Source organism: Pseudomonas sp. EggHat1 (assembly GCF_014892995.1).
Classification (GTDB): Bacteria; Pseudomonadota; Gammaproteobacteria; order Pseudomonadales; family Pseudomonadaceae; genus Aquipseudomonas; species Aquipseudomonas chaetocerotis.
On the sequence record NZ_JACKQK010000017.1, the window covers coordinates 1 to 113,619 of the forward strand.

The 113,619-nt window shown below is 63.9% G+C and carries 105 protein-coding genes (1 of these 105 only partly in view); 50 read left to right on the top strand and 55 right to left on the bottom strand.

Going from position 1 to position 113,619, the window contains the following annotated elements:
• Both INS93_RS21440 and INS93_RS21445 read left to right on the top strand, forming a co-directional pair.
• The coding region (locus INS93_RS21440) for a TRAP transporter large permease (protein WP_192985467.1) at nt 1–861 on the top strand (861 nt) is incomplete at its 5' end.
• Between the two features lie 106 nt (nt 862–967).
• Nucleotides 968–1,639 (top strand): DUF502 domain-containing protein, encoded by a 672-nt coding sequence (locus INS93_RS21445; RefSeq protein WP_192985468.1) that lies wholly within the window; start codon nt 968–970, stop codon nt 1,637–1,639.
• A gap of 111 nt (nt 1,640–1,750) precedes the next feature.
• On the opposite strand, the gene INS93_RS21450 is transcribed toward INS93_RS21445, so the two are convergent.
• Nucleotides 1,751–2,218 (bottom strand): Lrp/AsnC family transcriptional regulator, encoded by a 468-nt coding sequence (locus INS93_RS21450; RefSeq protein WP_160018863.1) that lies wholly within the window; start codon nt 2,216–2,218, stop codon nt 1,751–1,753.
• A gap of 127 nt (nt 2,219–2,345) precedes the next feature.
• Here INS93_RS21450 and INS93_RS21455 point away from each other — a divergent pair, with 127 nt between their 5' ends.
• A complete protein-coding gene (locus INS93_RS21455; RefSeq protein WP_226945664.1) occupies nt 2,346–2,672 on the top strand; it encodes a hypothetical protein in 327 nt (108 codons plus the stop codon).
• A gap of 97 nt (nt 2,673–2,769) precedes the next feature.
• Entirely contained in the window at nt 2,770–4,554 is a 1,785-nt protein-coding gene (locus tag INS93_RS21460; RefSeq protein ID WP_192985469.1) for a GspE/PulE family protein, read from the top strand.
• Here the strand turns inward: INS93_RS21460 and INS93_RS21465 are convergent.
• Nucleotides 4,529–5,203, bottom strand: coding sequence for a murein L,D-transpeptidase catalytic domain family protein (locus tag INS93_RS21465; RefSeq protein ID WP_192985470.1), 675 nt, complete (start codon nt 5,201–5,203; stop codon nt 4,529–4,531). The genes INS93_RS21460 and INS93_RS21465 overlap by 26 nt on opposite strands.
• 165 nt (nt 5,204–5,368) lie before the next feature.
• On the opposite strand from INS93_RS21465, the gene INS93_RS21470 reads away from it, so the two are divergent.
• Both INS93_RS21470 and INS93_RS21475 read left to right on the top strand, forming a co-directional pair.
• Nucleotides 5,369–5,623, top strand: a complete 255-nt coding sequence (locus tag INS93_RS21470) for an NfeD family protein (RefSeq protein ID WP_192985471.1) — start codon at nt 5,369–5,371, stop codon at nt 5,621–5,623.
• A gap of 88 nt (nt 5,624–5,711) precedes the next feature.
• Nucleotides 5,712–6,041, top strand: coding sequence for a DUF2388 domain-containing protein (locus INS93_RS21475; protein ID WP_192985472.1), 330 nt, complete (start codon nt 5,712–5,714; stop codon nt 6,039–6,041).
• A 105-nt stretch (nt 6,042–6,146) separates the two neighbouring features.
• Here the strand turns inward: INS93_RS21475 and INS93_RS21480 are convergent, their stop codons facing one another.
• The 3 genes from INS93_RS21480 to desA form a co-directional block, all read right to left on the bottom strand.
• Nucleotides 6,147–7,460, bottom strand: a complete 1,314-nt coding sequence (locus INS93_RS21480) for an OprD family porin (protein ID WP_192985473.1) — start codon at nt 7,458–7,460, stop codon at nt 6,147–6,149.
• Between the two features lie 427 nt (nt 7,461–7,887).
• Entirely contained in the window at nt 7,888–8,859 is a 972-nt protein-coding gene (locus tag INS93_RS21485) for a sensor domain-containing diguanylate cyclase (RefSeq protein ID WP_160018857.1), read from the bottom strand.
• Between the two features lie 110 nt (nt 8,860–8,969).
• A complete protein-coding gene (gene desA, locus INS93_RS21490; protein ID WP_075750629.1) occupies nt 8,970–10,160 on the bottom strand; it encodes a delta-9 fatty acid desaturase DesA in 1,191 nt (396 codons plus the stop codon).
• Between the two features lie 169 nt (nt 10,161–10,329).
• Here desA and dibA point away from each other — a divergent pair, with 169 nt between their 5' ends.
• From dibA to INS93_RS21525, 7 genes are read left to right on the top strand one after another with little or no spacing between them, the layout of a single operon-like run.
• Nucleotides 10,330–12,612, top strand: coding sequence for a phosphodiesterase DibA (dibA, locus tag INS93_RS21495; protein ID WP_192985540.1), 2,283 nt, complete (start codon nt 10,330–10,332; stop codon nt 12,610–12,612).
• Nucleotides 12,613–12,632: 20 nt separating this feature from the next.
• Nucleotides 12,633–13,754: an HDOD domain-containing protein gene (locus INS93_RS21500; RefSeq protein ID WP_192985474.1), complete on the top strand. Its 1,122-nt coding sequence runs from the start codon at nt 12,633–12,635 to the stop codon at nt 13,752–13,754.
• Between the two features lie 10 nt (nt 13,755–13,764).
• Nucleotides 13,765–17,631 (top strand): PAS domain S-box protein, encoded by a 3,867-nt coding sequence (locus INS93_RS24915; protein ID WP_192985475.1) that lies wholly within the window; start codon nt 13,765–13,767, stop codon nt 17,629–17,631.
• Nucleotides 17,628–19,550, top strand: coding sequence for an ATP-binding protein (locus INS93_RS21510; protein WP_192985476.1), 1,923 nt, complete (start codon nt 17,628–17,630; stop codon nt 19,548–19,550). The genes INS93_RS24915 and INS93_RS21510 overlap by 4 nt, the downstream gene beginning before the upstream one ends.
• Entirely contained in the window at nt 19,547–22,444 is a 2,898-nt protein-coding gene (locus INS93_RS21515) for a CHASE domain-containing protein (RefSeq protein ID WP_192985477.1), read from the top strand. Before INS93_RS21510 ends, INS93_RS21515 begins: the two co-directional genes overlap by 4 nt.
• Nucleotides 22,437–22,823, top strand: coding sequence for a response regulator (locus INS93_RS21520; protein ID WP_125836202.1), 387 nt, complete (start codon nt 22,437–22,439; stop codon nt 22,821–22,823). The genes INS93_RS21515 and INS93_RS21520 overlap by 8 nt, the downstream gene beginning before the upstream one ends.
• On the top strand, nt 22,816–24,480 hold the full coding sequence (locus tag INS93_RS21525) for a diguanylate cyclase (RefSeq protein WP_192985478.1): 1,665 nt from the start codon (nt 22,816–22,818) through the stop codon (nt 24,478–24,480). The genes INS93_RS21520 and INS93_RS21525 overlap by 8 nt, the downstream gene beginning before the upstream one ends.
• An 86-nt stretch (nt 24,481–24,566) precedes the next feature.
• Here the strand turns inward: INS93_RS21525 and cysW (INS93_RS21530) are convergent, their stop codons facing one another.
• The 10 genes from cysW (INS93_RS21530) to INS93_RS21575 form a co-directional block, all read right to left on the bottom strand.
• Nucleotides 24,567–25,394, bottom strand: coding sequence for a sulfate ABC transporter permease subunit CysW (gene cysW, locus INS93_RS21530; protein WP_192985479.1), 828 nt, complete (start codon nt 25,392–25,394; stop codon nt 24,567–24,569).
• Nucleotides 25,391–26,230, bottom strand: a complete 840-nt coding sequence (cysT, locus tag INS93_RS21535) for a sulfate ABC transporter permease subunit CysT (RefSeq protein WP_125836199.1) — start codon at nt 26,228–26,230, stop codon at nt 25,391–25,393. Before cysT (INS93_RS21535) ends, cysW (INS93_RS21530) begins: the two co-directional genes overlap by 4 nt.
• Nucleotides 26,231–26,365: 135 nt before the next feature.
• Complete coding sequence (gene cysP, locus INS93_RS21540; RefSeq protein WP_192985480.1) at nt 26,366–27,382, bottom strand: thiosulfate ABC transporter substrate-binding protein CysP; 1,017 nt, start codon at nt 27,380–27,382, stop codon at nt 26,366–26,368.
• Between the two features lie 269 nt (nt 27,383–27,651).
• The gene (locus tag INS93_RS21545; RefSeq protein WP_003242436.1) at nt 27,652–27,867 is read right to left on the bottom strand and encodes a TOBE domain-containing protein; all 216 of its coding nucleotides are present in this window, start codon (nt 27,865–27,867) and stop codon (nt 27,652–27,654) included.
• 88 nt (nt 27,868–27,955) lie between these two features.
• Nucleotides 27,956–28,756, bottom strand: coding sequence for an aliphatic sulfonates ABC transporter ATP-binding protein (ssuB, locus tag INS93_RS21550; RefSeq protein WP_192985481.1), 801 nt, complete (start codon nt 28,754–28,756; stop codon nt 27,956–27,958).
• Nucleotides 28,753–29,547 carry an aliphatic sulfonate ABC transporter permease SsuC gene (gene ssuC, locus INS93_RS21555; protein WP_192985482.1) on the bottom strand — a complete coding sequence of 265 codons (795 nt, stop codon included), beginning with the start codon at nt 29,545–29,547 and terminating at the stop codon, nt 28,753–28,755. Before ssuC ends, ssuB begins: the two co-directional genes overlap by 4 nt.
• Before the next feature lie 222 nt (nt 29,548–29,769).
• Nucleotides 29,770–30,918, bottom strand: a complete 1,149-nt coding sequence (ssuD, locus tag INS93_RS21560) for an FMNH2-dependent alkanesulfonate monooxygenase (RefSeq protein ID WP_192985483.1) — start codon at nt 30,916–30,918, stop codon at nt 29,770–29,772.
• 60 nt (nt 30,919–30,978) lie between these two features.
• On the bottom strand, nt 30,979–31,959 hold the full coding sequence (locus INS93_RS21565; protein ID WP_192985484.1) for a sulfonate ABC transporter substrate-binding protein: 981 nt from the start codon (nt 31,957–31,959) through the stop codon (nt 30,979–30,981).
• A gap of 76 nt (nt 31,960–32,035) precedes the next feature.
• On the bottom strand, nt 32,036–32,629 hold the full coding sequence (gene ssuE / locus INS93_RS21570) for an NADPH-dependent FMN reductase (RefSeq protein ID WP_160018843.1): 594 nt from the start codon (nt 32,627–32,629) through the stop codon (nt 32,036–32,038).
• A 9-nt stretch (nt 32,630–32,638) separates the two neighbouring features.
• Nucleotides 32,639–33,277, bottom strand: coding sequence for a peroxiredoxin (locus tag INS93_RS21575; RefSeq protein ID WP_125836192.1), 639 nt, complete (start codon nt 33,275–33,277; stop codon nt 32,639–32,641).
• Nucleotides 33,278–33,394: 117 nt separating this feature from the next.
• On the opposite strand from INS93_RS21575, the gene INS93_RS21580 reads away from it, so the two are divergent.
• Nucleotides 33,395–33,850 carry a GNAT family N-acetyltransferase gene (locus INS93_RS21580; protein ID WP_160018841.1) on the top strand — a complete coding sequence of 152 codons (456 nt, stop codon included), beginning with the start codon at nt 33,395–33,397 and terminating at the stop codon, nt 33,848–33,850.
• Here the strand turns inward: INS93_RS21580 and INS93_RS21585 are convergent.
• The 8 genes from INS93_RS21585 to INS93_RS21625 all read right to left on the bottom strand — a co-directional run bounded on the left by INS93_RS21585 (nt 33,847) and on the right by INS93_RS21625 (nt 44,805).
• On the bottom strand, nt 33,847–34,539 hold the full coding sequence (locus tag INS93_RS21585) for a response regulator (protein ID WP_192985485.1): 693 nt from the start codon (nt 34,537–34,539) through the stop codon (nt 33,847–33,849). The two genes, INS93_RS21580 and INS93_RS21585, sit on opposite strands and share 4 nt — an antisense overlap.
• On the bottom strand, nt 34,539–37,190 hold the full coding sequence (locus INS93_RS21590; RefSeq protein ID WP_192985486.1) for a sensor histidine kinase: 2,652 nt from the start codon (nt 37,188–37,190) through the stop codon (nt 34,539–34,541). The genes INS93_RS21585 and INS93_RS21590 overlap by 1 nt, the downstream gene beginning before the upstream one ends.
• A 10-nt stretch (nt 37,191–37,200) precedes the next feature.
• On the bottom strand, nt 37,201–37,758 hold the full coding sequence (kdpC, locus tag INS93_RS21595) for a potassium-transporting ATPase subunit KdpC (protein ID WP_192985487.1): 558 nt from the start codon (nt 37,756–37,758) through the stop codon (nt 37,201–37,203).
• Nucleotides 37,759–37,931: 173 nt separating this feature from the next.
• Nucleotides 37,932–39,989: a potassium-transporting ATPase subunit KdpB gene (gene kdpB, locus INS93_RS21600; protein ID WP_192985488.1), complete on the bottom strand. Its 2,058-nt coding sequence runs from the start codon at nt 39,987–39,989 to the stop codon at nt 37,932–37,934.
• Between the two features lie 13 nt (nt 39,990–40,002).
• On the bottom strand, nt 40,003–41,691 hold the full coding sequence (gene kdpA / locus INS93_RS21605; protein WP_192985489.1) for a potassium-transporting ATPase subunit KdpA: 1,689 nt from the start codon (nt 41,689–41,691) through the stop codon (nt 40,003–40,005).
• A 10-nt stretch (nt 41,692–41,701) separates the two neighbouring features.
• Nucleotides 41,702–41,791 carry a hypothetical protein gene (locus tag INS93_RS21610; protein WP_021490657.1) on the bottom strand — a complete coding sequence of 30 codons (90 nt, stop codon included), beginning with the start codon at nt 41,789–41,791 and terminating at the stop codon, nt 41,702–41,704.
• Between the two features lie 306 nt (nt 41,792–42,097).
• The gene (gene chrA, locus INS93_RS21615; RefSeq protein ID WP_192985490.1) at nt 42,098–43,432 is read right to left on the bottom strand and encodes a chromate efflux transporter; all 1,335 of its coding nucleotides are present in this window, start codon (nt 43,430–43,432) and stop codon (nt 42,098–42,100) included.
• A 503-nt stretch (nt 43,433–43,935) separates the two neighbouring features.
• A complete protein-coding gene (locus tag INS93_RS21625; protein WP_125836184.1) occupies nt 43,936–44,805 on the bottom strand; it encodes a LysR family transcriptional regulator in 870 nt (289 codons plus the stop codon).
• Nucleotides 44,806–45,113: 308 nt separating this feature from the next.
• Here INS93_RS21625 and INS93_RS21630 point away from each other — a divergent pair, with 308 nt between their 5' ends.
• The gene (locus tag INS93_RS21630) at nt 45,114–45,881 is read left to right on the top strand and encodes a sulfite exporter TauE/SafE family protein (RefSeq protein ID WP_125836183.1); all 768 of its coding nucleotides are present in this window, start codon (nt 45,114–45,116) and stop codon (nt 45,879–45,881) included.
• Between the two features lie 165 nt (nt 45,882–46,046).
• On the opposite strand, the gene INS93_RS21635 is transcribed toward INS93_RS21630, so the two are convergent.
• Nucleotides 46,047–47,288, bottom strand: a complete 1,242-nt coding sequence (locus INS93_RS21635) for an MFS transporter (protein ID WP_192985491.1) — start codon at nt 47,286–47,288, stop codon at nt 46,047–46,049.
• A 332-nt stretch (nt 47,289–47,620) separates the two neighbouring features.
• On the bottom strand, nt 47,621–47,905 hold the full coding sequence (locus tag INS93_RS21640; RefSeq protein ID WP_125836181.1) for a hypothetical protein: 285 nt from the start codon (nt 47,903–47,905) through the stop codon (nt 47,621–47,623).
• 174 nt (nt 47,906–48,079) lie between these two features.
• Here INS93_RS21640 and INS93_RS21645 point away from each other — a divergent pair, with 174 nt between their 5' ends.
• Entirely contained in the window at nt 48,080–48,709 is a 630-nt protein-coding gene (locus INS93_RS21645) for a class I SAM-dependent methyltransferase (RefSeq protein ID WP_160018822.1), read from the top strand.
• A gap of 72 nt (nt 48,710–48,781) precedes the next feature.
• Here INS93_RS21645 and INS93_RS21650 read toward each other — a convergent pair whose 3' ends face one another.
• From INS93_RS21650 to INS93_RS21660, 3 genes are all read right to left on the bottom strand, one after another.
• Nucleotides 48,782–49,087: an NIPSNAP family protein gene (locus INS93_RS21650; protein ID WP_125836179.1), complete on the bottom strand. Its 306-nt coding sequence runs from the start codon at nt 49,085–49,087 to the stop codon at nt 48,782–48,784.
• Nucleotides 49,088–49,238: 151 nt separating this feature from the next.
• Nucleotides 49,239–49,886, bottom strand: a complete 648-nt coding sequence (locus tag INS93_RS21655; protein ID WP_192985492.1) for a DUF998 domain-containing protein — start codon at nt 49,884–49,886, stop codon at nt 49,239–49,241.
• Nucleotides 49,887–49,939: 53 nt separating this feature from the next.
• Entirely contained in the window at nt 49,940–51,157 is a 1,218-nt protein-coding gene (locus INS93_RS21660; protein ID WP_192985493.1) for an MFS transporter, read from the bottom strand.
• A gap of 104 nt (nt 51,158–51,261) precedes the next feature.
• On the opposite strand from INS93_RS21660, the gene INS93_RS21665 reads away from it, so the two are divergent.
• The 4 genes from INS93_RS21665 to modC all read left to right on the top strand — a co-directional run bounded on the left by INS93_RS21665 (nt 51,262) and on the right by modC (nt 54,815).
• Nucleotides 51,262–52,035, top strand: a complete 774-nt coding sequence (locus INS93_RS21665; protein ID WP_192985494.1) for an AraC family transcriptional regulator — start codon at nt 51,262–51,264, stop codon at nt 52,033–52,035.
• Between the two features lie 141 nt (nt 52,036–52,176).
• Complete coding sequence (gene modA / locus INS93_RS21670) at nt 52,177–52,932, top strand: molybdate ABC transporter substrate-binding protein (protein ID WP_192985495.1); 756 nt, start codon at nt 52,177–52,179, stop codon at nt 52,930–52,932.
• 78 nt (nt 52,933–53,010) lie between these two features.
• Nucleotides 53,011–53,691: a molybdate ABC transporter permease subunit gene (gene modB / locus INS93_RS21675; protein WP_192985496.1), complete on the top strand. Its 681-nt coding sequence runs from the start codon at nt 53,011–53,013 to the stop codon at nt 53,689–53,691.
• Nucleotides 53,691–54,815 carry a molybdenum ABC transporter ATP-binding protein gene (gene modC / locus INS93_RS21680; RefSeq protein WP_192985541.1) on the top strand — a complete coding sequence of 375 codons (1,125 nt, stop codon included), beginning with the start codon at nt 53,691–53,693 and terminating at the stop codon, nt 54,813–54,815. The genes modB and modC overlap by 1 nt, the downstream gene beginning before the upstream one ends.
• A 212-nt stretch (nt 54,816–55,027) precedes the next feature.
• Here the strand turns inward: modC and INS93_RS21685 are convergent, their stop codons facing one another.
• Nucleotides 55,028–55,609 carry an RBBP9/YdeN family alpha/beta hydrolase gene (locus tag INS93_RS21685; protein ID WP_192985497.1) on the bottom strand — a complete coding sequence of 194 codons (582 nt, stop codon included), beginning with the start codon at nt 55,607–55,609 and terminating at the stop codon, nt 55,028–55,030.
• Nucleotides 55,610–55,854: 245 nt separating this feature from the next.
• Between INS93_RS21685 and oscA the strand changes: the two genes are divergently transcribed.
• The 5 genes from oscA (at nt 55,855) to INS93_RS21710 (ending at nt 59,982) form a co-directional block, all read left to right on the top strand.
• Nucleotides 55,855–56,037: a sulfur starvation response protein OscA gene (oscA, locus tag INS93_RS21690; RefSeq protein ID WP_074682162.1), complete on the top strand. Its 183-nt coding sequence runs from the start codon at nt 55,855–55,857 to the stop codon at nt 56,035–56,037.
• Between the two features lie 102 nt (nt 56,038–56,139).
• Nucleotides 56,140–57,138 carry a sulfate ABC transporter substrate-binding protein gene (locus INS93_RS21695; RefSeq protein ID WP_192985498.1) on the top strand — a complete coding sequence of 333 codons (999 nt, stop codon included), beginning with the start codon at nt 56,140–56,142 and terminating at the stop codon, nt 57,136–57,138.
• A 147-nt stretch (nt 57,139–57,285) separates the two neighbouring features.
• Entirely contained in the window at nt 57,286–58,104 is an 819-nt protein-coding gene (gene cysT, locus INS93_RS21700; protein WP_108234170.1) for a sulfate ABC transporter permease subunit CysT, read from the top strand.
• Between the two features lie 10 nt (nt 58,105–58,114).
• Nucleotides 58,115–58,987: a sulfate ABC transporter permease subunit CysW gene (gene cysW, locus INS93_RS21705; protein WP_160018811.1), complete on the top strand. Its 873-nt coding sequence runs from the start codon at nt 58,115–58,117 to the stop codon at nt 58,985–58,987.
• 2 nt (nt 58,988–58,989) lie between these two features.
• The gene (locus INS93_RS21710; protein ID WP_192985499.1) at nt 58,990–59,982 is read left to right on the top strand and encodes a sulfate/molybdate ABC transporter ATP-binding protein; all 993 of its coding nucleotides are present in this window, start codon (nt 58,990–58,992) and stop codon (nt 59,980–59,982) included.
• A gap of 219 nt (nt 59,983–60,201) precedes the next feature.
• On the opposite strand, the gene INS93_RS21715 is transcribed toward INS93_RS21710, so the two are convergent.
• A complete protein-coding gene (locus INS93_RS21715) occupies nt 60,202–60,894 on the bottom strand; it encodes an ArsR/SmtB family transcription factor (RefSeq protein WP_192985500.1) in 693 nt (230 codons plus the stop codon).
• An 84-nt stretch (nt 60,895–60,978) separates the two neighbouring features.
• On the opposite strand from INS93_RS21715, the gene INS93_RS21720 reads away from it, so the two are divergent.
• Together INS93_RS21720 and INS93_RS21725 are read left to right on the top strand one after the other, a co-directional pair.
• Nucleotides 60,979–61,341, top strand: coding sequence for an antibiotic biosynthesis monooxygenase family protein (locus INS93_RS21720; RefSeq protein ID WP_192985501.1), 363 nt, complete (start codon nt 60,979–60,981; stop codon nt 61,339–61,341).
• Nucleotides 61,334–62,071, top strand: a complete 738-nt coding sequence (locus INS93_RS21725; RefSeq protein ID WP_192985502.1) for a sulfite exporter TauE/SafE family protein — start codon at nt 61,334–61,336, stop codon at nt 62,069–62,071. The genes INS93_RS21720 and INS93_RS21725 overlap by 8 nt, the downstream gene beginning before the upstream one ends.
• Nucleotides 62,072–62,080: 9 nt before the next feature.
• Here the strand turns inward: INS93_RS21725 and INS93_RS21730 are convergent, their stop codons facing one another.
• Nucleotides 62,081–62,482 (bottom strand): hypothetical protein, encoded by a 402-nt coding sequence (locus INS93_RS21730; protein WP_160018808.1) that lies wholly within the window; start codon nt 62,480–62,482, stop codon nt 62,081–62,083.
• Between the two features lie 122 nt (nt 62,483–62,604).
• On the opposite strand from INS93_RS21730, the gene INS93_RS21735 reads away from it, so the two are divergent.
• Together INS93_RS21735 and INS93_RS21740 are read left to right on the top strand one after the other, a co-directional pair.
• The gene (locus INS93_RS21735) at nt 62,605–63,390 is read left to right on the top strand and encodes a helix-turn-helix domain-containing protein (RefSeq protein ID WP_192985503.1); all 786 of its coding nucleotides are present in this window, start codon (nt 62,605–62,607) and stop codon (nt 63,388–63,390) included.
• A 130-nt stretch (nt 63,391–63,520) separates the two neighbouring features.
• Nucleotides 63,521–64,267, top strand: coding sequence for a hypothetical protein (locus tag INS93_RS21740; protein ID WP_125836164.1), 747 nt, complete (start codon nt 63,521–63,523; stop codon nt 64,265–64,267).
• 81 nt (nt 64,268–64,348) lie between these two features.
• Here INS93_RS21740 and INS93_RS21745 read toward each other — a convergent pair whose 3' ends face one another.
• Nucleotides 64,349–64,873 (bottom strand): DUF962 domain-containing protein, encoded by a 525-nt coding sequence (locus tag INS93_RS21745; RefSeq protein ID WP_192985504.1) that lies wholly within the window; start codon nt 64,871–64,873, stop codon nt 64,349–64,351.
• A 123-nt stretch (nt 64,874–64,996) separates the two neighbouring features.
• Between INS93_RS21745 and INS93_RS21750 the strand changes: the two genes are divergently transcribed.
• From INS93_RS21750 to INS93_RS21760, 3 genes are all read left to right on the top strand, one after another.
• The gene (locus INS93_RS21750; protein WP_192985505.1) at nt 64,997–65,680 is read left to right on the top strand and encodes a Crp/Fnr family transcriptional regulator; all 684 of its coding nucleotides are present in this window, start codon (nt 64,997–64,999) and stop codon (nt 65,678–65,680) included.
• Between the two features lie 61 nt (nt 65,681–65,741).
• Complete coding sequence (locus tag INS93_RS21755) at nt 65,742–67,736, top strand: alkaline phosphatase family protein (protein ID WP_192985506.1); 1,995 nt, start codon at nt 65,742–65,744, stop codon at nt 67,734–67,736.
• A gap of 188 nt (nt 67,737–67,924) precedes the next feature.
• A complete protein-coding gene (locus INS93_RS21760) occupies nt 67,925–68,350 on the top strand; it encodes a GNAT family N-acetyltransferase (RefSeq protein WP_192985507.1) in 426 nt (141 codons plus the stop codon).
• 107 nt (nt 68,351–68,457) lie between these two features.
• Here INS93_RS21760 and INS93_RS21765 read toward each other — a convergent pair whose 3' ends face one another.
• The 5 genes from INS93_RS21765 to INS93_RS21785 form a co-directional block, all read right to left on the bottom strand.
• Nucleotides 68,458–69,771 carry an NAD(P)/FAD-dependent oxidoreductase gene (locus INS93_RS21765; protein WP_226945665.1) on the bottom strand — a complete coding sequence of 438 codons (1,314 nt, stop codon included), beginning with the start codon at nt 69,769–69,771 and terminating at the stop codon, nt 68,458–68,460.
• Nucleotides 69,772–69,922: 151 nt separating this feature from the next.
• The gene (locus INS93_RS21770; protein WP_192985508.1) at nt 69,923–71,290 is read right to left on the bottom strand and encodes a glutamine synthetase family protein; all 1,368 of its coding nucleotides are present in this window, start codon (nt 71,288–71,290) and stop codon (nt 69,923–69,925) included.
• A gap of 497 nt (nt 71,291–71,787) precedes the next feature.
• Nucleotides 71,788–73,359, bottom strand: coding sequence for a methyl-accepting chemotaxis protein (locus tag INS93_RS21775; protein WP_192985509.1), 1,572 nt, complete (start codon nt 73,357–73,359; stop codon nt 71,788–71,790).
• A 549-nt stretch (nt 73,360–73,908) separates the two neighbouring features.
• Nucleotides 73,909–74,985 carry an FAD-dependent oxidoreductase gene (locus INS93_RS21780; protein WP_160018799.1) on the bottom strand — a complete coding sequence of 359 codons (1,077 nt, stop codon included), beginning with the start codon at nt 74,983–74,985 and terminating at the stop codon, nt 73,909–73,911.
• Nucleotides 74,982–75,995, bottom strand: coding sequence for an AraC family transcriptional regulator (locus tag INS93_RS21785; RefSeq protein WP_160018798.1), 1,014 nt, complete (start codon nt 75,993–75,995; stop codon nt 74,982–74,984). Before INS93_RS21785 ends, INS93_RS21780 begins: the two co-directional genes overlap by 4 nt.
• A gap of 103 nt (nt 75,996–76,098) precedes the next feature.
• Between INS93_RS21785 and INS93_RS21790 the strand changes: the two genes are divergently transcribed.
• Nucleotides 76,099–77,157: a fatty acid desaturase gene (locus INS93_RS21790; protein WP_192985510.1), complete on the top strand. Its 1,059-nt coding sequence runs from the start codon at nt 76,099–76,101 to the stop codon at nt 77,155–77,157.
• 172 nt (nt 77,158–77,329) lie between these two features.
• Complete coding sequence (locus INS93_RS21795; RefSeq protein ID WP_192985511.1) at nt 77,330–80,209, top strand: EAL domain-containing protein; 2,880 nt, start codon at nt 77,330–77,332, stop codon at nt 80,207–80,209.
• On the opposite strand, the gene INS93_RS21800 is transcribed toward INS93_RS21795, so the two are convergent.
• The 3 genes from INS93_RS21800 to rpmB form a co-directional block, all read right to left on the bottom strand.
• Nucleotides 80,197–81,411 carry an HDOD domain-containing protein gene (locus INS93_RS21800; RefSeq protein WP_192985512.1) on the bottom strand — a complete coding sequence of 405 codons (1,215 nt, stop codon included), beginning with the start codon at nt 81,409–81,411 and terminating at the stop codon, nt 80,197–80,199. The genes INS93_RS21795 and INS93_RS21800 overlap by 13 nt on opposite strands.
• A 284-nt stretch (nt 81,412–81,695) precedes the next feature.
• Nucleotides 81,696–81,851, bottom strand: coding sequence for a 50S ribosomal protein L33 (gene rpmG, locus INS93_RS21805; RefSeq protein WP_003464575.1), 156 nt, complete (start codon nt 81,849–81,851; stop codon nt 81,696–81,698).
• 10 nt (nt 81,852–81,861) lie between these two features.
• Nucleotides 81,862–82,098 carry a 50S ribosomal protein L28 gene (gene rpmB, locus INS93_RS21810; protein ID WP_003242523.1) on the bottom strand — a complete coding sequence of 79 codons (237 nt, stop codon included), beginning with the start codon at nt 82,096–82,098 and terminating at the stop codon, nt 81,862–81,864.
• 345 nt (nt 82,099–82,443) lie between these two features.
• Between rpmB and INS93_RS21815 the strand changes: the two genes are divergently transcribed.
• The gene (locus INS93_RS21815; protein WP_192985513.1) at nt 82,444–84,021 is read left to right on the top strand and encodes an ABC transporter substrate-binding protein; all 1,578 of its coding nucleotides are present in this window, start codon (nt 82,444–82,446) and stop codon (nt 84,019–84,021) included.
• A gap of 53 nt (nt 84,022–84,074) precedes the next feature.
• On the opposite strand, the gene radC is transcribed toward INS93_RS21815, so the two are convergent.
• Complete coding sequence (gene radC / locus INS93_RS21820) at nt 84,075–84,749, bottom strand: RadC family protein (RefSeq protein WP_160018793.1); 675 nt, start codon at nt 84,747–84,749, stop codon at nt 84,075–84,077.
• Between the two features lie 139 nt (nt 84,750–84,888).
• Here radC and coaBC point away from each other — a divergent pair, with 139 nt between their 5' ends.
• The 5 genes from coaBC (at nt 84,889) to INS93_RS21845 (ending at nt 90,964) form a co-directional block, all read left to right on the top strand.
• A complete protein-coding gene (gene coaBC, locus INS93_RS21825) occupies nt 84,889–86,097 on the top strand; it encodes a bifunctional phosphopantothenoylcysteine decarboxylase/phosphopantothenate--cysteine ligase CoaBC (RefSeq protein ID WP_017676056.1) in 1,209 nt (402 codons plus the stop codon).
• Between the two features lie 2 nt (nt 86,098–86,099).
• Nucleotides 86,100–86,555, top strand: a complete 456-nt coding sequence (gene dut / locus INS93_RS21830; protein ID WP_074682220.1) for a dUTP diphosphatase — start codon at nt 86,100–86,102, stop codon at nt 86,553–86,555.
• A 1,235-nt stretch (nt 86,556–87,790) separates the two neighbouring features.
• Nucleotides 87,791–89,185 (top strand): phosphomannomutase/phosphoglucomutase, encoded by a 1,395-nt coding sequence (gene algC / locus INS93_RS24740; RefSeq protein WP_226945670.1) that lies wholly within the window; start codon nt 87,791–87,793, stop codon nt 89,183–89,185.
• 24 nt (nt 89,186–89,209) lie between these two features.
• A complete protein-coding gene (gene argB, locus INS93_RS21840; protein ID WP_017676059.1) occupies nt 89,210–90,115 on the top strand; it encodes an acetylglutamate kinase in 906 nt (301 codons plus the stop codon).
• A 402-nt stretch (nt 90,116–90,517) separates the two neighbouring features.
• The gene (locus INS93_RS21845; protein WP_192985515.1) at nt 90,518–90,964 is read left to right on the top strand and encodes an acyl-CoA thioesterase; all 447 of its coding nucleotides are present in this window, start codon (nt 90,518–90,520) and stop codon (nt 90,962–90,964) included.
• A gap of 11 nt (nt 90,965–90,975) precedes the next feature.
• Here the strand turns inward: INS93_RS21845 and INS93_RS21850 are convergent, their stop codons facing one another.
• Together INS93_RS21850 and pyrE are read right to left on the bottom strand one after the other, a co-directional pair.
• On the bottom strand, nt 90,976–91,578 hold the full coding sequence (locus tag INS93_RS21850) for a DUF4124 domain-containing protein (protein WP_160018791.1): 603 nt from the start codon (nt 91,576–91,578) through the stop codon (nt 90,976–90,978).
• Between the two features lie 20 nt (nt 91,579–91,598).
• Nucleotides 91,599–92,240, bottom strand: coding sequence for an orotate phosphoribosyltransferase (gene pyrE / locus INS93_RS21855; protein ID WP_013717752.1), 642 nt, complete (start codon nt 92,238–92,240; stop codon nt 91,599–91,601).
• Between the two features lie 80 nt (nt 92,241–92,320).
• On the opposite strand from pyrE, the gene INS93_RS21860 reads away from it, so the two are divergent.
• Entirely contained in the window at nt 92,321–93,100 is a 780-nt protein-coding gene (locus tag INS93_RS21860) for an exodeoxyribonuclease III (RefSeq protein WP_017676062.1), read from the top strand.
• A 59-nt stretch (nt 93,101–93,159) separates the two neighbouring features.
• Here INS93_RS21860 and INS93_RS21865 read toward each other — a convergent pair whose 3' ends face one another.
• Nucleotides 93,160–93,531 (bottom strand): DUF4870 domain-containing protein, encoded by a 372-nt coding sequence (locus INS93_RS21865; protein WP_017676063.1) that lies wholly within the window; start codon nt 93,529–93,531, stop codon nt 93,160–93,162.
• 28 nt (nt 93,532–93,559) lie between these two features.
• Complete coding sequence (gene rph / locus INS93_RS21870; protein WP_192985516.1) at nt 93,560–94,279, bottom strand: ribonuclease PH; 720 nt, start codon at nt 94,277–94,279, stop codon at nt 93,560–93,562.
• 175 nt (nt 94,280–94,454) lie between these two features.
• Here rph and INS93_RS21875 point away from each other — a divergent pair, with 175 nt between their 5' ends.
• From INS93_RS21875 to INS93_RS21900, 6 genes are all read left to right on the top strand, one after another.
• Nucleotides 94,455–95,318: a YicC/YloC family endoribonuclease gene (locus INS93_RS21875; protein WP_192985517.1), complete on the top strand. Its 864-nt coding sequence runs from the start codon at nt 94,455–94,457 to the stop codon at nt 95,316–95,318.
• A 148-nt stretch (nt 95,319–95,466) separates the two neighbouring features.
• A complete protein-coding gene (gene gmk / locus INS93_RS21880) occupies nt 95,467–96,084 on the top strand; it encodes a guanylate kinase (protein ID WP_192985518.1) in 618 nt (205 codons plus the stop codon).
• 143 nt (nt 96,085–96,227) lie between these two features.
• Complete coding sequence (gene rpoZ / locus INS93_RS21885; RefSeq protein ID WP_036998775.1) at nt 96,228–96,491, top strand: DNA-directed RNA polymerase subunit omega; 264 nt, start codon at nt 96,228–96,230, stop codon at nt 96,489–96,491.
• Between the two features lie 63 nt (nt 96,492–96,554).
• Complete coding sequence (spoT, locus tag INS93_RS21890; RefSeq protein ID WP_192985519.1) at nt 96,555–98,666, top strand: bifunctional GTP diphosphokinase/guanosine-3',5'-bis pyrophosphate 3'-pyrophosphohydrolase; 2,112 nt, start codon at nt 96,555–96,557, stop codon at nt 98,664–98,666.
• 68 nt (nt 98,667–98,734) lie between these two features.
• Nucleotides 98,735–99,115 carry a RidA family protein gene (locus tag INS93_RS21895; RefSeq protein WP_003464610.1) on the top strand — a complete coding sequence of 127 codons (381 nt, stop codon included), beginning with the start codon at nt 98,735–98,737 and terminating at the stop codon, nt 99,113–99,115.
• A gap of 55 nt (nt 99,116–99,170) precedes the next feature.
• Complete coding sequence (locus tag INS93_RS21900) at nt 99,171–99,896, top strand: hypothetical protein (RefSeq protein WP_160018784.1); 726 nt, start codon at nt 99,171–99,173, stop codon at nt 99,894–99,896.
• A gap of 52 nt (nt 99,897–99,948) precedes the next feature.
• On the opposite strand, the gene INS93_RS21905 is transcribed toward INS93_RS21900, so the two are convergent.
• The 3 genes from INS93_RS21905 to INS93_RS21915 all read right to left on the bottom strand — a co-directional run bounded on the left by INS93_RS21905 (nt 99,949) and on the right by INS93_RS21915 (nt 102,382).
• A complete protein-coding gene (locus INS93_RS21905; protein ID WP_192985520.1) occupies nt 99,949–100,572 on the bottom strand; it encodes a LysE family translocator in 624 nt (207 codons plus the stop codon).
• A 150-nt stretch (nt 100,573–100,722) separates the two neighbouring features.
• Nucleotides 100,723–101,523 carry an AraC family transcriptional regulator gene (locus INS93_RS21910; RefSeq protein WP_192985521.1) on the bottom strand — a complete coding sequence of 267 codons (801 nt, stop codon included), beginning with the start codon at nt 101,521–101,523 and terminating at the stop codon, nt 100,723–100,725.
• Nucleotide 101,524: 1 nt separating this feature from the next.
• Entirely contained in the window at nt 101,525–102,382 is an 858-nt protein-coding gene (locus tag INS93_RS21915; protein ID WP_160018781.1) for an NAD-dependent epimerase/dehydratase family protein, read from the bottom strand.
• A gap of 98 nt (nt 102,383–102,480) precedes the next feature.
• Between INS93_RS21915 and INS93_RS21920 the strand changes: the two genes are divergently transcribed.
• The 3 genes from INS93_RS21920 (at nt 102,481) to INS93_RS21930 (ending at nt 106,992) form a co-directional block, all read left to right on the top strand.
• Nucleotides 102,481–103,410, top strand: coding sequence for a hydrogen peroxide-inducible genes activator (locus INS93_RS21920; RefSeq protein ID WP_017676072.1), 930 nt, complete (start codon nt 102,481–102,483; stop codon nt 103,408–103,410).
• An 8-nt stretch (nt 103,411–103,418) separates the two neighbouring features.
• Nucleotides 103,419–105,494: an ATP-dependent DNA helicase RecG gene (gene recG, locus INS93_RS21925; RefSeq protein WP_192985522.1), complete on the top strand. Its 2,076-nt coding sequence runs from the start codon at nt 103,419–103,421 to the stop codon at nt 105,492–105,494.
• Nucleotides 105,495–105,585: 91 nt separating this feature from the next.
• Entirely contained in the window at nt 105,586–106,992 is a 1,407-nt protein-coding gene (locus tag INS93_RS21930; RefSeq protein WP_160018779.1) for an aminoacyl-tRNA deacylase and HDOD domain-containing protein, read from the top strand.
• A gap of 119 nt (nt 106,993–107,111) precedes the next feature.
• Here the strand turns inward: INS93_RS21930 and INS93_RS21935 are convergent, their stop codons facing one another.
• From INS93_RS21935 to phoR, 7 genes are all read right to left on the bottom strand, one after another.
• Nucleotides 107,112–107,864 carry a hypothetical protein gene (locus INS93_RS21935; protein WP_192985523.1) on the bottom strand — a complete coding sequence of 251 codons (753 nt, stop codon included), beginning with the start codon at nt 107,862–107,864 and terminating at the stop codon, nt 107,112–107,114.
• 82 nt (nt 107,865–107,946) lie between these two features.
• Complete coding sequence (locus INS93_RS21940) at nt 107,947–108,342, bottom strand: helicase (RefSeq protein WP_160018777.1); 396 nt, start codon at nt 108,340–108,342, stop codon at nt 107,947–107,949.
• 217 nt (nt 108,343–108,559) lie between these two features.
• Nucleotides 108,560–108,832 carry an HU family DNA-binding protein gene (locus INS93_RS21945; protein ID WP_003242571.1) on the bottom strand — a complete coding sequence of 91 codons (273 nt, stop codon included), beginning with the start codon at nt 108,830–108,832 and terminating at the stop codon, nt 108,560–108,562.
• Between the two features lie 188 nt (nt 108,833–109,020).
• Entirely contained in the window at nt 109,021–110,169 is a 1,149-nt protein-coding gene (locus tag INS93_RS21950; protein WP_192985524.1) for an NAD(P)/FAD-dependent oxidoreductase, read from the bottom strand.
• Between the two features lie 189 nt (nt 110,170–110,358).
• A complete protein-coding gene (locus INS93_RS21955; protein ID WP_017676078.1) occupies nt 110,359–111,114 on the bottom strand; it encodes an outer membrane beta-barrel protein in 756 nt (251 codons plus the stop codon).
• 250 nt (nt 111,115–111,364) lie between these two features.
• Nucleotides 111,365–112,705, bottom strand: coding sequence for a hemolysin family protein (locus tag INS93_RS21960; RefSeq protein ID WP_192985525.1), 1,341 nt, complete (start codon nt 112,703–112,705; stop codon nt 111,365–111,367).
• Nucleotides 112,706–112,767: 62 nt separating this feature from the next.
• Nucleotides 112,768–113,619, bottom strand: partial view of a phosphate regulon sensor histidine kinase PhoR gene (gene phoR / locus INS93_RS21965; protein WP_160018774.1) — the 3' portion only. 468 nt of this gene lie beyond the right edge of the window; only the last 852 of its 1,320 coding nucleotides appear in the window; its start codon lies beyond the right edge, outside the window; it ends in the stop codon at nt 112,768–112,770.

Genomic DNA, 113,619 nt, shown 5'->3' on the forward strand with positions numbered 1-113,619 from the left:
GGTACCCTGGGCATCCTGATTCCGCCGTCGATCGTGATGGTGGTGTACGCCGCCGCCACCGAGCAGTCGGTGGGCAAGCTGTTCATGGCCGGGGTGATCCCGGGCGTGATGCTGGGCCTGGTGCTGATGATCGCGATCTACATCGTCGCACGCATCAAGAAGCTGCCGGCCCTGCCGCGTGCCAGTTTCCGCGAGTGGCTGCGCGCTGCCCGTGAGGCGTTCTGGGGCCTGCTGCTGATGGTGATCATCCTCGGCGGTATCTACACCGGCATGTTCACCCCGACCGAGGCKGCGGCCGTGGCGGCGGTGTACGCCGGYTTCGTCGCCCTGTTCGTGTACAAGGACCTGACCATTCGCGAGTGCCCGAAGGTGCTGCTGGAGTCCGGCAAGCTGACCATCATGCTGATGTTCATCATTGCCAACGCCATGCTCTTCGCCCACGTGCTGACCACCGAGCAGATTCCGCAACAGATCACTGCCTGGGTGGTGGATCTGGGTCTGCAGCCGTGGCAGTTCCTGCTGGTGGTGAACATCGTGCTGCTGATCGCCGGTGCCTTCATGGAGCCGTCGGCGATCATCCTGATCCTGGCGCCGATCCTGTTCCCGATCGCCATGCAACTGGGCATCGACCCGATCCACCTGGGCATCATCATGGTGGTGAACATGGAGATCGGCCTGRTCACGCCACCGGTGGGGCTGAACCTGTTCGTCACCTCGGCGGTCACGGGCATGCCGCTGACGGCGGTGATCCGCGCTGCACTGCCATGGCTGATGCTGCTGATCAGCTTCCTGATGGTGATTACCTACATCCCGGCCGTTTCCCTGGCGCTGCCGAAGCTTTTTTTCGCGCGAATGATCTGACGAAAAGCGCTGTAGCCATTTCACAGGCCACGCACACGGACACAACTGCCCGCAATTGCCACGCCTGGCGTAAAGTCACCGCCACGATCGTCAAGGAAACCCTTACATGTTCAAACGCAGCCTGAAATCCGTCGTCACCACCTGGCTGACCGGCCTGCTCGCGCTACTGCCGCTGGCGCTGACCCTGGCCCTGCTCGCCTGGATATTCAGCCTGCTCAATCGCCTGGTCGGCCCCTCGACCCTCATCGGTCAATTGTTCGCAGCACTCGGCCAGCCCTTTTCCAGCAACAGCTACCTGGCTTACCTGCTCGGCAGTCTGGTGCTGCTGGCCAGCCTCTATCCACTGGGTTTGGCGGTGCAACTGGGGCTGCGCCGCCCGCTGTCCTGGCTGATCGATCGCACCCTGCGGCGTACCCCGCTGATCGGTAATTTCTACAACCTGGCTGATCGCTTCGTGGGCCTGCTGGACAAGAGCAAGAACCCGGACATCACCACCATGGCGCCGGTCTGGTGCTTCTTCGGCGGCGACGGCGCTGCCGTACTTGCTCTGCGCCCCAGTTCGGAAAGCGTGGAGCTGGAAGGCCGAGCCTACTGCGCCATCCTCATTCCCACCGCGCCGATTCCGGTCGGTGGCGGCCTGCTGTACGTACCGGAGGCCTGGATACGACCCGCCGACATGGGTGTGGATCAACTGACCAGCATCTACGTGTCCATGGGCCTCACGCCACCTGGCAAACGTAATGTCGAGCAGTTGCCTCCGGTGGTGATCAAGCCTTAGGGATGTTCTGAAAAAGCCATTTATCGTCACTCCCGCGAAGGCGGGAGCCCAGGTGACTCGTAGGTTCTGGGTACCCGCCTGCGCGGGCATGACGGCTTTCTCGGCGTTTCCTTAGGCGAGCGGCAAGCTGGTAGTGGATTTGATCTCCGACAGCGCAACGATGGAGTTCACTTCCTGGATACCGGGTACCAGCGACAGCTTCTCGAAGAAGAAGCGCTCATAGGCCTCGATATCGCGGGTGACGATGCGCAGCATGAAGTCCACCGCGCCCATCAGCACGTGACACTCCAGTACCTCGGGAAACTCGCGCATGGCTTCGGCGAACTCGGTCAGGTTGGAGCGCCCATGGGCGTTGAGTTTGACCTGAGCGAACACCTGCGTATGCAGGCCGATGCGCTTGCGATCGAGCAGGGTGACCTGCTTGCGGATCACCCCCTCCTCCTTGAGCCGCTGAATACGCCGCCAGCAGGGTGACTGCGACAGACCGATACGCTCGGCGATCTCCGCTGTGGAGAGACCCGCGTCCTCTTGCAGCAGAGCAAGAATGCGTTGATCGTAGGCATCCAGAATGACGGACATAAAAAATCCCTATCAGTGGCTAAATAAGGAAATTCTATCCATTAAACACCCACAAACACAGAAAACCAGGCAGAACTTTTGCCAGAAGAAGACGGAAACTTAGGCAAAACCTGCCCGAGCTGCCGCCATGCCTGATACCACTGCGTTTCCGTCCGCCCTGAACCGCCGCGATCCCTGGCAGGATCGTCCCGATGCCGGTGTCGAATACCAGCTACGTACCGACGCCGAAGCCGATGTACTGTGCCGACTGCTCGGCCTGTTCGCCCAATTGCAGCTGTTACCCGAAGCCTTGCACATGGAACGCCTGCAGGATGACCTGCATATCAGCCTGCACCTGCACGGCATCTCGCTGCATCGAGCCGGGGTACTGGCGCAGAAACTGCGCGGCCTGGTATGCGTATGGGAGGTGACCTGGCAGCATCTGGATCACAGCCTGGTGACGGAGGTGGCCTGAAGCGGGCGCTCGATCACGTCAGGCACTTCGCCCTTGTGCGGCTTTTCGGGCATCCTAGTTCGGCTAACCTTGTTCAGGCCGACCCCGAGGAGCCCGCATGTCCGCCTTCACCGCTACCGCCCCTGACCGTGTACTGGATCTTGGTGACCTGCTGCGCGAGCTGGTGGCCCAGGGCCGGGTCGATCAGGATGTGGCTGAGCAGTGCCTGGCGATCCGTCGCAGCTCGCTGAACAATACCCAGCACCCGCTGGAGTTTCTCGCCGCACAGCAGGTGGACGATCAGAAAAGGCCGGGCAAGAAACTCGACCTGGAAACCCTCACCACCTGGCTGGCCAACTTCGCCGGGCAACCTTATTTGCGCATCGACCCGCTGAAGATCGACGTACCGGCCATCACCCCGCTGATGTCCTACGCCTTCGCCCAGCGCCACAAGATTCTCGCCGTGGCGGTGGACAGCGAGAGCGTCACCATCGCCAGCAGCCAGCCGCTGGTGCATAGCTGGGAAGCCAACCTGGTGCACGTGCTCAAGCGTCCGATCAAGCGCGTGGTGGCCAACCCCAGCGACATTCAGCGCTTCACCACCGAGTTCTATCGCCTGGCCCGCTCGGTCAGCGGGGCCAATGCCACCGACCAGAGGATCAGCGGCGTCGGCAACTTCGAACAACTGCTCAGCCTCGGCGCTCAGGATCAGGAACCGGACGCCAACGATGCGCACATCGTCAATATCGTCGACTGGCTGTTCCAGTACGCCTTCCAGCAACGCGCCAGCGATATCCATATCGAGCCACGCCGCGAGCAGGGCACGGTGCGCTTTCGCATCGACGGCGTGCTGCATACCGTCTACCAGTTCCCCGCCCAGGTCACCATGGCCGTGGTCAGCCGCCTGAAAAACCTCGGCCGCATGAACATCGCCGAGAAGCGCAAGCCGCAGGATGGCCGGGTCAAGACCAAGACCCCGGATGGCAACGAAGTGGAATTGCGTCTATCCACCCTGCCGACCGCTTTCGGCGAAAAGATGGTGATGCGCATCTTCGACCCGGAAGTGCTGCTGAAAAGCCCGGATCAGCTTGGTTTCTCTCCTGACGACCTGCGCCGCTGGGAGAGCATGACCTGCCAACCCAACGGCATCATCCTGGTCACCGGCCCCACCGGCTCGGGCAAGACCACCACGCTCTACACCACACTCAAGCAGCTTGCGACCGAGGAGGTGAACGTCTGCACCATCGAAGACCCCATCGAGATGATCGAGGGCGCTTTCAACCAGATGCAGGTGCAGCACAACATCGACCTGAACTTCGCCAGCGGCATACGCGCACTGATGCGCCAGGACCCGGACATCATCATGATCGGTGAGATCCGCGACCTGGAAACCGCCGAAATGGCCATCCAGGCGGCACTGACCGGCCACCTGGTGCTGTCCACCCTGCACACCAACGATGCGCCAAGCGCCATCACCCGCCTGCTCGAGCTGGGCGTGCCGCACTACCTGCTCAAGGCCACCATCCTCGGCGTCATGGCGCAGCGCCTGGTGCGTACCCTGTGCCCACACTGCAAGGCGCCGGTGCAACTGGACGAAGACACCTGGAACGGCCTGACCCGGCCCTGGAGCTCGCCATTACCGACCCAGGCGCATCACGCCGTCGGCTGCCTGGAATGCCGTGAAACCGGCTACCGCGGCCGCGCTGGCGTCTACGAGATCATGCTGATCAACGACGCCATCAAGCCACTGATCAACGCCGATACCGACCTGACCGCCCTGCGCCGCGCCGCCTTCAAGGACGGCATGCGCAGCCTGCGGCTGTCCGGCGCGCAAAAGGTCGCGGCGGGGCTGACCACCATCGAGGAAGTGCTGCGCGTCACTCCGCAGAGCGAGCAACGCTGAGGCTCGTGCAGGCGCGATAGCGGTCATCGGCCAACTGCGGGTGCCAGGCGAACAGGTACTGGCCATCCCTGAGCTGATCCACCAGCACCCGAATCACCTCCTGCTGCACCGCCGGACAGCCCAGGCTGCGCCCCATGCGTCCATATTTCTCCGCCCATCTCGGCGCCACATAGTCAGCTCCATGGATCACCAGCGCACGGGCACGCGCCTGGTCATTGAAGCCGGGCTCCAGGCCATCGAGGCGCAGTGAATGCCCATGCCGGCCGCTGTAGCTTTCACCACCGCGAAACAGACCCAGGCTGGACTGATGGCTACCAGGCAGATTGGAAAAGCGCTCGGCGAACAGCTCGCCGGACTGGCGACCATGAGCCACGAACTCCCGCAGTAGCAGCTGCCTTTGCGTCAGGTCGAACACCCACAAACGTCGTTCCAGCGAGGAGCGCGAGTAATCGATCACCGCCAACCGACGGGCTTCACCCGCGCCTTCTCGCTCAGTACACAGCAGCGCCTGTAGCGCATCCTGCAACGCACGCTTTTCCAACTGCGGCGCCGCACGGTGCAGAGCATTCAGTAGCTCACCAGCCGCCGCGCCCTGCCCTGCCAGTAATAGAGCGGTAAGCAATAACGCCATCAGCGAACGCTCAAACATGCCCTGGCTCCCACGGATTACCTGGCATCTGCCCACCTTGCGAAGGGGTCGGCGGCAGAGCGCAGACGGCTGTGCTTAGATTGATTGATCTGGCAATGGAGTCTATGCAATGCACACCAAAGGGCGATCAGCGAACAGTCTGAGTATGGGTAGCCGCGCCTTCTCATGATCACCTACCTGCAACACTTGTCGTTCTGGGACTGGTTGTCCCTGGCCACCCTGCTGCTGATTATCGAAGTGTTCGGCGCCGGAGGCTACCTGCTGTGGATCGGCCTGGTCGCTGTCAGTGTCGGCGCACTCACCTACCTGTTCCCCGACCTGCCCTGGGTCTGGCAATTCCTGCTGTTCGGCGCACTGGCGCTACTATCGGCGCTGCTTTGGTGGCGTCATCAGCAGCGGGCGCGCAAGCTCAGCAATTGATCGGCCTGGCAACCGGCCATCGCCCGCAAGGAACCACCAGCGGCTTGTGCGACTCCTAGGAGAGGAACCACCCTACAGGAGTTTCATCATGCGTGTAACGAGCCGTGCCGCACTGGCGTTCAGTGCCTGCCTGATCGCCCAGACCGCAGCAGCCGATGGCCTGCTGCGCGACATTCTTTCCTCGGGCGCAACCACCGCCTCGACCTACCTGACCTTCAAGGATCGCAAGCTGGTTGCGGCGGCCGAAGAGGATGCCAGCAGCTTCGTCGCCAGCAACGGCGAAATTCGCGGCCCGCATCTGGAAGCGGCAATGCAGCAACTGCGCAGCGCCAACCCGCAACTGCAGGACGCCGACGACATGGCACTGGCCAGCGCCATTCTCGCCACTTCGGCAGCGCCAGCTGACAGCCCACGCTGAGCCGTCACCAGTCGCGCATAAAAAATGCCCGCGTCCAAAAGGAGCGGGCATTTTTCGTTCAGCTTTCGGGATATCAGGCCTGAGGCCTCCCGAGAACCTATCGTCTTACATCAGCGGCAGGGTGTAGCTGACGATCAGACGGTTCTGATCGGTATCGGTTGCAGCGTTGCCACGCAGCACGCCATAACGCCAGCCCAGACCCAGACCTTTCAGAGCGCCATCCTGGAATGCATAGTCCAGAGCGATGTCACGCTCCCATTCCTTGGCATCACCAGCGCCGGCCACCTTGATGTTGGTGCCCTTCAGATAAGCCACGGAAGCTTTCAGACCCGGAGCGCCGAGAGTGGCGAAGTCGTAGCTGTACTGGCCGAAGGTCGTACGCTCACCGGCACGGGTAAAGCTGTTCACCAGGCGGTCAGTCAGCAGATACACGCTCGCACCCGAGGAGCCTTCGATACCACCCTGGTTCAGCTGCACGAAGTTGCTGTCTTCAGATACACGCTGATGGCCCAGCATTACAGCGTGGCTACCCAGGCTGTAAGTGAAGGCAGCACTCCAGGTGTTGTTATCGATCTCGCCGTCACCGTTGCGGGTGTAACCACCTACGGAGTAACCCGCTTCCTTGCCGTTCTTGCCATCGGAAGTGGTATGGAAGTAACGCAGGTCGGTCTTCAGGCTGCCTTCGCCCAGCGCCAGGTTATGACCCAGACCGGCAAAGTGTTGTTTGTAATAATCTTCCAGATTGGCGTAGTAGTACTGCGCAGTCAGGTCGCTGTTGACCTTCCAGTCACCGCCAGCGAAGTAGAACTTGTTACTGGCCTCGCTGCCGCCAGCGACAGACAGACCGGTGCTATTGCTCGACGCACGACTGACTGCGTGCTCGATCTGGCCAGCGGTCAGGGTCAGGTTGTCGATCTCGTTGGAGGTGATCATGCCACCTTCAAACATCTGCGGCAGCAGGCGACCGTCGTTGGATACCAGGATCGGCAGCTTCGGCATCAGAGTACCGATACGGCCTTCGGTCTTGGAAATGCGAACCTTGGCGGTCGCACCAGCCTTGCTGAAGTCATCAACGGCACTGCCATCGCTTTCCAGCGGGAACAGTTGGCCCGGAGTACGGTCACGGCCGGCCTTGGTCGCACGACCACCACCATCCAGACGCACACCCAGCATGCCAACGGCGTCAACACCGAAGCCGACGGTGCCCTCGGTGAAACCGGACTGGTAATTGAGAATGAAGCCCTGGCCCCACTCGCTGGCCTCACCATTGTTGTTGGTGGTGTTCACGGTGTTTTGGTCAAAGTAGAAGTTGCGCATGGTCAGGCTGGCTTTGCTGTCACCGATGAAATCGGCGAAGGCGACTTGGCTCAGGCCCAGGGTGCTGGCGGCTACGGCCAGTGCCAGGGAGGTCTTTCTCATTATGTTTCTCTCCAGTGTGTTTAAGGTGACGCATCGTCCGGCACAGACTTCGGCACGAAGAGGCAGGCCAGAACGAATAGGGAATACGCACCCACGAGCCAGGAAACGGCACAAGCCGGGCTCGAATGGGTACGCAAAAAACTCAGGAAGAACAGAACAACGGCGAACGCAGCAGGGCGGCCGGAATGAGGCGGGCAGAGTGGTGCATGGTGAATGCTCTCTCGTCGTTGTTATTGTGCACCGACATCCTGGCCGGCATCTGCCGGAGCCCATGCAGATAACGCGCCAGCTCCTGGCGGCAAGCCCGCAAGGCTTCTAGAACAACAGGTTACATTTTTCCTGCAGAGCAGTGACCATGCGATGACAATAAGAACAGGCAAATTTCCGCTTATGAGAACCTGTTCCTAGGCGGAAAATCGCCAACCCATCAGCCCAGGACGATCTGATTCTTGCCTTGACGTTTGGCCATGTACATCGCTGCATCGGCACGTGCATAGAGCGCATCGAGGCTGACATCAGTGGCCAGCAGACTGGTCAGACCCTGACTGACAGTGATGCCGAAACTGGTGCCCTCGTGCCGAAAGCTGAGGCGTTGCACCTCACGCTGCAGTCGTTCAGCCACCTGCAAAGCCACATCCGGCTCGCAGCCCGGGAACAACGCTGCGAACTCCTCACCGCCGATACGCCCGAACAGATCGCCGCGCCTCAAGGCATTGCTGCCGCAATGCGCCAGGCGCTGCAGGACCTGATCGCCGATCTGGTGGCCATACTGGTCATTGATTTTCTTGAAGTCGTCGAGATCGAGCAACAGGAAGGCCAGCGGGCTACCGAACTTGTGCGCGTGTTCGAACTCGCGACGCGCACACTCGAAGAAGTGCCGCCGGTTGCTACTCTGGGTCAACACATCAGTGGTAGCCAGGCGATGCAACTCGCCCTCCAGGCGCTTCTTCTCGGTGATGTCTTCGGCGATACCGACGATCACACTGCCGGGCTCAGCACCCAGCCGGGGGCTGACGAAACACTTGTCGCTGAGCCAGCGCAATTGGCCATCAGCGCGAATGATGCGGTACTCGCGAGACTCCACCGCGCCGGTTTCCAGCACTTTGGCCAGGCTTTCGGCGGCGTAGTCGATATCGTCCGGATAGATGCTGTTGCGCCACTCGCCATAATCGGCCAACAGCAGCGCGGCGGAACGACCGAAGATTCGCTCATAGGCAGGGCTGACATAAATCATCCGCTGCTCGTTCCAATCGAAGGCCCAGAGCACGGCATTGACGCTGCCAAGCAGGCTGCTGAACAGTTGCTCGCGCGCACCCAGGCGCTCCACTTCGGCACGGCTGTGCAGCAGAGCCAAGGTCAGTTCTTCCAACTCGGAAACAGCGTTGCCTTGATCGTCCATTACAGCGGCCATCCGTCCTTCGCCTCGCATTGAAATGAGCATAGTGCGAGCTGTTGGACAAACGCAAAGGCCCGCCAGTTCGGCGGGCCTTTGCTTGTAACGAGCGGCGGTCAGGCAGTCGCGCTGGACGGTCGCAGCGAGTAGGTCTTGAGCTGCTCGGCAAACTCACGCAGCGACTGGATGCCGCTGGCCTCGGCCTCGTGCACCCACTGCTTCATGGCTTCGAGCATGTCGTGGCCGTTGCTGCTGGTCTTGACCCAGATCTGCTGCAGCGCCAGACGCTTCTCGTAGATCACCTTGAGTGCCTGACTTTGTGCCAGCAAGTCAGCAATGCGTGCATGATGCTGCTCTTCCAGCAGGCTCGGCTCACGCGACAGCAGGCGCTTGGCACGGCGGAAAAGGTGACGAACGGACTCGTCGGCCTTGGCCACTTCCTGCTTGACCAGCGGCGCGATCACCAGCTTGCGGTACTGCGCCATGATCTGGAAGCGGTTGTTGAGGATGGCCATGGCAGTGTCCATGTCGAGATGACCTTTGCCCTCGACCCGATGAGCGATAGGCGCGACACGCTGCACCTGAGCCAGACCGAAGAAGCTGAACAGCTTGATCCAGGCCCACCCCATGTCGAACTCCCACTTCTTCACCGACAGCTTGGCGCTGTTGGGGTAGGTGTGGTGGTTGTTGTGCAGCTCCTCACCGCCAATCAGGATGCCCCATGGCACCAGGTTGGTGGCGGCGTCGCGGCACTCGAAGTTGCGATAGCCAACAGCATGACCAAGACCGTTGATGACACCTGCGGCCCATACCGGAATCCACATCATCTGGATCGCCCAGACAGTCATGCCGAGTACGCCGAACAACGCCAGGTCGATGATCGCCATCAACGTCACGCCGCCAATCGGATAGCGGCTGTATACATTGCGCTCGATCCAGTCATCCGGGCAGTTCTTGCCGTAGATACGCAGCGTTTCCTGGTTCTTCGCCTCTTCCTGATAGAGTTCGGCACCTTTGCGCAGCACGGTGCTCAGACCCTTGATGACCGGGCTGTGCGGGTCATCGACGGTTTCACACTTGGCGTGGTGCTTGCGGTGAATAGCGGTCCACTCGCGGGTGTTCTGACCCGTGGTCAACCACAGCCAGAAACGGAAGAAATGCTTGAGCGCGGGGTGCAGTTCCAGTGCACGGTGCGCAGAGTAGCGGTGCAGATAGACAGTCACGCTGACGATGGTCACGTGTGTCATCAGCAAGGTCGCAGCCACCAGCTGCCAGACCGACAGGTCGAGTAAACCGTTGTACCACATGGGCGCTGTTGCCTCTTGAAGGGGGAACGCGGCTTGTCCTGCAAGGACGAACCTGCTCACATTATCCCTGACCCATGCCAGAAAACCAGTTGGTCTTTTAGATGAGAATGTTTCAGCAGTGAAGCATCTATACTGGCCAGCATTTACAAGGGAGCGCTGCCGCTTGCCCATGCGTATCGACATCGCCGCCTTGCGCCTGACCCTGGGCTACCTGCTGCTCGCCGCTCTATGGATCCTTCTCAGCGATCATCTGTTGACCGCCCTGGGCCTGTCCGTGGCGCAACAGGAGCACTTGCAGTCCCTCAAGGGCCTGTTCTTCGTCGTGCTCACCAGTTCGCTGCTTTACCTGGTGCTGCACCGCCATGCCCTGCAGTACCGCCGCGCACGCCTGGAACTGGCCGGTAACGAGGAACGCCTGCGCCTGGCGCTGGATGCCACGCGCGACGGCCTGTGGGACTGGGACGTGACGAGACGCCGAGTGTTCTTCTCCGAGGGCTACGCCAGGCTTCTCGGCCTCACTCCGCAAACCCTGGGCAATACCCGCGAAGACTGGGCCGCGCGCCTGCATCCGGATGACGCTGAGCGCGCGCTGCATGCACTCAACGCCGAGTTGAGCGAACAGTCCTACGAGAACCTCTACCGCCTGCGCCATGCCGACGGCAGCTATCGCTGGATTCACTCGCGCGGCCGCCTGCTGCGAGACGAAAACGGCCAACCACAGCGCTTCATCGGCATCGCCAGCGACATTACCCAACAACGCGCCATCGACGACAGCCTGCGCCAGGCCGCAGCGGTGTTCGATGCCACCCAGGAGGGTGTGCTGGTTACCGATGCCGAGCAGCGGATCGTTCACGTCAACCCTGCCTTCAGCCGCATCACTGGCTACAGCAACGAGGAAATCCTCGGCCAGCACCCCAGCCTGCTCAAGTCCGGCCGTCATGACTCCGCCTTCTACCAGAGCCTGTGGCATGCCCTGCAGAACCGTGGCGCCTGGAGCGGTGAGGTGTGGAACCGACGCAAGAGCGGCGAAATCTACCCGCAGTGGCAATGCATACGCGTCATCCACGACGAGCAGGGGCGCGTCAGCCATTACGTGGCGGTGTTCTCCGACATCACTGCGCTCAAGCGTTCGCAGCGTGAGCTGGATTACCTGGCCCACCACGACCCGCTGAGCAACCTGCCCAACCGCCTGCTGTTCACCGAGCGCGTCGCCCATGCACTGGAACGCAGCAAGATCGAGGAACTGCGCGGCGCAGTGCTGCTGATCGACCTGGACCATTTCAAGCACATCAACGAGAGCCTCGGCCACAACGTCGGTGACCTGCTGCTCAAGGGCGTCGGCGAACGCCTGCAGCAGAATTTGCCCAGTGGCTGCACGCTGGCCCGGCTGGGCGGCGACGAGTTCGGCCTGCTCAGCGAAAATTGCACCGACGCCGCTCAGGCAGCCGAGCTTGCACAACGCCTGCTGCGCAGCCTGGAAACGTTCTTTCGCCTCGACGGTCACGAGCTCTACATTGGCGCCAGCATCGGCATCAGTCTTTTCCCCGAAGATGCCGATAGCGTCGAGCAGATCCTGCGTAACGCCGACTCGGCGCTGTTCAAGGCCAAGAGCAGCGGCCGCGAAGGCTATGCCTTCTATGTGCAGGAGTTGACCGACTACGCCCGCCAACGCGTGGAACTGGCCAGCAGCCTGCGCCATGCCCTGGACAATGACGAGCTGCGCGTTTACTACCAGCCGCTGCATGATCTGCGTGACGGTAGCCAGGTGGGCATGGAGGCACTGGTGCGCTGGCAACATCCGCAACGCGGGCTGATTGCTCCCGGCGAATTCATCCCGATTGCCGAGGACAACGGCATGATCGGCGCCATCGATACCTGGGTACTGGAACAGGCCTGCCGCCAGATGGTGCGCTGGAACACCGAAGGTTGTGCGCTGAGTTTCGTCGCGGTGAACGTCTCCAGCCGTTTGTTCAGCCGCGGTGAGCTCGATATGAAAGTGGCGCAGGTACTGGCAGAAACAGGTCTGCCGCCCGAGCAATTGGAGCTGGAAGTCACCGAGAGCGCCATCATGGAAGACCCGGATGCAGCGCAGAAACTGCTCATCAGCCTGCGCGCCCTGGGCTTGCGCCTGGCCATCGACGACTTCGGCACGGGCTACAGCTCACTAGCGCGCCTCAAGCGCCTGCCGGTGGACAAGCTCAAGCTCGACCAGAGTTTCGTGCGTGGCCTGCCTGACGACCCGGAAGATGCCGCCATCGCCCGCGCGGTAATCGCTCTGGGCAAGAGCCTGGGCCTCAAGGTCCTCGCCGAGGGTATCGAACAGCCCGCTCAAGCCGACTTCCTGCGCGAGCTAGGCTGCAACTACGGCCAGGGCTACCACTTTGGCCGTCCGCAACCTGTAACAACCAGAACCGTCGACGCCACTACGCTGATCGAAGCGAAGAAAAGCTAGTCCAGCACCAGGAGCTGAACATGCGCGTGCTGATTCTCGAAGACGATCTCTGGATCGCCGATCTGCTCAAGCAGATCGTCCTGAGCCTGCGCCCCGGGGCTCGCGTCGACTGCCAGGTACGCGTGGCAGACGCCATATCGGCCTGGCAACGCGAACCTGCTCAACTGGTGATCGCCGACTGGAACCTGCCGGACGGCAGCGGCACTCTGCTATTGCAGGCGATACGCAGCCAGGACCGTGACGTGGCGCTGGTGATGATCACCGCGCGCGCCGACCGCAGCAGCGTACTCGAGGTGCGTGCCCTCGGCATCAACGCCTTTATCAGCAAACCCTTCCAGGTACCCAAGGTGCTGGACTGCCTGCGCCGCCTGTTACCCGAAGATGATGAGCCTCGCGTGGCGGCAGACAACGACGAGGATTTTCTTCACCATCTCTGTGCCTTGCCCGATGAGGAGATCGATCTGCCCCTGTGCGACGAACTCTTTCAGCAACTGCGCGACACGGCGGCAGCACCCAGCACCCTGGAGCAACTCGGCGAAACCTGGCAGCAGGATCCAGCCGTACAGGCGCGACTGATCGCTGCAGCTAACAGCAGTCTTTACAACAACACCGGCAAGCCTTGCGTCAGCCTGCCCGATGCCGTGCAGCGACTGGGCGCGGCCACCGCGCTGAATCTGATTCAGGGCCTGGCGCTACGCCCGGTAGCCAGCCTGCAGGACGCTGATCTGAGAACACTGGGGCAGGACCTCATGCAGACGCAGCTGGACCTGCTAAATAGGGTCGGTGTTCTGGCCAAGGCCTGTCAGCTGGACCCTACCCCCCTGCACAGCGCCGCCCTGCTGCAACGCATGGGAGAGCTGGCCGTGCTGCAGCAGGCGCAGATCTGGCGCAACCAGGGTCTGCCGTTGAGCGAGGAACAGCTGCAACAAGCCCTGCGCCAGTACAGCGGTGAACTGGCCAACCGCCTCAAGGCAGACTGGCGCTTGCCCATTGGGCTGCGTGAACTGATCGGCGCCTGTTACGGCCTGACGCCAGGCACCTCCCGCCGCGAACCTATTCTCATGCGTCTGGCCAGCCTCGAACTGCAGAGCATCAACGGTCAGGAAGTACAACGCCTGCGCCGCCTGGCCGGGCTGAGCTGAGGCACGACGAATGAGTAAACCGAGGCCGGGTCATCGCTGGTTCGACCCATTCAACGCCAGCCACCGGGACGCCGGCCGCTGGATAGTCATCGGTGGCAGCCTGTGCCTGGCGTTGTTCTTCGCCTTTCTCGGGCGCCAGGCGCTGAACGAGCGCGAAGCCCTCTGGCAACTGCAGATCAGCAAGCAGGCAGACATTCAGCGCATGGCCCTGAACAGCACCCAGCATGGGCTGCAGGAACGCGCCCAGCTGCTGGTGGAAACCATCGCTGCCGATGCCTGGGTAACCGAGCTGGTGCGCCAGGCTCACGCCCTGCCAGTGAACGATCTGGAAAACCTGGCCAGCATCCGCAGCCAGCTCTACACCCGCCTGGCACCGCGCTGGCGCAAGTTGCAGGCACGCCAGCCGTTTCGCCTCTACGTGCACCTGGCGCCAGACGTGAAGGTGCTGTTGCGGGTACACGAACCCGAGCATTTCGGCGACCTGCAGATCGGTTGGCGCCCGATGGTGCTGGAGGCACTGCGCAGCGCCAGCAGCCAGGCCGGCCTGGGGCTGACCCGCGGCAGCATCGGCATGCGCGCCATCGCCCCGCTGCTGGCCGAGGGCAACAACGGTCCCCAGCAGGTCGGCGCCATCGAAGTGGCCCTGGGCGTGCTCGACGATCTCGCCCAACTGGACCAGGAATTCGACAGCGGCGTTGCTCTGCTACTGCGCGAGGATCTGCTGCTGGACTCGGGCAGCGGCGAAGAACTACGCGGACTGACCAGCGACAGACAGCGCTGGCGACTGATGGACCATTCGCGGCCCCAGGTCCTGGCCTGGCAACAGCAACAGCGACTGCCTCCCCCTGATGAGGGCGATAGCGTACGCCTGCTGGACGACGGTGAACGCCATTATTTGGTCAATCAGATGGCACTGAGCAGCTACCGGCAACGTCACGACCCCAGCGCAGAGCCACTGGCGGTTGCACTGATCTGGCACGACGTCAGCGATCAGTTCAATCTGCACCGCAGCGACAAGCGCTGGCTGGTGATCAAATGGCTGCTCGCCTGGTGCGGCGCCGAGGCCCTGCTGCTGGTTCTGTTACGCACGACCCGACGCAGCACGCAGCGCCTGATGCAGCGCCAGCAGGCGGCGCTACGCGCGCTCAACGAGATCGCTGCGCTGCCCAACCTGACCCGCACCGAGCAACTGCGCCAGGCGCTGCGCCTGGGCGCCGAGCATTTCGGCATGCCACTGGGCATCATCAGCCGTATCGAAGGGGAGCAGTATCAGGTGCTGGTACAGGTATCTCCCGACGACGCTCTCAGCGACGGCCAATTGTTCGAGCTGGGCGACACCTACTGTAGCCTGGCTTTGCAGCAGAACGATGTACTGGCCATTGCCCATATGGCCGACTCGCCGCACAGGCGCCACCCTTGTTATCGCCAGTTCGCCCTGGAAAGCTATATCGGCACCGTCGTGCGCGTGGGCGGCAAACCATTCGGCACCCTGGCCTTCGCCAACCCCGAGCGACGCAGGCAGCCATTCGATGATGCCGACCGCGAATTCCTCGGTCTGTTCGCCCGCTGGGTCGGCGCCATTCTGGAACGCCAGCAGCAGGAGCGCGCCGTGCGCGCGGCACGCGCCTATCTGCAAGCGGTGCTGGACTCGGCCACCGGTGTGTCGATCATCGCCACCGATGCCAGCGGCACCATCAGCTTGTTCAATTCCGGTGCCGAACGCCTGCTCGGCTACAGCGCCGAGGAGATGATCGGCCACCAGACCCTGGTGATGTTTCATCTCGCGGACGAAATCCAGACTCGCGCCGCCGAGCTGAGCGAGGTCGCCGGTCACCCGCTGGAGGGCTTCGAAGTCTTCGTGCACAACGCCCGTGGCGGCGACCCGGAAACCCGCCAGTGGACCTATCGCCACAAGGACGGCAGCCTGCGCCAGGTCAACCTCACTGTCAGTGCCATGTTCGACGAGAATGGCCAGATCACCGGCTTTCTCGGCATCGCCAGCGATATCAGCGAGTTGCAACAGACCACCCGCGCCTTGCAGAAGAGCGAGAGCCGCTTCCGCGGCCTGGTGGCCAACCTGCCAGGCGTGGTGTATCGCTGCGCCAACGACGCCGACTGGAGCATGCGCTACGTCAGCGATGAAATTGCCAACCTCAGCGGTTACCCGGCCAGCGATTTCATCGACAACCAAGTGCGCAGTTTTTCCAGCATCGTGCATTCCGATGACCTCCCTATCACCTACCGCGCTGGCGAGGCCATAAAGCGCCAGGAAAGCTTCGAACTGACCTACCGCCTGCGCCATGCCGATGGTCATAACGTCTGGGTGCGCGAGAAGGGGCGCGGCGAGTACGACAGCCACGGCAAGCTCCTGTGGATCGATGGCTTCATCTGGGACATCAGCGAGCGCCAGGCCATGGAAGACGAACTGCGCCTGAGCCAGAGGCGTTTTCTCAATGCCTTCAATACTGCGCCACAGGGCATGGCTCTGGTCGGCCCGGACGGCCGCTGGCTGGAGGTCAACGACGAGCTATGCCGCATGCTCGGCTACAGCCGTGAGCAATTGCAGGCCTGTACCAACCAACAGGTCACCCATCCAGACGACGTCGATGCAGATCGGCAAAGCGTCGCCGATCTGCTGGCCGGGCGGGTCAACACCTACCAGATCGAGAAGCGCTACCTCGACAGACTGGGGCGCACGCTCTGGGTACTGCTCAGCGTGTCACTGGTGCGTGATGGTGACGGGCTACCCGTGCACTTCGTGCTGCAGATCCAGGACTTCAGCGACCGCGTCGCCGCCGAGCGCGCGGTGCGAGAGCGCGAGCATTACCTCAGTACGTTGCTCGATAACGTGGTCGACGCCATCGTCACCATCGATGAACAGGGCCGTATCGAAACCTTCAACCATGCGGCCGAAGCGATATTCGGCTATCGGCAGAGCGAAGTGGCCGGACGCAACGTCAGCATGCTGATGTCCGAACCCTACCGCGACGCCCATGATGGCTACATCCAACGCTACCTGCGCACCGGCGAAGCCTGGGTAGTGGGGCAGGCCCGCGAGCTGGAGGGCCTGCGCCAGAGTGGCGAGCGCTTCGCCATGGAGCTGGCGGTGTCGCAGATCAGCCACCAGGGGCAGCGCCGCTTCATCGCGGTAATCCGCGACATCGCCGAGCGCAAGCGTACCGAACAGATGAAGAACGAATTCGTCTCCACCGTCAGCCACGAGCTGCGCACCCCGCTCACCGCCATCGCCGGTTCGCTCGGCCTGATCAATGGCGGCGCCCTTGGCGCCGTACCGGAGAGCATGCGCCAGATGCTGAGCATCGCCCACAGCAACAGCCAGCGCCTCAGCGCCCTGATCAATGACCTGCTGGACATGGACAAACTGGTGGCCGGCAAGATGCATTTCGACCTGCAGGCACGCGCACTGCAGCCACTGCTGGAACAGGCGCTGCTGCACAACCAACCCTATGCCGAGCAGCACCAGGTGGCGTTGCGTCTGCAAGTCGAGGGTGACGCCCAGGTACGAGTCGACGCTCAGCGCCTGGCCCAGGTGATGGCCAATCTGCTGTCCAACGCCGCCAAGTTCTCGCCAGCGGGTGCCAGCGTCGAGGTGCGTCTGCAGCATTGCGGCGAGGTCCTGCGCGTCAGCGTGTCGGACAGCGGGCCGGGCATACCGGAAGCCTTCAAAACGCGCATCTTCAGCAAGTTCTCGCAGGCCGACTCCGGTGACACCCGGCAGCAAGGCGGCACCGGGCTCGGGCTGGCCATCTGCAAGGAAATCATCGAACGCATGGGCGGCCATATCGGCTTCGACTCGCCACCAGGCCAAGGTGCTACCTTCTGGTTCGAACTACCGATCACAGGGAGCGCGTCATGAGCCAAGCCCCGATCCCCGCCAACGAGCAGGAACGCCTGGACGCCCTGCACGCCCTGGAACTGCTAGACAGCCCGGCCGAAGCGATGTTCGACCACATCACCGCGCTGGCTGCTCAGATCTGCGGCACCCCAATCGCCCTGATCTCGCTGATCGATGCCCAGCGCCAGTGGTTCAAGAGCCGGGTCGGCCTGGATGTCGAGCAGACTGCGCGCGAGCTGGCCTTCTGCGCCCATGCGGTGGCCGCCGACGCGCCACTGGAAGTGGACAATGCCCTGGATGACGCCCGTTTTCGCGACAACCCGCTGGTCACTTCCGACCCGCATATCCGCTTCTATGCCGGCGTGCCGCTGCACGACGCCCGGGGCCTGGCGCTCGGCACCCTGTGCGTGATCGACCGCCAGCCGCGCCACCTCGACAGCCACCAACATGCTCAGCTGCAGCACCTGGCACACCTGACCGGGGAGTTGTTCGAGCTGCGCCTGCAGGCGCGCCGCCAGGCCGAACAGAGCGCCATGCACCAGGCCATGCTGGACAATGCCGGCAGCGCAGTGCTGGTGCTTGACCCACAGGGCCGAGTGCTGCGCAGCAACCCTGAAGCGCAGCAACTGCTGGGCTATTCGCCTGGCGATCTGGAGGACCGGTACCTGCCGCAGCTGCTGCTCGAGCCAGGCCAGTACGAGCGCCTGTGCACTGCCTGCAGCAGCGGGCCGCAGAGCACCGAGGGGCAGATGCGCGCACGCAGCGGACAGCACCTGCCGGTGCGCCTGAATCTCTCGCCGATCCGCGCCGAAGGCCAGCAGCTTCAAGGCTACCTGCTGGTGGCCAACGATCTCAGCCAGCGCGAAGAAGCGCGCCAACGCCTGCAGCGCATCGCCGCACAGCTGCCGGGCATGGTCTACCAGTATCTGCTGCGCGCCGATGGCAGCAGTTGCTTCCCCTATGCCAGCGCCGGTATCCGCGACGTTTACGGCTGCACGCCAGAAGAAGTCAGCGAGGATGCCGGCCCACTCCTCGCCCGCCTGCATCCGGACGACGCACCACAGGTGCACGCCGCCATCGCCCGTTCAGCCGCGAGCCTGAGCACCTGGCATCAGGAATACCGCGTCCTGCATCCGCTGCACGGTCCACTCTGGGTCGAGGGGCGTGCTGCACCGCAGCGCCTGCCTGGCGGCGAAACGCTCTGGCACGGATTCATCAGCGATATCAGCGAACGCAAGCGCAGCGAGCAATTGCAGAACGAGTTCGTCTCCACCGTCAGCCATGAGCTGCGCACGCCGCTGACCGCCATCGCAGGCTCGCTCGGCCTGATCAACGGTGGCGCCCTGGGCGCGGTGCCGGAGCAGATGCAGCAGATGCTGGAAATCGCCCAGAGCAACAGCCAGCGTCTGCGCAAGCTGATCGACGACCTGCTGGACATCGACAAGCTGGTCGCCGGCAAGATGCGCTTCGATCTGCAGCCGCTGGCCCTGCGCCCGTTGCTGGAGCAGGCGCTGCACAACAACCAGCCCTATGCCGAGCATCATGGGGTGCGACTTCTGCTGCTGCCGGGCATCGGTTGCGAGGTAACCGCCGACGCCCAGCGCCTGGAACAGGTGCTGGCCAACCTGCTGGCCAATGCCGCCAAGTTTTCCGCCGCCGGACAGAGCGTGGAGCTGGCAGCGGTGCCCGGGGACGGCTGGGTACGCATCAGCGTGCGTGACCAGGGCCAGGGCATCGCGCCGGACTTCAAGCCGCGCATCTTCAGCAAGTTTGCCCAGGCCGATGCTGGTGACACCCGCCGCCAGGGCGGCACAGGCCTGGGCCTGGCGATCAGCAAGGAGATCATCGAACACATGGGTGGACGTATCGGCTTCGACTCCGTGGAGGGGCAAGGCAGCACCTTCTGGCTGGACCTGCCGCTGGTCGGGGTACAGTCATGAACGACAACATCACGCTGCGCCTGCAACTGCTCGGGCAACTGTTCAGCCGCAACAATCTGCTGGCCTGGGGCGTGCTGGCGCTGGCGCTCGGCACCACGCTGCTGGCCTGGGACGGCTTGCGCCAGAGCCAGAGCGCGTCCGCCACACGCCAACTCGAGCTCCTTGCCGACGAAATCAGCGCGGCCATCGTCCAACGCATGCATGACCAGGAAAGCATCCTGCTCGGCGCCGCCGCCCTGCTCGATGCCAGCGAAGCGGTCAGTCGCGACGACTGGCGCACCTATGCGCGTCGCCTGAACCTGGAGGAACGCTACCCAGGCATCCAGGGCCTGGGGTTCAGCCAGGTGCTGCCCGCCGAGCAGCTGCACGCCTTCGAAACCGAGATGCGTGCCGAAGGCTACCCCAACTTCCGCGTGCGCCCGCTTGGCGAGCGCACGCTGTACAGCGCCATTCGCTACATCGAGCCTTTCGCCGGACGTAATCTGGTCGCCTTCGGCTTCGACATGCTATCCGAGCCCGTGCGCCAGGCCGCCATGCTGAGCGCTGCACGCAGCGGCCAGAGCCGTCTGTCCGGCCGTGTCACACTGGTGCAGGAAACCCACGGCAAGGTCCAACCGGGTTTGTTGCTGTACACCCCGGTGTACCGGCACGGCCAACCGCTGGACACCCCCGAGCAGCGCCTCGCCGCGCTACGCGGCTTTGCCTACAGCCCCTACCGCGCGCACGACCTGATGCACGGCATCCTCGGTGCGCGCCAACGCGAGCTGGAGTTCGAGCTCTATGCCGGCCCCGATACGGGTGCCGCCGACCTGCTTTACAGCAGCAGCGGCAACGCCCTCGATAGAGCTGCCGACACCCAGCGAGAGCTGGAACTGTTCGGCCAGCGCTGGTACCTGAACTTTCACTACGCCCCGGGTTTTCTCGACGGCGTCCATCGCGGCGAGGGCTCACTGCTCGCCCTGGGGGTCTGCATCAGCCTGCTGCTGTTCTTCCTGATCAGCAGCCTGAGCCTGCGCCGCGAGCAGGTACAGCAGCTGGCCGAGCGCATCACCGAACAGCTGCACCGCAGCGAAGAGCGCCTGGCGCTGGCGCTCAAGGGCGGGAATGACGGTTGGTGGGATATCGAGGTCAAAGCCGGCAGCTTCTTCGCCTCGGCCCACGGCTGGCAGATGCTCGGCTATCCGGAGCAGGGCCCGCCCGGCTTTGCCGATGACCCCTGGGCCTGGGAAAACCTGGTACACCCGGACGATCTGCCCGCAACGCGCGCCCGTCTGAAACAGGCACTATCCACAGGCGCCAGCAACTTCACCATCGACTGTCGTCTGCTGCGTGTCGACGGCAGCGAACTGCCGGTGCTGCTGCGCGGCTACATCCAGCGCGACGCCAACGGCTACCCGCAGCGCATCACCGGCACCACCATGGACCAGAGTGAGGCCAAGCGCATCGAGCGCCTCAAGAGCGAGTTCGTCTCCACCGTCAGCCACGAGCTGCGCACCCCGCTTACCGCCATCGCCGGCTCGCTGGGCCTGATCAATGGCGGCGCACTGGGCACGGTACCGGAAAGCATGCGGACCATGCTGGGCATCGCCCAGGCCAACAGCCAGCGCCTCAGTCACCTGATCAACGATCTGCTGGACATGGACAAACTGGAGGCAGGCAAGATGCAGTTCGACCTGCAACCCTGCACACTTGCCACCCAGCTCCAGGAAGCGCTGGACAGCAACCAGGCCTACGCCGACCGCCACCAGGTCAAGCTGCGCCTTCTCGACTGCGTGCCAGCCCTCGTACGGGTCGATGCCATGCGTCTGCAACAGGTACTGGCCAACTTCATCTCCAACGCCGTGAAGTACTCGCCGCCCGGCGCCGAGGTGCACCTGCGCGCCGAAGGTCGCGGCACTCGCGTGCGCGTCGAGGTCAGCGACCAGGGCCCAGGCATCGCTGCCGAATTTCGCCAGCGCATCTTCAGCAAGTTCTCCCAGGCCGATGCCAGTGACAGCCGCAGCAAAGGCGGCACCGGCCTGGGCCTGGCGATCAGCAAGGAGCTGATCGAACGCATGGGCGGACAGATCGGCTTCGACTCGGTAGAAGGCCAGGGCGCCTGCTTCTGGTTCGAGCTGCCCACGCTGGCCGAAGCCGCCCGGCCCGCTGCCAGCGACGGCCGGCGTAGCCTGTTGGTGGTCGAGGACGAACCGGATATCGCCAACCTGCTGCGCCAGTTGCTGGAAAACGCCGGCTATCGCGTGCGTCTGGCCTACAGCCTGGACGAAGCCCGCGCCAGCCTGCGCGAGGAAATACCCGCCGCCATCAGCCTTGACCTGCGCCTACCGGACGGTGACGGCATGCAACTGGTACAGGAACTGCGCGCCGACGCGCGCTATCGCGAGCTGCCGATTGTGGTGGTATCGGCCGCCTGTGAAGAAGGCCGCCTGGCGCTCGACGGGGTTCCCGCGCTGGACTGGCTGAGCAAGCCGATCGACCCGCAGCGCCTGCTCGCCAGCCTTGCTCAGGCCTTGCAGAACCTGCCGCAGAGCCCACGCGTGTTGCACGTGGAAGACGATCACGATCTGCGTCTGGTAGTCGCCGAACAGGGCCGCGAGCTGGCCGAGTTCATTCCCGCCGACAGCCTCGCCGAAGCGCGTCGCCTGCTCGCCGAGCAGCCTTTCGACCTGGTTCTGCTCGATCTCGGTCTGCCTGACGGCAACGGCCTGGAGCTGCTCGACGAACTGCAGAACCAGCGGCCAGGGCTACCGGTGGCCGTGCTCTCGGCCAGCGAGATGGATGGCCATGAGTTCGCCGGGGTGAGCGCGGCGCTGGCCAAATCGCGCAATGATGGGCAACACTTCCTGCACATGCTCAACCGCTTGTTACCCGCCAAGGAGACCCGCAATGACTGAGCTCAAGCGCATCCTTCACGTCGAGGACGACCCCTCGATCCAGGCCGTGGCCAAGGTCGCCCTGGAAGCCGTCGGCGGCTTCCAGGTGCTGAGCTGCGCCAGCGGCCAGGAAGCGCTCGATCAGGTGCAAGGCTTCGCGCCCGACTTCATCCTGCTCGACGTGATGATGCCTGGCATGGACGGCCCGCAAACGCTGGAGAGGCTGCGCCAACTGGTGGATATCGGTGAGGTGCCGGTAGCCTTCATGACGGCCAAGGTCCAACCCGGCGAGGTGGCCCATTACCGCAGCCTGGGCGCGCTCGACGTGATCGTGAAACCCTTCGATCCCATGCAGCTCGCCGCCCAGATCCGACAGATCTGGAGCCAACGCCATGGATAAACACGACGGCAACGCCATCCCTCAGACCCTGCAAGAGCGTCTGCAGCAGCTCGGCCAGCAATTCGCCGAACGCCTTCGCCAGGAACTTCCGCAACTGACGCAGCAGGGCGAGCAATTGCTCGAGGCGAGCGACGAGCAGCGCAGGCACCTGTTGCAGGCGCTACGCGACCAGTTGCATCGCCTGGCCGGCAGCGCCGGCACCTTCGGTTTCGACCAGCTCGGCCAGCAAGCCCGGGAGCTGGAGCAACAGGCCGAGCGCTGGCTGGAACACCGGCAACGCCTGCAGCACGAACTCGGCGAATTCATCGCGGCGCTGCAACGCCTGGGCAACCAGACCTCCAGCAGCGAGGCACCCGGCGCAGCGCAGCAGCAGATACCACAGGCGCTACGCGGAGAAACCGAGTCCCGGCTCATCTACATCCTCGAGGATGAAATAGCCGTAGGCGAAAACATGCGCCTGACCCTGAACAACTTCGGCTATCAGGCCGAACACTTCAATTCCATCGCCAGTCTCGATGCTGCTCTGGAGCAGCAGATACCGGACGCGCTGATCGTCGACGTCAATCTGGCCAGCGAAGACTGCAGCGGCCTGGACTATGCCGCAGGCCTGCAGCAGCGCCTGGAGGTGCCACTGCCGCTGCTGGTGCTGACTCACCAGGATGACTTCGCCACCCAGTTGCAGGCGGTGCGGGCCGGTGCATTGGGTTTCTTCGCCAAGCCGGTGGACATTCCGCAGCTGGAAAGCCGCCTGGAACGCTGCTTCGCCCAGCAGAGCGGCGAGCCCTACCGAGTGCTGATCGTCGACGACGACCGCGATCTGGCCAGCCGCTACAGCCTGGTGCTGCGCGACGCCGGCATGCTGGTGGAAATCCTTCAGGACCCGGCGCAGATCTTCGAGCACCTGCGCGACTTCAATCCCGAAGTGGTGCTGCTCGACGTCAACATGCCGGACTGCACCGGCCCTGAGCTGGCGCAGATCATCCGCTGCAACGACGACTGGCTGCGCATCCCGATCATCTACCTGTCGGCGGAAACCGATATCGGCAAGCAGATGAACGCGCTGATCAAGGCCGGCGATGACTTCGTCACCAAACCGATTTCCGACAACGCCCTGGTCGCCACCGTGTTCTCCCGCGCTCAGCGCGCACGCCTGCTGTCCAACGCCCTGGCGCGCGACAGTCTCACCGGCCTGCTCAAGCATGGCGATATCAAGGAGCAGGTGGCCATCGAACTGGAACGCACGCTACGCAGTGGCGACCGCGCCAGCGTGGTGATGCTGGATATCGATCACTTCAAGCGGGTCAACGACGAACATGGTCACGCCGCCGGCGACAACGTCATCCGCGCCCTGGCCAATCTGCTGCGCCAGCGCCTGCGTCGAGTCGACAGCCTGGGGCGCTATGGCGGCGAGGAATTTCTCGCGGTACTGCCGGACTGCAACCCGCAGCAGGCCAAGCAGATCGTCGATGAGATTCGCGAGCGCTTCGCCGAGCTACGCTTCATCGCCGATGGCGGCGAATTCTCCTGCACCCTCAGTGCCGGTATCGCCGGCACCGATGTGCACAGCGAAGCGGAACAACTGCGTGAGCGCGCGGACAAGGCGCTATACGCCGCCAAGCATGGTGGTCGCAATCAGGTGCAGGTCGCAGGCGACTGAACGCGACAGACATCGCAGGAGCCCGCTTGCGAGCGATTAACCAGGGGGCGTTGAGCGCCCGCAAGCGGACTCCTGCATAACGGCGATCACGCCTCGGCGCGCTGCATCAGGCGGCGCTGGCGCCACTCCATGAAGGTTTTCAGGAACAGCGTAAGCAGCGCCATGCACGCCAGCAGGCCGGCAGCGGTGAAGGCGGCCGCGGGCTTGTAGTCGTTGTTGAGCTGGTCGACCAGAAGCGGCAGGGTCAGGGTCTGGTTGATGATGGTGCCGGACACCACCGACACCGCGCCGAACTCACCGACCGCGCGGGCATTGGTCACCACCACGCCATACAGCAGCGCCCACTTGATCTTCGGCAGGCTGATGCGGCGGAAGATCTGCCAGCCGCTGGCCCCCAGGCACATGGCGGCGGTTTCCTCGTCCTGACCCTGGGTCTGCATCACCGGAATCAGGATGCGCGCCACGTAAGGCGCAGTGACGAACACGGTGACCATGACGATGCCCGGCCAGGCGAACATCAGCTGCATGCCGTTATCGTAGAACCAGCGGCCGATGAAGCTTTCCAGGCCATACACCACCAGGTAACAAAGACCAGCGACCACTGGCGATACCGCGTAAGGGATGTCGATCAGCGTGGTCAGCAGCTTGCGACCACGGAAGTCGTAATGGGTCACGCACCAGGCCAGGCAGATGCCAAAGCACAGGTTCAGCGGCACGGTGATCGCTGCCACCAACAGGGTCAGGCCAATGGCGTGGAGCATGTAGTCTTCGTTCAGATTGCTCCACAGCAGCTCAAGCCCACCGGCCAGCGCCTTGCTGAAGATCAATGCCAGTGGCACCAGCAGAATCAGCGCCACCACCAACAGACCGAGGGTTACCAGCGCCAACTGGCGCCAATCCTGAGGTTTTTTCATCGACCTTGCCGTTGCCATGCGAACAGACGCCCCTGCACGACCTGCAGGAGGAACAGAAGAGTCAGCGAGGCGAGCAGAATCACAGAAGCGATGGCTGCCGCCGCCGGGTAATTGAATTCCTGCAGACGGACGAAAATCATCAGCGAGCTGACCTCCGTCTGATAGGGAATGTTGCCGGCGATCATGATCACCGCGCCGAACTCGCCGAGGCTGCGAATGAACGCCTGCGAACCACCGGTGACCAGCGCAGGGGCCAGCGTCGGCAGGATCACCTTGCGGAAGGTCTGCACGCGGCTGGCACCGAGGGTGCGCGCGGCCTCTTCGTATTCCGACCCCAGGTCCTGCAGCACCGGCTGTACGGTGCGCACCACGAAGGGAATGCTGGTGAATACCATGGCCACCACGATACCGGCATAGGCATAGGCCACCTTGAAACCCAGCCACTGGCCGATCCAGCCATTGGGCACCAGCAGCGCGGCCAGGGTCAGGCCGGCTACCGAGGTCGGCAGGGCGAAGGGCAAGTCGATCAGCGCGTCGACGATTCGCCGGCCGGGGAAGTCGTAACGGGTGATGATCCAGGCCAGCAGCAGGCCGAGCACCAGCACCGCCAGGGTCGAGTAGAAGGCCGCTGAAATGGTCACCTTGTAGGTCTGCACCACGCGCGGATCGCTGATGGCGAACCAGTACTGACCCCAGGTCATGTCACTGACGTACAGCAGCAGCGCCGACAACGGCAGCAGGATCACCAGCGAGAGGTACAGCACACTGACGCCGAAGCTCAGGCCGAAGCCGGGCAACAGCGGGGTCTGCAGGAAGAACAGCGTCGGTTTACTCACGAAAAGCTCGGCTCTACAAATGCAGTTGGCCGCCAAGAAGGCGGCCAACGGACCATTACGATGCTCGCGTAGGGCGGGTGCAACCCGCCACTCATGGCTGGCGGGTTACACCCGCCCTACGCCAGACCGGCGCGCTCAGCGCCCGGTCGCGAGAAGCTGGTCGAGGATACCACCGTTGTCGAAATGCTTGGCGGTGATCTCGTCCCAGGTGCCGAGCACCTCGGTCGGGTTGATCAGGCGTACCGGAGCGAACTGCGCCTTGGTCGCCTCGACCACTTCCGGGTTGTGCACACGGTAGTTGTAGCGAGTCAGCAGTTGCTGGATGTCCTTGCTGTACTGGAAGTCCAGGAAGGCCTTGGCCTGCTCGCGGGTGCCGCGCTCGTCGGCCACCTTGTCGACGATGGCCACCGGGAACTCAGCCAGTACGCTGACCTCCGGGACCACGATTGCCAGGTTGGCGGACTTGAACTCGTCGCCCTTGGCGATGTTGATCACTTCCGACTCGAAGGTCAGCAGCACGTCGCCCTGGCCGTTCTGGGCGAAGGCCACGGTGGCGCCACGGCCGCCGGTGGGGAAGTTCTCGACGTTCTTCAGCAGCTTGCCGACGAAGGCCTTGACCTTCTCCTGGTCGCCGTTGAATTTCTCGTTGGCGAACAGCCAGGCGCCCAGGTAGCTGTAACGGGCGTTGCCGGACGTCTTGGGGTTGGGGAATACCAGCTTCACGTCATCGCGAATCAGGTCATCCCAGCTCTTGATGTTCTTCGGGTTGCCTTCGCGCACCAGGAAGGCAGTGGTGCTGTAGTACGGCGAGCTGTTGTTGGGGAACTGCTGAGCCCAGTCCTCACGCAGCAGTTTGCGCTTGGCCAGGATGTCCACATCGGTCACCTGGTTGAAGGTGACCACGTCGACCTTCTTGCCCTGAATGATGTCCTGCGCCTGGCGCGAAGTGCCGGCGAAGGACTGGATGATCTTCACTTCCTTGCCGCTCTGCTGCTTCCAGTGCTCGACGAACAGCGGATTGATCTCGCCGAACAGCTCACGGGCGATGTCGTAGGAGGCGTTATGGAATGGCGTATCGGCGGCAGCATGGCTCAGTGAGCCCGTCAGCAGGGTGGCGCTGGCCACGGTGGCCAGAACGATCTTCTTCAGCATCTAAGGCGTCCTTATCGAGAGAGGAGCCTGCACGCAGGCTATTTGATGGCGCGATTCTGCAGAAAAATCATATAGCTGAAAAATATCTTTTTATTTGCCTCTTATAACCAAGCTTGCTTTGCTTTCGAAATTGATCGTTTCTCACGCTCCGCGTGGGAATGCATCCAGAGACGCTCCGCGTCAGATGCTGGTGCAGCACCAGCGCAAGCGGGCGCAAAGTGCCCAGGCTTGGGCTCCCACGCTGGAGCGAGGGAGCCATCATCCGCCGATCAGAGTTTGGCGATGGACACTTCGGTGGATTTGACGAAAGCGATCACTTCACTGCCCACCTGCAGTTCCAGCTCGCGCACGGAACGGGTGGTGATCACAGAGGTGACGATGCCGGCGGCGGTCTGCACGTCGATTTCCGACAGCACATCGCCGATGACGATCTCCTTGATGCTGCCCTTGAACTGGTTACGCACGTTGATGGCTTTGATGGTCATGGTGTTTCTCCTGATGGTCCACTGATGTAGCCCGGATGAAATCCGGGGAATCTTGCAACCGCTCCCGGATTGCATCCGGGCTACGGCGTCAAAGCGCCCAACGCAATTGCGTGGGCAGGGGTGATACGGGTTCCGGTGGTATGGGTAATTCAGGCTGCGCCAGCACCCGGTCGAGCACGCGCGCTTCCAGTGCTGCCAGCAGTGGCGAGCCATGCGGACGCGGGCGTACCAGCTGCACATCGAGGTCGAGGCCGATCTGGCCGTCCTCGATGAGGATCACCCGGTCCGCGACAGCGACCGCTTCGGCGACGTCGTGGGTCACCAGCAGCACAGTGAAGCCATGCTGCTGCCACAGGCGCTCGATCAGTTGCTGCATCTCGATGCGGGTCAGCGCATCCAGCGCGCCCAGTGGCTCGTCGAGCAGCAACAAACGTGGGCGGTGGATCAGCGCGCGGGCCAGCGCCACACGCTGCTTCTGCCCGCCGGACAGCGCTGCCGGCCACTCATGGCTACGATCCGCCAGACCAACCGCCGCCAGGGCTTCCTCGGCCTGCTTGCGCCAGTTGCCGGCAAGACCGAGGCCGACGTTATCGATCACCCGCTTCCAGGGCAGCAGACGCGAGTCCTGGAACATCAGGCGAATGTCTTCGCGCACCGCATTGAGCGAGCCACTGCCGGCCAGCAGCTGACCGCCGCTAGGCTGATCCAGCCCGGCCAGCAGGCGCAGCAAGGTGCTCTTGCCGCAGCCACTGCGACCGACCACGGCGACGAACTGGCCGGCGGGTATATGCAGGTCGATGCCCTTGAGCACCTGACGCTCGCCGAAGGCTTTCTCGATCTTCTCGATCGCCAGCGGAATGCCCTGACGAATGCTGTGCAGTGCAGTCATTGGCCACCTGCCTTGGCCTGGTAGGCCGGATGCCAGCGCAGCCAGATACGCTCGAGACCACGAGCGGCGACGTCGGCCAGCTTGCCGAGCACCGCGTAGAGCAGAATCGCCAGCACCACCACGTCGGTCTGCAGGAACTCGCGGGCGTTCATCGCCAGGTAGCCGATGCCAGCGCTGGCCGATATGGTCTCGGCAACGATCAGCGTCAGCCACATGAAACCCAGGGCGAAACGCACGCCAACCAGAATCGATGGCAGCGCGCCAGGCAGGATCACCTGGCGGAACAGGGCGAAACCGGACAAACCATAGCTACGCGCCATCTCAACCAGCGCCGGGTCGACGTTACGGATGCCGTGGTAAGTGTTGAGGTAGATCGGGAACAGCGTGCCGAGCGCGACCAGGAACACCTTGGCCGCCTCGTCGATACCGAACCACAGGATCACCAGCGGAATCAGCGCCAGGTGCGGTACGTTACGGATCATCTGCACCGAGCTATCGAGAAAGCGCTCGCCCCATTTCGACAGGCCGGTGATAAAGCCCAGTAGCAGACCGATGCCACCGCCGATGGCGAAACCGATCCCGGCGCGCTGGCCGCTGATCGCCAGATGCTGCCAGATTTCGCCGGAAGCCAGCAGCGCCCAGCCGGCAGCCAGCACGGCGCTGGGCGCCGGCAGGATGCGACTGGACAGCCAGCCGCTGGCCACCGCCAGTTGCCAGGCGGCCAGCAGCCCCAGCGGCAAGGCCCAGGGCGCGGCGCGCAGGGCCAGTTTGTGAAGGGTCGTGTTGCGCATTTTTTGCCTCGAAGAATTCTGTTTACTCGAACCTGTGCTCCCGGATTTCATCCGGGCTACAAATCCCCTCTCCCCCATCAATGGGAGAGCCGGAGAAACATCGATCCGTAGGGTGCGCCATGCGCACCAATGAGACCGCAGTCCATCGCGGTGCGCGCAGCGCACCCTACGACTCACCCGTAGCCCGGATGCAATCCGGGGCAACCAGTGACTGCACCACCCTCAACTCGCCGAAGCCGCCTTCGGCAGGATGTCGCTGGAGATCATTTCGCCGAACGGGCTGACATAACCGCGACTTTCCGGACGCTGCGGCTGGGCTACGTCCAAATGCGGGAACAGCAGCTCGGCGACCCGGTACGACTCTTCTAGGTGCGGGTAGCCGGAGAAGATGAAGGTGTCGATGCCCAGCGCGACGTATTCCTTGACCCGCGCGGCTACGCTCGGGCCATCACCGACCAGCGCGGTGCCGGCGCCGCCGCGCACCAGGCCGACACCGGCCCAGAGATTCGGCGACACTTCCAGATTGTCGGTCTTGCCGCCGTGCAGGGCGGCCATGCGCTGTTGGCCGACCGAATCGAAACGTGCCAGCGACGCCTGCGCGCGGTCGATGGTGTCCTGGTCCAGGTGGCTGATCAGGCGATCTGCCGCCGCCCAGGCCTCTTCATTGGTCTCGCGCACGATCACGTGCAGACGAATGCCGAAGCGCACTTGGCGCCCCTGCGCGGCAGCCTTCTCACGCACCTGGGCGATCTTCTCGGCCACCGCAGCCGGTGGCTCGCCCCAGGTCAGGTACAGCTCGACCTGTTCGGCGGCCAGGTCCTGCGCTGCGTCGGAGGAACCGCCGAAATACAGCGGCGGACGCGGCTGCTGGATAGGCGGATAGAGCAGTTTGGCGCCCTTCACCTGGATGTGCTTACCGTCGTAGTCGACGGTTTCGCCTTCCAGTACGCGGCGCCAGATACGGGTGAATTCGACGGAAGCCTCATAGCGCTCGGCATGCGACAGGTGCAGGCCATCGCCGGCCAGCTCGTCCGGGTCGCCCCCGGTCACCAGATTGAACAGCGCACGGCCGTTCGACAGGCGATCCAGGGTCGCCGCCTGGCGCGCAGCCACGGTGGGCGAAATGATCCCTGGGCGCAGGGCGACGAGGAACTTCAGATTCTGCGTGAGCGGGATCAGCGAGGCGGCTACCAGCCAGGAATCCTCGCAGGAACGCCCGGTGGGAATCAGTACGCCGCCATAACCGAGGCGGTCAGCCGCCTGGGCGACCTGGGCCAGATAGCCGTGATCGACGGCGCGCGCGCCTTCGGCTGTGCCCAGGTACTTGCCATCACCATGGGTAGGCAGGAACCAGAAAATATTGAGGCTCATGGAGTGGTCTCCTTGGATTCGCTCCCCTCTCCCGCCGGGAGAGGGGCTGGGGTGAGGGTTCTACTGGTTCTGCGCGACCTTGGCCGGCGGATTCCAGATCACATCCTTGATGGTCAGCTGCTTGGGGATCAGCTTCAGCTCGGTGAAGGTGTCGGCGATCTTCTGCTGTGCCTCGACCACCTCCGGGCTGATGAACTGCGCGCCGTAACCCTGGCGCTCGACGGCCTGGCGGGTGATCTCCGGGGACAGGCCGATCAGCGGCGCGACCTGACTGGTGGCTTCGTCGAGGTTGCCCTTGACCCACTCGCCGACGCCGCGGATTTCCTCGACCAGCACACCGACCACCTGCGGGTTTTTCTCGGCATAGGTGCGGGTCGCCAGGTAGAACTGGTGGTTATCCACCAGACCGCTACCGTCACGCAGGGTGCGGGCCTGCAATTGCTTCTCGGCGGCGGACTGGAACGGATCCCAGATCACCCAGGCATCGACGCTGCCACGCTCGAAGGCGGCGCGGGCATCGGCCGGCGGCAGGTAGACCGGGGTGATGTCGCCGTACTTGAGGCCGGCGTCTTCCAGCGCGCGCACCAGCAGGTAATGCACGTTGGAGCCCTTGTTCAGGGCGACCTTCTTGCCCTTGAGCTCGGCCACCGATTTGATCGGCGAATCTTTCGGCACGAGGATCGCCTCGCCAGTCGGAGCCGGCGGCTCATGGGCGACGTAGAGCAGGTCGGCGCCAGCCGCCTGAGCGAACACCGGCGGGGTTTCACCGGTGACACCGAAATCCACGGAACCAACGTTGAGACCTTCGAGCAGTTGCGGGCCGCCCGGGAACTCCGTCCACTTGACCTCAACGCCCTGCTCGGCCAGGCGTTTTTCCAGGGTGCCCTTGGCCTTTAGCAGTACCAGGGTGCCGTATTTCTGATAGCCGATACGCAGGACGCTTTCGTTATCAGAAGCGGCCTGTGCTTGAGTGATGGCGCCGAAGGAAATGGCCGCGGCAAACAGGGCGACCAGACTCCGACGCAAAGTGTTGGCGCCCATGGCGACCTCCTTTGCAAGTTGAGTGTGGGCCTGCTTGCCCGTTGGCGGGCGAGTAAGGCGGGGTGTTACGGGTAGTTCATATACTCCAGCGGGCGTTCACCAGCCGGTCGTTGAGCAGGTTCGGATCGATCGGCTTCGGCCGTCGCGCCAGGGCTGCGCCCAGTTGTTCCAGAGCCTCATCGAGACGTTCGCGCAACTCGTCGTCGATCTGCGCGGGCCTGTCCCCTTCCGGGTAGGCGATCTGCTTGTCCACGGCGAACACGCCGGAGAGCATTTCCTGCGCCTTCAGCGCGGCCAGCACCGGCTTGAGCGCGTAATCCACAGCCAGCAGATGCGCCGGGCTGCCACCACTGGCCAGGGGCAGTACCACCTTGTGCGCCAGGGCACGTTCGGGCAGCAGGTCCAGCAGCACCTTCAGCGCACCGGTAAACGATGCCTTGTATACCGGCGTACCGACCACCAGGCCATCGGCGCTGGCCACCACAGCCTGCAGCTGCTGCACTGCCGGGCTGTCGAAGCGGGCATGCAGCAGATCCTCGGCCGGAAAATCCCGCACCCGTAGCCAACTCACTTCCACGTGCTGCGCCTCGAGGCGTTGGCGCACATGGTCCAGCAGCACTTCAGTGCGCGAGCGCGCCGCAGGGCTGCCGGAGAGCAATACGACGTGCATGATGTTTCCTTAACGGTTGGGCTGCGGCGTCAGACGCAGATAGGGCTTCACTGCGCGATAGCCTCTCGGGAAGCGCTCGGCGATCTCGGCCTCGTCCTTCAACGACGGCACGATCACCACCTCTTCACCGTCCTGCCAGTTGGCCGGCGTGGCGACCTTGTAGTTGTCGGTCAGTTGCAGCGAATCAACCACGCGCAGGATCTCGTTGAAGTTGCGCCCGGTGCTGGCCGGATAGGTGATGGTCAGGCGCACCTTCTTGTTCGGGTCGATGACGAACAGCGAGCGCACGGTCAGGGTGTCGTTGGCGTTAGGGTGGATCAGGTCGTAGAGGTCGGACACCTTGCGGTCGGCATCGGCGATGATCGGGAAGTTGACCACCGTGTTCTGCGTCTCGTTGATGTCATCGATCCATTTGATGTGCGAATCCACCGGGTCGACCGACAGGGCGATGGCCTTGACGCCGCGCTTGGCGAATTCGTCCTTGAGCTTGGCGGTAAAGCCCAGTTCGGTGGTGCACACCGGCGTGAAGTCGGCCGGGTGGGAGAAGAGGATGCCCCAGCTGTCGCCCAGCCACTCGTGGAATCGAATGCGGCCTTCACTGGAATCCTGTTCGAAGTCAGGGGCGATGTCGCCCAGACGGATGCTCATGATCGTGCTCCTTGGCAGTAGCTTGCGTGGTGCTCACTATGCTCAGGAACCAATCGAAACAAAAAGAATAAATAATGATTTATTTATAACCAAAAAGTTATTCAAGGGAGGTTCGTCATGCCCACCCCAAGCCTGCACAAGGTTCCCAGCGAACAGGTACCGATAGCGCTGCTGCTGGAGGCCGACCCCAGCCCCAGCGTCATCGCCCGCTATCTGCAGGAGGGTCATTGCGTGGTCGCACGCCTGGGCGAAGCGACTGTCGGCGTCTACGTGATCAAGGCCCTGACGGCCGACACCTGGGAACTGATGAACATCGCCGTGGCACCCGAGCACCAGGGCCAGGGCATTGGCGCCCTGCTGCTACGCCACGCCATCGAGCAGGCCAGGCAGCTCGGGGCGCAGCGCCTGGAGCTGGGCACCGGCACCTTCGGTCACCAGCTGACCTTCTACCAGCGCGCCGGTTTTCGCGTGGTGGCGGTGGAGCCGGATTATTTCCCGCAGCACTACCCCGAGCCGCTGTTCGAGAATGGCCTGCAGCATCGAGATCGTTTACGCCTGGCCTTGGTACTTTAGGCGGGCTCGCGCAGGCGATAGCCCACCCCCGCCTCGGTGATCAGGTAGCGCGGCGCGGCCGGGTCGTCGCCGAGCTTCTGCCGCAGGTGGCCGACCACCACGCGCAGGTAGTGGCTGTCGCCGACGTGGCTGGGCCCCCAGATGTCGCGCAGCAGTTGTTGCTGGGTCACGACCCGGCCGAGGTGCTGGGCGAGCAGCGCCAGCACAGCATATTCCTTGGGCGTCAGGGCGATTTCGGCGTCGTCGAGGCTGACCCGGCGGTAGGCCAGATCGATGTTCAGCGCGCCACAGACGATGCTCGCCGGCAGCGCTTCGCGACCCTGGCCCTGGCGCAGCAGCACGCGAACGCGGGCGAGGAACTCCTGGATACCGAACGGCTTGGTCACGTAGTCGTTGGCGCCGCCGTCCAGCGCCAGCACCTTCTCGCCCTCGCTGGCGCGCACCGAGAGCACCAGCACCGGCACCTGGCTCCATTCGCGCAGGCCGTGCAGTACCTGCTGGCCGTCGAGGTCGGGCAGGCCGAGGTCGAGCACGACGAGATCGGGGTTGTGCAGTGCCGCCTGGGCCAGGCCGTCTTCGCCGTTCGCCGCCTCCAGCACCCGATAGCCCTGGGCGCTGAGGGCGATGCGCAGGAACTTGCGAATCTGCGCCTCGTCGTCGATCAGCAGAATGTTCGGCCCTTGGCTCATCAGTCTTCCTCGGCGGCTTGCGGTTGCGCGGTCAATGGCAGGTGCAGGGTCAGGCTGGCGCCACGGCCGTCGAGCCCCTCGCCGACCGTGACGCGGCCGCCATGGGCACCCACCATACCCTGGCAGATCGCCAGGCCCAGGCCCGTACCCTGGCCGCCGCGATCGCCCCGCGCTGCGGTGTAGAACATGTCGAAGATCTTCGCCCGTTCCGCCTCGGGAATGCCAGGGCCCTGGTCGGCGACGACGAAGCGCAGCGCCTGTTCGTCGTACTCCAGCGCCACGCGCAGACGGCCACCGGGCGGCGAGAAGCGCGCGGCATTCTCCAGCACGTTGATCAGTGCCTGCTCGATCAGCGCCGCGTGCACGTACAGCAGCGGTGGTTCCGGCGGCAACACGCATTCGACCTGCAGCGGCGCGAGCACCGCGCGCAGGCGTTGCAGGGCGCTGGCGACGATGTCGCTGGGCGCCACCCAGTCGCGCGCCAGTTTGAGCCCGCCATGGCCGAGGCGGGTCATGTCGAGCAGGTTCTGGATGTAGCGGTCGAGGCGCTCGGCCTCGTCGCGGGTGCCCTCCAGCAGCTCGTTGCGATCCGAAGCTGGGATCGCATCACCCAACGCCAGCAGACTGTCGATGGAGCCGCGCATGGCGGTCAGCGGCGTGCGCAGGTCGTGCGACACCGAAGCCAGCAACGCGCTGCGCAGTTCCTCGGTCTGCCCGTGCAGGCGCGCCGCTTCCAGCTCCTCGGCCAACTGCGCACGGGCCAGGGCCTGCGCCAGCGGCTGGGCAAGGGCAGCCACCAGGCGCCGACGCTCGTCCGCCAGCGGCGTGCCATCGGCGCTCTGCAAACCGATCAGCAGCAGCGGCCCCTCCTCGCCACACAACGGCCACCACCACCAGCGACTGCTGGGCAGGGTGTCGGTGCCGAGGCCGGCAGGTTGCTCGTGCTGCCAGGCCCAGTCGGCGGCGGCGCGTTCGGCATCGGGCAACTCGGCGTGCAGCCCCCCCTCATGGCGCCACTGCCCATCAGCGCTGCGCGACAGCAGGGTCAGCTGCATGTCCGCCCAGCCACCCAGTTGCTGCTCAGCCACGGCCAGCACGGCCTGGCGGTCGGCAGCGACGGTGAGCTTGCGCGACAGCTCCAGCAGCGCCGTGGTTTCGCCCTGCGCCTGCCGCAGCGCCTGCACCTGGCGCCGCTGGCGGCTGGCCAGGTTGCCGGTCAACCCAGCCATGAGCAGGAAGAACAGCAGGGTCAGCACGTCTTCCTGACGCTGGATGCGCAGGGTCAGGGTCGGCGGGATGAACAGGAAGTTGTAGGCCAGGAACGACAGCCCCGAGCACGCCAGCGCCGGCCCCAGGCTGCTGCGCACCGCCACCAGCAGCACGGCGGCGAGAAACACCAGGGAGATGTTCGGCAGCTCCAGCACCCGCGCCAGACCGAGGGAAATCAGCGTGGCGCAGGCAGCAGCCAGCGTGGCCAGCAGGTAGTCGCGCCAGCGCGCGGCGAGTCGTGGACGCCGGCCAGCCCGTGGCTGACCACCTGCCGCATCCAGCACGCTCACCTCCAGCCCCGCCCTGGCAGCCAGCAGGCGCTCGCCGAGGCCGCGACCAAACCAGCGTCGACGCAAGCGCCGCGTACTGTTGCCGACCAGGATCAGGCTGGCGCGGCGCTCGCGGGCATGGTCGAGCAGCGTGCGCGCCACCGAGTCGCCATGCAGCGTCACCACCTCACCACCGAGACGCTCGGCCAGGCGCAGCGCGGCTTGCAGACGGCCGCGCTGGTCCTCGTCCATGGCCTGGCGGCCGTCCACGTGCACCACCGACCAAGGCAGATGACGCCGCTCGGCCACCCGGCAGGCGTGGCGCACCAGGCGCTCGGCCTCGCCATCGCCATCAACGCCCACCAGCAGGCGCCCGAGCACGCTGGGCGCGGCCTGGCCGAGCTGGCGGTAGCGTTGGTCGAGGTCGGCATCGACCCGCGCGGCGGCGGTCTGCATGGCCAGTTCGCGCAGCGCAGTCAGGTTGGTCGGCGAGAAGAAGGCGTCGATGGCCGCGCGCGCCTGCTCGGGCATGTACACCTTGCCGTCGCGCAGGCGTTCGAGCAGCTCGCGCGGCGGCAGGTCGACCAGCTGGATCTCGTCGGCCTCCTGCAGCACCCAGTCCGGCACCGTCTCGCGCACCTGCACACCGGTGATGTCGCGGACACGGTCGTTGAGGCTTTCCAGGTGCTGGACGTTGACCGTGGTGTAGACGTCGATGCCGGCTGCAAGCAGCTCCTGCACGTCCTGCCAGCGCTTGGCGTGGCGGCTGCCGGGGGCGTTGCTGTGCGCCAGCTCATCGACCAGCGCCAGCTTGGGCGGGTCGGCGAGCAGACCGTCGAGGTCCATCTCGCTGAGTTCAAGACCGCGATACGGCAGGCGCAGCGGTGGCTGCTGTGGCAGCCCCAGCAGCAGCGCCTCGGTCTCGCTGCGGCCGTGGCTTTCCACCACCCCGGCGCGCAGCAACACGCCCTGGCGCAGTTGCGCATGAGCGGCCTGGAGCATGGCGTAGGTCTTGCCCACGCCCGGCGCCGCGCCGAGAAACACCTTGAGCCGGCCACGGCCTTCGCGGGGCAGGTCGGCGAGCAGCGCTTCGGCGCGCAGGCTGTCGTTCATCGAGCACTCGTCACTGGGAAGAAGTGGATGGATTGTCGACCAGCGCCAGGTTCAGAGCCAGCACATTGACCAGCGCCGGGCCGAACAACGGGCGCTCGGTGTGCGCCTCGACCAGGCGCAGCAACTCAGCTTCTGCCATGCCACGGGCCTGGGCAATGCGCGGCACCTGCCAGGTGGCGGCCTCAGGTGACAGGTGCGGGTCGAGGCCGCTGCCCGAGGTAGTGACCAGTTGCATCGGCACTGGCGTGTCACCAGCAAGGCCGGCGCTGGCCTGCTCGATTCGGGCAAACAGCTTCGGGTTGCCGGACGACAGGTTGCTGGCGCCGCTAGCCACGGTGGCGAAGTTCGCAGCCGAGGGGCGCGAGTGGAACCACTGGTCGTCGTCAAAGGCCTGGGCGATCAGGCGGCTGCCACGCACCTGGCCAGCGTCGTCATGCACCAGGCTACCGGCGGCCTGATCGGGGAAGGCCAGGTGTGCCACGCCGGTAACGGTCAACGGATAGGCGACCCCGACCAGCAGGGTCATGAAGGCCAGTGTGGTGATGGCAGGGCGAATATGGTCGAGCATGATGAATCTCCTGATTCGTGTGGCCCCGGATTGCATCCGGGCTACGTCGCTGAGCGAGAGGGTCTGTCCGGCAATACCGAGTGGCCTGCCCTACCCTCTCCCCAGCCCTCTCCACTGGGCGTGCCCCCATGAATAGGAGAGGGGGCAGACCGCGTGCGAGTGAAACAACACTGTTAAACCCAGCCCAACCCCACCAACAGCAGGTCGAGCAGCTTGATGCCGACGAAGGGCGCGACGAGCCCGCCCAGTCCGTAGATCAACAGGTTGCGCCGCAACAGTTGGCCGGCATCCAGCGCGGGGATGCGCACGCCGCGCAGCGCCAGCGGGATCAGCGCGACGATGATCAGCGCGTTGAATACGATGGCCGAGAGGATCGCGCTCTGCGGGCTGTGCAACTGCATCAGGTTGAGCGCGCCGAGCTGCGGGTAGATGCCGGCGAACAGCGCCGGGAGGATGGCGAAGTACTTGGCCACGTCGTTGGCCACCGAGAAGGTGGTTAGCGCGCCGCGCGTCACCAGCAGTTCCTTGCCCACCTGCACCACGTCGATCAGCTTGGTCGGGTCGCTGTCCAGATCGACCAGGTTGGCGGCCTCGCGCGCGGCCTGGGTGCCGTCGTTCATGGCCAGGCCGACGTCGGCCTGGGCCAGCGCCGGGGCATCGTTGGCACCGTCGCCGCACATCGCCACCAGCTTGCCTTCGGCCTGCTCGGCGCGGATGCGCGCCAGCTTCTTCTCCGGCGTGGCCTCGGCGATCACGTCGTCCACACCCGCCTCGGCGGCGATGGCGGCGGCGGTCAGCGGGTTGTCGCCGGTCACCATGACGGTGCGGATGCCCATGGCGCGCAGCTCGGCGAAGCGCTCGCGGATGCCCGGCTTGACCACGTCCTTGAGGTGGATGGCGCCGAGCAGGCGCCCATTCCCGGCCACCAGCAGCGGCGTGCCACCACTCTGGGCGATCTTCTCCACCTCGCGCGCCAGCGGCGCCGGCAAGTCGTCACGCCCCAGGTCGAGGTAGGCCAGCACGGCGTCCACCGCACCCTTGCGATAAGCCACACCGCGCACGTCGGCACCGGACAGGCGCGTCTCGGCGCTGAAAGCGATCAGCGTCATGCTGGCGCGGTCGGGCACATCCATCGTGTGCAGCGCCGACAGGTACTCGACGATGGACTTGCCCTCCGGCGTGTCGTCGCCCTGCGAGGCCAGCAGCGCCGCCTCGGCCAGTTCCAGCGTGGACACACCCGGAGCCTTGAGCATGGCGCTGCAACGGCGGTTGCCGAAGGTGATGGTGCCGGTCTTGTCCAGCAGCAGGGTGTGCACGTCGCCGGCGGCCTCCACGGCGCGGCCGGACTTGGCAATGACGTTCAGGCGCACCAGGCGATCCATGCCGGCGATGCCGATGGCCGAGAGCAGGCCGCCGATGGTGGTCGGGATCAGCGTCACCAGCAGCGCCGCCAGGTAGATCAGCGGCAGATCGCCGTCGGCGAAACGGGCGAACGGCTGCAGCGTGGCCACCACCAGCAGGAAGATCAGGGTCAGGCCGATCAGCAGGATATCCAGCGCCACTTCGTTGGGCGTCTTCTGCCGGCGCGCGCCTTCGACCAGGGCAATCATGCGGTCGAGGGTGGACTCGCCGGGGTTGGCGCTGATTCTGACCAGCAGCCAGTCCGACACCAGCCGGGTGTTGCCCGTCACTGCCGAGCGGTCGCCGCCGGACTCGCGAATAACCGGCGCGGATTCGCCGGTGATGGCGGCCTCGTTGACCGCCGCCACACCTTCGATCACCTCGCCGTCACCGGGGATCAGGTCACCGGCCTCGACCCGCACCACATCGCCCTTGCGCAGGCTGCTGGCCGGTACGGACTGGAACTGCGCACCGACCTGCTTGCGCGCCATCAGCCCCTGGCTGCCGGACTTGAGGCTGTCGGCGCGGGCCTTGCCACGGCCCTCGGCCAGTGCTTCGGCGAAGTTGGCGAAGAGCACGGTGAACCACAGCCACAGGGCGATCTGCACGCCCAGGGCGGTGCTCACTGCGGGGTTGGGGACCAAGCACAGCACGCTGGTGACCAGCGCTGTCAGCTCCACCACCAGCATCACTGGCGAGCGCACCAGTTGGCGCGGGTCGAGCTTGACGAAGGCCTGCTTGAGGGCCGGGCGCCACAGCGCGCCGAGGCCGGTCTGCGGCTGGCTGCTGGACGATTTGACGCTGCGTTGCGCCGTTACGGGGGCATTCATCACGGTTTCTCCTTCAGAACGCCAGGTATTCGGCCAGCGGGCCCAGGGCCAGCGCCGGCATGAAGGTCAGGCCACCCACCAGGAGGATGGTCAAGGTCAGCAGCACGACGAACAGCGGCCCATGGGTGGGAAAACTGTTCTGCCCCTGCGGCGCGGCGCGCTTGGCCGCCAGGCTGCCGGCAATCGCCAGCACCGGCAGGATGTAGCCGAAGCGCCCGAGCAGCATGGCCAGGCCGAGCATCAGGTTGTGGTAGGGGGTGTCGGCGGTGAAGCCGGCGAAAGCCGAGCCGTTGTTGCCGGTGGCCGAGCCGTAGGCATACAGCGCCTGGCTGAAGCCATGCGGGCCGGGGTTGCCGATGGACGTCGCAGGCCCGGCGAAACTCACCGCCAGGGCGCCGAACACCAGCACGCCGACCGGCATCACCAGCAGCGTGGCGACCATCAGGCGCACCTCGCGAGCCTCCAGCTTCTTGCCCAGGTAGGCCGGCGTGCGGCCGATCATCAGGCCGGCGAGGAACACCGCGATCAGCACGAACAGCAGCATGCCGTAGAGGCCCGCGCCGACGCCGCCGAAAATGATCTCGCCCAGCAGCATGTTGACCAGCGGCACCAGCCCGCCCAGGGCGCTGAAGCTGTCGTGCATCGCGTTCACCGAACCGTTGGACGCCGCCGTGGTGGTGGTCGCCCAGAGCGCCGAGGCGAAGCTGCCGAAGCGCGCCTCCTTGCCCTCCAGCGAGCCGACCTGCTCGATGGGCAGCCCCGCCAGCGCCGGGTTCGGCTGCAACTCCGCCCAGGCGCAAACAGCCAGGCCGATGACGAACAGCACCAGCATGCTGGCCAGGATCGCCCGACTCTGGCGCAGGTCACGCACGTAATGGCCAAAGGTGAACACCAGCGCCGCCGGAATCAGCAGGATCGACGCCAGCTCCAGCAGGTTGCTCAGCGCCGTGGGGTTTTCGAACGGATGCGCCGAGTTGACGCCGAAGAAGCCGCCGCCGTTGGTGCCCAGTTGCTTGATCGCAATCTGGCTGGCCGCCGGCCCCATCGGCAGGGTCTGCTCGCTGCCTTGCAGGGTAGTGGCCGAGACGTAGTCGCTGAAGTTTTGCGGCACGCCCTGCCACACCAGCAGCACCGCCAGCACCAGGCACAGCGGCAGCAGGCCGTAGAGCACGGCGCGGGTGATGTCGACCCAGAAATTGCCCAGGCGGTCGCTGGACTGCCGCGCCAGGCCCCGGCACAGCACCACCAACACCGCCAGACCCACCGCCGGGCTGACGAAGTTCTGCACCCCGAGGCCGAGCATCTGGCTGAAATAGCTCAGCTGCGCCTCGCCGCTGTAGGCCTGCCAGTTGGTGTTGGTGACGAAGCTCACCGCCGTGTTGAACGCCAGTGGCAGGCTCAGTCCGGCGAGCTGCTGCGGGTTGAGCGGCAGAGCGCCCTGCAACAGCAGAATGCTCATCAGCACCAGCAGGCAGACCAGGGTGAAGGCCAGCAGCGCCAGGGCGTAACCGCGCCAGCTTTGCTCACGCTCCGGGTCGACGCCGGCCATGCGGTAGCACAGGCGCTCCACCGGCTGCAGCACTGGGCTGAGCCAGGTGCGCTGGCCCTCCATCACGCGGTAGAAGTAGCGTCCGAGAAAAGGTGCCGGCGCCAGCACCAGCAGGAAGAAGGCCGCCAGCAGCAGCCAGTCGTAGTCGTGCATGGCCGTCTCCTCAGCCACGCCCGGCGGTCAGCAGCGCCGACAGCAGGTAGGCGAAGAGGCCGACCACCAGGATCAGCGACACACCATCGATTGCGTTCATGTCCAAAGCTCCACGATGCGGGGAATCCGCTCGCGAGCATTGTCGAAAGGCTGGCCGTAAAGATTCGATTGGCACCCCGCCGCCGGGGCGTAAAGAAATCGTATTGATGCAGTGGGATCAGCCCTGTGGGAGGTGCCTCAGCGGCGACTTGTCCAGGCCTAGCGGCTGTCGCGGCTAAAGCCCCTCCCACAAAAGCCCTGGCAGCGCGCTCCCGTAGGGTGGGTTAGCGGCGCAGAGCACCACTACCACGGCCACGTACCCACTCCGCGCGCCGCGTAACCCACCAAGCGATGCCAAACCCACCCATCAAACCAACAGATACGCCACCAGCCCGACTACAGCGCAACCAGCAATGGTCTCGATCACCCCACGCTTGAGGGCGAACAGGGCCAACGCCGCACCGAGGGTAATCAACGCCGACACCCAATCGAACGTGCCGGTGAAACCCTCGGGCCAGAGCACGTGATAACCGAAGAACAGCGCCAGGTTGAGGATCACCCCCACCACGGCGGCCGTGATCCCGGTCAGCGGCGCGGTGAACTGCAACTGACCGTGGGTCGACTCCACCAGCGGCCCGCCGGCGAGGATGAACAAAAATGACGGCAGGAAGGTGAACCAGGTGACCAGCACCGCCGCCAACGCCCCGCTGGCGAAGGCCGAATCGCCGCCGAACACCGGCTGGCCATAGGCACCGACGAACGCGACAAACGCCACCACCATGATCAACGGCCCTGGCGTGGTCTCGCCCAGCGCCAGGCCATCGATCATCTGTCGCGGCGTCAGCCAGCCGTAATGCTCGATGGCGCCTTGATACACGTAGGGCAGCACCGCATAGGCTCCGCCGAAGGTCAGCAGCGCCGCCTTGGTGAAGAACCAGCCCATCTGCGTCAGCGTGCCCTGCCAGCCGAACGCCAGGGTCAGCAGGCCCATCGGCAGCAACCAGAGCACCGCACCGACCAACAGGATCAGCGCCAGCCGGCTGGAGCGAAAATGCGTGTGCGCCAGGCGCGTCTCGTCATCGATCAATGCCGGCGCATGCGCTCCGACCTTCTCGCCATGGCCACCACCGACCGCGAAGTGCTGCGGCGCCAGTCGCCCACCGATGTACCCGACCAGCGCGGCGCCCAGCACGATCAGCGGGAACGGCAGCTGCAGCGCGAAGATAGCGACGAAGGCCGCCGCCGCGATGGCCCACAGCCAGGCGTTCTTCAACACCCGCCCGCCGATGCGCCAGGCCGCCTGCACCACGATGGCCGTCACCGCCGGCTTGATGCCGTAGAAGATCCCCGCCACCAACGGTACGTCGCCGAACACCAGATAGACCCAGGACAGCGCGATCAGGATAAACAGCGACGGCAGCACGAACAGCGACCCGGCAATCACCCCGCCCCAGGTGCGGTGCATCAGCCAGCCGATGTAAGTGGCCAACTGTTGCGCCTCCGGCCCGGGCAGCAACATGCAGTAGTTCAGCGCATGCAGAAAGCGCCGCTCTGACAGCCAGCGGCGCTTCTCCACCAACTCCTGGTGCATGATCGAAATCTGCCCCGCCGGCCCACCGAAACTGATCAGCCCCAGCTTCAGCCAGAACCAGAAGGCCTGCAGCAGACTGACAGAGGCGGGGCGTTCAGATGAATCGGACATCGGCGGGCTCCATCGGCGGATAAATCGACCGGGCACTATAGCCACGAAACATGACAACCGCACGACATCGAACGAAAAACCACCAGCCCCACGCAGCCCTTGCCCCACCTGGGCTGGAAGAGTTTTCCCGCATCTTATCCACAGCGCTTTCCCCAGTTTCTGTGCACGACACCCGGCAGCCCGCCACCGCTCTGCCCCGCTGTTGAAAACCAGAGCCAAGTGATTGATTAAAAGCGATATTCCGACTGGCGATAACGCCAGCAAAGCATCATTGGACAAAAGTTGAGCGGCCCGCCGAGGCCCGCTTGAATGCTAGGCGCAGAGGGCTTTTGCAAAGGTTATCCACAGCGCTGTTAACAGAATTTGTGGGTGGTTATTGAGAGGTCTGGACCCGGGCTACGAAGGGCCAGCACGTGCGTCGCTGAGGTAGGAGGCTTCGTCGAGGTCATGGGTGACCAGCAGCACGGCGATCTCGTAGCGGGCGGCCAGTTCCACCATCAGGTTTATAGCCTTTTAAACTCATTCTGCAGCAACTCAGCAAATGCATCCTTGGCTCGGTGAAAACCTACATGCTTGTTCCATACAAAATAATTCTGCACAGGCGATAACTGGCTAAAGGTATAGCCACTGATATTCCCAATTTTCTTGAACTGTTCGAAAACCCCTACAGGTACCAGGGAAACGCCTGCCCCGGCACTGACGCAGCCGAGGATGGTTCCATAACTGGCGATGCTGGTGATGGTAGCCGATACATTGTGCTCATTCAGCCATCCTTCCAGTGCACGCCGATATGGGCACCCCTCGGGCCACATGAATATGTTCATCTGCTCTAAATCCTGTGGCGTACGTATTACCCCGACAGAGGGAGATGCAATCATGACCAGCGGTTCCTTATAGACCTCCACCTGAGCAATATCTGGATGTGTTGTATGGACTGCGATGATTGCACCATCCAGGTTATGCCCTACCACATCATTGATTAATTGAGACCATGTTCCGGTGCTGAATTGCATCTGCACATCGGGATAAAGATGATGGTACTTGGATAATAAAATCGGTAATCGCCCTGTGGCTGCGGACTCGATAGCACCGATCTTCAGCACACCAGAGGGCACTGCATCCGGGGCAAGTGCTCTTTTGGCTTCCTGACACACAGCCAGAATCTTATTGGCATAGCCGAGAAACAACTCGCCCGAGGGGCTGATGACAAGCCCTCGCCCTTTACGAATGAATAGAGCCACACCCAACTCCTGCTCAAGGAGCTTGAGGCGGTTCGTAATATTCGAGGGAACGCAGTGCAACACTTTAGCGGCCTGTACGATGCTGCCGTGGTCGGCAACCACCTTGAACATTTTCAGCTGTGACAATTCCATTGCAACACCGCTCACTAAAAGTGAATAGACAACTGACTATAAGTTACTTGTTCAGCGCACTCAATCAACTTAGCGTTGTCGAGCCAACTCAGCCGTATTGAGCAAGCACCGCATTTAATATGCAATTCCTTTAAGGATAATTCCTTCCATGGACTTCACCATGCGCTAAACGCATGACAACGCCCGTTTAAATACACGCATGGGTATTCCGTTTCGCCCTATAAGCGAAATACCCACACCGTTACAACCTGTCAATGGATAGCCCTGTATGTCACCGCCCCTAATATCCCCAAACAGGGAAATGCATGATGAGCTTTGAGTACGTCATCGTTGCACTCGGTTTCTTTGCGTTCTGCGGTGGACTGATTGATGCGGCAGTTGGCGGCGGCGGCCTTGTGCAAGTGCCTGCACTTTTGCATGCATTACCGCAACATAGTTTGGCCACCGTGTTCGGCACGAACAAACTGGCGGTATTACTGGGAAATATTTCGTCTATCTCGGGCTACCTGAGAAGAATAAATATCGTCTGGACGCTCATGCTACCCACGATGATTTCTGCCTTCGTATTTTCTTTCCTGGGCGCCCTTTCGGTATCGCTCATTCCCAAAGCACTCATGGAATATGTCGTCTTTGTGCTCCTGATCGCCATGGCCATCCATACCTTTGTCAGGAAGGACTTTGGACAACACCAGGGCAACCTGCAACATGGCAGGCGAGATATTCTGCTCGGCATATTCTTCGGTGCACTACTCGGTTTTTACGATGGCGTATTCGGCCCCGGCAGTGGCAGCCTCTTGCTTTTCGTATTCGTCAGGTTCTTCGGTTTTGATTTCCTGAACGCTTCGGCCTCCGCCAAGCTCATCAACCTGGGGACGTTCAGCGCGGCGCTGCTGTTCTTCGCGCCATCAGGCAATGTGTTATGGCTGGCAGGCGGCATCGTAGGCCTGTGCAATATCGCCGGAGCACTGACGGGCGTTTTCTTGGCCCTGCGTTACGGGAGTGGCTTCATCCGGATATTTTTCCTCATTTTGCTGCTCTTCCTGATTGGCAGAATGGGGCTTTCCCTATTTTTCTGATCATTCAGCCCTCCTGAAGGGCCTCGATGCTCAACCCGTGCCATGCGCTTTAATCAGCGAACGCTCATACGAATGAAACTATTGGTTCCAGGCCCACCATGCCTCGATGCCTCGAACAGATAAAGGCCCCGGATTTCATCCGGGCTACGCCTCAAAACGACGACGCTAGTTCACCTTCCCCGGCGACGCATCCTCGAAGCGATTCACCTTGCGCAGGCTCTTGAAGCCGAGCATCCAGCCGCCAGTCACGGTCAGGGTGCAGGCGCAGCCGATCAGCGCCGCCGGCACCACGCCGAACCAGGCGGCGCTGGTGCCGGCGCGGAATTCGCCGAGCTCGTTGGAAGAACCGATGAACAGCATGTTCACCGCGTTGACCCGGCCACGCATGGTGTCCGGGGTGGAGAACTGCACCAGTGAGGAGCGGATGTACATGCTCACCATGTCCGCACCACCGGCCACCACCATCGCGGCGAACGATAGCCAGAACAGGCTGGACAGCGCGAACACCAGGTTGGCCACGCCGAACAGCGCGACCGCGCCGAACATCACCAGGCCGACATGGCGGTTGAACGGCTTCATGCTCAGGTACAAACCCACCGATACCTCGCCGATGGCCATGGCGCTGCGCAGCAGACCAAGGCCCGTCGGCCCGACTTCCAGCACTTCCTGGGCGTAGATCGGCAGCAGCGCTATCACGCCACCCAGCAGCACGGCGAACAGGTCCAGCGAGATGGTGCCGAGGATGATCGGCCGCGTGCGGATGAAGTGGATGCCAGCAGTAAAACGCGCCCAGGCAGTGGACTCCAGCGCCTGCATTTTTTCCGCGTAGCGCACCGGTACCCGCAGCAGCAGTGCGGAGCCAGCGAGGAAGCAGGCCAAGCACACCGAGTAGGTCAACCCGCCGCCACCGATGGCGTACAGGCCACCGCCGATCACCGGGCCGGAAATGGTCGCGCCGCGCATGATCATGCTGTTGGCCGCAATGGCCGCAGCCAGGCGTTCGCGCGGCACGATCTGCGGCAACAGGCTCGATAGCGCCGGCCCGGTGAAGGCGCGGCCACAGCCGTAAAGCACCAGCACCGCGTAGTACCAACTGACCGCCGCCTCGCTCAGCGACAACCACAGCAACACCGCCGCACACACGCCCTCGACCAGCCAACTGAGCATGAGGATCAACTTGCGGTCGTAGCGGTCGATCAGGTCGCCGGCGGGCATCAGCAGCACCAGCATGGGAATGAACTGGGCCAGGCCGACATAGGCCAGCGACAGCGGATCGCGCGTCAGATCGTAGACCTGCCAGGCCACCACGATGGCCTGGATCTGAACGGCGAACACCACCACGATGCGGGCGATGAGAAACGGCAGGAAACCGGGAAGTCGGTAGACGGAAACAGGGGCAGCGGACACGGCGAAAATCTCGAGGCAGGACCGGCCAGTGCCGGACGAAGTTAGCCGGCCAATCTAAGGCAAAGCTCCGCCACGGGGCAAACCCGAGAACAGGCTGTTGCGCAGATCACGCCCTGGACTACGCGGTGGCGTCAGACACACACGAGCGCCTTACCGGACAACGCAGGGTGCCGCGCCTGGTTCGGTCACTGTAGGAGCGCCGCCCCGGCGCGAAGACGGGTACGGCCGTATCGCAATAGTGAGTTGCCGGCTCCATTCGCCGCTGGGGCGGCTCCTGCAGGTGTTGGCAGCTCGGGGGATGCGGGAGGTCATTCCTCCCGCCAATATCCAGGCTAGACGAATGCCTGGTCGCCGAAACCTCGCGGCAGACGCTGCGGGCCTGGCAAGGCAGCCAGACGCGCCTCCCAGGAAGTGCGCCAGTCGTTGATGGCGCGGGCAGCCTTCTCGCGGCGGGCGGCACGGCGCGCGGCATTGCGTGAGTTACGTCGAGCTTCGGTGAACACTTCGGTCTTACGGCAATTGCGGCATTTGACCTTGGCCAATTCGGTGGTGGCGGGCAGCTTTTCACCATGAGAACCACAGGCTAGGTGGCCAGAGACTTTGTAGTGCGTAACCATCGCGTTATCTCCTTGATTGTGGGTGCCCGACTGCAGCCAGCCGGTCTACACCCCTCAGGAAATGGGACTGTGCAAGCGGTACGCGGGTTCATTGCCATCGACCAAGGGGCATGCCGCCTCTGGCCGTGCGCCCCACCAAACGGTTTTAATGCGCTCTTTTACCGGAACCTCACCATGCCCCTGAGCCCCGATGAACTCGCGCAAATCAGCGCTCTCACCCTGGCCCACTACCAGAGCAGCGCCGAGGATTTTCGCGAGGGCACGCGCGACCATGATGTGAGCCAGAACATTGCCGCCCTGCTGCGTCATATCGAAGCTGAAAAGCCCTGGCGTATCCTCGATTTCGGCTGTGGGCCAGGGCGTGACCTGCGCACCTTCAGCGGCCTCGGCCATACCGCCGTCGGCCTCGATGGCTGCGCCGAGTTCGTCGCCATGGCGCGTGCCGATAGCGGCTGCGAGGTGTGGCAGCAGAGCTTTCTCGAACTGGACCTGCCGGCTGGACATTTCGACGGCATCTTCGCCAACGCCAGCCTGTTCCACGTGCCGGATCAGGAGCTGCCGCGCGTGCTCGGCGAGCTGCATGCGGCGCTCAAGGCCGGTGGTGTGCTGTTCAGCTCCAACCCGCGCGGCGAGAATCAGGAAGGCTGGAACGGCCCGCGCTACGGCAGCTACCACGACCTCGAACGCTGGCGCGCACGACTCACGGCGGCCGGCTTCGTCGAACTGGAGCATTACTACCGCCCCGCCGGCCTGCCACGCGACCAGCAACCCTGGCTGGCCAGCGTGTGGCGGCGACTCGGTTGAGGCTCACCGCCGCAAGGCATGCCAGGGCGTTCGCTCGGGACAGCCAGGCGCCTGGTAGTTCCCTGCCTCGCCCTAGTCGAGTACAGGGCGGAAGAAGCTGCGCTCGTAGCTGAGGACGCAGCGCGTCTCCTCGGCGTACTTGAACGCCGCCTGGCACTCGGCGTCGACGAATGAATCCTGACGGTAGCGCTCGTAGTCAGTCAGGCTGGGAAAACTGAACAGTGCCAGCGCGACGTTATTGGCACCCTCGGACGGCAGGAAATAGCCATGGTGCGTACCGCCGAATTTCTCTACCAAGGGAATCCACAGTTTCGCGTAGCGCTCGAATTCCTCGAGTTTGTAGGGGTCGACGATGTAGCGCAGGTAGCAAGTGATCATGGCAGTCCTTCCTTGCGGGCATGTTCGATGAGCGCGCGATATAAACACGGCTCGGCCGGCAGATGCAGCTGCTACGGAACGAAATCGCCTTCGCCAACAACCGCCCGCAGCAGAGCACCGAGCATCGGCGCCCCAGTGCCCGCGAAGCGCTTCAAGTTGCACCTGGCTGGAAGGAACCGGCACGGCTTCGCGACAACATCAGCGCCAGGCCTGCGACCCAGATCACCGAGATACCGTAATTGATGCGCTGGTACAGGCCGAACGAATGCCCGGTCTCGACGGCCTGGGCCATCAGCACCACAGTGGCCACGGCCAACACGGTGCAGGCGAGGGAAAACAGACCGAAGCCGCGAGCGCCCATCAGGCGTTTACTCGCAAAGGCCCAGAGCAGGCTGGCCAGGGTCAGCGATAGGAACATCACCAGCCCGGCCAGGTTGTGCATCTGCTGCGAGAAGGACGGCTGTACTGGCGCACATCCCTGGTCGCAGGGGAAATAACCAGTGGCGAAGCTGGCCAGCCCATGGACGAGAATCAGCCCGGCACTGAGCAGCGCCAGCCGCGAGCCGCGCAGCCGACGCAGCACGCCCACGGCGAAGAGCACAAAGAGCACGCCCAGCGGCAGGTTATTGACCCAGGCCGAGAAGCCCTGGGTGGGTGAGCCCTGCGCTCCAAGCTGGCTCATGGCCTGATCCAGATGGCTGTAATCGGGGTACGCCAGCGCCGTCAGCAACACGCCGAAGAACAGCCAGAACGGTATCAGCACGCCCAGGCCAAGCAACATCCGATCAAGGTTTTTCATTCGTCCCTGCTCCTTGCGGGTAGTGGGGGCCCATTGCCCCTGCGGTGAGTCGGCTAACGGGTCTTGAGCGACGGCAGCAGCGCAGTGAGGATGCCCAGCAGCGGCAGGAAGGAGCACAACAGGAACACCTCCTCGATGCCGTGGATGTCCGCCAGGTAGCCGAGCAGCGCTCCGCCAATACCACCAAAGCCGAACATCAGACCGAAGAACAGCCCGGCGATCATGCCGACGTTGCCAGGCATCAGCTCCTGGGCGAAGACCACGATGGCGGAGAACGCCGAGGCCAGGATGAAGCCGATCACCATGCTCAGCACGCCGGTCCAGAACAGGTCGACGTGCGGCAACAGCAGGGAGAACGGCGCCACGCCGAGGATGGAGAACCAGATCACCTGCTTGCGCCCGATGCGGTCGCCGATCGGCCCGCCGAAGAAGGTGCCGGCCGCCACCGCGCCGAGGAACAGGAACAGGTAGAGCTGCGAGCTGGCCACCGACAGGTCGAACTTCTCGATCAGGAAGAAGGTGAAATAGCTGGTGAAGCTGGCCATGTAGAAGTATTTGGAGAACACCAACAGCGCCAGGATCAGCAAGGCGAACTTCACCCGCCCGGACGACAGGCCATGAGTGGCCATGCCGCCCTGCTTGAGTTTGAACAGCGTCAGGTGGTGGCGATACCAACGGCTCAGGCCATATAGCACGACGATGGCGAAAGCGGCGAACAGGCCGAACCAGGCGACGTTACCCTGGCCGTAGGGAATGATGATCGCCGCCGCCAGCAGCGGGCCGAAGGCGGTACCGGCGTTGCCGCCGACCTGGAAGGTGGACTGCGCCAGGCCGTAGCGGCCGCCCGATGCGAGGCGGGCGATGCGCGACGCCTCGGGATGGAAGGTCGAGGAACCGATGCCCACCAATGCTGCGGCCATGAGGATCGCCGGAAAGCTGCCGACGAAGGCCAACATGAGGATGCCGACCAGGGTACACAGCGAACCGGCCGGCAACAGCCAGGGCTTGGGATGGCGGTCGGTGTGATAGCCCACCCAGGGCTGCAGCAGCGAGGCGGTGAGCTGGAAGGTCAGGGTGATCAGACCGATCTGGGCGAAGCTCAGGCCGTAGTTGAGCTTGAGCATCGGGTAGATGGCGGGCAACACCGCCTGGATCAGGTCGTTGATCAGGTGCGCCAGGGCGCAGGCGCCGATCACGCGCATCACCAGAGGGCTGGCCTGGCTGACGGGCGAGGCAGCGGCCAGGGGCGTAGCGGCAGGACTGCTGGACATGCTTGAAGCTTCCGAACGAGGTGAGGAACGGCGCTATGCTAGGCTGCGCCCAATCGCCTGTCTCACGAAGACAGGGCAGCAACCCTCGAAAAAAAGGCATCCTCATGCGCTTAGCTGACAAGTTGCTGGCCGAGATCGACGCTTCCCCCTGGCTTGTCAGCAGCAGCGCCACCGATTACCCGATCAACGCCGTCATCGAGCCGCACTCGCACCGCAACAAGCACCAGCTGATCTACGCCATCTCCGGGGTGATGGTGGTGACTTCGGCGCTGAACCAGTGGACGGTGCCGCCGAGCCGAGGCATCTGGATGCCCTGCGGCCAGGTGCATGCGATCCGCTGCATCGGCAGCGTGCGAATGCGCAGCGTCTTCGTGCGCCCCGACAGCCTGGCGGACATGCCCGCCGAGTGCCGCGCCGTGGCCATCTCACCGCTGCTCAGCGAGCTGATACGCGCCGCCGTGGCGATCACCCAGCCCTATGCCGACGACTCGCGCGAGGCGCGGGTGATGCGCCTGATCCTCGATGAATTGCGCATCCTGCCGACCCTGCCGCTGCACCTGCCGCAGCCGGCCGACCCACGCATCCAGGCGATCTGCGCGACGCTGCAGAACGATCCTGGCGACGCCTCCACCCTGGCTGAATGGAGCACCCGCCTGTGTCTGGACGAGAAAACCATCCAGCGCCTGTTCCAGAAGGGCACCGGCATGACCTTCGGCCAATGGCGCCAGCAAGCGCGCCTGTTGTTGGCCCTGGAGCGCATCGCCCTGGGCGAGAAGATCATCGACATCGCCGGGGAGCTGGGCTACGAAAGCCCCAGCGCCTTCGCCACCATGTTCAAGAAGCAGTTCGGCACGACGCCCAGCCAGTTCTTCAAGTGATGCTGAGGCTGCCCAACGCTTGCTCGCAGCATGCCGACGACACTCATTAGCCACTTCAACAACCGCTATATACAAATAAACATAACGATGTAGGATTGCGCATCCGGTCTGTCGTCAGGATCGACGCCACGAGAAATACTCATGCTCAAGCCTCTCAAGCACAGCCTTCTCGCCCTCGGCCTGGTCTTCGCCAGCGGCGCCATCGCCGACGAGGTCAAAGTCGCGGTCGCCGCCAACTTCACCGCACCAATGCAGGCCATCGCGCCTGCCTTCGAGAAGGCCAGCGGGTACAAGCTGCTCGCATCCTTCGGTGCCACCGGGCAGTTCTACGCGCAGATCAGGAATGGTGCGCCGTTCGATGTACTGCTCGCAGCCGACGACACGACGCCGGCCAGGCTGGAACGCGAGGACGCGACCGTGCCCGGCTCGCGCTTCACCTACGCCATCGGCAGCCTGGTGCTGTGGTCGGCCGATGCCAGCTACCTCGACGGCACGGACGCAGCGCTGAAAGCCGGCCAGTTCAGGCACCTGTCCATCGCCAACCCCAAGGCCGCGCCCTATGGCCTGGCAGCGATGCAGGTGCTGGACAAGCTGAGCCTGAGCGAAGCGGTCAAGGGCAAGCTGGTGGAGGGCCAGAACATCACCCAGGCGCATCAGTTCGTCTCCAGCGGTAACGCCGAGCTGGGTTTCGTCGCGCTGTCGCAGGTGTACAAGGACGGCCAGCTCAGCAGCGGCTCGGCCTGGATCGTCCCGGACGCCATGTACGACCCGATCAGGCAGGACGCGGTGATGCTCAAGCAGGGCGCGAACAACCCGGCCGCCGTCGCACTGGTCGAGTATCTGAAAGGCCCGGAAGCGACCAGGGTGATCGAATCGTTCGGCTATAAACTGCCGTAGCCCGGATGAAATCCGGGGCCATCCGCCTGAGCATGCCCCGGATTGCATCCGGGCTACTTCTGCCACCGGAACCCACCCATGCCGCTGTCCAAGAACGACCTCGATGCGATCCTGCTGACCCTCGAGCTGGCCTCGCTGACCACCGTGCTGCTGCTGATCATCGGCACGCCCATCGCCCTGTGGCTGGCGCGCACCGACTCCTGTCTCAAGCGCCCGGTCGGTGCCGTGGTGGCGCTACCGCTGGTGCTGCCACCGACGGTGATCGGCTTCTACCTGCTGGTAAGCATGGGGCCCAACGGTTTCTTCGGCCAACTGACGCAAAGCCTGGGTCTCGGCACCTTCACTTTCACCTTTACCGGCCTGGTGATCGGTTCGATCTTCTATTCCCTGCCCTTCGTCGTGCAGCCGTTGCAGAACGCCTTCGAGGCCATCGGCCGTGGTCCGCTGGAGGCTGCTGCGACCTTGCGCGCCAATCCCTGGGACAGCTTCTTCAGCGTCGTGCTGCCGCTGGCCCGCCCAGGCTTCATCACCGCCGCCATTCTCAGCTTCGCCCATACCATCGGTGAGTTCGGCGTGGTGCTGATGATCGGCGGCAATATCCCTGGCAAGACCCAGGTGGTCTCGGTGCAGATATACAACCACGTGGAAACCATGAACTACGCCCAGGCGCACTGGCTGGCCGGTGGCATGGTGGCGTTCTCCTTCATCGTTCTGCTGGCGTTGTACAGCGGGCGCAGCACCCGGATGAGGGCACTGTGATGTTCGGTTTCGGCAAGGCCTCGGCGCCTGTCGTCATTGACGATGGACGCATTCGCGCGCGCTTTCTGGTCAGGCATCCGGGCTTCACCCTGGACGTCGACCTCGACCTGCCCGGGCGCGGCGTCAGCGCGCTGTTCGGCCATTCCGGTTCGGGCAAGACCAGTTGCCTGCGCTGCTTCGCCGGGCTGGATCGCCCGCAGCAGGGCTACCTGCAGGTCGCTGGCGAGCTCTGGCAAGACAGTGAGCGCGGGTTCTTTCTGCCCGCACACAAGCGGGCCATCGGTTACGTATTCCAGGACGCCAACCTGTTCCCGCACCTGAGCGTGCGCAAGAATCTAGAGTACGGCCAACGGCGCATCCCCGCCGCGCAGCGCAAGGTGGCGTTGGATCAGGCACTGCAGCTGCTGGGCATCGGCCATCTGCTCGAGCGCATGCCCTCGGCGCTGTCCGGTGGCGAACGCCAGCGCGTCGGCATCGCCCGTGCGCTGGTCACCAGCCCGCGCCTGCTGCTGATGGACGAGCCGCTGGCTTCGCTGGACCTCAAGCGCAAGCAGGAAGTGCTGCCCTATCTGGAGAGGCTGCACGAAGAGCTGGACATCCCCGTACTCTACGTCAGCCATGCGCCGGACGAAGTGGCGCGCCTGGCCGATCATCTGGTGCTGCTCGACGAAGGCCAGGTGCGCGCCAGCGGCCCGCTCAAGGAAACCCTGCTGCGCGCCGACCTGCCCTTCGCCAGCGACGAGGATGCCGAAGCGGTGATCGACGGCCAAGTCTGCGGCCACGATGCCGCCTACGATCTGCTGGAGCTTCAACTACCTGGCAGCGAGGCGCGCCTGCGCTTGCCCCATACGGCGCTGCCCAGCGGCCATCAGGTTCGGGTGAAGATCAAGGCACGCGACGTCAGCCTGGCGCTCAATCGCGCCGAGGATTGCAGCCTGCTCAACCTGCTGCTGGCGACGGTGGAAAGTTGGCAGGCGCTAGACGCGCAGATGCTGCTGACCCTGCGCATCGGTGATCAACGCCTGCTGGCGCGAATCACCCGCTACTCCTTCGATCAGTTGGGCATTCATGCCGGACAGGCGCTGTGGGCGCAGATCAAGTCGGTGTCGCTGTTGGCACCGTAGGGTGCGGGACAAACGATCCGGTCGACCGTGGGGTGCGCCACGCGCACCGAGCACGCGCACATGCCCCCCAGCTCGTAGTCCGGATGCAATCCGGGGCGATTAGCAGATGCCCGACAATTGCGGCATACCCGGTGCGCATGGCGCACCCTACGCAGGTTGGTGCACGCCGTGGGGTGCGCCGCGATGAAAAAGGTGGTGCAGCGATAATGGTCTCAGGCGCGCAAGCGCGCCTGCTGTTCGATGCGGCTCTGCAGGCGATATAGATAGCCGAAGCCCTGCTCCCAGTAACGGTGCCCGGACTTCACGTTGATATGCCCGGCACCGCTCAGAATCGCCGCCTCGCTACCCCAGGCCCGCGCCAGCTCCATGGCGCGCAGGGCGCTGGCCGCTGCGTCGTTGTCGGAACCCACCAGCAGGCTGGGAAAGGGCAGCAGATCACGCGGCATCGGCGCAAAATTCTGCAGCGGTTCAGGGCAGCCCAGCCGCTCGACATCGGCCGGCGCCACCAGCAGCGCACCGCGCACACGGCGCAGCAGTTCGACCGGTGCCTGCGCGGCCCAATGCGCCACCGTCACGCAGCCCAGGCTATGGGCGATGAGGATGAGCGGACGCGGATCGTCGGCGACTGCCTGGTTCAACGCGGTGACCCAGTCGCCACGCTGCGGGTTGAGCCAGTCCTTCTGCTCCACACGCGCGCTGTTAGGCAGGCTGCGTTGCCAGTGACTTTGCCAGTGTTCTTCGGATGAGCCCTGCCAGCCCGGCAGGATCAGATAACGGATTGCTTCGCTGCCCATGACGGCGCCTCCTTGAATCGAATGGCGTCAGTCTAGGCAGCACGAGTCAATTACAAAAAGAATAAGAACTTATTTACTTATTCCATATAAGCAAGAAATCGCACCACACCTTATATTTCCAAAAAGCATATAAATGTTCTTAAACAATATTTTTAAGAATATTTACGCCTCTCTACTATCCGCTCCACGCCAGCGTCGGTACTCCATACCGCCGCCGTGGCGACCTATTCACAAGGAGCCTGGAAATGACCGCGACGCTGAGAAACCTCGAAGGCCAGGACGAAGCCGTGATCCTCCGCGAGATCCAGACCGCCCTGCATGGCCTGAAATTCGGTTCGGTGGAAATCACCGTGCACAACGGCCAGGTCGTGCAGATCGAGCGCAAGGAAAAGATTCGCCTGCAACAACCGAGTACCAAGAACAGCTGAAACATGATGCGGCCCGACTGGACCACCAGAGGGCTCGAGAAAGATCGCCCCGCCTGACACCCAATACGCCAACACAAGAATTTCACAGTTAGGAGCTGCACCATGTCCCTTCGTCGTTTTGCCCTGGCCGCGCTGGCCAGCAGTCTGATCGCCGGCCCGGTGGCCGCCGCACAAACCCTGCTCAACGTGTCCTACGACCCGACCCGTGAGCTGTACACCGAATTCAACGCCGCCTTCAACAAGCACTGGCAGGCCCAGGGCAACGAAGCGCTGACCATCCAGCAATCCCACGGTGGCTCGGGCAAGCAGGCCCGTGCGGTAATCGATGGCCTGCGCGCCGACGTGGTGACCCTCGCTCTGGCCGGCGATATCGACGAGCTGTACAAGCTCGGCAAGCTGATCCCGGAAAACTGGCAGGAGCGTCTGCCGGACGCCAGCACCCCCTACACCTCGACCATCGTGTTCCTGGTGCGCAAGGGCAACCCGAAAGGCCTGAAGGACTGGGATGACCTGGTCAAGCCGGGCGTGGAAGTGATCACCCCGAACCCGAAAACCTCCGGTGGTGCACGCTGGAACTTCCTCGCTGCCTGGGCCTATGCCCAGCAGAAATACGGCAGCGAAGCCGAGGCCAAGGCCTTCACCGAGAAGCTCTACAAGAACGTCCCGGTGCTCGATACCGGCGCCCGCGGCTCGACCATCACCTTCGTCAACAACGGCATCGGCGACGTGCTGCTGGCCTGGGAGAACGAGGCCTTCCTGGCGCTCAAGGAAGAAGGCGGGGAGAACTTCGAGATCGTCGCGCCGTCGCTGTCGATCCTCGCCGAACCGCCGGTGAGCGTGGTCGATCAGAACGTCGACAAGAAAGGCACCCGCAAAGTCGCCGAGGCCTACCTCAACTACCTGTACAGCGAGGAAGGCCAACGCATCGCCGCCAAGCACTTCTACCGCCCACGCAACCAGGCGGTGGCGGCCGAGTTCGCCAAGCAGTTCCCGCAGCTCAAGCTGGTAACCATCGATGCTGACTTCGATGGCTGGAAAACCGCTCAGCCGAAGTTCTTCAACGACGGCGGCGTGTTCGACCAGATCTACCAAGCCCATTGATCCGTAGGGTGGATCACGCTTCACCGATCCACCATCGCCCCTGCGAGTGCCGCTGGTGGAAGTGAAAAGCGACTTCCACCCTACACACTAGGCTGCGCGCACTCAGATGGTGCGCACGGCGCACCCTACTCCGTAAAGGTTCACTCCATGTCTCGCCGCACTTCCCCCGTCATACCCGGCTTCGGGCTGACGCTGGGTTACACCCTGGTGTACCTCAGTCTGTTGGTGCTGATTCCCCTGGGTGCCATGTTCGTCCACGCTGCCCAGCTCACCTGGGATCAGTTCTGGGCAATCATTTCCTCACCGCGCGTGCTGGCCGCCCTGAAACTTAGCTTCGGCACCGCCTTTCTCGCTGCCATCATCAACGGCGTGATCGGTACCCTGCTGGCCTGGGTGCTGGTGCGCTACACCTTCCCCGGTCGCAAGATCATCGAAGCGATGATCGACCTGCCGTTCGCCCTGCCCACAGCCGTTGCCGGTATCGCCCTGACCGCGCTCTATGCGCCTAACGGTTTGATCGGCCAGTTCGCCACGTCCCTGGGTTTCAAGATCGCCTATACGCCGCTGGGTATCACCCTGGCGCTGACCTTCGTCACCCTGCCCTTCGTCGTACGCACCCTGCAGCCGGTGCTGGCCGACATCCCGCGCGAGGTCGAGGAAGCCGCCGCCTGCCTCGGTGCCAAGCCGCTGCAGGTGGCGCGTCACGTGCTGCTGCCGGCGCTGCTGCCGGCCTGGCTGACTGGCTTCGCCCTGGCCTTCGCCCGTGGCGTTGGCGAATACGGCTCGGTGATCTTCATCGCCGGCAACATGCCGATGAAGACCGAGATCCTGCCGCTGCTGATCATGGTGCAGCTGGACCAGTACAACTATGCCGGCGCCACCGCCATCGGTGTGCTGATGCTGGTGGTGTCGTTCATCCTGCTGCTGCTGATCAACCTGCTGCAGCGCCGCATCAGCCGTTCTTGAGGAGCCAGGCATGTCATCTGCAACCCTGACGGCCAGCGCCGTCAACAATGCCGCGCGCCGCGGTAACGCCCTGGGCCGCCGCCTGCTGATCATTTCGGCCTGGCTGGTGTTCGCCTTCTTCCTGCTGCTGCCGTTGTTCGTGGTGGCGACCGAGGCGCTCAAACAGGGCGTCGGCGTGTTCGTCGCCTCGATCCTCGAACCCGACGCCATCAGCGCACTGAAACTGACCCTGCTCGCCGTGGGCATCGCCGTGCCGCTCAACCTGGTGTTCGGCGTGGCCGCCGCCTGGTGCGTGAGCAAGTACGAGTTTCGCGGCAAGAGCATTCTGGTGACCCTGATCGACCTGCCGTTCTCGGTGTCACCGGTAATCGCCGGTCTGATCTACGTGCTGCTGTTCGGCGCCCAGGGCTTCTTCGGCCCCTGGTTGCGCGAGCACGACATCCAGATCATCTTCGCCCTGCCCGGCATCGTCCTCGCCACCGTGTTCGTCACCGTGCCCTTCGTCGCCCGCGAGCTGATCCCGCTGATGCAGGAGCAGGGCACACAGGAGGAAGAGGCCGCGCGCCTGCTCGGTGCCAACGGCTGGCAGATGTTCTGGCACGTGACGCTGCCCAATATCAAATGGGGCCTGATCTACGGCGTGGTGCTGTGCACCGCCCGGGCGATGGGCGAGTTCGGCGCGGTATCGGTGGTCTCCGGGCACATCCGCGGCTACACCAACACGCTGCCGCTGCATGTCGAGATTCTCTATAACGAATACAATCACGTCGCCGCCTTCAGCGTTGCCAGCCTGCTGCTGCTTCTGGCGCTGTTCATCCTGCTGCTCAAGCAGTGGAGCGAATCCCGTATCAACCGCCGCAAAGCCAGTGCTGGCGAGGAATAAACATGAGTATCGAAATCCGTAACGTCAGCAAGAACTTCAATGCGTTCAAGGCGCTGAACGAGATCAATCTGAACATCCAGAGCGGCGAACTGGTCGCCCTGCTCGGCCCGTCCGGCTGCGGCAAGACCACCCTGTTGCGCATCATCGCCGGCCTGGAAACCCCGGACAGCGGCACCATCGAGTTTCACGGCGAGGACGTCTCCAACCACGACGTGCGTGATCGCAATGTCGGCTTCGTGTTCCAGCACTACGCGCTGTTCCGCCACATGACGGTGTTCGACAACGTCGCCTTCGGCCTGCGCATGAAGCCCAAGCGCGAGCGCCCGAGTGAAGAGGTGATCCAGCAGAAGGTGCACGAACTGCTCAACCTGGTGCAGCTCGACTGGCTCGGCGATCGCTACCCGGAGCAGCTCTCCGGCGGTCAGCGCCAGCGTATCGCCCTGGCCCGCGCCCTGGCAGTGGAGCCGAAAGTGCTGCTGCTCGACGAACCCTTCGGCGCGCTGGACGCCAAGGTGCGCAAGGAGCTGCGCCGCTGGCTGGCGCGCCTGCACGAGGACGTGCACCTGACCAGCGTATTCGTCACCCACGATCAGGAAGAAGCCATGGAAGTGGCCGACCGCATCGTGGTGATGAACAAGGGTGTGATCGAGCAGATCGGCACGCCGGCCGAAGTCTACGAATATCCGGCCAGCGATTTCGTCTACCACTTCCTCGGTGACGCCAACCGCCTCTACGTCGGCAATGATCACCACGTGCTGTTCCGCCCGCACGAGGTCGACCTGTCCAGCGAACCGAGCCCGGAGCACAAGGCCGGCGAGGTGCGCGACATTCGCCTGCTCGGCGCGATCACCCGCATCACCCTCAAGGTCGAAGGCCAGGACGAGCTGATCGAGGCCGAGGTGGCCAAGGATCACGTCAGCCTGGACAACCTCGCCCGCGGCACCACCCTGTACTTCAAACCCAGGGGCGGCAAGCCGGTCAGCGCCTCAGCCTAAAGCCACCCGTAGGAGTCGCGCCCCGCGACGAAAAGCCCCGCCCCGGGGCGGGGCTCCTACACGGTGAAGCATTGGCACGCCTTAGTACGTAGGACGAGCTTAGGGTGGGCGTAGGGTGGGCGTAGGGTGGGCTTCAGCCCACAGAAACAGAGCTCAGCCTTTATTTGGTGGGCTAAAGCCCACCCTACGAATCTAAAGCGGATCGTCGCCCGGCCCACCCTACGAAGCCGCGATCGCCATGATCGCCCTGCGCCCCTTCGGTGAAACCTGCAGCGCACGCGAACCCGTGCTGCGCCGCAGCCAGCCCTCACCTTCGCACAGACTCAGCAACGCCGCGCCCAGCGCACCACCGAGATGCGGCTTGCGCTCGCTCCAGTCCGGGCAGGCACAGAGTCGCTGGCGGCGCTGACGGTTGATCTGCTGCAGATCGATGCCCAACGCCTGCAGCCCCTGCTCACCACTTGCCGTCAGCTGCAACGCACCGCCCTCCTCGCTCAGCCAGTCAGCCGCGCGCATGCGCGCGAACACGCCGACCGCCAGTTCGCCGGCCAGATGGTCATAGCAGGTGCGCGCCTCACGCATGGCCTGCGGCGTCCCGCGTGAAGCCGGCACCGCGCGCGGTTGCCGTGGCTGCGCGGCCAGCGCGGCACTGGCCAGGGCCTCGACCAGTTGCCCGACTTCCGGCCCGGCCAGACGGTAATAGCGATTGCGCCCATGGCGTTGCTGCGCCAGCAGGCCGCCTTCTACCAGCTTGGCCAGGTGCGCGCTGGTCGACGAAGGCGACAGCCCCGCCAGCAAGGCCAGCTCGCCAGCCGGCCGCGCGCTGCCGTCCATCAGCGCCCAGACCATGCTGGCGCGTCCGGCATCGGCGAGCAGTGCGGCAATCGAACTGAAACCCGGTGCGTATTCCATAGTTCACCTCATGACGAAACATGGCGTGCAGCAAATGTGGATACTGGCAGGCAATTTCAGCCAGAGCCAGCCAGGGAGAAACCGATGCTCGCCGTGATCTTCGAAGTTCAGGCCAAGCCAGGCCAGCAGCAGGACTATCTCGACCTCGCCGGTGAGTTGCGCCCGCTGCTCGCCGAGCAGCCGGGTTTCATCTCCATCGAACGCTTCCAGAGCCTGACCCAGCCGGGGAAGATCCTGTCGCTGTCGTTCTGGCAGGACGAAGCCGCGATCCAGGCCTGGCGCCAGCGCGATGAACACCGACGCGCACAGACGGCAGGACGCGAGGAGGTCTTCAGCAACTATCGCCTGCGCGTGGCTCAGGTACTGCGCGACTACGGCATGCACGAGCGCGAACAGGCGCCAGCCGACAGCCGCGCGATCCACGAGCAGGGGCAGCGCGATGACTGAGCACCTGCCGCTGATCCTCGCCACCTTCCTGCTCGCCGGCATGGTCAAGGGTGTGGTCGGCCTTGGTCTGCCGACCATCGCCGTCGGTCTGCTCGGTCTGGTGATGGCGCCACTGCAGGCCGCCGCGCTGCTGATCATCCCGTCGATGGTGACCAACATCTGGCAGTTGTGCGACGGTCGCAGCCCGCTGCCGATGCTGCGCCGGCTATGGCCGATGCTGCTGGGAATCCTGTGCGGCACGCTGCTGGTGGCCGCCCTGCTGCAGAGCCTCGACCTGCCCGGCGCCACCCGCTGGCTGGGCGTCGCGCTGGTGATCTACGCAGTACTTGGCCTGGCCAAGGTGCACTTTCGCGTGGAGCGGGCCAAGGAAGGCTGGCTGAGCCCGGTGATCGGAGCGATCACCGGTGCGATCACCGCAGTTACCGGTGTATTCGTGATTCCCGCCGTGCCTTACCTGCAGGCCATCGGCCTGGAGAAGGACGATCTGGTTCAGGCCCTGGGGTTGTCCTTCAGCGTCTCCACCCTGGCTTTGGCGGCAGCGCTCGGTCACAGCGGTGAACTGCTGCAACCGGCGGTGCTGGGTGTATCGGCCCTCGCTCTGCTGCCCGCACTGCTGGGCATGGCCGGCGGCCAGTGGCTGCGCAAACGCATCAGCGCGGAGCGCTTCAAACGCTGGTTCTTCATCGGCCTGCTGCTGCTCGGTGCCGAGTTGACGCTGCGCGGTCTCTGAACCTGACCATCAAATGGCGGCAGCCTGCGAGTGCTTGAGGCCGAACCATTGCAACTCGGCCAGCAGCGCCACCGCCAGCGCCTGGCCGATGATGAAGGCGTAGCCGAACAGGTTCGGCGACACCCAGCCGATCACCAGTACCAGCAGGCTGTCGATCACCCACAGCGCGTTGACCGCGATCACCGCCCAGATGGCCTGGCGGCTGATTTCGGCGCGGTTGGACAACCACACCAGCAGCGCCGCGAAGGGCAGCAGCGCGCTACCGGCGACCAGCAACAGCAGGCGTGGCAATTCGAGGAAGGCGCCCAGCCAGCCGGCCGCCAGGACCAGCAGCAGGCCGGTGACGCCGCTGAGCAGACCATCGAGCAAGAGAGCATTGCGCAGCATCGGGGTGGGTTGCAGTGCGTTCATGATGAATCCTCCATAGGGACACCGGGGTGGTGCCTGGCCTACAGATTTCGCCGAAACGCGCGGGGCGTCGATTACCTGCCAGGTAATGGCCGGCATGACCTGACTGAACTATCGTGCTGACCATGAACAATACCCAGACCGCCGGCGCCCTGTTGCGCCAATGGCGCCAGCGGCGCCGCTTGAGCCAGCTCGACCTCGCCTGCGAGGCGGAGATATCCACCCGCCACCTGAGCTTCGTCGAAACCGGACGCGCCCAACCCAGCCGCGAAATGCTGCTGCACCTGGCCGAGCAACTGGAGATTCCCCTGCGCGAGCGTAATCGTCTGCTTAGCGCCGCCGGCTTCGCCCCGCTGTACAGCCAGTACGAGCTGAGCGACCCGGCGCTGGCCCCAGCCCGCCAGGCCATCGAACAGTTGCTCAAGGCCCATGAGCCCTATCCGGCGCTGGCCATCGACCGACAATGGAATTTGCTGGCAGCCAACGCCTCGGTCGGCCCCTTCCTCGCCGGCATGCCGGACTTTCTGCTCGGCCCGCCGCTCAACGTGATGCGCCTGTCACTGCACCCCGAGGGCCTGGCCCCGCGCATCGCCAACCTGGCGCTGTGGCGCGCACATCTGCTGATGCGCCTGCAGCGCGATGCAGAAATCAGCGGCGACGAAGCCTTGTTCAGCCTGCTCGATGAGCTGCGCGGCTACCCGGCGCCGGCAGAGGTCCCTGCGCCGCCGAGCGATGCAGTACTGGTGCCGCTGCAGCTGCACAGTGAGCACGGTGTACTCAGCCTGATCAGCACCATTACGGTGTTTGGCACTCCGAATGACGTGACCCTCGCCGAATTGGCGCTGGAGACCTTCTTCCCCGCCGACGCCTTCACCGCCGACTACCTGCGCAACCTGGCGAAAAGCCCCTGAACGGTAGCGATTTCCGACGAAATCACTCTTTCGGGTCATGCTCCGCGACGCTTGGCGCAGTAGTCTTGGCGCTGCGTCGTTGACGCTGCCAATGCATACCTGCTCAAAACAATAACAAGGAGCACCCCGGATGCGCTGTAAAGCACTGTTGCGTCATGCTTTTCTCTGGTCGCTCGGACTCTTCGTCGGGCTCTCGCCAGTGGCCTTCGCCGAGGCCGTCAGCCCGCAGGAACAGATTCAGGTACACGCCAGCCGCGCCACCAGCAGCCTGATGCTGTTACGTGGCGAAGGTTTCCAGAAGACCCATCAGCAGCGCCTGGAAGCCGACCTCGCCGCGCTGGCCGGTGCGATGCAGAGCCTGCCGCAGGGCAGCGCCGAACTCACCAGCGCACATCAGGCGCTCGTTACCCAATTGCGCAACGGTGTTTCCTATGGCCCCGGTGACGAGAACGTGCCCTGGCGCTTCCCCGAGGACCTCAGCCGCGCCCTGCGTGACTTCCTCAGCACGGCCCGGGCCCTGCCGGGCGCCGAAGGCCAGAGCGAGCTGGCGGCAAAGGTCGAGTACCTCTGTGTGCAATACCTCAGCCGCTCCTACCTGGGCACCTTCGAGATCGCCCGCGAGCAACCCGGCACCTACCTCGGTCAGGACGAACGCCTGCTGCTGCCCGCCATCGACAGCGAGCTGCAGGCAATCGAGGATCAATCCGACCCGCAGGTGACCAAACTGCAGACGCGCTGGAGCTACCTGCGTGCCGCGCTGGCCGACATGAACAGCCAGAGCAACACCCTGCAGAGCGTCTCCGGCCGTCCCTTCGCGCCCATTACCGTGGATCGTCACGCACGCTCGATGACGGCGCAGTGGATGGAGATGTTCTAGAAAGGCTCGCGGCTAAAGCCCCTCCCACAAAACCGAATGGCCGTGGGAGGGGCTTTAGCCGCGACGAACAGCAGCACGTGCTCAGGCCAGCGCCTTCTTCTCGCGGATGCAGGTCGGGCCGGCGATCTCCACCACGGCATGTTCGACTTCCTTGCGCAGGCCGAGCAGGAAAGCCAGTTCAGCGACCACGAACAGCGGGCCGATCACCAGCCCCATGACGTCATCGACGAAGGCCGGCTTGCGTCCTTCGTAGTAATGACCGACGAACTGGATGACCCAGCCGACCACGAACAGGCCAATGCCTGTCGTCAGCCACAGGGCTGTGGAAGCGACCGCCAGGCTGGCACCGGCCCACAGGCACAGCCCCAGTAGCACAGCCATGAGCAGGCCGAAACGGGTGTCCAGACGCAGGTAGAACCATGCCGACGCCAGTGCCACCAGCGTGGCAGGCGCCAGCCACAGGCCGGCGAGATGGAAACCTGGCCGCGACAGCAGCACGGCGACGGCCAGCACGATCATCGGGATGCCGAGGAAATGGCTGGCGATATTGCGCCGGTCGCGATGGTAGGCGGCATATTGCGCCAGGTGATCGACGAGGGTTTTCATTATTATCGTCCTCAGGTGTGAAACGGGCCCGTACATGATCCCTCCACCTTGGCTAGTCGCACTGTCGGCTAGCCGACAATGGCAGGGATGGCCGCACCGCCGCGCAACCTCACAGGAGCCGCAATGCCCGATCCCCGTCATTACGTCAGCCAGCTGAACCAGGGCCACTGGTTCGCCGCATTGCCCCCAGCGCTGAGCCAGAGCCTGTTGGAAATGGCCCAGGTGCAACGCCTGGATGCCGGCCAACGGCTGTTTCGCCGTGGCGAAAAACCCAGTGGGCTGTATGCGGTTGTCGAAGGTGCAGTGCGCATCGGCGCGGTCAGCGAAAGCGGCAAGGAGGCATTGCTGACCCTGGTCGAGCCGCCCTACTGGTTCGGCGAAATTTCCCTGTTCGATGGCCTGCCACGCACCCACGATGCCTTCGCTGAAAGCGCCAGCACCCTGCTGCTGCTGCCCCAGCACGACCTGCTCGCGCTGCTCGAACGCGAGCCGCAGTACTGGCGCGACTTCGCCCTGCTGATGAGCCACAAGCTGCGCCTGGCCTTCCTCACCCTGGAAGACATGAGCCTGCTACCCGCCGCGCCGCGCCTGGCCCGACGGCTGCTGCTGATCGCTGAGAACTACGGTGAAAGCGAACCGCGCCGGATTCTGCACCTGGCCCAGGAGCAGTTGGCGCTGATGCTCTCGCTGTCACGCCAGACCACCAACCAGATCCTCAAGGAGTTGCAGGCGCAGGGCGTGGTGCAGCTCACCTACGGTGAGATCGAAATTCTCGATTTCGAACGTCTGCGCCAGCTGGCCTCCTGAACCGCTGGCGTCCTGCCACTGTCCAACCCCTGTCGTTTTTCTTGCAGGAAGTACCGCACCGATGCCAGACAATGCCCCCGCTCCGCTGCCTGATGTGCTCGCCGGCCCGCTGCTGCGCCGCCTGGAGCCCGGTCGCCTGGTGCTGTGGCTGGTGGCCAGCCACGAACTGAGCCTGCAACTGTGGCTGCAACCCGAGGGCCAGGCGCAGCAGACGCATGCGCTGGACGAACACTGCCAGCAACTGCCGCTGGGCCGGCACGCCGTGCTGCACCTGATCGACCTGCCGCTCGAACAGGCACTGCCACAGGACCAACGCATTGCCTACGACCTGCAGATCATCGACAGCGCGGGCGCGAAAGGCATGCGCGATTGGGCGCCGCACCTGCTTTACGACGGCGCCGAGCATGCCGATTTCGTCCTGCGCTCACGTGTCGACCACCTGCTCCACGGCTCCTGCCGCAAGCCGCACCATGCGGCTGATGACGGCCTGCTCTGCGCCGACCGCCTGCTGGCAAGTCAGCCCGAAGCCAAGCAGCGCCCGGCGCTGTTGCTGATGAGCGGTGATCAGGTCTATGTCGACGATGTCGCCGGCCCAATGCTGTGCGCCATTCACCAACTGATCGCCCGCCTCGGCCTGTTCGACGAGTTTCTCGACGGTGCCGTGGTCGAGGACAGCCAGGCGCTCTACGCCAACCCGGTCGGCTACTACCAACGCGCCAACCTGCTGCCAGCGGTGAAGAGCAACCAGACCCTGCGCGACAAGTTCTTCGGCGGCGTGGAAAAGCCGGTCTTCACCAGCAGCAGCGCCGACAACCATCTGGTGACCTTCGCCGAGATGATCGCCATGTATCTGCTGGTCTGGTCACCGCTACCCTGGACGCTGATCAGCGAACAGCAGCCGCCGCTGGACGAGGAACAACAGCAGCGTTACGCCAACGAACGCGAGCGCATCGATGCTTTCCGGCAAAATCTCGGCCAGGCTGCGCGGACGTTCGCCCACCTGCCGACGCTGATGATCTTCGACGACCACGATGTCACCGATGACTGGAACCTCTCCGCGCGCTGGGAGCAGACCGCCTACGGCCATCCGTTCTCCAAACGCATCATCGGCAACGCCCTGCTCGCCTATCTGCTGTGCCAGGGCTGGGGCAACAACCCGGATGTATTCGATGAGCCGCTGCAGGCCTTTGCCGAACTGCTGCAGCAGCGCCAGGACAATCACTTGCAGGCCAAGACGCAGGACGCGCTGATCGACCAGTTACAGGCTTTCGAACAGTGGCACTACGTGCTGCCGACCACGCCGGCGCTACTGGTGCTGGATACCCGCACGCGCCGCTGGCGCAGTGAAGGGCACCTGTCGAAACCATCGGGGCTGATGGACTGGGAAGCGCTGTGCGACTTCCAGCAGGCGCTGCTCGATCACCCTAGCTGCATCATCGTCTCGCCGGCACCGATGTTCGGCGTGAAGCTGATCGAGGGCATCCAGAAACTGTTCACCCTCGCCGGCCACCCGCTGATGGTCGACGCAGAAAACTGGATGGCCCACCGTGGCGCGGCCAGCGTGATGATGAACATCTTCCGCCATTCGCGTACGCCGGGGGATTTCGTCATCCTCTCCGGCGATGTGCATTACTCCTTCGTCTACCGCGTGAACATCCGTCATCACCGCGCCAGCCCGACCATCTGGCAGATCACCAGCAGTGGCATCAAGAACGAATTTCCGGCTGACCTGCTGGACTGGTTCGACCGCCTCAATCGCTGGCTCTACGCGCCCTGGTCGCCGCTCAACTGGCTGACCAAGCGCCGCCGTATGCGCGTCACCCCACTGATCCCCGACCGCAGCCGTTCGGGCGAACGCCTGTGGAACAGCGCCGGCCTCGGCCAGGTGTTCTTCGACGAACAAGGCCGACCGAAGCGCATCCTCCAGCTCAACGCCGACGGCTCGCCGCCGGCGACCTTCGTTGCCGAGCGTGAATCAGGCACGGCGACGGCACCACTGCCCGGGCATCCCGATCGCAGTGCAGCACCGCGGGACGGCGGCGCAAGCCACCCGTGAGCCGAGCGCATACGCCAAAGCTCAACGCCAGATGGCGCCGAAGCAGATGACATGCGAATTGACGACAGTTGGTAGGATCGAAAAAAGCAGGCGCCACTGGAGTGATCCGATTTGCCCCATGAACCCTCTGCACTCTCTAATTGGCTTCAAACTGGCACCACAAGAATTTTTCCAGTTCGGAGATCCCATTGAGCATTTACTCCTGCCTGTTAGAAACGCCATCCGTTCAGGTCTATCAAGCGCTTCGAGTTGGCTCTGGCCTTAGCGCAAAGACCGATGAGGCCGCTGCACGTGGCTTACCTAACAGCCTCTTTGCCGTGCAAATCCTGCATGGCGCCCAACCCGTGGGAATGGGCCGCGTGATCGGTGACGGAGGCTGTTTCTTTCAAGTCGTGGACATCGCTGTTCTCAGGGACCATCAGGGCAAGGGCCTCGGCAAGCGCATCATGGGCGAGATTCTGCGGTTCATCGAAACCCATGTGCCGGAAAGCGGCTACGTGAGCCTTATCGCGGATGGGCCAGCACAAGACCTGTACGCGCAGTTTGGCTTCGTTCACACCGCGCCGCGCTCTGTGGGTATGGCTTACAAACGCCCGAGGCCCGCAGATACCTGATGTAAGAGTCAGGCCGCTTCAGAAATGACGCCAATCATCTCTACGTCGATGACCGTAGCGGAGCACGACTGCCGCCAATCGCCACCGCCCGGGTCATCCCCTGCGCTTCAGCGCAGCTTTTCCAGCATCTGGTAGTACCACATGCCGGCGGCCAGCATCGGGTTGCCGAGTTGGTCGCCCAGCGGCACCTTGATGTGCTTGCAGGCGGCAAAGGTGTCGTATTGCTCCAGATCGCCAGTGATCGCCTTGGCCATGATCTCGCCCATGATGTGGGTGGTGGCGATACCGTGGCCGGAGTAGCCCTGGCAGTACCAGACGTTGGACGAGAGCTTGCCCAGCTGCGGGATGCGGTTCATCACGATGCCCATGGCGCAGCTCCACTGGTAGTCGATCTGCACGCCCTTGAGTTGCGGGAAGGTGCTCTCGATGCACGGACGCAGCTCGCCGGCGATATCGCGCGAATCACGTCCGGAGTAGTTGCAACCACCACCGAACAACAGGCGGCCATCGGCGGTCAGGCGGTAGTAGTCGAGCACGAAGCGGCAGTCGTACACCGCCAGGTCCTGCGGGTTGATTTCCTTGGCCAGCGCCCCGAGCGGTGCGGTGGTGACGATACCGCCCATGGCCGGGAAGATCAGGCCCTTGAGCGTGCGCCGTTCGAGCTTGTGATAGACGTCGCCGGCCAGCAGTACCTGCTTGGCCTCGATGCGTCCGCCCGTGGTGACCACTGCCGGACGCGGGCCGTGGACGATATCCAGCACCTCGGAATGCTCGAAGATCAGCGCGCCCAGGCTCTCGGCGGCCTTGGCCTCGCCGATGCACAGGTTGAGCGGGTGCAGGTGCATGTTGCGGGTGTTCTTCAGGGCGCCGCAATACAGATCGCTGCTGAGCTGGGAACGTACACCGGCGGCGTCGAGCAGGGTGACATCCTCGCCCATGCCACGGCGCAACGCCTCGTCGTAGGTCGCCTTGAGCTCGTCCATATGGCTGGCTTTCATCGCGGTATGCAGATGGCCGTGTTTGAGGTCGCAGTCGATGCCGTGTTTGGTCACGCGGTTCTTGATGATCTCGTGACCGCGCCAGCGCAGGTGCCAGATGAAGTCGTCCACCTCATCGCCCAGCGTGTTGCGCATCTGCTTGCGCATGGCCTCGTCGCCAGAGAGGCTGCCGGTGACCTGACCGCCGTTGCGCCCACTGGCGCCCCAACCGACCTTGTTGGTTTCCACCACGGCCACCTTGAGGCCACGCTCGGCCAGCTCCACCGCGGTGGCGATGCCGGTGAAACCGCCACCGATGATGGCCACGTCAACGGTTACGCTGCCCTGCAGCGTCGGGTAGTCGGTCTCGAAATTGAGCGAGGCCGAGTAGTAGGAAGGCGCGCGCTCGGCGGCGGGTTTGACAGCTTGGTTGATCGCGTTCATTGCATGTCCTTGTGGCGGCTAATCCGCCTTAGGGTGCGCTGTGCGCACCGATGAATCACTCGTCGCGGCTGAAGCCCCTCCCACAGGGAGCGCCCACAATCTCCCGATCTGTGGGAGGGGCTTCAGCCGCGACTTCCTCAGATAAGGGCCATCAGGCATTACTCAGATACCAGCGCCAATCCTGCTCACCGACTTCCCCCATGAACTGGCGATACTCGGCACGCTTGACCGCGAGAAAGACCTTGAGGAAATCGGCGCCAAAGGCATCACGTGCCCAGCTGGAACGCTCCAGCGCCTGGATCGAAGCCAGCCACTCGGTCGGCAGCAGGGTCTTGGCCTGGGCATAGCCGTTACCTTCCACCGGCGCGCCGGGGTCGAGGCGATCAGCAATGCCACGGTGAATCCCGGCGAGAATCGCCGCCGCAGCAAGATAGGGGTTGGCGTCGGCGCCGCAGATACGGTGCTCGACGTGCCGGGTACCCGCCGGGCCGCCGGGCACGCGCAGGCTGACGGTGCGGTTGTCCACGCCCCAGGTCGGTGCCAGCGGTGCATAGCTGTTGGCCTGAAAACGCCGGTAGGAATTGGCGTTGGGGCAGAACAGCAGCAACGAATCGAGCAGACTGGCGAGCATGCCGCCGACGGCCTGGCGCAGCAGCGGCGTGCCGGCGGGATCGATGCTGGCGAACAGGTTGGTGCCCTGTGCATCGGCCAGGCTGACATGCATGTGCATGCCGGTACCGGCCAGATCATCGAAGGGCTTGGCCATGAAGCAGGCCTGCATCCCGTGGCGGTGCGCCACGCCCTTGACCAGGCGCTTGTAGCGCACCGCTTGATCCATAGCCGCCAGCACCGGGCCATGTTCCAGGGTGATTTCCACCTGGCCGGGGGCGTACTCGGAAATCGCCGTGCGCGCGGGAATGCCCTGGGCCTTGCAGGCGGCGTAGAGATCACGCAGGAAGGGTTCGATCTGTTCCAGCTCGCGCAGGCCGTAGACCTGGGTCTGCCGTGGGCGGCCGCCGTCGGCATCCAGCGCCGGCTGCGGTCGGCCCTGGGCATCACGTTTCTGGTCGAGCAGGTAGAACTCCAGTTCGCAGGCCATCACCGGGTAATACCCCTCGGCTTCGAGCTGCTCGATCACCCGGATCAGCAACTGCCGTGGATCGGCCGGCGTGGCCGGCAGACCTTCGGTCGGGTGCATCGACACCTGCACGGCGGCCGTGGGCATCTGTCGCCAGGGCAGGCGCACCAGGCTGCCGGGCAGCGGATAGGCGCGACAGTCGATATCGCCCACCTCCCAGACCAGACCGGAATCCTCGACATCCTCGCCCTGGATGGACAGGCCGAGCATGGTGCTCGGCAGCGGCCGGCCGCTCTGGTACAGCGCCAGCAGCTCCTCGCGGTGCAGCAGCTTACCGCGCGGCACGCCATTGGCGTCGAGGATGAACAGCTCGATCAGCTCGATATCGGGATTGTTCGCCAGGAAATCCTGGGCTTCCTGCACAGCAGCGAAAGTCGTCATATCGCACTCGCTTGCGCCAGTTGGGCGCTCGGTGTCTGCACGGCCCGTTCGATTCTTGAACAGGTTGCACAAGCAGACAAGGTGATAGCAGCGGCTGCGGGCATGGCGCAGCCATCGATATTCAGCGGGCGGGGACGGTGTCCGGCGGGCGGGCGTGGCGGCAATGCCACAGCGCCCAGAAGGCGAGGATGCTGGTCAGCAGCGGGTTGAGCCGCTCCAACAAGCGCCGCCGCGCAGGAGCGCGGTACAGCGGAACATGGACTTGGCAGGCCGGGAAGATCATGGCTTGGCAGCGTCGCACAGGGTTTGACGTGCGTTAAATCGGGTTTTTCATACGCTTGGTTATGCGTCAGCTAAACAATCCCCCGTTTCACCCACGCCGCCCCGTAGGGTGCGCCGTGCGCACCAGGGCCCCCGCATCCGAGGTAAAGACGGTGCGCGCAGCGCACCAGCCTTCAAACCACCGTTACCCGTAAGACAAATAGCGCCGCGCGCCATTAAGGCTCCGGCCGATAGCCCAGACGCAAACCGCCCCAATGCTTGCCCTGCACCATGATCGGCACCGACAGGTCGTGCATCAGCTCGCCGGTATCACGCATGTAGGTCTGCAGTAGCAGTGCCTGCCTGTGGCTACCGCAGCGGATGCCGGTGCGGTCGTTGAACAGACGCTTGCCACGGCTGCGGGTGGCGTCGACTGCCGGATCGCCGCTCGGCGGGTGGTTGAATGCGGCGTTATGGGTCGGCACATAGCCTTCCGGGGTGGTGGAAATGGCGAACACCAGCCCTTCATGGCGCTTGAGCAGCGGCTCCTGCAGCGCCGGCAGCACCTGGTCGGCATACTGATCGAAGCGCGTGCGGTACTTCTGCGGCTGGGTGCCGGCAATCGGTTGGTAGCGACGGTCGAACAGATCGTCGAGGCCGATGCGTCCGGCCTGCAGGTCCTGCTCGAACTGCGCCGCGATGGCAGCGGCGCCTTCACGGGCCAGGTCATAGGCACGCTGATGGTAATCATCCAGACCCACCTCGGCGAGTTGCTCGCTGACCGTTTCGGCCTGGCCTACCAACTGTTCGGCTGCGTCTGCCAGTTGCCGCGTCTGCCCTTCGCTGCCTTGCACGTCGTCCTGCAATTGCAGTGCAGCAGCCGACAGGCTGGCCAGGCGCTGGTGATTGTCCGCCGTGCCGGCGCTGATCTGCGCCACCTGCTGCTCGACCTCCTCGGCCTGGTCGGCGATGCCGTGCAGGCGGCTGCCGGCTGTCTCTATCTGCTGCGCAGCCTGTTCCAGCTCGACGCTCTGACGCTGGATATGAGCGACCACCGCAGCGCTCTGCTGGCGGATGTCGGCGACCATCTGGCTGACTTCCTCGGTGGCGCTGGCGGTGCGCGCGGCAAGGTTGCGCACCTCGTCGGCGACCACGGCAAAACCACGCCCCATCTCACCGGCGCGGGCGGCCTCGATGGCCGCGTTGAGCGCCAGCAGATTGGTCTGGCTGGCGATGGACTGGATCACCTGGGTGACCTGTTCGATCTGTTCGGTACGGCTACCGAGACCATCGATAAGCTCACGGCTGGCCAGGGTCTGCGCACTGAGTTGCTGCATGCGCGCGATGGCCTGGTTGAGCTCGGCCTGACCGTTGGCACTGGCATCGCGCACATGCCGGGCCGCGGCCAGGGTCTGCTCGGCGCGGGCGGCGCTATCCTGCTCGGTATGAGTGATGGCCTCGGCGGCCTGGCTGACCTGCTGCACCGCCGTCAGCTGCGATTGCAGGCGGCCGGCCAGGTGCTTGACCGCATGGGCCACCTTGGCTGCAGACAGCGCGTTGTGGCAGGTGTGTCGCGACAGCCCGCGGCTGAGCTCGACGAAGTCAGTGCTGGCGACCTGCTGCGCGGCGGGCGAAGCGTCGTCGCGACGCTGCCATGGTCCCAGCCAGGGCCACAGCGCCAGCAGCAGGAGAGACAACACGCTGACATAGGACGGTAGCTGCACCTGCTGGTAGACCAGCATCAATGCAGCCAGCCCCAGGGCGTGAAGGAGACAGGCAACAGGTGAACGGACAAAGGCAGCTTGCATGACCGACCTCAGAGTTCTTGTTCTGGTGCGCGGCGAGGCGCTGTAGGCGGACGGGGTCACGGCGGGTTCTCTCCTTGAATATCCCACGCAACCTGGGCAGCAGGCTACGTGTACGACAGGCCCGACGAAAAATATGGGTATGCAGACCGGGCACGATGACCGGGATTCGAGCAGCTTGGAAGCACCAGCACCATAAAACTTTGGTAGCAACCTGCCATGAATTTGGGCAGTGCCCCGGCAGGATCAACAGGGCATCCAGAACAGCCTTTCGTAGCCTGACCCCGGCGCGTAATGGTGTTCACTCAAGAAGCGGTCGATCGCGATCAGTCCCCCAACCCCTCTCCCATTGATAGGCGAAGGGAGCCAAACGCGTGCAACCTCACGTGAGCAGCATTGCTCCCAGAGCGACGCTTTTCGAGTCTGCGCAGCGCCTACACACTCGCTGTATCGACACTTAACTCAGTGGCATTAGCAGGCTGTTGAAAAACCACCTCGGCTTTGGCCTCCCGCCCCCCCGTGCAGTCGTACCCCAGGTTTTTCAGAGGCCTGCTACCCCACCATGCGATGACGTTTGACGAAGCGCCGGTCCAGCCAGTCCTTGCAGTGCCCGTACAGCTGCCCGCCCGCACTCCAGTCGTGCCAACCGAGCAGCGCGCCGCCATCGCCAGTGGCGAGCAGGGCCAGGCTCTGCCATTGCGGCCGATACTGGCGCAGCGGACGCCCCTGCAGCGCGGCCTGCAAATTGGCGCTGAGTACCGGAGCCTGACGCACTGCGAAACGCCCGCTGCGGCGCATGCCGTCGAGGCTGGCGCTGTCACCGACGGCGAAGATCTGCGCGTGGGACTCGCATTGCAGGGTCGGGCGAATGGCGATGAATCCGGCTGCGTCGGTGGCCAGTTGGCTCGACGTCAGCCATGGCCAGGGACGCGCACCGCTGGCCAGCAGCAGGCGCCGCCCGCGCCATACCGGCTCGTCACCGCTGAGCAGCCAGTCATCCTCGATACGGCCGATCGGGCAATGCTCACGCACCTGCACACCACGCTGACGCAGATGGCCCAGTGCGCGCAGCCTTAGCCCCGGCCCCAGCCCATCGAGCAAGGTTCCGCCACAGAACAGCGCCAACGCCGGTACCTTGTCGGCCAGCGCCAGGGCCAGCTCCACACCTCCGGCTCCACCACCGAGAATCGCCATGCGTCGTGGCTCAGCCTGCCATTGCTGCCAGCCTTCGAGCATCCGTTCGATGGGCCTGGCGGCCAACACCTGCATCCCTTCGCCCTGTTGGGGTGGAATGGCCATGCCGGCGCCGACATTGAGCGACAGCCACTCGCTCTGCAGGCTACGGCCATCCGCGAGTTGCATGATGCGCGCATCGGCATCGAGCGAGGCGATCTCGCCCTCGATCAGCTCGACCTTGGCCGCGCGGCACAACGGCTGCAGCTCCACACGGCAGTCTGCAGGGCTGAAACGGCCGCTGATCAGCCCTGGCAACATGCCGGCGTACCAGGCTTCCGGGCCAGGGCTGAGCAAGCCGATACGGCCTGGCGGACGCTCCACCAGCGCCCAGCGGCGCAACACACCAAGATGGGCGTGGCCGGCCCCGGCCAGGATCAGGTCGTACTGGGTCATACGTTGTTGCATCCGTCGCGGTACTGGCTCGGCGTCTGGCCGGTCCAGCGTTTGAAGGCTCGGGCGAAGCTGCTGCTATCGCTGAAGCCGAGCAGATAGGCAATTTCACTGATCGAACAGCGCGGGTCGCGCATGTGCCGCAACGCCAGGGCGTGGCGCGTCTCGCCGAGCAGCGCCTCGTAGCGGGTGCCCTCCTCGGCCAGGTGCCGCTGCAGGCTGCGCAGGCTCAGATGCAGAGCCTGGGCGATACGCTCGGCGGAGGGCTCGCCATCAGGCAGCTGCAGCTCCAGGCAATTGCGCACCCGCTCGCTGCAGCTGGCTGCCTGCAGTTGCTCCAGGCTGCGTCTGAGCACTGTCTCGTTGTGTTCGGCCAGTTCCGGGTTGCCGTCGTCCAGCCGTTGTTCGAATGCGGCGCGGGGAAAGCGCAGCAGGCTTTCGGCGGCATCGAACTGCAGCGGAGCGCGAAATACCGCCTGCCAGGGCGTCGGGTCGGCTGGCTGCGGGCGCTGCAATTGCACCAGCAGCGGCGAGAACTCCCGGTTCAGGCGATTGCGACAGCTGCGCACGTAGATCGCAGCGAAGGCATCCAGCGCTTCGGGTGCCGGTGCCGGGCTGCCTGGCGGTACGCGAAAACGAAATTCGTAGACGTCTTCCAGCTCGCGCAACTCCAGCTGCAGCGCATCGCTGACCACCCGGTGATAGCGCACGATGCGTTCGAACATCTCGCGCAGGCTGCTGCTGGCGATCAACGCGTATCCCAGCGCGTGGAAGGTGGTCGGGCTGACGAACTGCGAAGTCTTCAGACCCAGCGCCGGATCACCACTGGCGGCCACCGCCAACTGCCACAGGCGCGTGGTGACCGACAGCGGGCAGCGCGCGTTGGGGTCGTCGAGCACTGTCGGGTCGAGGCCGGCGGCACGGCACAGCGCAGCGCTATCCAGCCCGAGGGCATCGAGCTGCTTGCGCAGAGCGCGGGTCCAGCTGGCCAGTGTGGTGGCTTCGGCAGTCATGCAGATTGGCGTATCCGGTAGGCAGGTTGGCGTGCTCGGTCGGGCACTCTGACGACCGTCACGGCACAGTGAAGTCACAACCCAATAACAAGAGGATGTCGGCATGTCGCCCTCTCCCGCAAGCCTTAATGACCAGCAACGCGCCGCTTGTATCCGTGAACAGGTGATGACCCACGGCAATGCCCTGCGCCAACGCTACCCGATCCTGCAACATCAGGACGCACTCGGTGCCGGCATCCTGGCCTTCGCCCTGCTCGGCATGCTCGGCTCGGCAGCGTTGTACATCGGTGGCTACCTGGCCTGGTGGGCGTGTCTGCTGCTCAACGCCTTCTTCGCCTCGCTGACTCACGAGCTGGAGCACGACCTGATTCACTCGATGTATTTCCGCAAGCGGCCGCTACCGCACAACCTGATGCTGGCGCTGGTCTGGCTGGCGCGGCCAAGTACCATCAACCCCTGGGTGCGCCGCCACCTGCACCTGAACCACCACAAGGTGTCCGGCAGCGAAGCCGACATGGAGGAGCGCGCCATCACCAACGGCGAGCCCTGGGGCATCGCTCGCCTGCTGATGGTCGGCGACAACATGATGAGTTCGTTGATTCGCTGGTTGCGGGCGAAGAACCCCGAGCACCGCCGGCTGATCCTCACCCGCACGCTGAAGGTCTACGCGCCGCTGGGGTTGCTCAACTGGGCGACCTGGTACCTGTTCCTCGGCTTCCATCTGCTGGACTGGGCCAGCGCCGCGCTCGGCGCCCCCATCGGCTGGCCGGCCAGCACGCTGAGCGTGATGGAAGTGGTGAACATTGCCGTGGTGGTACTGGTCGGGCCCAACGTGCTGCGCACCTTCTGTCTGCACTTCGTCAGTTCCAACATGCACTACTACGGCGATGTCGAGCCAGGCAACGTGATCCAGCAGACCCAGGTGCTCAACCCCTGGTGGCTATGGCCACTGCAGGCGTTCTGCTTCAACTTCGGCAGCAGTCATGCGATCCACCATTTCGTGGTCAAGGAGCCTTTCTACATTCGCCAACTGACCGTGCCGTTCGCCCACCGAGTGATGCGCGAGATGGGCGTGCGCTTCAACGACTTCGGCACTTTCGCCCGTGCCAATCGCTGGACGCGCCGTCAGAAGGCGGGCGAAGAGCGCACGCAGACTGCCTGACCCAGACTGGAGAGGCGGCGCAGTCAATCGTCACGCCATCCCGACGGATGAGACTCGCAGCGCAATCATCGCGCCAGTAGTCGGCTAGAATGGCTCTGCGCCCGACCGCTCCTCAGACCCGACAGCGTCCACCGGACTTCGGCGCCCTCGTAGTAGCCATGAGGCGCCCAGGATGCTTCGACCGCTTCGCTCACTGATATTGCTGCTTTGCCTGGCCTGCGTCGCGCCGGCCTGGGCGACCAGTGCGTTGCCGCTGCTCAAGCTCAGCGCAGCCGATCTAGCTACGCCGGTGAGCATCGAGCAAAGCCTGCTGCTGGAGGACCCCAGCGGCCAGCTGAGCGCCAGCGAGGTGCTGCAGCGCATCGCGCAAGAGGGCCGCCAGGTTCACGGTACCGCTCGCATCGGCTATACGCGCAGCGCCTGGTGGCTCGCCGTGCAACTGCAGACGCCGCCAGCGGAACGCCTGCAACTGATCATCGGCCAGACCTTCCTCGATGATCTGGAGGTCTGGCTGTTCGATGGCGAGCAGTCACTCGGCCCGCTGTACAGCGGCGCAAAACGTCCATTCGCCGAACGTGGCGAGCCCTATCCACAGTTTTTGCTCAACCTGCCGCGCCTGGGCGAAGGCCCATACAGCCTGCTGCTGCGCGTACAGAGTCATTCGGCGATCAACCTGCCATTGCAGGTGGTCGGCGCCGAACAGGGCCAACAACTGATCGCCCACAGTTGGCTGCAGAGCGGCCTGCTGATCGGCGCCCTGCTCGCCCTCGCACTGTTCTATCTGGTCAAGTACAGCACCCTGCGCGAAGCGCAGCTGGCCTACTTCAGCCTCACCTCGCTGTGCGTGGCGCTGTACAACATCAGCCTGTACAACATTGCCGGCCTGCTCTGGCCACAGTGGGCGCTGTTGCCCAAATTGCTGGTCAATCTACCCACTGCCGGGATGATGATCTTCAGCTCGCTGTTCATCGCCAGCGCCCTGGGCCTGCAACTCGGACGCCTGCGCTGGCTGCGCAATGTCCTGTTCGCGGCCACCTTGCTGGTCAGTGTCGGCGGCGTCCTCGTCGACCATCCCCACGCCTACCAGACACTCAACCTGCTGACGCTGGCCACCGGGCTGTATCAGTTGCTGCTGATGATCCTCGGCGTCTATCAGCGCCGCCCCTATGCGCCCGGCTACATGCTGTGCTGGAGCGCCGCACTGGTGCTGATGTTGCTGGTGCCGCTGAGCCGCGCCGGACTGATTCCGCTGCCCGCCGGTTTCTACGCGCTTTACGCCTACCTGCCGGCGCTGAGCATGCTGCTGTTCGGTGCCCTGCTCGACAAGCAGCTGGAGCGCGTGCGCCGCGTGCTGCTGAGCAGCCAGGCGCAGGCCATCGACAACCTGGAGCAGTACCAGGCACTGTTTCGCCACAGCGGCGAGGGCATCTTCCGCTGTGACCACGACGGCAGACTGCTGGAAGCCAACCCGAGCCTGGCGCGTCTGCTCGGCAGCGATACACCGGCCGTCCAACTGGTCGGGTTGCCGCTACAGCGACTGCTCGGCGAAACCCAGTGGCGCGAGCTGCAGCAGCAACTCGACACCCAGGCCGGCACGGTCGCCTGCGAATGCCAGCTGTACGACCTGAAACAGCGCCCACTCTGGGTCTACCTGTCGCTGCACCTGCGCCCTCAGCGAGACCGCATCGAAGGCATAGTGGTCGACCTCAGCGAACGCCGCGCGCTCGAGGAACGCCTGCAACAGCTGGCTGCACATGACGCGCTGACCGGCCTGCTCAACCGCCGCGAGCTGGAAAGGCTGCTCTCGGAAACCCTGGGCGGTACCGCCAAGCGCCGCTTCAGCCATCTGCTGCACCTGAGCCTGGACCGCTTCAAGCAGGTCAACGACCTGTGTGGCCACTCCGCCGGTGACCAGTTGCTCAGGCAACTGGCAACCCAGCTCGCGCACCAGTTGCCGCGCCATGCCGAGCTGGCCCGCGTCGGTGGTGACGAGTTCGCCGTACTGCTGCGCGAGGTCGATGACGAGGCCGCCCTCAAGCAGGCCGAGGCCTTGCGCCGGGCGGTCGAACAGTTCGTCTTCACGTGGCAGGGGCGCCCCTTCCGTCTCCACACCAGCATCGGCCTGCTCGCCCTCGGCTCTGGCGTGCGCGACTGGGAGACCGCACTGACCTGGGCCAGCAGCGCCAGCCAACTGGCCAAGCACCAGGGCCGCAACCGCGTGTGCCAGTTCAACCCGGAAGACGGCGCGCTGCTCGAACATCAACGCCAGTTGCAGTGGATTACCCGCCTGCGTGAAGCCTGCGAACGCGGTCACTTCGAGCTGTTCTTCCAACCCGTACAAGCGCTGCAGAGCGCCACCGCCGGCCTGCACTACGAAGTGCTGTTGCGCTACCGCGATCCGCAGAGCGGCGAGTGGATCAGCCCGGCGCAGTTTCTCGATGCAGCGGCGCGCTATGACTTTCTCGGCGCCATCGATCGCTGGGTCGTCCAGCATCTGTGCGCCTGGCTGGCCGCCAACCCACGGCACCTGGCGCAACTGGCTCAGGTCAACGTCAACCTCAGCGCCAACTCTCTGCTCGATTCCGACTTCCACCGTTTGCTGCAGGACGAACTGCAGCACCACGGCCTGCCCCCCGGAAAATTCTGCATCGAAGTGACGGAAATGGTCGCCCTGGGAGAGCTGGGCGTCTCCGCCCAGTGGATCGAGGAGCTACGCAGCAAGGGGCTGAAAGTCGCCCTGGACGATTTCGGCAGCGGCTTCGCCTCCTACGCTTATCTGCGTCACTTGCCGCTGGATATCCTCAAGATCGACGGCAGCTTTATCAGCGGTATCGAGAACGACCCGATCAACCAGGCCATGGTCGGCTCGATGCGCCAGATTGCCGGGCAATTGGGCCTGCTCACCGTCGCCGAATTCGTCGAGACCCAGGCCAGCCTGGATTGCCTGCGCCGCCTGGGCATCGACTACGCGCAGGGCTACTTCGTTGGCCGCCCGCAGCCCTTGCGGCAACTGGCCGACGACGCGCGGCGTCACGACACTCAGGAAGCCTGATAGAGCGCCACCGGCACGCGCTCGAGCAGCGCCGGGTCCAAGCGCAACATGCGCACGCAGCGCGCTTCGACCAGGCTGGCTGGTAGCTCGTTGTTCGGCAGGGCCAGCAACAGACCGGTGAGGTTGAGCACCAGCGCCTCACGCGAGAACACGCCGCTGCCCAGGCCGTAGAGTGCTGCGATCAGCTCTCGCAGGCCGAACGGCAATCGCCAGCGGATACGCAAGGCCGAACCGAAGCTCGCCGAGCGGCACAGCATCGCATCGTCGATCTGCTCATTACTCAGTTCACCACCCGCTTCCTGCCAGTCCTGCAGGCTGCGCAGCAGGGCCAGTTCGCCCAGATTGTGCAGCAGACCGGCGGTGTAACAGAGCTCGGCGTCCAGCTTCAGTTCGAGCGCCAGCCAGCGCGCCAGCTCGGCGCTGCGTCGCGCCTGCTGCCAGGTATGCGCAGCCAATTCTGCCAGGCGCGGGTCACGCAACTGTGCATTGCGCTGCAGCGCCAGGCCCAGCACCAGATTCAGCGTGCGCGCCACACCAAGGCGCTGCAGCGCCTGGGTCAGGGTATGACAAGGCACACCCTGATGCTGCGCGGCGGAGCTGGCAGCGGCAATCAGCAGCGCGGTGATCTGCGGGTCGCTGCCGAATACCGCCTCCAGCTCGCCCAGGTCCTGCTCGCCGGCCTGTAGCCCCTGACTCACGGCATTGCGTACATCGCTGAGCAGCGGCGCGCCCTGCCCCTCTTCGCGCACCGTATCGAGATAGTCACGCAGCTCGCTGAGCAACAGCGGCTGACGCACCGCCACGGCGGTCGCAGGCGCGGGCAACAATGTGCGCAGACGCTGACGCAGACTCTCGGCATTGAAGGGCTTGGCCAGGTAGACACTGGGCGCCAGCGGCCGCGCGGCGCGCACGCTGCTGGCATCCAGGCGACCGCTGATGAGCACGAACGGCAGCGCCGGTGTACGCGGGTGACGGCGCAACTGGCGCAGCAGCTCCAGGCCGTCGAGCCCCGGCAACTCGCCATCGGCGATCACCAGATCGGGCAAGCGCCGCTTGCAGCGGGCCAGAGCCGCCTGACCATCGCTGACCTGCAGCACACGGGCATCGCCACACACGTCGAGCACCAGTTGCTGCAACAGGTTGGACGTCCAGGGATCCGCCTCGGCAATCAGGACTTCCACACAATGAGCTGAAGCGGTCATGCGAGCCTCTGGGCGAATGACGAACGGAGGATGCCCGAACCCCATGTACCCACATCCACCAAAAAGCTGATGGATGAGTCAGTTCCACGGCAACGGCGCAGTCTAAACCGAGGTGTTGTGTGACGTAAGTCGCAGGTGAGCGAGTTGCGCAAAAAAAATGCGCGACCAATAGCCGCGCCAACCGACCAGCGCAAATGAGCCGCGCAGGCGCGAGTCCGAGGGGGAAACACGGGCAAAAAAAAGCCCGCCGATCAGGGCGGGCTTCTTTGCAGGCAGCCGATCAATTACTTGATCTTGGCTTCCTTGTACATCACGTGCTTGCGTACGACCGGATCGAATTTCTTGATTTCGATCTTGTCGGGGGTGGTGCGCTTGTTCTTGTCGGTGGTGTAGAAGTGGCCGGTACCGGCGCTGGACACCAAACGGATCAGTTCACGCATGACTCTCTCCTTAAACCTTTTCGCCGCGAGCGCGCAGCTCAGCCAGCACTACGTCGATGCCACGCTTGTCGATGACGCGCATGCCTTTGGCAGATACGCGCAGACGCACGAAGCGCTTCTCGGACTCGACCCAGAAGCGATGGTGCTGCAGGTTCGGCAGGAAACGACGACGGGTTTTGTTGTTTGCGTGGGAAATGTTGTTCCCGGTTACCGGACCCTTACCGGTAACTTGACAGACTCTCGACATGCCTCAGCCCTCTAAAACCACATGCCCAACCCGGCATGGGTTGGCCGCTTAAACTCAATGTCATTGGCGCTCGGCGCCGCGTTTCTCGAGGGTCTTACCGGGCGCACTGGATAGCGCAAGAACCGGGCCCCTAGAAAAGAGCGCTGCTTTATACCAGAAAGCCCTGAAGGCAACAAGGAAAACCGCAGGATAAAACCCAATCCCGAGCCAGCAGACCCGCCGGGGGCCGGCCCGTTGGGGCCTGATCAAGATTTGACCGCTCGTCGCCTCGATCAGGTATTCAGCTCATGGCAAATCGACTAGGGTTGCAAGCTTGCCGTCAACGCCAGGAATGAGGACTTCACCATGCGCCTGCTACTCGCCGCTCTGCTATGCACCCCGATCCTGGCCCAGGCCGCCACCCTCAGTGTGTGCACCGAAGCCAGCCCCGAGGGTTTCGACGTGGTGCAGTACAACTCGCTGACCACCACCAACGCCTCGGCGGACATGCTGATGAACCGCCTGGTGGAATTCGACGCCGAGCAGGGCAAACTGCTGCCAAGCCTGGCGCGCAGCTGGTCGATCTCCGCCGACGGCCTGGTGTATGACTTCACTCTGCGCGACGACGTGCAATTTCACCAAAGCGCCGACTTCACGCCCAGTCGCACGCTCGATGCCCGAGACGTGCTGTTCAGCTTCCAGCGCATGCTCGACGACCAGCATCCCTGGCACAAGGTCGCCGCCAGTGGCTACCCACATGCCCAGTCGATGCAGTGGCCAAGCCTGATCGCCAAGGTCGAGGCAGCGGATGCCCAGAGCGTACGCATCACCCTGAACCGCCGCGATGCCACCTTCCTCGCCACCCTGAGCATGGGCTTCGCCTCGATCTACTCTGCCGAATATGCCGACAAACTCCTGGCTGCCGGTACCCCGCAGAAGCTCAACAGCGCGCCCATCGGCAGCGGACCGTTCGTCTTCGAGCGGTTCCAGAAGGATGCCGTGGTGCGCTACCGCGCCAACCCGGACTATTTCGCCGGCAAGCCGGGCGTGGAGCGGGTGATATTCGCCATCACTCCGGACAGCAACGTGCGCCTGCAGAAGCTGCGCCGCGGCGAATGCCAGATCGCCCTGTCGCCGAAACCACAGGACGTACAGGCCATCGCCGGCGACGCCAAACTGAAAAGCGCACAGACCGCCGCGTTCATGACCGCCTTCGTCGGTATCAACAGCCAGCACCCACCACTGGACAAACCGCAGGTGCGCCAGGCGATCAACCTGGCGTTCGACAAGACCAGCTACGTCAAGGCCGTGTTCGAAGGCAGCGCCGAGCCCGCCAGCGGCCCCTATCCACCGAACACCTGGAGCTATGCAAGCGAACTGCCCGGCTACGCGCACGAACCGGAAAAAGCCCGCGCCCTGTTGGCCGAAGCGGGCCTGGCTGACGGCTTCAAAACCACCATCTGGACACGCCCCAGCGGCAGCCTGCTCAACCCCAACCCGAGCCTCGGCGCGCAGTTGCTGCAGGCGGATCTGGCCAAGGTCGGCATCGCTGCTGAAATTCGCGTGATCGAATGGGGAGAGCTGATCCGCCGCGCCAAGGCCGGCGAGCACGACCTGCTGTTCATGGGCTGGGCCGGCGACAACGGCGACCCGGACAACTTCCTCACCCCGCAATTCGCCTGCGCCTCGGTGGAGTCAGGCCTGAACTTCGCGCGCTACTGCGACGAAGCGCTGGACAAGCTGATCGCGGACGGCAAGACCAGCAGCGACCAGGATGAGCGCAGCCGCCTCTATCATCAGGCGCAGCAGATCATTCAGGAGCAGGCGCTGTGGCTGCCGCTGGCCCACCCCACTGCCTTCGCCCTGCTCAGCGCCAAGGTGCAGGGCTACAAGGTCAGTCCGTTCGGCCGACAGAATTTTGCCTCGGTGCAGATGGCACCATAAGCCGTCATCCTGGTGGGCTGAAGCCCACCCTGCGCACTCCAGGAGCGCCGCCCCTACATCCAGCCCAGCTCGGCCATCGACAGCGGCTCACCATCACCGATGATGAAGTGATCGAGCACGCGCACCTCGACCAGCGCCAGGGCATCCTTGAGACGCTGGGTCAGCACGCGGTCGGCCTGGCTGGGCTCCGCTACACCCGATGGGTGGTTATGAGTGAGGATGACGGCTGCGGCATTGTTGGCCAGAGCGCGTTTGACCACCTGCCTGGGATAAACGCTGGCGCTGTCGATGCTGCCGCGAAACAGCACCTCGAACGCCAGCACGCGATGTTTGGCATCGAGAAACAGGCAACCGAATACCTCATGCGGTTCGTGGCGCAGCTGCGCCTTGAGGTAGTCACGCACCGTCTGCGGGCTTTCCAGCGCCGAATCGCGGCGCAGGCGCTCGGCCAGATGGCGCCGCGACATCTCCAGCACCGCCTGCAGTTGGGCGTACTTGGCCGGCCCCAGGCCGAGGTGCTGGCTGAAGCCAGCCAGATCGGCTTCCAGAAGGACTCTAAGACTGCCGAACTCGCTCAGCAGATAACGCGCCAGGTCCACCGCACTCTTGCCGGTCACCCCGGTACGCAGAAAGATCGCCAACAGTTCGGCGTCGGTCAGCGACGCCGCGCCCTGCTCCAGCAATTTCTCCCGCGGACGCTCTGCCGCGGGCCAGTCACGAATGCTCATGTACACCTCCYTGTCGAGCCAGGCGCCCGCTGTTCCGCTGCGGGCGCTGTGCTATCGTAGCCCATCTTTTTACACGGGGCCGGCCTGGGGAGGCGTTGGTCACGTGGCGCACATCCACCGGTTTATAAAAGGCAGGCCTATGCAGCGGCTGTATCGCAAACGCATCATCGTCGGCGTGGGGGGCGGTATTGCTGCCTACAAGAGCGCCGAACTGGTTCGCCGACTCAAGGATCAGGGCGCCGAAGTCCGCGTGGTGATGACCCAGGGCGGACGCGAGTTCATCACCCCGCTGACCCTGCAGGCCCTTTCCGGCCACCCCGTGCACCTCGACCTGCTCGACCCGGCCGCCGAAGCGGCGATGGGCCACATCGAGCTGGCGCGCTGGGCCGATCTGATCCTCATCGCCCCGGCCACCGCCGACCTCATCGCGCGCCTCGCTCAGGGTGTGGCCAACGACCTGCTCACCACCCTGGTGCTGGCCACCGACGCGCCGATTGCTCTGGCTCCGGCGATGAACCAGGCCATGTGGCGCGACGCCGCCACCCAGGCCAACCTCGAACTGCTGCAAAGTCGCGGTATGCGCCTGTTCGGCCCGGCATCCGGCAGCCAGGCCTGTGGCGATGTCGGCCTCGGTCGCATGCTCGAAGCCAATGATCTGGCCCAGCTGGCCGCAGACTGCTTCCAGCGCCAGGCACTGGACGGCCTGCACATCCTGATTACCGCCGGCCCGACCCAGGAAAACATCGATCCGGTGCGCTACATCACCAACCACAGCTCCGGCAAGATGGGCTTCGCCCTGGCCGAGGCCGCTGCCGAAGCTGGCGCGCGAGTGACTCTGGTCAGCGGCCCGGTGCACCTGCCGACGCCGGACCGGGTCAGCCGCATCGACGTGGTCAGCGCTCGCGACATGCTCGCCGCTTGCGAAGCGGCCATGCCTTGTGACGTGCTGATTGCCGCCGCGGCAGTAGCCGACTACCGCCCGGAAGTGGTAGCCCAGCACAAATTGAAGAAAGACCCCAGCAGTGGCGAAGGGATGCTCCTGCAAATGGTGCGCAACCCGGATATCCTCGCCACCATCGCCGGCCGCGAAGATCGCCCGTTCAGCGTGGGCTTCGCCGCCGAGACCGAGAACCTGCTCGAATACGCCTCGCGCAAGCTGCGCGACAAGAATCTCGACCTGATCGTCGCCAATGATGTGGCCAACCCCAGCATCGGCTTCAATAGTGAAGAGAACGCCATCACCGTGATCGACCGTGGGCTGCAGCAAACCAGCTTCGCCCAGACCAGCAAGGGCAAGATTGCCCGCCAATTGATCACCCTTATCGCCGAACGACTGAACAAGAACTGACCATGCACGCTCTGCAAGCCAAGATCCTCGACCCCCGCCTCGGCCAGGAATTTCCGCTGCCGCAATACGCCACACCCGGTTCCGCCGGCCTCGACCTGCGCGCCATGCTCAAGGAGGAGATCGTCCTCGAGCCAGGCCAGACCGTGCTGATTCCGACGGGGTTGTCGATCTACATCGGCGACCCTGGCCTGGCCGCGATGATCCTGCCGCGCTCGGGCCTCGGCCACAAACACGGCATCGTCCTCGGCAACCTGGTCGGCCTGATCGACTCGGATTACCAGGGCGAACTGATGGTCTCGTGCTGGAACCGTGGCCAGACGCCTTTCACCATCGCCATCGGCGAACGTATCGCCCAGTTGGTGCTGGTACCGGTGGTGCAGGCCCACTTCGAGTTGGTCGAGCAGTTCGACGAGACTCAACGTGGCGCCGGCGGCTTCGGCCACTCCGGTAGCCACTGATTCATCCCCCACAGGACGACCCGCCGAGGAGCACCCACGTGAAACTCTTCAAGCGTACCGCCAAGGAAGCCAACGCGGCTGCCAGCCTGGTGCCGAGCAAGCCCAAGGGCAAGAAGGCTAACCCCTTGCAGGGCGCACTGCTACCCGGTCTGCTGGCCGCACTGATCGGTGGGGCCGCAGGCGCCGCGCTGCTGTGGTTTGCCGACAACAGCAGCAGCCAGGCACGCCAGACAGAGCTGGTGCAGGCCATGGGCAGTAGCCAGGCCTCTGCCGTGCAGCAGGTGCTCAAGCAATTACAAGCCGACAGCCTCGCCGCAGCACGCAACCCGGAGCTGTTGCAAGCACTGCAAAGCGGCGACAACCTGCGGGTCAGTGAAGTCGAGCGGCGCCTGGGCTACTGGGATGGCGTGATCGATGCCCATCTCAATCGCCGCGGCGAAGCGGTACAGAACACGTCCCGCACCGCGCCGATGAACTTCGCCGGCCTGGATATGCTGCGCCGCACTGAAAGCGGTCAGCAACCCGCTATCGAAGCCTATCGCGTGGGTGAGCGCTGGCTGGCATACAGTGCCGTGGCGCTGCGCCTGAGTGAGAACCAGCCGGCACAGGGTACGCTGCTGCTGGCTTTCGATCTGCAGCGACTGCTCGCAGCCATACCAGCGCTACCGCCAGAGTATGGCCAGGTGCAGCTGGTGCAGCAGTTCGCCAACACGCCGCCGCAGATTCTGCTACAGCGCGGTCAGGCAGGCGATGCAGCCGCTGCGCAGACCTTCGCCACCGGCAACCCCTACTGGAAGATCAGCTTCGCCCCCGGCCCCGGCCTGGCTCAAGGCAGCATTTCTCCCGCGATGCTCGGCCTCGCGTTCCTGCTTGCATTGGGCGGCGCACTGATCGGCATGATCCTGGTGCAGGGCGCGCTGCAGCGGCGCGTCAATCTCGACGCCCAGCAACTCGGGCAAATGCTCAAAGAACTCTCCGCCGGTAAGAACGTCAAAGCCTTCAGCCTCAGCATGCCGGTTCTCGATGCACTGGCCCAGAGCCTGGCGCGATTGCCGCGCCGCAGTGGCCCTGAAGGCAGCAGTACCCCCGTTAAAGGAACAGCTGCGGCACCCGCCGCTCAGCCGGCAGCCAAGCCAGCCGAGCTGGTCGACCCGCTGTTTCAGGACACCGATATCCTCGATATCGACATTCTCGATGAAGACCAGGATCTCCTGGGACTGGAGCAGAACCCCGCAATGAGCACTCGCCAAAGCGCCCCTAAACTTCCCGACGACATCTTCCGCGCCTACGACATCCGTGGGGTGGTGGGCGACACCCTGACCGCCGAATACGCCTACTGGATTGGCCGCGCCATCGGCTCGCAGAGCCTGGCCCAGGGCGAGCCCAAGGTCATCGCTGGCCGCGACGGCCGCCTCTCCGGCCCGGAACTGCTGCAACAGCTGGTACAGGGCCTGCTCGACTGCGGCTGCGAAGTGACCGATGTCGGCATGGTGCCGACCCCTGTGGTGTACTTCGCCGCCAACGTGCTGGAAGGCCGCTCGGCCGTGATGCTTACCGGCAGCCACAACCCGCCGGACTACAACGGCTTCAAGATCATCATCGCGGGCGACACCCTGGCCAACGAGCAGATCGTCGCGCTGAAAACCCGCCTGGACAACAACGACCTGGCCAGCGGCGTCGGCAGCGTGCAGCAGGTCGACGTCCTGCAGCGCTACTTCAAGACCATTCGTGACGACATCGCCATGGCCAAGCCGCTGCGCGTGGTGGTCGACTGCGGTAACGGCGCCGCCGGCGTGATCGCCCCGCAACTGATCGAAGCCCTGGGCTGCAGCGTGATTCCGCTGTTCTGCGAAGTGGACGGCACCTTCCCCAACCACCACCCGGACCCGGGCAAACCGGAGAATCTGGTCGATCTGATCGCCCGCGTCAAAGCGGAGAACGCCGACCTGGGCCTGGCGTTCGACGGTGACGGAGACCGTGTCGGTGTGGTGACCAACACCGGCAATATCGTCTACCCGGATCGCCTGCTGATGCTGTTTGCCAAGGACGTGGTCTCGCGCAACCCCGGCGCCGACATCATCTTCGACGTCAAATGCACCCGTCGCCTGACCCCGCTGATCAGCGGCTACGGCGGTCGCCCGGTGATGTGGAAGACCGGCCACTCGCTGATCAAGAAGAAAATGAAGGAAACCGGTGCCCTGCTGGCCGGCGAGATGAGCGGTCACATCTTCTTCAAGGAGCGCTGGTACGGTTTCGATGACGGCATCTACAGTGCTGCCCGTCTGCTGGAAATCCTCAGCCTCGAAAAACGCAACGCCGAGCAAGTGTTCAGCGCTTTCCCCAGCGACATTTCAACGCCGGAAATCAACATCAAGGTCACCGAGCAGACCAAGTTCGGCATGATCGAACGCCTGCAGCGTGAAGGCCAGTGGGGCGAAGCGAACATCACCAGCATCGATGGCGTGCGCGTCGACTATCCCAAGGGTTGGGGTCTGATTCGTGCGTCCAACACCACACCGGTGCTGGTGCTGCGCTTCGAAGCCGACACCCAGGAAGAGCTGGAGCGTATCCAGGATGTGTTCCGTGTTCAGCTGCTAAAGGTCGCCCCCGACCTGCAACTGCCCTTTTGACCGATTTGTTTCAGGAGCCCATGCATGACCCTCGAGCGTGACGCCGCTGCCCAGGTTGCCAAGGTACTGTCCGAAGCCCTGCCCTATATCCGCCGCTTCGTCGGCAAGACCCTGGTGATCAAGTACGGCGGCAACGCCATGGAAAGCGAGGAGCTCAAGCAGGGCTTCGCCCGCGACATCGTGCTGATGAAAGCCGTCGGCATCAACCCGGTGGTGGTGCACGGTGGCGGCCCGCAAATTGGCGACCTGCTCAAGCGACTGTCCATCGAGAGCCACTTCATCGACGGCATGCGCGTCACCGATACCGCCACCATGGACGTGGTGGAAATGGTGCTCGGCGGCCAGGTCAACAAGAGCATCGTCAACCTGATCAACCAGCATGGCGGCAGCGCTATCGGCCTGACCGGTAAGGATGCAGGCCTGATCCGCGCCAAGAAGCTCACGGTCAGCCGCCAGACGCCAGAGATGACCCAGCCGGAAATCATCGACATCGGCCATGTCGGCGAGGTCACCGGGGTCAACACCGACCTGCTGAACATGCTGGTCAAGGGCGACTTCATCCCGGTCATCGCGCCCATCGGCGTCGGCCCGGGCGGTGAGTCCTACAACATCAACGCCGACCTGGTCGCTGGCAAGGTGGCTGAGGCGCTGAAGGCCGAAAAACTGATGCTGCTGACCAACATCGCCGGCCTGATGAACAAGCAGGGCGAGGTGCTCACCGGCCTCACTACCGAGCAGGTCAATGACCTTATTGCCGACGGCACCATCTACGGCGGCATGCTGCCGAAGATCAAATGCGCCCTGGAAGCAGTGCAGGGTGGCGTGACCAGTTCGCACATCATCGATGGCCGTGTACCCAATGCAGTGTTGCTGGAAATCTTCACCGACATCGGCAATGGCACCATGATCAGCAACCGCAAACGCCCCTAAACAGCGGCCGCAACGCGGCCTTCTGATGCCCCTCTCCCCCTGGGGCGAAGAGGCGCGCTTGTGGAAGCACTGCTTCCTGCGCCGATGAGCGCCTGATCGCTGGCGATCAGGCCGGGGCGCGGAGCGGGGTGCCCGCAGGGCGGGTGAGGGCAAGCGGTCGCCACGCATCCCTCTGATGCCCCTCGCCCTCCGGGAGACGACTGCATGGATGCAGGAGGTAGAGCGACGCAGGAAGCCAAAGCCGAGGGTGCCCGCAGGGCGAACCGGTGCGCGCGGCGCACCCTACGAGATGACGCCGGCCATCGAACAGCCTTATCGCAAGCCATCCGCACACCGACTCGAACTTGCCGCAGCCCTCCTCAACATGCACGCTCGCCAGGCAATCTTCGCCAAGGAGCGCCCATGAGCAGCCTGCCCGAACTCAGCCAGTTCAGCTTTTTCCATGCCTTGCGCGTGCGCTGGGCAGAAGTCGATCCGCAAAGCATCGTCTTCAACGGCCACTACCTGACCTACGCCGACGTCGCCATCACCGAATACTTCCGTGCGCTGGGCGTCGCCTACCCCGGTGACCTGGCTCGGGACGGCGGCGATTTCTTCGCCATCCGCGCCTTGCTCGAATACCGCGCCCCGGCGCGCTTCGACGATCAGTTGCAGATTGGCGTGCGCAGCGCGCGCCTGGGCCGATCCAGCCTGACCTTCGCACTCGGCATCTGGCGCGACGGCGAGCTGCTGACCAGCGGCGAAATCGTCTATGTTCACGCAGACGGCACGACACGCAGCAGCGCGCCGCTGCCGCAGTGGCTCAGGGAAAAAATCGAGAGTTTCGAGAATACTCAGCCACTAGGCTGAATGACTGAGCCCTAAGGCTTTTTCTGCGGCTCGCCAAACAACTCGGCCAGGCGCGCACGATCAGCGGCAAAACCCGCCTCGGCCTGGGTGCGCGTCTCCTTGTAACGGGCGATATCACGCTGCAGGCGCCGCTGCTCTTCCTTGAGGTTGTTGATCTGCGCCAGCAAATGCTCCGGTACCTGGCGCCCGGCACGCTCATGGTCGGCAGCCTGGCTCTGCAAGTTGGCCTGCTGAGTACGCACCGACTGCAGATTGCCACGCGCGACGCTGGTGACACTGTCGAGTTCGGCCAGCTTGCGCTCACGGGCACGGTCAACATCATCGAGATTGGTGTACAGGCGCAGCAGCTGGGCATCGCTGCTGGCGCGCGCCTTGTCCGCCTGCATGCGGGCGAACTCTTCAGGCGTCGGGGCCGGCGGGATCACACGCAGCACGCGCCCCTGATCATTGAGCACCTCGTAACCCTTGCCGATGAACTCCGGCGGCACACCCTGGCGACTGAGCACCGTCACACCCTTGTCATCGACGTAGCGATACAGCTCGGCAGCCACACCAGACAGCGGCAGTAGCAGGCTACAGAGCAGCGTACAGCGGGTCAGGAGCGGTGCAGGCATAAGACGACCTTGTGCTAGGGCTAGATTCCGTACTCGGCGCGATAGGCTTCGACAGCCGGCAGATATTGCTTCAGTTCAGCATCCCCTGCCAGATATTCCAATACCTGTTCGAGTGACACGATACTCACTACGGGCATGCCGAAGTCGCGCTCGACTTCCTGAATGGCGGAAAGCTCGCCCTGACCACGCTCCTGGCGGTTCAGCGCGATCAACGTGCCGGCAGCCTGCGCGCCCTGGCCCTGGATGATCTGCATCACCTCACGAATCGCGGTGCCGGCGGTGATCACGTCATCGACGATCAGCACACGGCCCTTGAGTGGCGCACCGACCAGGGTGCCGCCCTCGCCATGGTCCTTGGCTTCCTTGCGGTTGAAGCACCAGGGCAGATCGCGCTGATGATGCTCGGCCAGCGCCACTGCAGTGGTCGCCGCCAGCGGAATCCCCTTGTAGGCCGGGCCGAACAGCACATCGAAGTCGATACCGCTGTCGACGATGGCCGCCGCGTAAAAACGCCCCAGCTGAGCCAGCGCCAGACCGCTGTCGAACAGGCCGGCATTGAAGAAATAAGGGCTGGTACGCCCGGACTTGAGGGTGAACTGACCGAAACGCAGAACACCGCGTTCGATGGCAAAGCGAATGAAATCGCGCTGGTACGCTTGCATGAAAAGTCCCGGACGGCACGGATTTAGCTAAATGAGGTGAGCTCGGGTATCATACACGCACGTGTTTTTGGGGGCCATTTATGCGGATCATCAGTGTGAACGTGAATGGTATTCAGGCTGCGGCCGAGCGAGGTCTGCTCAGCTGGCTGCAAGCCCAGAATGCCGACGTGATCTGCCTGCAAGACACCCGTGCCTCCGCCTTTGAAATGGACGACCAAGCCTTCCAACTGGACGGTTATTTCCTCTATGCATGCGACGGTGAAGTGCCCAGCCAAGGTGGCGTGGCGCTCTACTCGCGATTGCAACCCAAGGCGGTGATCAGCGGCCTCGGCTTCGAGATGGCCGATCGCTACGGGCGCTACCTGCAGGCCGATTTCGACAAGGTAAGTATCGCCACCTTGCTCTTGCCAAGCGGGCGGGACGGTGACGAGAGCTTGAATCAGAAATTCAAGTTCATGGACGACTTCACCCACTATCTGGACAAGCAACGCCGCAAGCGTCGCGAGTACATCTACTGCGGCTCGCTGCATGTAGCGCACCAGAAGCTGGACGTGAAGAACTGGCGTGACTGCCAGCAATCACCAGGTTTCCTGGCGCCCGAGCGCGCCTGGATGGATGAGGTGGTTGGCAATATGGGTTATGTCGATGCCCTGCGCGAAGTCAGCCGCGAAGGTGACCAGTTCAGCTGGTGGCCGGATAACGAGCAGGCGGAAATGCTCAACCTGGGCTATCGCTTCGACTACCAGCTGCTCACTCCGGGCATGCGCCGTAGTGTGCGCAGCGCACGCCTGCCACGTCAGCCGCGCTTCTCCCAGCATGCGCCGCTGATCGTCGATTACGACTGGATTCTCAGCATCTGATCGACAGGTAAGAGTCATGAAAAAGCCGGCTGATCGCCGGCTTTTTGTTGCACGCAGGTTTACTTCACCAAACGCCAACTGAAGGGGTAGCGATAGGGCTGCCCTTCATTGGCCTTGATACCCGCAATGATGGTCAACACCAGCGCCGCCAGGCCCAACAGCATCAGCAGCGGGAAGCCGATCACCACCACCATCAGAATGAAACAGACCACTGCGGCCAGCGCTACGCTGATCTGGAAGTTCAGCGCTTCCTTGCCCTGGGCATCGACGAAGGGGTCGAGGTCTTTCTTGATCTGCCAGATGATCAGCGGGCCAAGCAGATTGCCAAAGGGGAACACCAACCCGAGAAACGCGGCGAAGTGGCAGAACATCGCCCACTGACGCGCTTCCTGACTGGGCGTCGGAACCGGGTTTTGCATATCGTCATTCATGCGGGTGCTCCTTGCTCGGTTGAGGGTCTCAGTCGACCAGCGCGGTCTTCTGCAGTTCAAAGATCTCGTTCATGCCCTTCTGCGCCAACGCCAGCATGGCGTTGAATTCTTCAGGCTGGAACGGTGCGCCTTCGGCAGTGCCCTGCACTTCGATGAAGCCGCCTGCATTGGTCATTACCACGTTGAGGTCGGTCTCGGCGGCGGAGTCTTCCAGGTAATCCAGATCCAGCACCGGCTCGCCCTGGTAGATGCCGACCGACACCGCAGCGATCATCTGCTTGAGCGGATCGCCCTTGAGCGCGCCACGCTTCTTCAGCACTTTCAACGCATCGATCAGCGCCACCATGGCGCCAGTGATCGAAGCGGTACGGGTGCCACCGTCAGCCTGGATCACATCGCAATCGACATACAGGGTGTTCTCGCCCAGCTTGGTCATATCCAGTGCCGCGCGCAGCGAGCGACCGATCAGGCGCTGAATTTCCAGGGTACGGCCACCCTGCTTGCCACGGCTGGCTTCACGCTGGTTACGCTCGCCGGTGGCACGCGGCAGCATGCCGTATTCGGCAGTCAGCCAACCCTGGCCCTGACCCTTGAGGAAACGCGGCACGCCCGACTCGACGCTGACGGTGCAGATCACCTTGGTGTCGCCGAACTCCACCAGCACCGATCCCTCGGCGTGCTTGGTGTAGTTGCGGGTGATGCGAATCGAGCGCAACTGATCGGCGGCGCGGCCACTGGGACGTTTCATCGAGCGATACCTACTTCATTAAGTGAAAACAGCACGCATTATAGGGGGCGGTCGAGCAAGGCGACACGCCGAATTGGCGCCAGCAGATGGCAGGCCCGATCGCCTGCACATGAAATGGGTAGGCGCCGTGAGCTACAATCCTGCGTTTTTCGAGCCGACTTCCACGAGGTATCCCATGGTTCATAGCATGACGGCCTTTGCCCGCAATGAGCAGGCAACCGCTCACGGCACACTGAGCTGGGAGCTGCGCTCGGTCAACCACCGCTATCTCGAACCGCACCTGCGCCTGCCGGAAGCCTTCCGCGATCTCGAAGGCGCCGTGCGCGAAGCCCTGCGCCAGGGTCTGTCACGCGGCAAGGTGGAATGCACTCTGCGCTTCGCCGAAGAAAGTGCCGGCAAACAATTGCAGGTCGACAGCGAGCGTGCTCGCCAACTGATCGCCGCCGCCGAACAGGTCGCCGGGCTGATTCAGCAACCGGCCCCGCTCAACCCGCTGGAAGTGCTGGCCTGGCCCGGCGTGCTGGTGGCCGACTCGACCGACCCGCAGGCGCTGAACACTGCAGCTTTGAAGCTGTTCGACCAGGCGCTGGGCGAACTCAAGGCCGGCCGTGCTCGAGAAGGCGCCGAGCTGGCCAAGCTGCTCAACGAGCGCCTCGACAGCATCCTCGACGAAGTCGCCGCCCTGCGCGAACTGGTACCGCAGATGCTTGCCGGGCAGCGCGCCAAGATCGAAACCCGCTTCGCCGAGATGCAGGCCGAGCTCGACCCGCAACGCCTGGAACAGGAACTGGTGCTGCTGGCGCAGAAGAGTGACGTGGCCGAGGAACTGGATCGCCTCAGTACCCATGTCAGCGAAGTCCGTCGCGTGCTCAAGGCCGGCGGTGCTGCCGGGCGGCGCCTGGACTTCCTCATGCAGGAGCTCAATCGAGAAGCCAACACCCTCGGTTCCAAGGCCTTCGATCCGCGCAGCACACAGGCTGCAGTCAATCTGAAGGTGCTCATCGAACAGATGCGTGAGCAAGTACAGAACATCGAGTGAAAACTGCTGCGCTAGGCTATACCGCGCATAAATCAGGTTCGAAATGCTCATTTACAGTCGTAGACTCCGCTTTCTCACCTGATTTCGCCTTGTCTAGCCGTCGCTCGCTACGTTTTCACGCCCATCAAGATTTGCTCAGGAAGCTCTAATGGCCACCACCGGCACCCTCTACATCGTTTCCGCTCCCTCCGGCGCCGGCAAGACCAGCCTGGTCAAGGCCCTGATCGACAGCGAGGCGCAGATTCGCGTCTCGGTCTCGCATACCACCCGCGCCATGCGTCCAGGTGAGGTGGACGGAGTCAACTACCACTTCGTCGACCACGCGCAGTTCAACGTCATGCTCGAACGCAGCGAATTTCTCGAGCATGCCCAGGTTTTCGACAACCTCTACGGCACCTCGCAGAAATGGGTCGAGCAGACCCTGAACGAAGGCTTCGACCTGATTCTGGAGATCGACTGGCAGGGCGCGCAGCAAGTGCGCAAGCTGATGCCGCAGAGCAAATCCATCTTCATCCTGCCGCCGACCCAGGAAGCTTTGCGTCACCGCCTGACCAACCGCGGCCAGGACAGCGGCGAGATCATCGAACGACGCATGCGCGAGGCCGTCAGCGAGATGAGCCACTACGTCGAATACGACTACCTGGTGATCAACGACGACTTCAATCACGCCCTGAGCGACCTGAAAGCCATCTTCCGCAGCAACCAGTTGGCGCAAACACAGCAACAGCAGCGCCATGCCGGCCTGCTCAGCGAGCTGTTGGCATAACAGCAGCCTCAAGCCACAAGCTGAAAGTAAAAGCAAGGCCGGTTTGGCTCCTGCTTGTAGCTTGAAGCTTGCAGCTGCTTTACAATATTCAGTCCGCTCGCCCGCTCGGGCCAAGCTTATCCGCACACGTTACGAGGAACACCATGGCTCGCGTTACCGTCGAAGATTGCCTGGACAATGTTGATAACCGCTTCGAACTGGTCATGCTCGCGACCAAACGTTCGCGCCAGCTGGCCACCGGCGGCAAAGAGCCGAAAGTGGCTTGGGAAAACGACAAGCCCACCGTAGTGGCCCTGCGCGAAATCGCTGCCGGCCTGGTGGACTACGAAGTGATCGCCCAGGAAGACATCGTCGAAGAAGAACCGCTGTTCGCAGCCTTCGAGGAAGAGGCCAACGAGCCTCTGTAAATCGATGATGCCGGGTCGAAGTTGCGCGGCGTGTAGCCAAACCGGTCATGAGGGGAATACCCCATGGCTGGTATAGACGCTCTCGCCGACCGACTTTCGGCCTACCTCGGCCATGACCAGGTCAACCTGGTTCGCCGAGCCTACTTCTACGCCGAACAGGCGCACGATGGCCAACGCCGCCGCAGTGGCGAAGCCTACGTGACCCATCCGCTGGCCGTGGCCAGCATCCTCGCCGACATGCACATGGATCATCAGAGCCTTATGGCCGCCATGCTGCACGATGTGATCGAAGACACCGGCATCGCCAAGGAAGCGCTCAACGCGCAGTTCGGCGAAACCGTGGCCGAACTGGTCGACGGGGTCAGCAAACTGACCCAGATGAACTTCGAGACCAAGGCCGAGGCGCAGGCCGAGAACTTCCAGAAGATGGCCATGGCCATGGCCCGCGACATCCGCGTGATTCTGGTCAAGCTCGCCGACCGCCTGCACAACATGCGCACCCTCGATGCCATGCCGCACGAGAAGAGCCGGCGCATTGCCAAGGAAACTCTGGAAATCTACGCGCCCATCGCCAACCGGCTGGGCATGCACAACATGCGCGTGGAGTTCGAAGACCTGGGCTTCAAGGCCATGCACCCGATGCGCTCCGAGCGCATTCGCGCCGCCGTGCGCCGCGCTCGGGGCAACCGCAAGGAAATCGTCGCCAAGATCGAGGAATCGATCCAGATGTGCCTGCAGCGCGAAGGCATGGAAGGCGAGGTGATCGGCCGCGAGAAGCACCTCTACAGCATCTACCAGAAGATGCGCGGCAAGCGTAAGGCGTTCAACGAGATCATGGACGTCTACGCCTTCCGTATCATCGTCGACAAGGTCGACACCTGCTACCGGGTGCTCGGCGCCGTGCACAACCTGTACAAGCCGCTGCCCGGCCGCTTCAAGGATTACATCGCGATTCCCAAGGCCAACGGCTATCAGTCGCTGCACACCACGCTGTTCGGCATGCACGGCGTGCCCATCGAGATCCAGATCCGCACCCGCGAGATGGAAGAGATGGCCAACAACGGCATCGCCGCGCACTGGCTGTACAAGTCCAGCGAGGACGAGGCCCCGAAGGGCAACCACGCCCGCGCACGCCAATGGGTCAAGGGCGTGCTGGAACTGCAGCAACGCGCCGGCAATTCGCTGGAATTCATCGAAAGCGTGAAGATCGACCTGTTCCCGGACGAGGTCTACGTGTTCTCGCCCAAGGGTCGCATCATGGAGCTGCCAAAAGGCTCCACCGCGGTCGACTTCGCCTACGCGGTGCACACGGACGTCGGCAACACCTGCATCGCCTGCCGCATCAACCGCCGCCTGGCCCCCCTTTCGCAGGCGCTGGAAAGCGGCTCGACGGTTGAGATCGTCACTGCGCCGGGCGCGCGCCCGAACCCGGCCTGGCTCAACTTCGTGGTCACCGGCAAGGCGCGCACGCACATCCGCCACGCCCTCAAGCAGCAGCGCCGCTCCGAATCCATCAGCCTCGGCGAACGCCTGCTGAACAAGGTGCTGGCCAGCTTCGACACGCACCTGGAGAAAATCTCCGCCGAGCGCGTGCAAGCCGTGCTCGGCGAGTACCGCCAGGAAGTCATCGAGGACCTGCTCGAAGACATCGGCCTGGGCAACCGCATGGCCTACGTCGTGGCCCGCCGCCTGCTGGCCGAAAATGGCGACGACACCTTGCCGAGCAGCGAAGGCCCGCTGGCGATTCGCGGCACCGAAGGCCTGGTGATGAGCTACGCCAAGTGCTGCACGCCGATCCCGGGCGACCCCATCGTTGGCTACCTGTCTGCCGGCAAGGGCATGGTGGTGCACATGGAGAGCTGCCGGAACATCGTCGATATCCGCCACAACCCGGAAAAATGCATCCAGCTCAACTGGGCCAAGGACGTTACCGGCGAATTCAACGTCGAACTGCGCGTCGAGCTGGAGCACCAGCGCGGCCTGATCGCCTTGCTGGCCAGCAGCGTCAATGCCGCCGATGGCAACATCGAGAAGATCAGCATGGACGAACGCGATGGCCGCATCAGCGTCGTGCAGCTGGTGGTCAGCGTGCATGACCGCGTGCACCTGGCCCGCGTGATCAAGAAACTGCGCGCGCTCAAGGGCGTGATGCGTATCACCCGAGTGCGCGCCTGACACAATTTCCCTATTTCAAGCCTGTAGGCTGGGTGCTCGACCCAGCCAGTTCTCACAAGGAGCGATTCATGAGCAAGACCGTCATCACCAGCGACAAGGCCCCCGCCGCCATCGGCACTTACTCCCAGGCGATCAAGGCCGGCAACACCGTCTACATGTCCGGCCAGATTCCGCTGGACCCGGTGAGCATGGAGCTGGTCGAAGGCTTCGAAGCACAGACCGTGCAGGTGTTCGAGAACCTCAAAGCCGTAGCCGAAGCCGCCGGCGGTTCGTTCAAGGACATCGTCAAGCTGAACATCTTCCTCACCGACCTGTCGCATTTCGCCAAGGTCAACGAGATCATGGGTCGCTACTTCGAACAGCCTTACCCGGCTCGCGCCGCCATCGGCGTTGCTGCTCTGCCGCGCGGTGCCCAGGTGGAAATGGACGCCATTCTGGTCATCGAGTAAGTCGTTCGAGCGGGGCAGCAGGCCCCGCTCGCCCTTCCCCGGCATGGAGATCGCCATGCGTCTGCTTCCTCTGCTGCTATGCAGCGCCCTGCTCGGCGGCTGCGCCAGCACACCGAACAACGACCCGAGCGGTACCTGGATCAACCAGGCTGCCATCGATGCCGCCCGCGAAAGCGGTCGCCTGCGCGAAGCCCTGCTCGCCTACGGCCCCAACCTCGAATGGCAGATCAACCCCGAGCGGCAGCAGGCCAGCTACAGCAATGGCTTCGAGCTGGCCGAAGGCAGACTGCTGGGCGCCGGAGAGGGGCGTTGGCAGGTGACCTTCTACGGTGATTACAACGAGCAGCTCGCCATGCAGAACGGCGAACTGGTGCAGATCGCCAGCGAATACTGGCCCGAGCAGCACTTCACCCGCGTTTCCGGCGAAACCAGCCCACTGGGCAGCAGCTTCGAACAGGCGCTGTACCGCGACTACCTGGGCGGCGACTGGCTGATCGAAGAGGGTTTGGGCCAAGGTGGCCTGGTGCGCTTCAACAGCGACGGACAGGTGCAGGGCCTGCCCGGCGCCGAACGCTTCGCCCTGTGTCTGGCGGGCGACTGCGCTGCCATGAGCGGCGAACATGACAGCCTCTGGCTGCAGGCTGGCGACCAGGGTAGCCCCTGGCTATTCGTGCATGAAGGCAATCAGCTGCGCATCTTCGAAGCGCAGAACCGCGCCCAATTCGACGAGATGCCCGAGTACCAGCCCGGCCCGCAACGCTGGTTGCTCAAGCGCCGGTAGCTGGGTGCAATCCAGGGAAAACTGGATCGACCCTTCCCGGATTTCATCCGGGCTACCCTGCCAATGCCCCTTGCAGCAACCACAAGCCCAATAACAGCAACAACGCCCCACAGCCGCGATCCAGCCAGCGCACGCGCTGCTGCAACCAGCCGCGCCAACGCGCCTGATCGAGCAGCCGCACCAGCGCCAGATCCCAGAACAGCACCACCAGAGTCATCCACAACATCGCCAGGCCCAGCCCCCATGCCGGCATCGCGGACTCGCGCAGTACCCCGAACAGCCCGGCGTAGAACAGTGGCAATTTGGGATTGAGGCTACTGGCCAGAAGGCCCTGACGCACTCCTTTCCACACCCCGCCCAGCATCGGCTGATCGCCCTGCGGCAGTACGAGATCTCGCCGCGAGGCCAACGCCTGCAGGCCGATCCAGGCAAAATACAGCCCACCGACGACCTGCAGCCCACGCCACAGCCAACTGCCCTCGGCGGGCAACAATGCCAGGACGAACAGCACCAGCAGCATGCTCAGCAGGTTGGCCAGGGCGATGCCGCAGGCACAACCATCGGCCTGCCGCCGGCCCTTCGCCAACGCAGTACGAATCAACAGAAAGAAGTCCGGCCCCGGCGACAGCAAGGCCGCGAAATGAGTACCGGTAACCAGTAGAAACAACGCGAACATGGGACCTCCGTTTGGCGGAGGCAGTGTCGGCAACCAGCGATATCGATGTATTGGAAAAAACTCAGTGTCAGCCGCAATGTGCAATTGCTGCCGAGCAAACCGGCGCAGTGATGGGCTCAACCATGCAACCTGACGCTGCGCTCCGCAGAATCAGGCCTGCGCCACGGCGCGAAAACGTCCCGGAGTGACGCCGGTAAAACGGCGGAAAACGCCATTGAAATGCGCCTGATCATAAAATCCCAGGCCAAGCGCAATATCGGTCAGAGCCTGGCCTTGCAACAGTCTGCGCTTGGCTTCGCGCACCCGGCGCTGCAGCAGATAGGTGTGCGGCGGCACGCCATAGGCACGGCGGAACACGTCGATCAGATGGCGCGGGTGGCGCTGTACCAGAGCGGCCAACTGTTCCAGGCTGACAGCCTCGGCGTAGTGCGTTTCCAGGTAATCGCGCAGGTAAGCCGTCACCCCGCCGTCACGAAAGGCCGGACGGGCCTCGCGCAAGCCGCCATGGCGCACGAACACCAGCTCCAACAACGCCAACAGTTCACTCTCCAGCGCCAGCGCATCACCGCGCTCGAACTCGCCAGCCAGCTGCGCGAGGCTTGCCGCGACGCGACCGTCGTCATCCGGGTTGAGCGTGCTGAAGCCGTTGGGCAGCCGCTTGCGCCCGAGCAGCGCCGGCAGCCGTGACTCCTCGACATAGAGCATGCGATAGACCACGCGCGCAGACTCGGCATGCCCGGTATGTGGCTCCTCGGGGTTCATCAGCGACAGGGTGCCGGCAGGCAGCGCATAGCGCTGACCACGGCATTGGTAGCCACCGACACCCTGCACGATGGCACCGATGGCGAAAGCGTCATGACTGTGACGGCCGAACGCCTGCCCGGAGAAATCGGCGTGAAACAGCTCGACTCCCGGCAACCAGGGCTTGGCCAGCAGGCGGTTAGCGTCCATCTCAGCGCTCGGCGAGGATCGCCGCATAGCCCTCACGATAGCTGGGATACTGCGGCGCCCAACCCAAGGCACGGGCGCGGGCATTGCTGCAACGCTTGCTGCCGGCGCGGCGCACGCGCTGCTCATCGCTCCAGTGACTGACCCCCAGTTGCCCACGCAGCCAACCTACCACCTCGTGCAGCGGCGCCGGTTCATCGTCGACACCCAGGTAGCAATCGGCCAGGGGCACGCCTGCGGCGTCCGCCTGCAATAGCGTGGCAAGCAGCCCCGATGCGTCGTCGACGTGAATGCGGTTGCCATACAGCGGCGGCGTCTCGCTGACGCGATATCCACCGCGCACCTGGCTCAACAACCATTCCCGACCGGGGCCATAAAGGCCTGTCAGACGCACCGTGGTCGCTGGCAACCCGCTGTCGAGGGCGACGCGTTCGGCCTCGCGCATGATCACCGCAGAAAAACTCGGGGCTTCGGCAGGAGAATCCTCGTCGATCCACTCGCCTTCCTGCTGCCCGTATACCCCGCTGCTGGAGGCGAACAGGATGCGCCGTGGTCTCTGGCCATGCTGCGCCAACCAACTCAGCACGCGGCTCAACCCTTCGACATAGGCGGCGCGGTAGCCCGCCTCGTCGTGCTCGGTGGCTGCTGCGCAGTAAACCAGGTAATCCAGTTGCCCTTGCGGCCAAGCCGGCGGGCAGGCATCGGCGTGCAGATCGCCGGCCAGCGGTTCGATGGCGGCCGGCAGCGCGGCCACATTGCGACGCAAGCCCAGCACGCGCCAGCCTTGTTCGGCCATACGCAGGCCGAGGCGGGTACCGACGTCTCCACACCCGGCAATCAGCAGGCTGTTGCATCCCGACATGCTTTTCTCCATGACATTTATGCAAAGGCGCAGTTTAGCCCGGTTGGTTCATTCGTATGCAAAGGCTATGCTTGTCGGCAATTTAATGGATAAACACTATGACCCTCACCGAACTGCGGTACATCGTCACCCTCGCCCAGGAACAGCATTTCGGCCGCGCTGCCGAGCGCTGCCATGTCAGCCAGCCGACCCTGTCGGTGGGCGTGAAGAAGCTGGAGGACGAGCTGGGCGTGCTGATCTTCGAGCGCAGCAAAAGCGCCGTGCGCCTGACGCCGGTCGGTGAGGGCATCGTCACCCAGGCACAGAAGGTGCTGGAGCAGGCCCAGGGCATTCGCGAGCTGGCCCAGGCCGGCAAGAACCAGCTGACCGCGCCGCTCAAGATTGGCGCCATCTACACCGTCGGCCCCTATCTGTTCCCGCATCTGATTCCGCAGCTGCACCGGGTCGCCCCGGACATGCCGCTGTACATCGAGGAAAACTTCACCCATATCCTGCGCGACAAGCTGCGCACCGGTGAGCTCGACGCCATCATCATCGCTCTGCCGTTCCAGGAGGCCGATGTACTGACCAAGCCGCTGTACGACGAGCCCTTCTACGCCCTGCTGCCAGCCGGCCATCCCTGGGCGGAGCTGGAGACCATCGACACCAAGCTGCTCAACGACAAGAGCCTGCTGCTGCTCGGCGAGGGCCACTGCTTCCGCGACCAGGTGCTGGAAGCCTGTCCGACCCTGCGCAAGGGTGGCGACGACCACGGCAAGCACACCACGGTGGAATCCAGCTCGCTGGAAACCATCCGTCATATGGTCGCCTCCGGCCTTGGCGTATCGATCCTGCCGTTCTCGGCAGTCGACAGCCATCACTACGCGCCGGGCGTGATCGAAGTGCGTCCGCTCAGCGCGCCGGTGCCGTTCCGTACCGTGGCCATTGCCTGGCGCGCCAGCTTCCCGCGCCCCAACGCCATCGAGGTGCTGGCCGACTCCATCCGCCTCTGCTCGGTCGCCCGTAGCCCGCAGACCAAGGCAGTCTGAGGCAGGACGTGAGCGAACTGGCAGCGGTTTCCGTCACCGCGCTCAAGGGCGTGGGTGCGGCCCTGGCCGAGAAACTGGCCAAGGTCGGCCTGGAAAACCTGCAGGACGTGCTGTTCCACCTGCCGCTGCGCTACCAGGATCGCACCCACATCACCCCCATCGGCGCGCTGCGCCCGGGCCAGGACGCTGTGGTCGAGGGCATCGTCGCCGGTGCGGACGTGGTCATGGGCCGGCGGCGCAGCCTGCTGGTGCGCCTGCAGGACGGCAGCGGCACGCTGAGCCTGCGCTTCTTCCACTTCAGCCAGGCGCAGAAGGACGGCCTCAAGCGCGGCACTGCCCTGCGCTGCTATGGCGAAGTTCGTCCCGGTGCTACGGGCCTGGAGATCTACCACCCGGAATACCGCGCGCAGAGCGGCGACGAGCCGGCCCCGGTAGAGCAGAGCCTGACGCCCATCTACCCAACCACCGAAGGTTTGACCCAACAGCGCCTGCGCCAGCTCAGTCAGCAGGCACTGGCGCGCCTCGGCCCACGCAGCCTGCCGGACTGGCTGCCTGACGAGCTGGCACGCGACTATCGCCTGGCGCCACTGGACGAGGCCATCCGCTACCTGCACCGACCGCCACCGGACGCCGACGTCGAAGAGCTCGCCGAGGGTCGCCACTGGGCCCAGCATCGCCTGGCCTTCGAAGAGCTGCTGACGCATCAGTTGTCCCTGCAGCGCCTGCGTGAACAGGTGCGCGCCCAGCAGGCGCCGGCTCTGCCGCCGGCCAAGAAGCTGCCACAGCAATACCTCGCCAACCTCGGCTTCGCCCCGACTGGCGCGCAGCAGCGTGTGGGCGCCGAGATCGCCTACGACCTGGCGCAAAGCGAGCCCATGCTGCGCCTGGTGCAGGGCGACGTAGGCGCCGGCAAGACGGTGGTTGCCGCCCTTGCCGCCCTGCAGGCGCTGGAAGCCGGTTATCAGGTGGCGTTGATGGCGCCGACCGAGATCCTCGCCGAACAGCACTTTCTCAACTTCAGCAAATGGCTGGCGCCGCTTGGTCTGGACGTCGCCTGGCTGGCCGGCAAGCTCAAGGGCAAGGCTCGCGCTAGCGCGCTGGAACAGATTGCCGGTGGCTGCCCGATGGTGGTCGGCACCCACGCCCTGTTCCAGGACGAAGTGAAATTCAAGCGCCTGGCCCTGGTGATCATCGACGAGCAGCACCGTTTCGGCGTGCAGCAACGCCTGGCCCTGCGCCAGAAAGGCATCGACGGGCGCCTGAGCCCGCACCAGTTGATCATGACTGCCACGCCCATCCCACGTACCCTGGCGATGAGTGCCTACGCCGATCTGGATACCTCGATCCTCGACGAGCTGCCGCCAGGGCGCACGCCGGTCAACACCCTGGTGATCGCCGACAGCCGTCGCATCGAGGTCGTCGAGCGCGTGCGCAATGCCTGCCAGCAGGGACGCCAGGCCTACTGGGTCTGCACCCTGATCGAGGAATCCGAAGAGCTCACCTGCCAGGCCGCCGAAACCAGCTTCGAGGAGCTTTCTGCGGCACTGGGCGAGCTGCGCGTCGGGCTGATCCACGGGCGCATGAAACCGGCCGAAAAAGCCGCAGTGATGGATGAGTTCAAGCAGGGCAAGCTGCAACTGCTGGTGGCCACCACGGTGATCGAGGTCGGCGTCGACGTGCCCAATGCCAGCCTGATGATCATCGAGAACCCCGAACGCCTGGGTCTGGCCCAGCTACACCAACTGCGCGGCCGGGTCGGCCGTGGCAGCGCCGCTAGCCATTGCGTGCTGCTCTACCATGCGCCATTGTCGCAACTCGGGCGCGAGCGCCTGGCGATCATGCGCGAAACCACCGACGGTTTCGTCATCGCCGAGAAGGACCTCGAACTCAGGGGACCGGGGGAAATGCTCGGCACCCGGCAGACCGGCCTACTGCAATTCAAGGTCGCCGATCTGATGCGCGATGCCGACCTGCTGCCTGCCGTGCGCGATGCTGCGCACGCTCTTCTGGAACATTGGCCACAACATGTGGCTCCATTGTTGGAGCGCTGGTTGCGTCACGGCCAGCAATACGGTCAAGTGTGAACCTGTTCACAGGACAACCGTCGCCACGAACCTTTGCGCAAATCCTCGCTGGTTATACTCCGGGGCACATGCGCCAACGCTGGATATCGATATGACTGAAGCTGCCCTCGCCGCCAACGCCACTGTGCAAGCGCCCGCCGTGATCGTGCAACTGCTGGAGAAACTCGCCGTCCCCTATCAGGTACGCGCGGAGCGCCCGGGTCAGCCAAGCGAGGCGCGCCTGCAGGCCGTGCTGGTGGACGATGCCATCGGCGCCCTGCTGGTGCTCTATCCGCGCAGCCACATGCTCGATCTGTCGCGCCTGGCCGAATTGACTGGGCGCCAGCTCACGGCGGTCAAGCCGGAGCGCCTGGAGCGCATGCTCGGCAAGCACAACCTGGCCGCCCTGCCCGGTTTGCCGCCGCTGACCAGTTCGCCCTGCCTCTACGAAGAACGCCTGCTGCAGGTGCCCAGTCTGCTGATCGAGTCCGGCCAGCCTGGTGTGTTGCTGGAAATCCCCACCGAAGCCTTCAAAGCGCTGCTGAGCAAGGCCAGCGCGGCGCGTTTCGGCGAGCCGGTCAGTGCGATCAAACCGAACCTTGATCGCCCGCATGATGACCGCGCGGAAATCACCCAAGCCGTGCAGGCCTTTACCGCACGCCGCATCCAGCAGCGCCTGGAAGAAACCATCGAGATTCCGCCGCTGCCGGAAACCGCGCAGAAGATCATCAAGCTGCGTGTCGACCCTAACGCCACCGTGGATGACATCACCGGTGTGGTCGAGACCGATCCCGCGCTGGCCGCCCAGGTGGTCAGTTGGGCCGCCTCGCCCTATTACGCCGCGCCCGGCAAGATCCGCTCGGTGGAAGATGCAATCGTCCGTGTACTGGGCTTCGATCTGGTGATCAACCTGGCTCTCGGCCTGGCGCTGGGCAAGACCCTCAGCCTGCCCAAGGATCAGCCGCAGCACGCCACGCCCTACTGGCAGCAAGCGATCTACACCGCTGCAGTGATCGAGGGCCTGACCCGTGCCATGCCTCGCGCGCAGCGCCCGGAAGCCGGCCTGACCTACCTGGCCGGGCTGCTGCACAACTTCGGTTATCTGGTCCTGGCACACGTGTTTCCACCGCACTTCTCGCTGATCTGCCGTCATCTGGAGGTCAACCCGCACCTGCCTACCGGGCATATCGAGCAGCACCTGCTGGGCATCACCCGCGAGCAGATCGGTGCCTGGCTGATGCGCCACTGGGATATGCCGGAAGAGCTGTCCAGCGCCCTGCGCTTTCAGCACGATCCGTCCTACGCCGGCGACAGCGCGGCCTTCCCCAACCTGGTGTGCCTGGCGGTCAGTCTGCTGCGCAACCGGGGTATCGGTGCCGGGCCGCAGAACGAGATTCCTGATGAGCTGTTCGACGCCCTGGGGCTGACCCGGGAAAAAGCCGAGGACGCTGTGAGCAAGGTGCTGAGCGCCGAGGTCGCCTTGCGTGAACTGGCAGCGCAGTTCCAGCAGCCGCACTGAGCTGCTGCGGCTCAGGTTCCCACACCCTGCCCCTGAGTCCTTGCCTGCCGTCTGGCGCAGTTGCTTGCGAGCCGGCGGGCTGTTCGCTTCGCTCCTGGCGGCCGGTGTTCCGGGCCGCCCTACGGCTTGTCTGCTGCCTGGCGCAGTTGTTCACGACGTTCAGAGAATAGCTGCGGCACCACTTCCAGGCTGATAGCGAGCAGTTGACTGACGCTGGAATGCTCGTAGAGCGCCGCATACTCGGCGAGTTGATCGCTGGGCATCTGCCGGTAGGCATAGAACATGAAGGTTTCCACCGCCTGCTCGCTGGACTGGCGAATGGCGTTCGCTTGGGTCTGCGTCTGCGCCTGCAGTTCGGCCTCGCTGAGGTTCTCGCCCCGCGCCCTTAGCGCCAACAATGCCTGGGTCTTGCCGACTTCGTAACGTAGCAGGCTGGCCAGCTCGGTCGTACGGGCGGCAGCATCGAGACGCTTTACCAGATCAAGGCGCGCGCCTCGTGGCGGCTGCTCCTGCAGGCGCTGGCGGTATTCTGCCAAGCCTTCGGGTTGCTCACCGACCGCACGCTCAGCGGCAGTGAAGCGCTGCGCCAGCGGGCTATCGAGACGTTCACGAGCCTGTTCGCCCTGCACCGCATCGAAGCGAGCAGCGACGCGCCTGGCAAGGTCCAGACAAAAGACCTCGCCAGCGAACAACTGCGCGAGGCGCTTCTGCTCGGCTTCATCCTGGCCGCGCTGCAGCAACGGCGCACTCTGTTCGCACAGCAGATGGATACCGGCGAGTTCGAACAGGGGCAACAGCACTTTGGCAGACGCCGACTCGGCCCGCGCCGTGGTGGCGGCCAGCAACAGCAGGGGTAACAGGAAAAGACGCATGGTCAGGTTTTCCACAGTAACGTGCCTGGAAGCCTAACCAAAGCGCAGCGTCGCGGCCAGCCGCGACGCACATCAGTGCCGATCAGGCGGCCTTTTTTGGCGCCTCGGCCTTCTTCTTCGGCATCAGGTACTTGGTCAGACCCTGGAACCACATCACCAGCGCCGGATTGCCCTGGATCTGGATGTCCTTGTTCTGGATGCCCTGCATGAAGGCCAGCTGCTTGTTCTTCGCGGTCATGGTTTCGAAGCCGTAGGCGGCGTCCTTGAAGCCAATGGCGAATGCCGGGTCCTTGGCAGTGCCGCGCTTGCTGGTCACGCGCTGATCGGCCACGGTGAAGTGGCGGGCCACCTTGCCGTCGAGAGTATGCAGCTGGAAGACCATATCGCGACCTTCGAGCTGCTGGCGGAACGCCGGGTTTTCACGACTGGCCTTGGCCATCAGGCGGCCCAGCATCCACAGGAGAAAACGGAATTTCATGCACAGGGCCTCGTGATCGAAGATGATGGCCGCGCATTGTAGTGGTTTTCTTGCAGGACTACAGCCTGTCCAAAGCATGGTCGTCGAGCCAGGAAGGTAGGGTACGCCGCGCGCACCGCGAGATACCGCGAATCAGGTGCACACGGTCTCTACAGTAAGTGAGCAGGCTTGATGAAGCGAGGAGGAACCCGGAGCCGAGCGGCTCCGGGTAACGGGCTCAGTTGACCGCATCCTTCAGGGATTTGCCTGGTTTGAAGGCGACGGTGTTGCTGGCCTTGATCTTCACCGGCTGACCGGTTTGCGGATTCTTGCCAGTACGGGCGCCACGGTGGCGTTGGACGAAAGTACCGAAGCCAACCAGGGTCACACTGTCCTTGCGGTTCAGTGCACCGGTGATTTCTTCCAGTACGGCGTTGAGTACACGATTGGCCTGATCCTTGGTCAGATCAGCCTTTTCGGCGATGGCGGCGGCGAGTTCCGGTTTACGCATAGATGCCTCTTTGACGGTTTTTTGTTGTTGTGTCCGTGCTGTCCTTCCAGAACAGCGCCCAAGGCGCCGCAACAGCTCTGCGCTGCGGCAGACCCCTGGGAGAATGGCATGCCGCATCGCACTGCGCCAGTCTCGCCCGCCACTTTAACCAGGCAATTTCGTGGCGTATCCGACAGAACGGCAGGTAATCACGCCAGCAGCGCCGGTAGCTCCTTGTTCAGTGCCAGTTTCTCCTGCACGGCAGCGCCGGTCAGCGCATAACCGAGCAGTGCTCCGGAAGCCTCGCGGCAGAGCGCCTTGATATCGCTGCCGCTGCCTTCGACCGTCCATTCGCCCTGACTGCCACGCGGTGGCGGCGAGACCACCAGCGGGCATACCGGCGTCTTTACCGTCACCGGCATCGGCCCATAGCTGACCGCCGTCGGCTCACCGGCCAGGGTCTTGGCCAGCGCCCGAGCACAGGCCATCAGCGGCATGACGTAGAGCAGGTTGAGGCCATCGACCTCGGCACAGTCACCCAGGGCGTAGATATTGGCGTGCGAGGTACGCAGTTGGCGGTCGACCATCACCCCACGATTGACGTCGAGCCCGGCCGCTGCGGCGAGCGCGGTGCGCGGGCGCAGGCCGACTGCAGAGACCACCGCGTCACAGTGGATCAGGCTGCCATCGGACAGCGACGCCTGCAGCGCACCGCCCTGGCGGTCGAGGCTGGCCAGCACCGGGCCAAGATGAAAACGTACGCCCAGACCTTCCAGGCCGGCTTGTACCGCAGAGGCCGCTGCCGGATGCAGCAGGCCTGGCATCACCTGCTCGCAGGGCGCCAGCAACTCGACCTCGTAACCGCCTGCACTGAGGTCGTTGGCGAACTCGCAGCCAATCAGGCCGGCACCGAGGATCAGTACCCGACGTTTGCCGGCCACGGCTCGGCGAAAGCGCGCGTAGTCTTCCAGGTCATTGATCGGGAACAGCGCGTCCTGGGCATCACCCGCTACCGGCACGCGAATCGGCTCGGCGCCCCAGGCCAGTACCAGGTCGCGGTATGGCACGGCTTCCTCACCGATCCACAAACGCTTGTGGCCGGGGTCGATTCCGGTGATGCAGGTATGGGTGCGAATTTCCGCATTGAGCTGCTCGGCCATGGCGCCGGCTTCGGCCATGGCCAGGCCGTCGGCATCCTTGTTCTTGCCAAAGCCGGTGGACAGCATCGGCTTGGAATAGGAGCGGCCGTCGTCAGCGGTGATCAGCAGCAGCGGCGTCTGGGTGTCGAGCTTGCGCCACTCCTTGGCCAGGTTGTAACCGGCCAGGCCGGTGCCGACGATCACGACTGGTGCACTCATGCGCTCTTTCCTCACAATAAAAACGACGCGACGACCCACCGGCCGCCTCCCAAGATGGCGGGATCACACCCTACTGGATCGGGCAAGCGCTGGCCAGATGAGGTTCAGTAAGCCATCCGCAGGTTGGGGGAAAGATGCAATGCGGGAATCAGAGCAGACCGCCTAGCAGGCAGGCGGTCTGGGAGGCGCTTAGAACGCCAGACCTACGCGCAGGCCGACTTGCTCCTGCTTGAGCTTGCTGCGCTCGGCGATGGCGCTGTTACTGTCGAGTTCATAGCGGGTCTGGGTGTAGTACAGGCTGGTGCTGATCGGCAGGTTGTTGATGCCCTTGTTCCATAGCACGGTCAGCTCGCCGTAAGGATTGACCTTGTCCTTGAGATCCACGGAGTCGCTGTCGCCATCGACCTTCAGGCGCGCTTCGGAGTTGATGGAGTAGCGCGCACCCACTTCCAGACGCAAGGTGTAGTCCGGCGTCAGGTAGTTGTAGCCGAGCCCGGCCTTGGCGAAGGGCGATTTGCTGGTCAGCTTGACGTTGCTATCGAACGGGCCGACGTCGTCCTGCTCGATGCGACCCCAGTCGTAACCACCACCGACGATCACGTCGACATAGTTGTTGGTGCTCAGTGCGGCGCGCAGGCCGAGGTCGATATCGGCACGCGCGGACTTGTATTCCACATCGTCCTTGTCACGGTATTGGCCTTCGATCCCCGCCTGGTAGATGAAGCCTTCCTGCCCGGTCAGCTTGTTACCGAAGTGGTAGAACAGGCCGCCCTGATTGAGGCGCTCCTTGTCGCTTTCATCGTCCACGGTGAGCTTGTACTGGTTGTGCGAAGCGATGACACCGAAGGTCGAGATAGGGTCGGTGACCGAGTCTGCATAGGCCTGCGAGGCGCCCGCCAGGCACAGGGCGAGTGTTGCTTTGGGGGTTATGCTGGACAACTGCATGACGATTTCCTTGGCAATGAGTGGATAACGCCGCTCACCGGGAGGTGGGACGCAAGTACCTAGACTGCCTCTGCCAGGAGGGATTCGACTAAACCGACGAACGGCAATAACCCTTTACGTACAAGGGTTTGCAGGGTTTTACAGAGAACGAAGCTGATCGATCGATCATAAACGAAACGCTGACCTAGACGCAGGCCAGAGGGGATGCGGCCTGACCGGACAGCGAGCACCCGGCCAGACGCAGGAGAGATCAATCCAGCTTGACCACTTTAGCCAGAACCACCTTGGGCCCCTTCATCTTCTTGACGATGATGCGCAGGCCGTCGGTTTCCAGCACTTCCTCTTCGTCAGGCATGCGCTTGAGGGTTTCGTAGATCAACCCGGCGAGGGTCTCGGCCTCTATGTGGTCGAGATCGACGCCGAGCAGGCGCTCGACCTTGGCCAGCGGCGTGTCGCCACGCACCAGCAGCTTGCCCGGCTGATAGGCGAGGATGCCGCGCTCGGCCTTGCGGTGTTCGTCCTGAATATCGCCGACCAGTGCTTCGAGCACGTCTTCCATGGTCAAGTAGCCGATCACCTTGCCGTCGGCCTCCTCGACTAGGGCGAAGTGCGCGCCACCCTGGCGGAACTGCTCGAGCAGTTGCGACAGTGGCATATGCCGGTTGACCCGCTCGAGTGGATGCATCAGATCCGCCAGTTTCAGTGCCGATGGCAACATCTCCAGCAGCGACAGGTGCAGCAGCAGATCCTTGATATGCAGCACGCCGACGAACTCGCCCTTGCTCTCGTCGAAGATCGGGTAGCGGCTGTACTTGTGGCGGCGGAAGGTGGTGAACACCTGATCGAGGCTGGCGTTGAGTTCCAGGAAGACCAGGTCCTCGCGAGAGTTGGCCCAGTCAACCACCTCCAGCTCACCCAGCTCAACTGCCGACGCCAGCACCCGCAGGTCCTGGTCGTTGTCGCTGGTCGCGCGACTGGAATGCAGGATCAGCTTGAGCTCGTCGCGGCTGTAGTGATGCTCGTGGTGCGGCCCCGGCTCGCCTTGCCCGGCGATGCGCAGGATGGCGTTGGCACTGGCGTTGAGCACGAAGATCGCCGGGTACATCAACCAATAAAAGGCGTACAGCGGCGCTGCCGTCCACAGCGACAGCAGTTCCGGTTTACGAATCGCCCAGGACTTGGGTGCCAGCTCGCCGATGACGATGTGCAGGTAGGAGATGATCGAGAACGCAGTGAAGAAAGCGATACCGTGAATCAGCTTGGGTGACTCCACGCCAACCGCCACCAGCAGCGGGGTAAGCAGCTCGGCGAAGGCCGGCTCACCGACCCAGCCAAGACCCAGCGACGCCAGGGTGATGCCCAGCTGACAGGCTGACAGATAGGCATCCATCTGGTTGTGCACGGTGCGCAGAATATGTCCGCGCCAGCCATGGGCCTCGGCCAGGGCATCGACCTTGGTCGCGCGCAGGCGCACGATGGCGAACTCGGCGGCGACGAAGAAACCGTTGAGCAGGACCAGAAACAGGGCGAACAACATGAGGCCGAAATCGGCGAAGTAATCGGGAGCAGGAAGACTCGTGGAAGGGTCCATGAAGGTTCGGGTTGGCCAATGATCGCTAGAGGTTGGAGCTTCGCCGCATCGAATGCAAGCACTCAGCGCGCACGCTGCACTACCTGTGCCGGGGCAAAATGGCAGGTGAAAGTACTGCCCTTGCCAGGAACGCTGCTGATCTCCAGGTTGCCACGGTGACGCAGCAGTACATGTTTGACGATGGCCAGGCCCAGCCCGGTGCCACCCGTGTTGCTGGCGCGGCTCGAATCGACGCGATAAAAGCGCTCGGTCAGCCGCGGCAAGTGCTTGGTCTCGATGCCCATGCCGGTATCGCTGACCGACAGGTGCGCCCCCTTCTCGTCGCTCAACCAGCGAATACGGATGTCACCGCCGGCCGGGGTGTACTTCACCGCGTTGAACACCAGGTTGGAGAATGCGCTGCGCAGCTCCGCCTCGCTGCCCTTGAGCTTGAGATGCGGGTCGGCCTCCAGGCTGATGCGATGTTGCTGATCGCCGGACAATGCCTGCGCATCGTTCTTGATCGACAGCAGCATCAGATCCACCGCGACCGGCTGGTTGTCCGAGGGGTAATCGGTGGCTTCCAGCTTGGCCAACAAGAGCAGGTCATTGAGCAGGGTCTGCATGCGTGCGCCCTGTTGCTGCATTTGCTGCAGCGCGCGCAGCCAGCGCGGATTGACCGCCTCGACGTTATCCAGGAGCGTTTCCAGATAACCGGCAATCACCGTCAGCGGCGTGCGCAGCTCGTGGGAGACGTTGGCGACGAAGTCCTTGCGCATCTGTTCCAGCTGATGCAGACGGGTAACGTCACGCACCAGCAGCAGGTGCTCGCGATTGCCGTAGCGGGTGATATGGAACTGCAAGCGACGGCGATCATTGATCGGTGAAGGAATCTCCAGGGCATCGGCGTAGTTGCCGCGCTCGAAGTAGTCCTT

Bases quoted from the DNA above. Each gene is read 5' to 3' on its own strand.
- INS93_RS21445 (WP_192985468.1), top strand. From the start codon at position 968: ATGTTCAAACGCAGCCTGAAATCCGTCGTCACCACCTGGCTGACCGGC.
- INS93_RS21450 (WP_160018863.1), bottom strand. From the start codon at position 2,218: ATGTCCGTCATTCTGGATGCCTACGATCAACGCATTCTTGCTCTGCTG.
- INS93_RS21455 (WP_226945664.1), top strand. From the start codon at position 2,346: ATGCCTGATACCACTGCGTTTCCGTCCGCCCTGAACCGCCGCGATCCC.
- INS93_RS21460 (WP_192985469.1), top strand. From the start codon at position 2,770: ATGTCCGCCTTCACCGCTACCGCCCCTGACCGTGTACTGGATCTTGGT.
- INS93_RS21465 (WP_192985470.1), bottom strand. From the start codon at position 5,203: ATGTTTGAGCGTTCGCTGATGGCGTTATTGCTTACCGCTCTATTACTG.
- INS93_RS21470 (WP_192985471.1), top strand. From the start codon at position 5,369: ATGATCACCTACCTGCAACACTTGTCGTTCTGGGACTGGTTGTCCCTG.
- INS93_RS21475 (WP_192985472.1), top strand. From the start codon at position 5,712: ATGCGTGTAACGAGCCGTGCCGCACTGGCGTTCAGTGCCTGCCTGATC.
- INS93_RS21480 (WP_192985473.1), bottom strand. From the start codon at position 7,460: ATGAGAAAGACCTCCCTGGCACTGGCCGTAGCCGCCAGCACCCTGGGC.
- INS93_RS21485 (WP_160018857.1), bottom strand. From the start codon at position 8,859: ATGGACGATCAAGGCAACGCTGTTTCCGAGTTGGAAGAACTGACCTTG.
- desA (WP_075750629.1), bottom strand. From the start codon at position 10,160: ATGTGGTACAACGGTTTACTCGACCTGTCGGTCTGGCAGCTGGTGGCT.
- dibA (WP_192985540.1), top strand. From the start codon at position 10,330: ATGCGTATCGACATCGCCGCCTTGCGCCTGACCCTGGGCTACCTGCTG.
- INS93_RS21500 (WP_192985474.1), top strand. From the start codon at position 12,633: ATGCGCGTGCTGATTCTCGAAGACGATCTCTGGATCGCCGATCTGCTC.
- INS93_RS24915 (WP_192985475.1), top strand. From the start codon at position 13,765: ATGAGTAAACCGAGGCCGGGTCATCGCTGGTTCGACCCATTCAACGCC.
- INS93_RS21510 (WP_192985476.1), top strand. From the start codon at position 17,628: ATGAGCCAAGCCCCGATCCCCGCCAACGAGCAGGAACGCCTGGACGCC.
- INS93_RS21515 (WP_192985477.1), top strand. From the start codon at position 19,547: ATGAACGACAACATCACGCTGCGCCTGCAACTGCTCGGGCAACTGTTC.
- INS93_RS21520 (WP_125836202.1), top strand. From the start codon at position 22,437: ATGACTGAGCTCAAGCGCATCCTTCACGTCGAGGACGACCCCTCGATC.
- INS93_RS21525 (WP_192985478.1), top strand. From the start codon at position 22,816: ATGGATAAACACGACGGCAACGCCATCCCTCAGACCCTGCAAGAGCGT.
- cysW (WP_192985479.1), bottom strand. From the start codon at position 25,394: ATGAAAAAACCTCAGGATTGGCGCCAGTTGGCGCTGGTAACCCTCGGT.
- cysP (WP_192985480.1), bottom strand. From the start codon at position 27,382: ATGCTGAAGAAGATCGTTCTGGCCACCGTGGCCAGCGCCACCCTGCTG.
- INS93_RS21545 (WP_003242436.1), bottom strand. From the start codon at position 27,867: ATGACCATCAAAGCCATCAACGTGCGTAACCAGTTCAAGGGCAGCATC.
- ssuB (WP_192985481.1), bottom strand. From the start codon at position 28,756: ATGACTGCACTGCACAGCATTCGTCAGGGCATTCCGCTGGCGATCGAG.
- ssuC (WP_192985482.1), bottom strand. From the start codon at position 29,547: ATGCGCAACACGACCCTTCACAAACTGGCCCTGCGCGCCGCGCCCTGG.
- ssuD (WP_192985483.1), bottom strand. From the start codon at position 30,918: ATGAGCCTCAATATTTTCTGGTTCCTGCCTACCCATGGTGATGGCAAG.
- INS93_RS21565 (WP_192985484.1), bottom strand. From the start codon at position 31,959: ATGGGCGCCAACACTTTGCGTCGGAGTCTGGTCGCCCTGTTTGCCGCG.
- ssuE (WP_160018843.1), bottom strand. From the start codon at position 32,629: ATGCACGTCGTATTGCTCTCCGGCAGCCCTGCGGCGCGCTCGCGCACT.
- INS93_RS21575 (WP_125836192.1), bottom strand. From the start codon at position 33,277: ATGAGCATCCGTCTGGGCGACATCGCCCCTGACTTCGAACAGGATTCC.
- INS93_RS21580 (WP_160018841.1), top strand. From the start codon at position 33,395: ATGCCCACCCCAAGCCTGCACAAGGTTCCCAGCGAACAGGTACCGATA.
- INS93_RS21585 (WP_192985485.1), bottom strand. From the start codon at position 34,539: ATGAGCCAAGGGCCGAACATTCTGCTGATCGACGACGAGGCGCAGATT.
- INS93_RS21590 (WP_192985486.1), bottom strand. From the start codon at position 37,190: ATGAACGACAGCCTGCGCGCCGAAGCGCTGCTCGCCGACCTGCCCCGC.
- kdpC (WP_192985487.1), bottom strand. From the start codon at position 37,758: ATGCTCGACCATATTCGCCCTGCCATCACCACACTGGCCTTCATGACC.
- kdpB (WP_192985488.1), bottom strand. From the start codon at position 39,989: ATGAATGCCCCCGTAACGGCGCAACGCAGCGTCAAATCGTCCAGCAGC.
- kdpA (WP_192985489.1), bottom strand. From the start codon at position 41,691: ATGCACGACTACGACTGGCTGCTGCTGGCGGCCTTCTTCCTGCTGGTG.
- INS93_RS21610 (WP_021490657.1), bottom strand. From the start codon at position 41,791: ATGAACGCAATCGATGGTGTGTCGCTGATCCTGGTGGTCGGCCTCTTC.
- chrA (WP_192985490.1), bottom strand. From the start codon at position 43,432: ATGTCCGATTCATCTGAACGCCCCGCCTCTGTCAGTCTGCTGCAGGCC.
- INS93_RS21625 (WP_125836184.1), bottom strand. From the start codon at position 44,805: ATGGAATTGTCACAGCTGAAAATGTTCAAGGTGGTTGCCGACCACGGC.
- INS93_RS21630 (WP_125836183.1), top strand. From the start codon at position 45,114: ATGAGCTTTGAGTACGTCATCGTTGCACTCGGTTTCTTTGCGTTCTGC.
- INS93_RS21640 (WP_125836181.1), bottom strand. From the start codon at position 47,905: ATGGTTACGCACTACAAAGTCTCTGGCCACCTAGCCTGTGGTTCTCAT.
- INS93_RS21645 (WP_160018822.1), top strand. From the start codon at position 48,080: ATGCCCCTGAGCCCCGATGAACTCGCGCAAATCAGCGCTCTCACCCTG.
- INS93_RS21650 (WP_125836179.1), bottom strand. From the start codon at position 49,087: ATGATCACTTGCTACCTGCGCTACATCGTCGACCCCTACAAACTCGAG.
- INS93_RS21655 (WP_192985492.1), bottom strand. From the start codon at position 49,886: ATGAAAAACCTTGATCGGATGTTGCTTGGCCTGGGCGTGCTGATACCG.
- INS93_RS21660 (WP_192985493.1), bottom strand. From the start codon at position 51,157: ATGTCCAGCAGTCCTGCCGCTACGCCCCTGGCCGCTGCCTCGCCCGTC.
- INS93_RS21665 (WP_192985494.1), top strand. From the start codon at position 51,262: ATGCGCTTAGCTGACAAGTTGCTGGCCGAGATCGACGCTTCCCCCTGG.
- modA (WP_192985495.1), top strand. From the start codon at position 52,177: ATGCTCAAGCCTCTCAAGCACAGCCTTCTCGCCCTCGGCCTGGTCTTC.
- modB (WP_192985496.1), top strand. From the start codon at position 53,011: ATGCCGCTGTCCAAGAACGACCTCGATGCGATCCTGCTGACCCTCGAG.
- modC (WP_192985541.1), top strand. From the start codon at position 53,691: ATGTTCGGTTTCGGCAAGGCCTCGGCGCCTGTCGTCATTGACGATGGA.
- INS93_RS21685 (WP_192985497.1), bottom strand. From the start codon at position 55,609: ATGGGCAGCGAAGCAATCCGTTATCTGATCCTGCCGGGCTGGCAGGGC.
- oscA (WP_074682162.1), top strand. From the start codon at position 55,855: ATGACCGCGACGCTGAGAAACCTCGAAGGCCAGGACGAAGCCGTGATC.
- INS93_RS21695 (WP_192985498.1), top strand. From the start codon at position 56,140: ATGTCCCTTCGTCGTTTTGCCCTGGCCGCGCTGGCCAGCAGTCTGATC.
- cysT (WP_108234170.1), top strand. From the start codon at position 57,286: ATGTCTCGCCGCACTTCCCCCGTCATACCCGGCTTCGGGCTGACGCTG.
- cysW (WP_160018811.1), top strand. From the start codon at position 58,115: ATGTCATCTGCAACCCTGACGGCCAGCGCCGTCAACAATGCCGCGCGC.
- INS93_RS21710 (WP_192985499.1), top strand. From the start codon at position 58,990: ATGAGTATCGAAATCCGTAACGTCAGCAAGAACTTCAATGCGTTCAAG.
- INS93_RS21715 (WP_192985500.1), bottom strand. From the start codon at position 60,894: ATGGAATACGCACCGGGTTTCAGTTCGATTGCCGCACTGCTCGCCGAT.
- INS93_RS21720 (WP_192985501.1), top strand. From the start codon at position 60,979: ATGCTCGCCGTGATCTTCGAAGTTCAGGCCAAGCCAGGCCAGCAGCAG.
- INS93_RS21725 (WP_192985502.1), top strand. From the start codon at position 61,334: ATGACTGAGCACCTGCCGCTGATCCTCGCCACCTTCCTGCTCGCCGGC.
- INS93_RS21730 (WP_160018808.1), bottom strand. From the start codon at position 62,482: ATGAACGCACTGCAACCCACCCCGATGCTGCGCAATGCTCTCTTGCTC.
- INS93_RS21735 (WP_192985503.1), top strand. From the start codon at position 62,605: ATGAACAATACCCAGACCGCCGGCGCCCTGTTGCGCCAATGGCGCCAG.
- INS93_RS21740 (WP_125836164.1), top strand. From the start codon at position 63,521: ATGCGCTGTAAAGCACTGTTGCGTCATGCTTTTCTCTGGTCGCTCGGA.
- INS93_RS21745 (WP_192985504.1), bottom strand. From the start codon at position 64,873: ATGAAAACCCTCGTCGATCACCTGGCGCAATATGCCGCCTACCATCGC.
- INS93_RS21750 (WP_192985505.1), top strand. From the start codon at position 64,997: ATGCCCGATCCCCGTCATTACGTCAGCCAGCTGAACCAGGGCCACTGG.
- INS93_RS21755 (WP_192985506.1), top strand. From the start codon at position 65,742: ATGCCAGACAATGCCCCCGCTCCGCTGCCTGATGTGCTCGCCGGCCCG.
- INS93_RS21765 (WP_226945665.1), bottom strand. From the start codon at position 69,771: ATGAACGCGATCAACCAAGCTGTCAAACCCGCCGCCGAGCGCGCGCCT.
- INS93_RS21770 (WP_192985508.1), bottom strand. From the start codon at position 71,290: ATGACGACTTTCGCTGCTGTGCAGGAAGCCCAGGATTTCCTGGCGAAC.
- INS93_RS21775 (WP_192985509.1), bottom strand. From the start codon at position 73,359: ATGCAAGCTGCCTTTGTCCGTTCACCTGTTGCCTGTCTCCTTCACGCC.
- INS93_RS21780 (WP_160018799.1), bottom strand. From the start codon at position 74,985: ATGACCCAGTACGACCTGATCCTGGCCGGGGCCGGCCACGCCCATCTT.
- INS93_RS21785 (WP_160018798.1), bottom strand. From the start codon at position 75,995: ATGACTGCCGAAGCCACCACACTGGCCAGCTGGACCCGCGCTCTGCGC.
- INS93_RS21790 (WP_192985510.1), top strand. From the start codon at position 76,099: ATGTCGCCCTCTCCCGCAAGCCTTAATGACCAGCAACGCGCCGCTTGT.
- INS93_RS21795 (WP_192985511.1), top strand. From the start codon at position 77,330: ATGCTTCGACCGCTTCGCTCACTGATATTGCTGCTTTGCCTGGCCTGC.
- INS93_RS21800 (WP_192985512.1), bottom strand. From the start codon at position 81,411: ATGACCGCTTCAGCTCATTGTGTGGAAGTCCTGATTGCCGAGGCGGAT.
- rpmG (WP_003464575.1), bottom strand. From the start codon at position 81,851: ATGCGTGAACTGATCCGTTTGGTGTCCAGCGCCGGTACCGGCCACTTC.
- rpmB (WP_003242523.1), bottom strand. From the start codon at position 82,098: ATGTCGAGAGTCTGTCAAGTTACCGGTAAGGGTCCGGTAACCGGGAAC.
- INS93_RS21815 (WP_192985513.1), top strand. From the start codon at position 82,444: ATGCGCCTGCTACTCGCCGCTCTGCTATGCACCCCGATCCTGGCCCAG.
- radC (WP_160018793.1), bottom strand. From the start codon at position 84,749: ATGAGCATTCGTGACTGGCCCGCGGCAGAGCGTCCGCGGGAGAAATTG.
- coaBC (WP_017676056.1), top strand. From the start codon at position 84,889: ATGCAGCGGCTGTATCGCAAACGCATCATCGTCGGCGTGGGGGGCGGT.
- dut (WP_074682220.1), top strand. From the start codon at position 86,100: ATGCACGCTCTGCAAGCCAAGATCCTCGACCCCCGCCTCGGCCAGGAA.
- algC (WP_226945670.1), top strand. From the start codon at position 87,791: ATGAGCACTCGCCAAAGCGCCCCTAAACTTCCCGACGACATCTTCCGC.
- argB (WP_017676059.1), top strand. From the start codon at position 89,210: ATGACCCTCGAGCGTGACGCCGCTGCCCAGGTTGCCAAGGTACTGTCC.
- INS93_RS21845 (WP_192985515.1), top strand. From the start codon at position 90,518: ATGAGCAGCCTGCCCGAACTCAGCCAGTTCAGCTTTTTCCATGCCTTG.
- INS93_RS21850 (WP_160018791.1), bottom strand. From the start codon at position 91,578: ATGCCTGCACCGCTCCTGACCCGCTGTACGCTGCTCTGTAGCCTGCTA.
- pyrE (WP_013717752.1), bottom strand. From the start codon at position 92,240: ATGCAAGCGTACCAGCGCGATTTCATTCGCTTTGCCATCGAACGCGGT.
- INS93_RS21860 (WP_017676062.1), top strand. From the start codon at position 92,321: ATGCGGATCATCAGTGTGAACGTGAATGGTATTCAGGCTGCGGCCGAG.
- INS93_RS21865 (WP_017676063.1), bottom strand. From the start codon at position 93,531: ATGAATGACGATATGCAAAACCCGGTTCCGACGCCCAGTCAGGAAGCG.
- rph (WP_192985516.1), bottom strand. From the start codon at position 94,279: ATGAAACGTCCCAGTGGCCGCGCCGCCGATCAGTTGCGCTCGATTCGC.
- INS93_RS21875 (WP_192985517.1), top strand. From the start codon at position 94,455: ATGGTTCATAGCATGACGGCCTTTGCCCGCAATGAGCAGGCAACCGCT.
- gmk (WP_192985518.1), top strand. From the start codon at position 95,467: ATGGCCACCACCGGCACCCTCTACATCGTTTCCGCTCCCTCCGGCGCC.
- rpoZ (WP_036998775.1), top strand. From the start codon at position 96,228: ATGGCTCGCGTTACCGTCGAAGATTGCCTGGACAATGTTGATAACCGC.
- spoT (WP_192985519.1), top strand. From the start codon at position 96,555: ATGGCTGGTATAGACGCTCTCGCCGACCGACTTTCGGCCTACCTCGGC.
- INS93_RS21895 (WP_003464610.1), top strand. From the start codon at position 98,735: ATGAGCAAGACCGTCATCACCAGCGACAAGGCCCCCGCCGCCATCGGC.
- INS93_RS21900 (WP_160018784.1), top strand. From the start codon at position 99,171: ATGCGTCTGCTTCCTCTGCTGCTATGCAGCGCCCTGCTCGGCGGCTGC.
- INS93_RS21905 (WP_192985520.1), bottom strand. From the start codon at position 100,572: ATGTTCGCGTTGTTTCTACTGGTTACCGGTACTCATTTCGCGGCCTTG.
- INS93_RS21910 (WP_192985521.1), bottom strand. From the start codon at position 101,523: ATGGACGCTAACCGCCTGCTGGCCAAGCCCTGGTTGCCGGGAGTCGAG.
- INS93_RS21915 (WP_160018781.1), bottom strand. From the start codon at position 102,382: ATGTCGGGATGCAACAGCCTGCTGATTGCCGGGTGTGGAGACGTCGGT.
- INS93_RS21920 (WP_017676072.1), top strand. From the start codon at position 102,481: ATGACCCTCACCGAACTGCGGTACATCGTCACCCTCGCCCAGGAACAG.
- INS93_RS21930 (WP_160018779.1), top strand. From the start codon at position 105,586: ATGACTGAAGCTGCCCTCGCCGCCAACGCCACTGTGCAAGCGCCCGCC.
- INS93_RS21935 (WP_192985523.1), bottom strand. From the start codon at position 107,864: ATGCGTCTTTTCCTGTTACCCCTGCTGTTGCTGGCCGCCACCACGGCG.
- INS93_RS21940 (WP_160018777.1), bottom strand. From the start codon at position 108,342: ATGAAATTCCGTTTTCTCCTGTGGATGCTGGGCCGCCTGATGGCCAAG.
- INS93_RS21945 (WP_003242571.1), bottom strand. From the start codon at position 108,832: ATGCGTAAACCGGAACTCGCCGCCGCCATCGCCGAAAAGGCTGATCTG.
- INS93_RS21950 (WP_192985524.1), bottom strand. From the start codon at position 110,169: ATGAGTGCACCAGTCGTGATCGTCGGCACCGGCCTGGCCGGTTACAAC.
- INS93_RS21955 (WP_017676078.1), bottom strand. From the start codon at position 111,114: ATGCAGTTGTCCAGCATAACCCCCAAAGCAACACTCGCCCTGTGCCTG.
- INS93_RS21960 (WP_192985525.1), bottom strand. From the start codon at position 112,705: ATGGACCCTTCCACGAGTCTTCCTGCTCCCGATTACTTCGCCGATTTC.